Genomic DNA, 114239 nt, shown 5'->3' with positions numbered 1-114239 from the left:
CCTGGTTTGCGCCCTTCTTGGAGTTTCGCTTCCCCGTTCACGGTCGGCTGCATACGCCTATGCTCTCCATTGAGCTGCGCCAGGCCATTGAGCCGTGGCACGTAGTGGGCGAAGAAGCCACCGCAGGCGGCACTGCGCGCTACGTCGACTCCTCGGTAGAACGCTTAGAGGTAAAAGTGAATGGTATGAGCGGTGACCGTTATGAGGTGACTTGTAACGGCCGCCAAGTACCGCTAGCACCGACCGGACGCAACGGCGAGGCAGTAGCGGGTGTGCGTTACCGCGCATGGCAGCCGCCCTCTGCGCTGCACCCACAAATTCCTATTCACGCGCCGCTAGTATTTGACATCATCGACACTTGGAACCAACGTGCTGTCGCAGGCTGTACTTACCATGTGGTACACCCCACAGGACGCAGCTTTGAAACCTTCCCCGTCAATGCGTTTGAAGCAGAAGCAAGACGCCTGGGCCGGTTTAGCGACAGTGGCCACAGCCATGGCTATCAGTCATCTACTCCGGAAATGCCCAGTCAGGAACTGCCATGCACGCTGGACCTGCGCTGGAGTCCACGCTAATGCGACTTCTAATGTTAAGCCTAATACTTTCTTATCAGCGTTAGCTGCAGGATAATCCGTCCCCTACTCGCTTAGGACAACCAGGAACATGACTGCCCCTGTCTCTCCCTCACTGCTTGAGCTCGGTGCCGCTGGGCTCGTTGAGGATTACTTGAACCAGCTAGGCAAGGGACAGCCCGGCACATTTGATGCAATGCTTGACCAGCAAGGGCAGCTACGCCCTGGCTGGCAAAGCCTGCTAGGCGCCCTGGAAGCACTCGGAGCGGATGGCCGTCACCAACGCCATGAAGAGATTCAGCGCTTGCTGGCGGAAAATGGCGTGATCTTCAATATGCATGAAGACACCCAAGGGCGCTCGTGGCGGCTCGACCCACTTCCCTGGGTGATCAACCAAGCGCAATGGCAAGCACTGGAAGTAGGCTTAACCCAGCGCAGCCGCCTGTTTAACGCCCTTTACGACGACATTTACGGCGCCCATACGCTGTTTGATACGGGCCTGCTGCCTACTCAAGCTATCCTGGCCTCTCACCACTTTTTACTACCTTGCCACAGCTCGCAGCCCAGCGATCGCCCGGCGATTAGCTTTCATGGCATTGACGTTATTCAAGATACCGAAGGCCAGTGGCGCGTGATTGGCGACCGCTTGCAAGCACCTTCAGGCACCGGATTTGCGCTGGAAAACCGTATTTTAATGGCCCGTGCCCTGCCTGAAATGTACCGCAATGCGCCGCTGAAACGGCTCGCGGGTTTTTTAGAAAAATACCACCGCACCCTGATATCCATGGCGTATCAGCACCGGGACAACCCTAATGTTGTTCTGCTGACACCCGGCCCAGGTACCCCGCGCTACTTTGAGCACGCCTACCTCGCCAACTACCTGAATATCGACTTAGCAGAAGGCCAGGACATGGTCGTGCGTGATAGCCAGCTGTGGCTGCGCACGCTGGGCGGCTTGCAACCAGTAGATGTGGTGCTACGCCACTGTGATGATGCCTACTGCGACCCATTAGAGCTGCGCGGCGATTCACAGCTCGGCGTACCTGGGCTACTGCAAGCGACGCGCACCAGCGGCGTGGCGATGTCTAACACCCTGGGCGTTGGCGTGTTAGAAATTCCCGAACTGGCCGCTTACCTTCCTGCGCTGTGCCAACACTTACTTGGTGAGGAGTTACTGCTACCCAACGCAGATGCCAGCACACGGCCAGCCTCGGCACCGGTATTCGACCCACAGATGCAACGGCTCTCACCGGCCAGCCTGAATCTGCGCTGTTTTGTTTCTCGGCTACCTCGCAGCGTCACCAACCAACGCCAGCAGCCCAGCGACTACCATGTAATGCCTGGCGGCTTAGCCTGGGTAGGCGACCCTGGTTCGCCTTCGCTGAGTAGCCCCATCGTTAAAGATGTCTGGGTCACGGCAAGTACCCCTCAGCCCCACGTCAGCCAACTACGCCAAGCCCGCGGTCCAGTGGTGGCTACCCGCGATGGCACCGACCTCCCCAGCCGAGTGGCAGAAAGCCTATTCTGGCTAGGGCGCTACGGCGAGCGCCTGGATGCCCGCGCCCGCTTGCTGCGTGAAGCGCTGATGCGATGATGGAGTACGACCAGGACGAAATCGCCGACCAGCTGCTGGATGAGCTGCTGCTGGCCCTGGAAATCACCACGCTCAGCCATGACGAGGAAGGTGCAAAGCCGCCGCTCGAGGGCTTTGCACAAAAACGCACAGCGCTGCTAGCCCAGTTTGATGAGCATGACCCCCAGGCGCTGCAGCCGCTATTTGCCCAAATGCAGCGCAACGCCCGCAGCGTGCGCGACCATCTAGGCGATGACTCCTTGGGAGTAATTAACCAGTTGCGCCAGCGGGTGGATACCTTTAACCCAAGCCTAGGTGCCAGCGCTGCACGCCGCGCCTGCGAAGGGCTCTCAGCGCAGACTGCCGCCTTCTTTGGCCTATGTAACGAAACGATGCCCCACCATTACGGCTGGCGGTTTATGGATATCGGGCGCTTCCTGGACCGAGTAATAGGGCTGCTTTCGCTGCTCAAGCTCACATTGAAAGCCCCCCACTCGCCGGGGCTGGCGTTGTGGGAAGTAGTGCTCGCCACCTCAGATAACTTTACCGCTTACCGGCGGCGCTACCGCAGCGAGCTGCACCCAGAAGCGATTTTGGATCTACTGCTATTCGATGAGACCAACCCACGCTCGGTGGGCTATATGCTCAAGCGCCTTGAGCGGCAAATGGACAGGCTGCCCGGCAGCTCATCGCCCTACCGCAATGCCGAACGCCGCTTGCTCATTCAAGCCAATGCCGCGCTGCACCTCGCCGACATTGATCGCTTGAGCCATTTAGCCGACACCCCCGATGCCCAAGCAGCGCTGGAGCAGCTACTGGATGAACTGATTACCCCGCTAAACGCGCTTTCGGATGCCATTAGCCACAGCCACTTTAGTCACGTGGAGCGGCCGCGCCAACTTGTCAGCATGGAGCCCGACGAATGAACTACACCCTGCGACACCCCACGCGCTACCACTACAGCGCCCCGGTGACGCTATGTCATAGCGAGGCCAGGGTGCTGCCACGCAGGACACAGCACCAGCAGTGCGGCGCATCAACGCTCACCATTAGTCCGATGCCCCAGGTGCAGGCAGAGCGCCGAGATGTTTTCGGCAACCGGGTGCTCTATTTTGCCATGGAAGAGGTGCACCAGACCCTGGATGTGACCGTGGTCACCCCCCTCAATACCCATCCGCTGGGGCCGCTACCTAGCAGCTCCCCCGCTTGGGAAAGTGTCGCGGAACAGCTGCGTCACGATAGCCGCTTCGATATGCAGCTCTACCGGCTCGACTCACCCTTTATTCGTCGCAACGACGAGTTGGCTGAGTTCGCCCACAGCTGTTTCACGCCCGGCCGCCCGCTGGTTGATGCCGCGCTGGCGCTTAATCAACTGATTTACGACACCTTTGAGTACGACCCTAGCTTTACCACGCTGGCCACACCGCTCAGCGAAGTGCTGGCCAATCGCCGTGGTGTCTGCCAAGACTTTGCCCACCTTGCAATTGGCTCCCTGCGCTCGGTGGGATTAGCGGCGCGCTATGTGAGCGGCTACCTAGAAACTCAGCCACCGCCCGGACAGCCACGGTTGATAGGGGCGGATGCGTCCCACGCATGGCTCGCCACTTGGATTCCAGAGTGGGGCTGGCTAGCGCTAGACCCGACCAACGGCACAGTGGCCGGTGAACAGCACCCGGTGCTGGCCTGGGGCCGAGATTACGCCGACGTAGCACCGCTCAAAGGCGTAATGAATGGAGGCGGCGAACACCAGCTAGAAGTGGAAGTAGATGTCATGCCGCTGACAGACAACAGCGCGGCCTAGGCCACGCTGTTGCCCGCTAGGCTTCTAACGCCGAACCAACCCGTCGGTTAGCCAGGGCAACCACGCCAGCAGCACCAGCGTGACGAGGGTCGCCAATAAAAAGGGCAGCAGCGCTCGGAAGATTTTTAGCGGCGGCGCACCGGTCATGGAGGAAGCGATAAACAGCCCCGCGCCCACTGGCGGGGTGAGTAACCCCATCACCAGGGTCAGGCAGACCACCACGCCAAACTGGTAAGGGCTAATCGCAAACTGGCTTTGAGCGATGGGCATTAAAATAGGCACCACCAGAATCAGTGCGGCAATCCCATCAATCACCATTCCCACTAGCAGCAGCGCCCCAATCACCAGCAGCAGAAACAGAAACGGGCTGCTGGTCAGCGCGGCAATCCACGCAGCGGCCATTTGCGGTAGCTGCTCGTAAATCACTCCCCAGCCAAACACGCCTGCCGCCGCAATCAGCATAATCACCAGCCCAGCATTAATCGCCGTGCGCGTGAGCACCTGAGGAAGCTGACTCAAACGCAGATCGCCGTACACAAAGCGTCCCATTAACAGCGCCGCCAGCGAGGCCAGCGCCGCCGACTCCGTGGGCGTCGCAATGCCAAGCAAAATGCCGCCGATAATAATCACCGGAATCAGCAGCGCGGGCATGCCCCATAGCGCATCGTGCAGCGCCTGTTGACGGCTGGGCCACTGCCCTTTCGGGTATTGTTGCACCAGCCCCACCAGGGCGATGACCACGAAGAAACTCGCGCCCAGCAACAGCCCCGGCAGTAGCCCAGCGATAAACATCTCCGCAATGGGTACTTGGGCCATCACCCCAAACAGTACAAATAGCATGGAGGGCGGAATAATCGGCGACAGCAGCCCACCCGCCGCCGTAATCGCCGCGCTGTAGGGCGTGTCGTACCCCTCCTCCTCCATCGCAGGCACCATAGCGCGGGACATAATGGCGATTTGCGAGGCCGCCGAGCCAATAATCGCCGCCATCATCATATTGGCGACTAGGTTGATATAAGCCAAGCCACCGCGAAAGCCTCCCACCAGAATCCGCGCCAGGGCAATCAAGCGCTTGGTCAGCCCGCCCTCGTTCATCAACTCCCCGGCCAGCATAAATAGCGGAATCGCCAGTAGGCCGTAGCTTTCAATGGCGCTAAACAGCTGCTGCGGGTAGGAATCAAACAGCACCGTATTGCCAGAGGCCTGGATATACCACATCGCCGTAAGCGCCAGCACTAGCGCAATAGGCACCGCTCCCAGTAGCAGCAGCAAGAACACCGCGACCGTCATACCCGCCCCCTTAATGCCATTAGCGATTGCGTCAGGTTCGCCACGCTGTGCAGGCTCAGCGAGAGCGCAAACCAGGGCACAATCAGCCACGCCCAGAACTTTTTAATGCCCAGGGTGGAGGTGCTTTCCGCATAGATAAAATTGAACGTTTGCCCCTGAAACGCCCGGGTATCGAAGCCGGTTTGGGCCAGCGTCAGCGGCTGGTACCAACGCCAGCAGAGCCATACCAGCAGCAGGGCAAACAGAAGCACCATGGCATCCACCGCCACGCCGACCAGCTTTCTACCCGTTGGCGGCAGCAGGTCGCTCACCAGTGTCACCGCGATGCCCGGGCGGCGTTTCAACACCGCCCCAGCAATCAAGAACGTCATCCAGATCATGGCGTAAATCGCCAGTTCATGACCCAGTAAAGCGGGCTGCCCAGCGCGCGAAAGGCGATATTTGTGAGAATTAAACACGTCACCGCCGCTGCCAAGGCAGCGGCGGTGATCTCTTCACAACGGGCAAGCCCTTTGGAAAGGCGTTGCAACATGATGATTAAAGGCCTTTATCAACGGCTTTTTTTACGTTAAGGATTACTCGTCGCGCAGGCGGTCAGCCTCGGCGCGCAGGGTTTCCAACATAGGGGCTTTCGGTGCCCAAATACTTTCCCACTCGGCAATCGCCTCAGAGAAGAACTCGGCATCGGCTTCGACAATATTGATGTCCAACCCGCGAATTTCCTCTTCCTGAGCGGCATCCATCTCCTCAAAACCTGTCAATACATTCTCCAGGTGTTCGGACATGGCGGTATCAATCAGCTCGCGGTCTTCTTCAGAGAGCTCGCGCCAGACGCGCCCAGACACCACCCCCACCATCGGGAACATCATATGGTTGGAGATCAGCAGGTTGTTCGCCTGCTCGTAGAATTTCAAAATCAGAATCGAGTCGAAATCCATATCAATGGCATCAACCTGCCCATTGGCGAGGGCATCGTACACTTCCAACAAAGGCATGGGTGCAGGGGCAGCGCCGGTGGCGGTGTAGAAGTCGCGGATCGGCTCGAAGGGCGTAATACGCAGCCGCTGGCCCTGCAAATCTTCAGCGCTTTCAATGGGGCTACGGCTCAATACTTGGCGCATACCCACCATGCCATAACCTGCCCCAACGAGACCAACGCCTTCCGGCATCAAGTCGAGTAGTTCACCGGCCGCATCTGAGCGCAACAGGCGCGCCGCGTGGTTGACGTCGTCCACCAGATACGGGGCGTAGAGCGCGCCAAAATCAGGAATGCGATTGGAGATTTCGGCAATGGTTAGAAAGGCCATGTCCAGCGCGCCGGTTTGCAGCTGCTGCACCATTTGCGCTTCGTTACCTAGTTGCTGAGCAGGAAACACGCTCACGCTATGCTCGCCGCCTGAGCGCTCATTTAGCGTCTGCGCAAACGCTTCGGCTTCGGTGGACCACAGATGCTGGGCGGGGGTAATCAGCCCTAAACGGAAGTCACGCGCCTGGGCGCTAACGGAGGAGACCGCCAAGGCGGCTGCGGCGCAGGCAAGCGTCAGCGTTTTCATTCGGTTCATGCAAAGCCTCGTTGTCCAGCCAAAGCGCCGTGCGGCGCTTTGGGTGTTTTTTAATTAGTCGGCTTTGAGAATCCCCTAGCGGTTGCGTTAAGGGCACCCGCCATTGCGCTAACGCAGCGCAGAGCGATCCGCTCCCCTAGGCGGCTTCGTAGGCGGCTTTCAAACGGTAAAATTCGTCGACAATGGCCGCCATTTCGGTAGCGTCGTAGTCGCATAGCCCGCTGACGACGAGTTCTTAGAGCCTACACCCAACCGCTTCACCGGCTGACTCAATGGAAAATTCCAGCAGCGCATCTGCACGTTTACCCTGCACGTCCAGTGAAGATTCCGTCAGCGCCAGATTAGGTGAGAAGCCGTCTAAACGCTCCAGGCAAAAGCCCATGCTATCGTAGATCACCAGCGGGCGTTTAGGGTTAAACATCACCCCATGCTGCTCCATCAGCGGCTTGAGGTAGTGGGGAAAATTCTTACCTGAAAATGCTACATAGCAGCGGGCAAACCCCTCTACCACCGTCTTATCACGCGTCATGTCGCCGCTGCGCACCACCTGTAAATAGCACTTTCCACTATCATCACTGACATGGATCTCGCCATTATCGGCTTCACTAAACTTGAGCGGTGTATCAGCACCCACCATATTGGTGAAGCGAAATTCCATTTGCCGCGACAGCCCGAATTTCACTAGTACCAGCGTAAATAGCAGGTCGCCGGGCACACAAAAACGCCGCGCATCCGGATTGTGAATACTCTCCGCGCTGCGCGTAAAAATCCTTGAACATGGCTTTGCTGCCTGCCTAGCGTTGAAATCGAAAACCCATAACTGCTCCACGACGCGCATAATGCCATAAAACACGCGCCAACAGGAGTCATCTGCTAGGAAGCCCGTATGACGAGTGACACGCCCTCTACTAACCGCCGTTTTCGACCGCTAGCCGCCCTGCTGTTTGGCGGGCTAGCACTGGCCTTTATTTGGCTGCTGGGCAGCTACTGGCTACTCAACAGCCAGTGGCTTCCCCAACAGCTATCGTCCATTGAGGGCGTCGAAGTGCGCTGGTCCAAGCGCCCAGAGCCTCCACCCAGGACGTTGGGAGGTGGAAAATCTCTACCTTGCCCGGGAAGACGATGCTCTGCCCATCACCGTAGAAGCCCGGCAAGCCACGCTCTCGCTGTCGCTGCTCGCCCTGTTGCGCGGCGAGTTACATATAAAAGCGCTGGATGCCAACGGTATTCGTCGTTTCACCGTAGGGGATGTTGCGCTGGAAGCAGAGGGCCAGCTGAAGGTCGAGGATACCCAATTCAGCCAAGAGACCCTCAGCGTGCCTTATGTAGGTTTGGACATTACCCAAGGCCGCCTCGTTCGCTTGAGCGATCAAACCACGCTGGTGCAGGATATTCAGCTACGCAGTACGGCGTCACTGGACTCACTTTCCACCCAGCAAAGTAACGATGCGCTGACGGAGGCGCTGCTCGACGCCCTCACCGCCCAGCTTGCCATCACGGCTCAAGCCGACGCTTGGGATGTGTTCATGCCCTACCTAGAAGCGCTGCCCTGGTTGAGCCTAGCAGGCAGCGGCGTATTGGAAGGTGAGCTTGCGCTTGCCGAGGGCCAACTACAGCCGGACAGCGAGCTCACATTAGCAGCCCCAGTGCTTGCGCTCTCTCTCGATGAGCAGCGCTTGAAAGGAACCGACAACACGCGCCGCTGGCTGGTAGCAGATGACACACCGCCGCCGCATACCGCCACGGGCCAGGGGCGCGTCAGGCTCGCCGTGGAGGACGGGCAACTGCGCTTCGCTACTCAGTTGGAGGACGTCACGCTAGCCGACACGTACCCCTACGCTACAAACACACGGCTCGCTCTTTCTACACACATCCCCAACCAGCGGCTGGATCAGCTCGACTTGCCCACTAGCGCCTCACTTGAGCTATCGGGCGAGGTGACGCGACTCGACATGTTCGACCGCTATCTCGCAACGGCCTTCGATGGCCAAGGGATTCGGCTATCCGGCCAGGGGAGTATCGCCGCCAGCGCGACGCTTCGGGATGCGCGTCCTTATGAAGCATCGCTAACCGTTCAAGCCCCCACGCTAGGCGCAGAGCTGCTTGAATTCACCGCGCAAGGCAGCGGTACGCTCGACGCGACGCTCTCCCCCGATGAGCAAGTAGCGGCAACGCTGGCCTTCTCAGACGCCACGCTGCGCCATCAGGAGCGAGCCTTACTGGCGAACGCAGCGCTAACGCTAGCCGCACAAAGCCCCCTCGACCGCGAACAGGCACAACAAAGCGCCACGGCGCAACTGAGCTGGAAAGAAGCAACGCTGCCCAATATCCAAGCGCTACAACCCTACCTTGCAGCGGTGTTGCCCCGCCCTTCTCCGCTAACGTTAAACAGCGGCTCGGCCACCAGCCACGGGCAGCTACGCTTTACGACCGAGCAACTGAGCGGGGAGCTTTATCTGGCTGGCAACGCGCTGACCACCGACTGGCAACGAAGCGAGCAAAGCGGCACGTTGGTGAGCGATACGCAGCTTGCGCTGGCCATCAACCAAGCGGCGCTGGATGGCACAGCGCTGGACATCAGCGGCTCGGGGTTAAGCTGGCAGGTGGCCGACCCGCAGCATCCCGGCGAAGCGCTGGAGAGCACGCTGGTGCTGCGTGACGGTCGGTTTCAGCGCCAAAACGGCACCCCAAGCGGGCAGTTCACGATAGAGGGCAGCGTGCAGCGGCTGGGGTTTCTCAACACGTTTTTACCGGATGCTCACGGCGTATCGCTTTCCGGCAACGGCCAGCTCTTTCTGCAAGGCGCGTTTATTGATGACACGCTGCAAGCCCCTACGCGGCTGCGGGTCAATGCTAACCAGTTGGAAGTGACGTTTCTCGACTACTTGGCCACCGGGCGCGGCGAGCTGACCGCCCAGTTAGATAGCCCCGAGCAGGCACAGCTTTCGCTGGGGATTCCACAATTTGCCCTACGGCGGCAAGATGATGACCGCCCGCATTTGGAAGGCCGCCACTTTGCGCTCACCACCCAAACCGACCGCTTTAGTGACGTGCTGGACTCACCCGTTCCAGAACACTTCACCACCCGAGTTGCGCTGCCAATTACCGAGGTGCCGGACATTGCCCGCTACAACCGCTATTTACCAGAAGATGCAGGGGTTGAGCTACTCTCCGGCAGTGCCAGCCTAACCAGCGAATGGCTGCTAGAGGGGCTGCGCGCCCAAGGTGATATCACGCTGCGCGCTTTCGAAACCGAGATGGCGCTACTGGAGCAGCGCCTGAGGGGAGACGTGACACTGCACCTACAGCTCACCGAGGTCGATATCGAAACGCGCCGTTTTGTCGCCAATGACTCCTACCTGCGCCTGGAAAACGTCTTTCGCCGAAGCGACGACGGCACTCAGGATGCGGGCTGGTGGGTGCAGCTCACCATGGAAGAAGCCCAACTCAACTGGGATGATCCGATACAGCTCACCAGCCAGCTACGGTTAGGCATGAGCGATACTGGGCTACTGGCTCGGCTATTTCTCGCCCGTGCCCGGGAGAGTGACTGGCTGGGGAGGCTTTTTAACGTGCCTAACATCAACGGTCATGCCCTACTCACAGTGAGCGACGAGCAAATACGCCTGCATGACCTCACGCTCACAGGCGGGCCGCTGCTACTGCTTTCCGATATGACCCTAGCCGACGGCAAAGCCAACGGCGCGCGTTATGCGCGGCTGGGTGCCGTGGGCCTCGGCGCGGGGAGCTGAATGACAGCGAACCGGCCCTGCGAGTACTCCAGCCCAAGCGCTGGTTTGACCGCTGGCGAGAAGCCCAGCGTTTTCCAAGGCCTTAGCGGCGCGTGCGCTCTCGACGAATCATACGCACGCGCTCTTTGGCTTTTTGCGGAGTGGACAGGGGTGCGGCGGCTTCATCCTGGGTTTTAGGCGGTACCGTTACCCAGGCAAACACAGGCAATGCTAAGTGCCAATGAATCGCCGCTAAGCGCAGGCCTAGCGTCACGCTCAATGAGGCGGCAATGGCGAATGTCAGCGGCACCTCGAGCCCGTGCAGCGCGACATATACAATCCCGCCCGCCATGGCAGCAGTGGCATAAATCTCTTCGCGCAGCACCATCGGCACCCGCCGGGCTAGAACATCACGAATCATGCCGCCCGCCACGCCGGTCATCATGCCCATGAGTACCGCCACCACGCCAGAGGTACCCAGCAGCAGCGCTTTATGCGTGCCGATCACGGTAAAGAGCGCCAGCCCAAAGGCATCCGCCACCGGCAAAAAGCCCCGAGACAGCCGGTGATGTAGTGAAACCCCACCAGCGACACGCCCACCGTGGCCAAGATCACCCAGAGATAGGTCGGGTCGGTCACCCAGAACACCGGCCTAACGCCCAGCACCAAATCGCGCAGCGTACCGCCCCCAATGCCCGTCACCGCCGCCAGCACCAGCATACCGAACGGGTCCATCCGCGAGCGGCAGGCCAAAATCACGCCCGACAGGGCAAACACAATCACCCCGCCATATCCAACCAATAAATCACACCCGACACGCGGCTCTCCCTCATCACCTGCTGTTTAAGCGGGCAGAATATCACTCATTCGGGAAGGGTGTAGTGATCAGAGAGCCAGACAGGCTTAATAGCCGTGACGCTGCAACCACGCTTTCAAAAAAGCAATTTCACTCTCTTGAGCGGCGATAATGCTCTTGGTCAGTTGACGAATCTCGTCATCTTCGCCGTGCTCCAGCACAATTTCCTGCCATGGCGATGGCACCTTCGTGATGGGGAATCATGCCTTGCGCGAAATCCACATCAGGGACGCCAATGTAGGTCGGCATGGCAGCACTCTTATCGGCGAGATAGGTAATTAAAGTTTAAAACCTACAGGCTGCCCGCAGGTCAAGGTGGGCTAAGTGCGTTACTCTGGTAAACATCCTTCGTCGCTAGCCATGGAGTACATATGGATTGGAACCCTGCTTACAGCTGGCTGGTGCTCGCCTTGCTGTTGAGCCTAGCCGAACTGACCTCTGGCGCGATGGTGCTGTTGGCGCTCGGCATCGCGGCGGCGCTCACCGCTGCCGTCACGGCATTGGGGCTATCGCTACCCTGGCAGTTGCTCAGCATGGGCATCTTTGCGGGAGTGCTGGTGCCGTTAGGCGTGATGGTGATTCGGCCACGCTTCTCTCCCAAAGGGGTTGCCTACGGCACCACTGGTACCGGCGTAGAAAAAGGCAACCGCTATACCACGCTGCTGAGAGATTACGACAATGCCACAGGGATTAAAGTGAACGGCGATTTCTACCGTTTGCGTGTGCTTGAAAGTGGCCAAACAGAGCTGCCCGAAGGCACTCAGGTCGTGTTCAAACACTTTGAAGGTACGACCGCTTTGGTGAATGTATCATCACCTGAAACACTCGATAGTGAACGCAATACGCCCAACACCAAGGAGTTTTAAAATGGATTTACCGATTAGCCCCGGCCTATTGATTAGCCTGATTATTGTCATCATTGGCATTTTGATTATCTCGAAAGGCTTGGTTATCGTTCGCCAGTCGGAAGTGATGGTGATTGAACGCCTCGGCTCTTTTCACCGCGTGTTAGAGAGCGGTATTTAACATCATCATTCCGTTTATCGAACAGCCCCGCGCCATCACCATGCTGCGCTATCGCAAAATGGGCGAGGAGTACACGGCCATCACCACCGATGAGACCCGCATCGACCGCCGCGAAACGGTGATGGATTTCCCCGGCCAGCCCGTGGTGACCACGGATAACGTCACGGTGCGCATCAACGGCGCGCTGTATTACCAGATCATCGACCCCAAGCGGGCGGTCTATGAAGTCGAGAACATGAGCCAAGCCGTTGAGGTATTAGCGAAAACCACGCTGCGCTCGGTGGTGGGTAAAATGGAGCTGGATAAACTGTTTGAGTCTCGTGCAGAGGTCAACAACGAGATTCAGGCGGCGATGGAAGAGCCAGCTTCTAAATGGGGTGTGAAAATCTCCCGGGTGGAAGTGCAGGATATCGCCATGCCGGAAGAGGTCGAGTCGGCCATGCGCCTGCAAATGGCCGCCGAGCGGAAACGGCGCGCCACGGTGACCGAAGCCGAGGGTGAAAAATCGGCCGCCATTGCCATGGCCCAAGGCCAGCGTGAATCCTCCATCTTAAACGCTCAGGGCGATAAAGAGTCCGCCATTCTACGCGCCCAAGGTGAGCAAGAATCCATCAAGCTGGTGCTTAGCGCTATCGGCGATAGCGAGGAGAACAAGCGCACGGTGGTGGGTTACCTGCTTGGCCAAAGTTATATCAAAGTGCTGCCCACCATGGCGAAAGACGGCGAGCGAGTGTTCGTGCCTTACGAGTCTTCTGCTCTGCTGGGTTCCATGGGGATGTTCCGTGAAATGGCAGGCTCCCCAGAAGACACCGTATCCCATCATCTAAAAAGCCGCTCCGGTCAGGAAAACGGCTTAAGAAGTGGCATTGTCGGTGGTGCCAGTAGCAGCTAACTCGTTAAGTTTTTAGCCACCGGCACGGTACAGCCCCTACTAGGACTCTGCGTCGGTGGCTAGAAAATGCTCCATAAACACCTGGTAGTCTTGACCCACACAGTCGGCGTAGGCTTTAGCAAGCGTTGAGACCACGCCGATAAACTGCTCCTCACGCCCTTCTAACCGCTGGCATACCGCGTCGGCAAACGGTGCGGCTTTGCCTCGGTTAAGTGCCTGCGCACCGCGCAGGTGTTCACGCGCTAGAATTTCACCCCACTGGGCGCGCCAGCTTGCGGTAGGCCTTACCGCCAGAGAGCTTATGGGTGGGGTAATCCTTTTTGAACGGTGAGCGTTCGCGTACCGAAAACACCTTGCCGTTCATGGTCAACCAGCCAAGGTAGGCATCCGGGTGCTCCGCAATAGCATGGAACGCCGCGGCATGGCGAATACCTTCATTGGGAAACAGCTTGCGCCACGCCTGCTGCTGCGCTTTGTCCATCAGGCGGTAGGCTTCTGGCGTGACCTGCTCTTTGATATCCAGAATCACATCGTCGTGCTCGTGATCCGCCCCGCCTTCGATCAGCACGTAGTACCGCTCGACGCCCAGCGACCCAGTGCCTGCATCCAAGCGCCGCGCGGTGTCTTTGACGAAGAAGTGCTGCGGGTCGCTCTCCTTGATGGGGTGCTGCAGCGTTTGCTGGTACTCCTGCTCAATGATGCGCCGTAGCTGGCTTGCCACATCGGCAGGCAGATTGGCGAGCTTACCGGGGCGCTCGGCAAACTGACGCCCTTTATCTGGGTCTAGCGTCGTCCACTTCTCCAGCATGCGGGCACGGCTCTGCTTATCGGCCACCTTGCCCATAAACGATTTAAGCGGATCCTTGGCGTTGTCCAGCGTGATCGCGTGGATCGCCACGTCATCCTCACGATGAACGCTAAGGGTGTCCATATACCCTTCCAGCAGCTTGTTCAGCGCTTTATCAATGGCTTTGGGGCTCAGCTCGGCGTTCTCGCGGGCATCCAGCACTAGGCTAATCGCCAGCCGCCACACGTCGTACTGGTAATCCCCAATCAACGCATCGTCGAAGTCATCCATGCCGTAGCGCACTTGGTCATCGTGGTGGCCGTATGCGCCAAAGTTGTAGGCATGGGCATCGCCCTGAAGCCAGGTTTGGGTATTGGGCCAGCCGCCGAATAGCGCAAAGCGCCAGTCGTGCCAAACATCTTGCCAATAGAGATGGTTGGAGCCGCGAAAGAATCGATAGGGAGAGGCCGCCATTTTGGCGTACTTCGCCTGCCGATGCGCCGCGCTTAGCGACGCATTCGCCTGTTGAATGGCCTCAATGACCTGTTGAGGGCGGTTGTGTCCAGTCAATGCGTGGCTCATTGCAATGCCTTTGTGGGTACATTAAAACGCTCTGCTGTAAGCGTAGACGATGCACGTTAACAGATTAAGACACTCGCTTGCCCAAACGCGTCAGGCCACGGGGCGCTGAAATGCGAAAGAAGCGCTCGACCACCTCTTCACACGTAGCTGGGGTTGCTAGCGACACCAGCACAAACAGCGGCAAATTGACCATCAGCCCCCAAAACCCTGCATGAATGCCGAGCGGATGCCGCCATAAGCGGTGAACGCCACGGTAACCACAAAACCGCCTAAAATATGCCCGCCATGACGCCCAGCCTTGAGGCGCGAGGCCACAAGAACATGCCGATAAAGGCGGGCAAAACCTGCGAGGCAAAGCCAAGCCCCACCAGCAAAATCATCACCAGGCTCCCCGGCTCAGCAATCGCCAGCGGCGCAATCACCAGAAACATAATGGGCAGAATCAAAAGACGCGCCAGCTTGGCGGTAGTGCCCTCCGAGAGCTTGAGCAACGGCTGCAGCACGTCTTTACTCACGGAAAGGGACACCGAATGAATAAACGGCTCGCTGGAGGACATAGAGGCGGCCAAGGTGCCCGCGCCCAGCAGTCCAACTAACACCACGGGCAAGTGCTGCATGGCGTACTCCAGCACCACGGTATCTGCCCGGGCCAGCTCCGGCAGCGAGAAAATACCGATAAAGCCCACCACCACCATAGGCAGAATCACCACGTAGTAGGTGGGTAGCCACGTCGCGCTGCGGCGGATGGTGCGCGCTGAAGAGGCGCTCATCCACTGCGTCCAAACGGGGGGCATAAACGAGAACATGGAGACAATGATCGACGTGGTCCAGAAGCTAAAACTCATATCGCCCCCCGCACCGGGGAGGGTCAGAAACTCGGGGTGCTCGGCGGCGATGCGTTCAAATACGCCCGCAAAACTCAGCCCGCCGGTGGCACTGTGTATGGCCCACAGGCCTACTGCCCAGGCCACCACCAGCATCAGCACGCCCTGGAAAGCGTTGGTGCGGCCAATTGCCCGCTGCCCGCTGGCGTAGAGATAAACCGCAATGCAGGCCAGCACCAACAGTACGCCCAGCCAAACAGGAATCTGCCCGCCGCTCATCACGAATAGAATATAAGCAGAGCCAATCGTTTGTAGCACCGCGTAGGCCACGGAGCCTACCGCCATGACCAGCGCGGACAGCGCCCCCAATGCAGGGCTTTGGTAGCGGTCGGCAATGGCGCTTGCCTGCGTCACATGGCCAAACTGCTCGCCGAACTGCCATACCTTCGGCCCGAAATACCACGCTACCAGCGCCAAGTACGCCAGATAAATCGCTACATAAAATACGGCCACTCCTTTGGAATAAGCCCAGCCCGGCGCGCCCATGAAGGTGTAAGCACTCACACTGCCCGCCGCGATTAGAAGGTAAAGCGTCACTGGCCCCATGCTGCGCCCCGCCACGCCCCACTCTTCAAGACTGTTCATGGAGCGGCCTGCCCGTGCGCGAAGGCCGATCAGCATCGCGGTGGCCACGTATAAAAGCGTAATGACCAGCGGCCAGGCACTACTCATGGTCGTCTCGCTCTACAATGCGGTTGCCCACTAGCATGACTGCCACGCAGGCAAACATGATCACGTAGCTCCACACCACCAGCAGCGGCAGTCCCATCACCAGCGTGGCCCGGTTCACCCAACCAATCACTGGCCAAATACCGGCCAATACCAGCGCCACAAAGGCAATGAAAAGCCCCCAGCCCGCCCGGGACGTGGGCAGCACTAAAAAACGTCGCATGTCATATCCATAAGATGATGAAAAGAAGTGGTAGCCTCAGCGGCTGTCATGGCGGTGTCACGGCACATTGCCACACTAGGCCGCAATGCCAGCCGTTAAGCCGCTTATGATGAAGATTTTAATGCTTTCCGACGTCTACTTCCCCCGGGTGAACGGCGTTTCCACGTCGCTTGAAAGCTTTCGTGGGGCGCTGGAGCGCTTGGGCCACGAAGTACATCTGATTTGCCCTCGCTATATGGATCACGCCAACGAAGACCCGCGCCTTTGGCGTATCGATTCACGAGGCGTATTAGGTGACCCGGAAGACCGCATGATGCGCTACCAGGCCATCATGGCGCTGGCTCCGTCGCTGCACGCCATCGAGTTCGATCTGATCCACATTCACACCCCCTTTGTGGCGCACTACGCGGGCGTGGCATTAAGTAAACGGCTCGGCGTACCCGTGGTGGGCACCTACCACACGCTGTTTGAAGAGTATCTGCACCACTACGTGCCGTGGCTGCCTCGCCGCAGCCTGCGCTTTGCCGCCCGGCGATTTTCGGTGCACCAGTGCCATCAGCTCTCCGCCGTCGTCGCTCCTTCGTCCGCCATGACCACTGCCCTATCGGTCTATGGCGTTCGCTCCCCGATCGCGACCATCGCAACGGGCTTGTCGCTCACTCATTTCGTCGCACAAACCGCTGGCGGAGAGTTCCGCAAAAGTCATGGCCTTCCAACGCAAGGTCGACTGCTGCTGTTTGTAGGGCGCGCCGCGTATGAGAAAAACATCGGTTTTCTGATCGATATGCTGCCCAAGGTGCGCCACCAGCACCCGGAGACTCACCTAGTCATCGTCGGAGAAGGCCCGGCACTCGCCTCACTGAAACAGCAGGCCCAGCAAGCAGGCCTCTCCGATGCGGTTCACTTTTTAGGCTACCTTCCCAGAGATGGCGCACTGCAAGATGCCTACCGAGCAGCCGATGCCTTTGTGTTTGCCTCCCGCACCGAAACCCAAGGCTTGGTACTGCTGGAAGCCATGGCGCTGGGCACTCCAGTCGTCTCGACCGCCATCATGGGCACTCAAGATGTATTGCAACAGGATGAGGGCTGCCTGATCGCGGAAGAGCACCCTGCCCGCTTTGCAGAACACGTCAGCCGACTGCTCTCTGATGACGCTCTTCGCACCACCCTCGCCCACCGCGGCCAAGCCTACGCCCAACGCTGGAATGAAGATACCAAAGCCGAAGCACTGGCAGCACTGTATGAGAGCCAATGCCCTAAAGCGTTTGCTTCATCGCCTGCTTAGTTGTCGATATAGCTGTCGATATAGTTGTCGATAGCGAGGATCACACAATACGCCGCTCCATAGCATGCACTGCGTCTTCAGTGTTCAGCACTCGAAACCCCATGCGCTCGTATAAATCCATGGCGGGGTTGATACTAAATACCCGCAGCCGCAATCGGTGAACACCCGCTTGCCGGGCATGCGCTTCGGCGAAGTGGAGCGCCGCCGTTCCCAAGCCTTGGCGCTGCCACGGCGGGGCAATTTGCAGCTCCCGGATATGGTAGGCGTCATCCTCCTGATGGAGGCATAGCACGCCCACAGGGGTTGCATTGATGACTAACTCAAAGCTCTCTAACTCGCGCCACTGCTGATCAAACAGGGCGGAGTCCCAGTGCCATCCTAGCTGCTGGTGGTAAGCCGCCATGTTGTGACGAATCAGCGTTTCGGCAAACGCCTTATCGCCCGTCGGCTGGATCACAGGCGTCATCGTTCAACACCTGCACCATCCGGCCGTTGGCAAACACGAACTTGGCCGTTCATTACCTACCCCAACTGGAACGGATACACCGACCCTATCTGCAAGAGCTGAGTCAGCTCGTCCAGCGCGGTGAGCACTTCTGTGGCGAGCTGGGGGTCGGCGAGGTCTTCACTCGTCAGGCGGTCGCGGTAGTGGCGGTTCACCCAGGCGGTGAGGTCGCTATAAAGTGCATCGTTGAGCAGTACGCGGCCGGTAAGCGCAGCGCGCTCGGCTTCCGTTAGCACCACGCGCAGGCGCAGGCAGGCGGGGCCGCCGCCATTGCGCATGCTTTGCTTCACGTCTTTAACGATCACTTCGCCAATAGGGTTATTGCCCGCCAGGATGAAGTTTTGAATCGTGTTCCAAACGGCTTCCCGCTCTTGGCACTCGCTGGGCACCACCAGGGTCATGGTGCCATCCGTGTTGGAGAGTAGTTGGGAGTTGAACAGGTACGATGCCACCGCGTCTTCCATGCTCACCGCTTCCACCGGCACCCGAACGGGAATCAGCGGCGTGCTCATCTTGGCGCGCAGCTCGTCCAGCGTGCGCTCTTCATCGAGAAACGCCATTTCGTGGTAGAGCAGCACTGGGCCGTTACCCACGGCAATCACATCATTGTGGAACACCCCGGCATCGATGGCCTCCGGGTGCTGCTGGGCGAAGACGGTTTGCGCCTCGCTCAGCCCGTGCTGGCGGGCCACCGCTTGGCTGGCTTCCAGGGTTTGGCGGGCGGGGTAGCGCTTGGGTTCGCGCTCACTGCTACGCGCGTCACCAAACGCTTGACGGCCGTAAACGAAGAGATGAACGCCAGGCTCACCGTATTCGCCGCACAGACGGGTATGGTTGGCCGCCCCTTCATCGGAAAACGCGGGCGTAGCGGGCAGCACCGGGTGATGAGCAAAACGCTGCTCATCGCGGAAAATCGCCTGTAGCACGCGGCCAGTGGTTTTCGGCTCCAGGTAACGGTGGAAGCTGGATTGCAGGTTGGCGGGGGTAAAGTGCACCCGACCATCCGGCGCATCGACGCTGGGGGTAATTGTGCCTGCGTTAGCCGTCCACATGCTGGAGGCTGAACATACCGCCCGCAGCAGCTGCGGCGCTTGCTTCGCGGCTTGAGCGAGGATCTCGCTGTTGCTGCCGCTAAAGCCTAACGCTCGCAGTGCGCCCAAATCCGGGCGCTGCTGGGGAGGCAGCACGCCCTGGGCATAGCCTGCGTCCATCAGCGACTTCATTTTGGCCAGCCCCTGCAGCGCCCCCTCTTTGGGGTTGGAGACCAAGCCGCCGTGACTCATGGAGGCCACGTTGCCGTGGGCAAGCCCCGAGTAGTTGTGGGTAAGCCCTACCAAGCCATCGAAGTTGACTTCGTGAATGCTGTTGACGCTCATAAATTGACTCCCGGCGGCAGGGTTTCGGGCATTTCCAGGCTTTCGGCTTCCATGGAAGCGACCGGGTAGGCGCAGTAATCCGCCGCGTAGTAGGCGCTGGGGCGGTGGTTGCCGCTGTCGCCTACGCCGCCGAAGGGCGCATCGCCAGAGGCTCCTGTGGTCTGGCGGTTCCAGTTCACAATGCCTGCGCGAATACGCAGCAGGAAGTCGTCCCAATCCGCCTGCTCGCCACCGATCAACCCGGCAGACAGGCCGTAACGGGTGTCGTTGGCAAGGGCCAGCGCCTCATCCCAATCCGCGTAGCGGTGTATTTTCAGCAGCGGGCCGAAATGCTCCTCGTCGGGCACGTCCAGGCCCGTCACGTCGATCAGCGCAGGGCTGAGCAGGCTGGTGTTCTCTTTGAGGCGCTGCATACGGTTAATAACCGTACCGCCCATGGCTTCCAGTTCATCCTGGGCGTTGAGGAGGCCATCGGCTGCAGCAACGCTTACCAAGCCGCCATAGAACGGCGCAGGCTCCTCGTCGAACTGCCCCGCCACGTGCAGCTTGGCGATAGCATCAGAAAGCGCATCGATGAGACGGTCTCCCACCTCGCCTTGAGGCACCATCAAGCGGCGGGCGCAGGTGCAGCGCTGGCCGCCGGAGAGAAACGCCGACTGTAGAATCGTCAGTACCGCCGCACGCTCGTCATCCACGTCCTTCACCACCAGCGGGTTATTGCCGCCTAATTCCAGCGCGAGGATTTTATCCAGCTGCCCGGCGAACTGCTGCTGCAGCATTCCACCCACTTTGGCGCTGCCGGTAAACAGCAGGCCATCGATACCGGGATGGGCGGAGAGCGCCTGCCCGACCGGGACACCGCCCTGCACGAGGTTGATCACTCCGGCAGGCAATCCGGCTTCTAACCAGCACTGCAGGGTGAAATCCGCAGTGAGCGGGGTTTGGTCACTGGGCTTGAACACCACGGTGTTCCCCGCCAACAGGGCAGGCACCATATGGCCGTTGGGCAGGTGGCCGGGGAAGTTATAGGGGCCAAACACCGCCATGACGCCGTGGGGGCGGTGGCGCAGTACCGCTTTGGCGCTGCCCACTTCTTTTTCGCGCTCCCCAGTGCGCTCGTGGTACGCCTTGATGGAGAGCGCGACCTTACCAATCATCGCGCCTGCTTCGGTGCGTGCTTCCCACAATGGCTTGCCGGTTTCCGAGGCGATGCAATGGCCAAGTCTTCGCTACGTGCGGTCAATACGTCTACAAAGCGCTCGACCAGCGCCTGACGCTCAGCAAAGGGCGTGCGCGCCCAGGCAGGAAACGCCGCACGGGCTGCTTCCACCGCCGTGCTTACCTGACGGCTAGAGGCAGCCGCCCCTTGCCATAGCAGCGTTCCCGCAACGGGGTCGTGCTTGGTAAAGGGCTCGGCGTCGCCGACGACCCAGGCGCCGTTGATCAGTTGCTGCTGCTGGGCGTGCATGTTCTGGGGGTGCATCGTGCTCTCCTTCACTGAGTTTTTGTCGTCTTGGCGCGGGTCGAGGGGGCGCTTAGATTGCCAATATTAGGTTTCCAGCAGGCGAACGGCGTCGCCGGTGGAAACGCCTAGCCGCTCGGCCTCGTCGGGGGTGAGCACAATCGTGCTGCTATCTGCCGGGCCGCGGCCGATCCAGCTCGCGGTAAAGTTCAGCATCTGGGTAGATGCCGCCAGCCAGCGGCTAACGCTCTCTTGTGGCGCGTTAGAGGAGACTTCCACCTGATAAAGCTGCGAGTTGCGAATCGCCCGCACGTCATCGATGTAGGCCTCCACCGTGGGGCCACCATCGAAGATGTCGATGTAGCCTTCCCAGCGCAGCCCCTCTTTTTTGAGCATCTCCAGCGCTGGCCGGGTGTGCCGGTGCACCTGCCCGATACAAGCCCGCGCCTCTTCCGACATGAAGGTGGTGTAGATCGGGAACTTGGGCATCAGCTCGCCGATGAAGCTCTTCTGGCCCAGGCCGGTCAAGCGGTCGGCTTCGTTGAAATCCATGGGGAAGAAGTGTTTCCCCAGGCTTTCCCAGAAGGGGCTAACGTTGTTGTCATCGAACACGCCGCGCATCTCGGCCAGCACTTTCTGCGGAAAGCGGTCGCGGAACTGGGCAATGAACAGCCAGCGCGCTTTGGAAAGCAGCGCCCCGTTACGCAGGTGCTTGTTGGCCTCGCCGCGATACTCCGGACGCAGAAACAGCGAACACACTTCGGCATCGCCGGTGTGGTCGGAGCTTAAGAACAGCGTGTCGATGGTGCGATGCAGATCGAGCTGTACCGACGAGTGCGCCAGCGTGCCAAGCCGGTAGTTGTAGAACGGCACTTCACGCCCTACCTGGCCTTCGATGGCGCAGCAGCCTGCTAGCTCGCCGTTGGTTTCATCTTCCAGCACGAAGAAGTAGAGACGGTCATCCACCGGCGTACGCTCTTCGAACGCGCGGGCGGCGGACTCGATCTTACCGGCCAAAAACTCGCGGTTATCCGGCAGCGAGGTAAAGCCAACACCGGCCTGCTGCGCAAGCGCCTGGAGCCCATCCAGATCATTACGGGCAATGGGTCGAATGCGCATTACATCGCTCCTTCATCAAGCGCATCGATGGCGCTGGGCAGGGTTAACGGTGCCGCCAGCACCGCCCGCCCCTCTTCTACACCCAAACGCTCCGCGTGCTGCGGGGAGAGCATCAGCTGCCCCGTGGGCGAGAGCGCATAGCGCGCAACGATGCAGCGGAAATCGCTCAGCGTTTGATTGGCGATCATCGCCGGTTCGGCATCCGGCAGCGCGTGCTCGGGGCGTATCCGAACCGGGTGCCAGGCCGCGCGGCGGAACGTTTCTAAGCGTTCGCGCTCGGCTTTGACGATGGGGCCCGCGTCGAAAATATCCACATGCCGGGAGCGCACGAAGCCTTCAGCCAACATTTCCGCCAGCGCCTCTTCATGGGCCGGGTGCTCGCGGCCAATCGCAGCGCGGGCCTGGGGCGTGAGTAGCGGTAAGTAGAGCGGAAACTGCGGCATCACTTCAGCAATAAAGCTCTTCGAACGCACGCCCGCCATGTGGTTCATCTCTTGGAAGCTGCGGGCAAAGAAGTGGCGGCCCACACTCTCCCAAAAGGGGGATTCATTCTGGCTATTCCAAATAGCCGGGAAAGGCCACCGCCAAAATCCGCGAGAAGCGCTCCGGGTATTGGGCGATGAACATCAGCCGCGCCCGGCGCAGCAGGCTCTCTGCGCTGGTGCCTTTGTAGCGTGGGTTGAGCGACAGCGCACAAAGTAGCGTGGCATCCGAGGCCTCATGAGAAAGCGCCAGCGTTTGCACTTCACGGCGAACGTTAAGCTGCTGAGAGGCGTGAATCAGCGTCCTTGGCGGTAGGTGTAGTAAGCCTCGGCGGCACCCGCCTGGGCACGGATGGTGGCCGTGCCCAGCACGTCGTTGCGGCTATCGTCCGCCAGTACGAACATATAGTGCTCGTTACCGGGAAACTCGATCTCGCTGGCGAATGCTTCCTGGGAGCGCAGGATGCGCTCCTCAAGGCGTTCACGATTGGCAGGCAGGTTGGTAAGCCGTGGCACCGCATGTTCTGCCAGTTGCTCTAAGGCGGAAAGGTCAGCCAGGGTGACCGGTCGGATTACCAACATGTTTAACGCCCCCTCTTGTGTGACTTGCGCTCTACTCATGCGCTGGCAACAAGTCGCTCGATGGCACGTTCAAGGCGCGCCATGCCTTCAGCAATGTCTTCCTCGGGAATCACCAATGACGGCGCCATACGCAGCACGTTGGGGCCAGCAATGAGCGCCATCACGCCCTCTTCAATCGCCAACGGCAAAATATCTTTGGCGCGGCCTTCGAAGGCGTCCGACATCTGGGCCCCCATCAACATGCCCATACCACGGATCTCTTTGAAAACGCCGTGCTTGCGGTTGATGGTTTCCAGGTGCTCGCGGAACAGATCGTGGCGATGTTTGACACCTTGCAGTACCTCCGGCGTATCGATGAACTCGACCGCCGCCAGCGCTACCGCAGAGGCCAATGCGTTACCGCCGTAGGTGGAGCCGTGGGTGCCGATGGCTAGCGATGTGGCGATGGCGTCGGTGGTCAGCATAGCACCAACGGGGAAACCGCCGCCCAGCGATTTGGCGCTGGTGAGAATATCCGGGGTAATGCCGAAGTTTTTATAGGCATACAGCTCGCCGCTGCGTCCAACGCCGGTTTGCACTTCATCGAAAATCAGCAGCGCGTTGTGCTGGTCACACAGGTCGCGCAGGCCCTGCAGGAACTCTTGGGTCGCGGGGACGATGCCGCCCTCACCCTGCATCGGTTCGACCATAATGGCGCAGGTGTCGTCGCCCACGAACTTGCGAACGCTCTCCAGGTCGTTGAAGTCGGCGTGGAGAATACCGCCCGGCACCGGGCCAAAGCCCTGGGAGTACTTGGGCTGGCCGCCTACGCTGACGGTAAAGAAGGTGCGGCCGTGGAACGACTGGTAGAACGAAATGATTTTGTCTTTATGCTCGCCGTAGTGGTCGACCGCCCAGCGGCGTGCCAGCTTCAGCGCAGCTTCGTTGGCTTCACCGCCGGAGGAGCATAAAAAGACCTTATCGGCGAAGGTGCGCTCGGTAAGGGTTTTGGCCAGTTTGAGCGCCGGTTCGTTGGTGAATACGTTGGAGAGATGCCAAAGCTTTTCGCCCTGCTCTTTCAGCGCATTGACCAGCACCGGATGGCAGTGACCCAGGGAGTTCACCGCAATACCGCCAGCGAAATCGATGTACTCGCGGCCATCTTGGGCCCACAAGCGGCTGCCTTCACCACGTACCGGAATAATCTGCTGCGGCGCGTAGTTAGGCGTCATGTAGTGGTCGAAGTCTTGACGGTTCGGGGTGTGGCTCATGGGACAGTACCTCCAGTGGAGTAAGCGATTGAATCAGTATACGGGGGGCGTAGGACGCCCTGCTTTCAGTATTGGGACGGTAAATTATGAATAGAGACGTGTGCATTTACATCTAAGTACTGGCTCGCATCACCTTGAAGAATGTCTAAAGCGCCCCATTGTCACTAGTAGGGCATTCACTAGTGCCTTGTGGAGCGGCACGGACATTTTTGACCCAAGGAGCTGAACCATGAAGATCGATCTACGCGGCAAGCATGCCATTATCACCGGATCTACCGCCGGTATCGGCTATGCCATCGCAGAAGGACTGGCCAACGCGGGCGCAGAAATAGTCGTTACCGGGCGCACGCAGCAGCGGGTGGATGATGCCATCGCTGCCCTAAAAAAGCGCCTTCCAGAGGCCCGCGCGACCGGGGTAGCCGCCGACCTAGGCACTCCAGAAGGGTGTCAGGCTCTGATTGACCAGCAGCCCGAGACCGACATCCTTATCAACAACGTAGGCATCTTTGGCCCGCAAGACTTCTTCGACGTAGACGACGCCACTTGGCAACAATTCTTCGATGTTAACATCATGAGTGCGGTTCGTTTGTCGCGTCATTACGCCAAGGGCATGCGTGAGCGCGATTGGGGCCGCATCCAGTTCGTGTCCAGCGAATCCGGGATCAACATTCCCAGCGAAATGGTTCACTATGGCATGACAAAGTCTGCGCTACTGTCTATTTCACGAGGATTGGCAAAAGTATTGAGTGGCACCCAAGTCACGGTCAACGCTATTCTTCCAGGACCCACGCGCTCAGAGGGCGTGTTGAACATGCTCAGCGACATCGCTCAGAAAGAGGGTATCTCGCAGCAGGAAATAGAAGCGCGTTTCGTCAAAGAGAACCGTCCGTCGTCGATCATTCAGCGCTTGGCGACGCCCGAAGAAGTCGCCCACATGAGCGTCTATGCAGCCTCGCCACAGGCCAGTGCCACTACCGGTGCCGCGCTTCGCGTAGAGGGCGGCATTGTGGATACGCTGACGTAAAGCGTTATCCGAGCCGTTCCTCTCTCGGCGTCATACCGAAATGGTGGCGATAGGCGGTTTCGAAGTGAGCCCCTGAAGAAAACCCAGTGGCAAAGGCAATATCACCGACGGCCCGGTCACTCTCACGCAGCTGTTTGCGTGCCTCCTGCAAACGCAGGTCGAGGTAGTAGCGGCTGGGCACCGCCTGCAAGTACTTCTTGAATAATCGCTCCAGCTGACGCCGGGAGATCCCCAAATGCTCGGCCAGTTCCAACGTCGAGAGCGGCTCTTCAATATTTGCTTCCATGAGAGTCACCGCATCTACCAAGCTCTGGGGCGCGTGGCCCAAACGGTTACGCAGCGGCACATGCTGGCGTTCATCGGCCAAGCGAATACGGTCGCAGACGAACTGTTCGGAGACCTGCTCGGCTAGGCGCGGGCCGTGATGCTTGCCAATTAGCGTGAGCATCATATCCATAGCGGCGGTGCCGCCCGCGCAGGTCAGGCGGTCGCGATCAATTTCAAACAGCTGTTGGGAGAGCGTCACCTGGGGATAGGCTTGGGCAAACGCATCGAAGCGCTGCCAAGGCAAGGTAGCGCGGTAGCCTTCCAGCAAACCACAGCGAGCGAGCACCTCGGTGCCTCCGGCCAAACCGCCGATAGCAACGCCACGGCCATGATGGCTACGCAGCCACTCATTGAGCTTCGCGGGCAATACGTAGGGTAGCGGCGTAGGCGCACACACCAGCAGTAAATCCAGCGGGCCAAGGGGGGCTCCTAACGCATGCTGCGCGATGAGCGAAAGCTGCGCGCCGCTGCGCACGGGCTCTTCATCTAGGCTGAGGGTCACGGTGTGATACAGCATCTGGCCGCTCAGTTGGTTGGCCATTTGCAGCGGCTCAATAGCGCTGGCGTGAGCCAACAGCGAAAACCCCGGCAGCAGCACAAACGCCACCCGCCTGCGGTTGCTAGGGGGTGGCGTTAACGTACTGGAGTGCATGTGGGTTCGCTGTACTGCCTATTGCGCTGCATGAAAACCGCCGCTGGCTAACTGGGTCATTTGTGGTACCAACATCTTACCCAATTGTGCCACTGAAGGCAGCGCCTGCTGTCGCTATCTCAAAAAAGACGTCGCAGGGCTATAGCGAGTGAGTGTTACCTGTTCTCTTCCGCGTCTGAAAGCGTCGTTTGGTTATCAATAATCTGGTAGTCACTCTCGCGGTATTCGTCGGCGGACGCTTCGATCTCTTCGCTACCGTAGTCGGTGTTGACGACCAACTGGTCTCCTTCGCGCTGCATCTCTTTCACGGGGAGCGCTACATCACTAGCGCCGAAGCCCCAGATGCCGCCAATCGAGACAATCGCAAACAGCTCGCCACTCTCTTGATGACGGGCGATGTGCTGGATTTCACCCACTTCATCACCCTGTTGGTTAGCGACGCTCATGCCTTCCAGGTCCCGTGCGCGCTCCGCCATCAGCGAATTGCCCTGGTCGTTCTGCTGAACGTCTTCCTTTACAACTTGCTGATTCTGCTGCTCTGACTGCTGTTCTTGGTCACGCTCTTCGTTACCCCGGTTAACCTCTACCTCAGCATTGTCGGCCTGCTCAATGGTGACCTCTGGCTCGCCGCGCTGCTCAACGGTGACGTTCGGCTCCGCCTCTTCCACCGTGACTTCTGGCTCAGGCTGCTCAATAGTCACTTCAGGTTTGGGCTGCTCAATAGTGACATCGGGCTGGGACTGCTCCACCGTAATATTGGGCGACTCCTGCTGAACCTGAACATCCGCAGGCGCTTGGTCAACAGTGACATCCATTGTCTCGTTGCCATCTTGGTTTTGGCCATTTTGGAGCTGCTGTTCGGCCACTTCGTTCTGTCGCTGTTGCGACATGTCCCGTGTGGTCGATGCGTCAGTCTGATCATCATTTTGGGCAAAAGCGATGCCTGACAATCCGGCACATACTGTACCAATGGCTACTGCGAGTGCTGTCCGTTTCATACCCTTTCTCCTTTTGCTGAAGTGCACTTTTTCCTGAAGTACACTTTGCAAGCTAGTTAACCACAGCGCTTGAACGCAACGTAAAACGGCAAGAAACAGTAACGTTGTACTTAGGTTAACGGACTTTTAGCAGGAGATAGGTGCAAAAGCTTACAAACATTAAAATCATCACTTGGCGTGTCATCGCCCAGAATGCAAAAACAGGGGGGCTTAAACGCATACCTGCCGGACCATAGGCCCGGCAATGTGTACCGCAAAAGCGCAAGATTTAGCCGCCGCTATTGCCTAGCCCCAGCATCACAATGCCAGCGACGATGATGCCCATAATCACGATGATTAACGGCAGCATTTTATGCAGCCCATTAGCAGGCTTTTTCGCTTCTGGTTGCTGCTGAGGCTGCGAGGTCTCGAAATCTTCGGGTAAGCGCTCGCTCAGCATATGCTCTTTCTCTTCTTCCCGGGTCTTGCTCTCTCTGGTATCCATACAGCACCTCATCCTATCCGGTTAGATGATCAACAGCGCGGCGGCAAGCGTTACCCGTCGCGCGTTGCCCTATAGTGTCACGACATCAAACTCGACTTCCGGGTTCACATCGGCGTCGTAATCAACGTCGTTACGCTCGAAGCCAAACAGCTTCAAAAACTCATGCTTGTAACCAGCATAGTCGGTAATGTCGAATAAGTTCTCGGTGGTGACTTCCGGCCAGAGGTCTTGGCAGGCTTTTTGAACGTCGTCGCGCAGTTCCCAGTCGTCCAAACGCAGGCGACCGTGGTCGTCGGTGACCATTTCGCCAGTCTGGCCGGAGTAAAGACGCTCGCCGAACAGGCGGTTCAGCTGGTCAATGGTGCCTTCGTGCAGGCCCTGCTCTTTCATGATGCGGTAGACCATGGCGATATACAGCGGCATCACGGGGATCGCGGCGCTGGCTTGGGTAACGACGGATTTCAGCACGGCCACGTTGGCACCGCCACCGCTCTCTTTGAGCTTGGCATCGATGGCGGACGCTGCGCGGTCCAGGTCCTCTTTGGCTTTACCCAGGGCACCATGCCAGTAGATCGGCCAGGTAATTTCGGTGCCGATGTAGCTAAACGCTACGCTGCGTGCACCTTTGGCAAGCACGCCTGCGTCATCCAGCGCGCTCATCCACAGTTCCCAATCTTCGCCGCCCATCACGGTGATGGTGTCGTCGATCTCTTGCTGGGTGGCCGGTTCCACTTCGGCTTCGATGATGGCGTCTTTATTGGTATCGATCGCCGTGGCGCGGTAGGTCTCACCAATCGGCTTCAAGCTGGAGCGCTTTAGCTCACCGCTGTCAGGCAGTTTGCGCACGGGAGACGCCAGCGAGTAGACCACGAGATCAATCTCGCCCATGTCCTGCTTGATCAGCTCAATGGCTTTTTCCCGCGCTTCGTGGGAGAACGCATCGCCATTAATGGATTTGCTGTACAGACCTTCCTGCTTGGCAAACTTATCGAACGCGGCGCTGTTGTACCAGCCAGCGGTGCCCGGCTTCTTCTCGGTGCCCGGCTTTTCAAAAAACACCCCCAGAGTGTCGGCGCCGTAACCAAAGGCGGCGGTAATACGCGCCGCTAGGCCGTAACCGCTAGAGGCACCGATCACCAGCACTTTCTTCGGGCCTTGGCTTTTATCCAAACCACGGGCGCGGGTCGCTTCGATCTGCTCGAGAACGTTCTGCTCGCAGCCTTTCGGGTGGGTGGTGGTGCAGATAAAGCCACGCACTTTCGGTTTAATGATCACATTCGACCCCTTCATCAGATGAGTATTGCGTTCGGCACGGCAGTGCCGAGTTATCAATGAGGGTATTCTAGCGGTCTCGGCGCGCCCTGTCCGCTCTTGAGCTTATCCGCCATTCGCGGCAGGATAGCGGCCTGCCCACCACTTGCCGACGGGATCTTTAATGAATGCACAGCAGCTAGTCGATGAGCGGGGCGATTTGTGGCTCGCACTCGCCCCTCTCTGGCTTGACCGCGAACCCAGCGAGCGCGACTACGCCCATATGATTGAGGTGATTGAGCAGCACAAGATGTCGCTCAAAGAGCTTGAGTGGATGCTGCGCTTAGAGCTAGCGCCGGTGATGTCACGCCACCAGCTGTCAGTCGCCAGCGAGTGGCGCAAGTTCGATGACTACAAACTGATGAAGCAGCTGGTGAACCACAATCTGAAACTGAAAGGCTGGCGGCGCAAAAGCTGGGCACTCTTTTCGGGATTGACGACCATGATGGTTCGCCATCGCTGGACCGAGCTAATGCAACGCTTGATGGTCGCGCGCGGGGAGGTTTAGCGGCTGGCTGATTCACTCTTTATCCAGTGCGGCTTCAAGGGCTAAGCGCAGCGTTAACCCATGATCCTTGGGGCCAAAGCGGGCGATGACCTTGCCATCTCGGCCTACCAGAAACTTGGTGAAATTCCACTTTACAGCTTTGGTGCCCAAAAACCCCGGCGCCTCCCGCTTGAGCTGTACAAATAGCGGGTGAGCATCGGAGCCGTTGACTTTCACCTTTTCCAGCAGCGGAAAGCTCACCCCGAACTGCTGCTCGCCAAAGGCGCAGAACGCCTCGGCACTCTCGGGCGACTGGCGCCCAAACTGGTTGCAGGGAAAGCCCAACACCATAAAGCCGCGATCCCGATAGCGCTGATAAAGCCCCTCAAGCTCTTTTAACTGAGGAGTGAAGCCGCACTGGCTGGCCACATTCACCACCAGCAGTACCTGCCCGCGCAGTGCGCGCAGGTTAAAAGGCTCACCCTGGTGGGTATAACAATCCTGCTCGTAAATCGTCATCGCCAGGCCTCTAAATGCCTTTACCAGCATGCGCCTTACCTTGCCATGGCAACGGTAGTGACACCAGGGTGGAAATTAAAGGATGGGCCCCGCCACCACACGCAGCGCCAGCGCAATCAACAGTACGCCGGTAATGCGGTTAATCCAGTGGGCGTGGCGCTGCAGCCACGGCAGCACCCGAGAGTGAGAAAGCCCTACGGCCACCAGCACGTACCAGCCACCATCAATAATAATAGCCGTGGCCACGATAATCGCCTTGGCGAGTAGGCTCATCTCGGGGGTGACAAACTGGCTTAATAGCGCCACAAAAAAGATGATCAGCTTAGGGTTGCCCAGTGCCACCAGCACCGCCTCTTTGGCCGCCTGACGCGGTGTGGTGGCCACGGCGCCCGGCGTAAGCGCGCCACCCCGGCCCGCCCGCAACGCTTTTATCCCCAGCCACGCCAGGTAGGCAGCACCAAACCATGTAATCAGCTGAAAAAGCTCGGGAAAGCGTACCATTACAGCGCCCAAGCCCAGCACGGTGAGCAACGCGTAAAACCCTACGCCTAAGGCATGAAAGATCGCGGCGGTCATTCCTGGCACACGGCCACCCCCCAAAGTGTGGCGTAGCACCAATGCTAAGCTTGGCCCAGGCGACATGGCCCCCATCGCACAAATGGCAGCCAGCGAAAGCCAGAGTGTCAGCGGCATTTTCTCCTCCATGGATAGCATCGTTATGAGCTGGCCAGTATACGACAGCGCTTGCCTAAGCTAAGGCCAATTCTTGTGTTGTTGCCTGTAGCATGTCTTTTAACCGTAGGGGAAACCACCCAGGCGCTTAAATAACGCTGTTAGCATGGTACGCTGTTGGGTAAAATTTTCCCCTTTTTGAAAACGATGACGCCTGCCATGCAGGCGGTTCATGGCTAATAAAGGACTTCAATATGGGTAGGGCGTTTCAAAACCGTAAGGAATCCATGGCCAAAACGGCCGCTGCGAAAACCAAGGTTTACAGCAAGTATGGGCGTGAAATTTACGTCTGTGCCAAAGCGGGCGGCACGGACCCCAACGGTAACCTCGCGCTGCGCGGTTTGATGGAGCGTGCCAAGAAAGACCAAGTTCCATCTCACGTTATTGATAAAGCCCTGGATAAAGCCAGCGGCGCAGGCGGCGAAGACTTCTCCCCGGCGCGCTACGAGGGCTTTGGCCCCGGCAACGCCATGGTGATTGTCGACTGCTTGACCGACAACCCCAATCGCACCTTTGGCGATGTACGCGGCTGCTTCACCAAAACCAAGAGCAAGATCGGCACGCCGGGCAGCGTCAGCCACATGTTCGACCACTGCGCAATTTTCTCCTTTAACGGCAGCGATGAAGAAGCCGTACTGGAAGCGCTGATGGAAGCCGACGTGGATGTTACTGACATTGAGCAGGAAGAGGGCCGCATCACGGTGTTTGCCCCGCATACCGACTACGCCAAAGCCAAGCAGGCACTGCTGGATGCCTTCGGCGAAATCGACTTTGAAACGGATGAGATCCAGTTCCTGCCGCAAACCACCACGCCAATTGAAGGCGATGATGTGGCGATGTTTGAAAAATTCCTTGGCATGCTGGAAGAGCTAGACGATGTGCAAAACGTCTTCCACAGCGCGGAGCTGCCGGAAGAGAACGCTTAAACGGCTATTCGCTTAACGCATCCCTCGGTACAAAGATCCACCCTTCGGCCGCTGGCATCTCTGCTGGCGGCCAAGCCACGCTCTCTTTTGCATGCTCCAAGCTCCACGCCAGTAGCGCACAGTGCCAAGCATCGTGAATATCCTGCTGCTTTGGCGTTGGTTGATGGAGCATGGCGTGCAATGTTTCAGGCATGTACACGCGCTGACGCAGCGCCGCAAACCCAGCCGACCGTTTAGCGGGCGACGGATAACCCTCGACCGCACACAGCTCCCCCGCTACCGACTGCCACTGCCCGCAGGCCGTTATATGCGGAGCAAACCGTGCTAGAAAGTGCATGCCTTTGGTGGCTTGGCTGCCAATCATGTCTTTAATCGGCGAAAGCGGCGTGACCCCTCGGGCGAATAGCCAGCGCTCAGTCTCCCGGTATAGATAAGGGTTATCCTGGGAGCGGCCCAATGAATCCACCGCCTCGCCACGGGCAAGTGCCAGAAGCGCCTGAGGAAGCGCTAACGGCGTATCAATCGCCATCGCCACTCGCTCATTGCCACTGGGCACATATTGGCACAGCGCCAGCAGCGGGTTGAGCAAATCACGGCTAGAGGTAGCGTCATTTAGCGTTACGCGCAGGTTTCCCCGCCACGGCGTGCCTATCACATTGAGCGCGTCATCCAGCAGCACCAGCGCATCGCGGCTGGCAGAGTTGTTGTCGCAGTTCCAGCCACCCACGTCCCATCCGATATAGAGTGTGGTTGGTGTTGTCATCAGCTAGCGGCACCTCGTGCATCTAGGGCGGCATCCGGTGGTAGCAGCGCTGGTTGAATGCCAGCAGTGCTTAGCACTGCTTTGCCGCGCACCGTTAAGTCAGTGATAAACAGAAACTGCTGTCGGGGGTCGACGGGATAAGCACGGATACGGTAATGGGTGCCCCAGGGCTTCTCCTCCGCCACCACGATAATCGGCTCGTCAAACTTTAAGTACGCGCTGGTCAGCGCTACATCCCGCAGCGCCTTACGTACCCAACCGGCTTCATGCTCAGGGTGTAGGTAAAAACTCGCCACGCACTGTAGGCTGGTGCCGCCGTTGTTGGCGTTGTAGATGGCGGTGTCCCACAGCTTTAAATGCGGCACGGCCACCAAGTCATCGTCCGGCGTTTGAACTTTCACCGTGCGCATCCCCACGTGCTTTACCTCACCGTAGGTGCCTTCAATCTTCACCCAATCGCCAGGGCGGTATGGCAGCTCGACGGCAGACACCACCCCGGCAATCAAGCTGCTGACATAATCTTTCAGCGCAAAACCTATGGCTAACCCAATGGCCCCCAGCAGCGTCACCATATTGCGCAGCGACGGCTCGATAATGATCGGTACGGCAATGGCGAGCGCGGCAATCAAAATTGATCAGCCTGGTGAGCGGCACCAGGGCAAAGACCCGAAAGCGCACTTGGCCGTGCAGCCGATTCGCCACCCAGTTGAGCCCTCGCTGGCTGACAACAATCAGCAGAATCGTGCTGACCAAGATAATGCCGAGCGTGATCAGCGTTTGGCTATCTATATCGTTAAACAGCTTGGCGTACTGCCCTTGGTCTTCCATCAGTGCTCCTAAAGCGGGTCAACGAGATAGTTACGCGACTCAAGCAACTGCCGCACACTGGCATAGCTAAGCGGAGCCACCTGCCAGCGCCCCTGCTGGCTGCTAAGAATGCCGCGCCGCGCCAGGGCAAAGCGTGCATTTAACGCTTCGTGGTCAGAAAAGGGCAGCACGTGCTTTAAGGCTTGGTCTTCTAGCCCGCCGTGAATCAGCAGGGTATGCAGCAGTAAAGTAGCTAGATCGCCGGTATCTGTGGGTAGTTCGGCTTCAGCCAGCGCGTCCAGTAGCCACAGTTCTTGAGAAGTGTCGCTATCCTCTTTATCGCTACTTTTATCGCTACGTTTATGGCCATTGTTATCACTGCTATCCGAATCTTCTGCTGGCTCACGCAGCCGCTCGCGCCAGTAGTGCCAGGCAATTCCCAGGTGCCCCCGGCAGTGTGCCGTTAGGCGTTGCAGCTCTTTAAAGACCACTTTTTGATCACTGTCGCTGGTGAGAATCGATTTGCCCGGACGTGTACTGTACACCGTCGGGCACTCCCCCGCTGCTTGGGAAAAATAGTGGGCCAACTGTTCACCTTCGAGCCCTTGGAGGGTCAATACCGGCACGCCCTCCAGCCCCACCGCATGCTGTAAGTAGGCGTAGGTCCAGCTGTCGCACCCCATCACGCTCTGCCCCAGGCGCCCACTCAAGGCACGCTCAAGCAACTCACGAACGCCTTGCAAGCCATTGGTATGGCGTAAAAAGTGGTACTCCAAGGCAGGAATTGCCCAGCGCTTTAGCTGGGTAGCGTCTTCTACCCAGGCTAGGCTGCCGTCCACTAGCTCTTTCAGCGTGGGTACGGTGAGGCAAGGAATATCCTGTTGCGCAGCCCATTGGCTCACCACGGTGCTGTGCCCGCCGTAAGGCGGTGAAATAAACAGCACAGCCGGCGCATCTTCGTAGTCGTTCAGCGCCTGTTTCAAGCGTTCGGTGGCGGGCATCCAGTCAATGGGGGGCGCAACATGCGCCAGCTTCACTTCAGGCAGCGCGCGCAGTTCACTCTCCTGCTTCGCTTGGCGCTCGGAAGCTTCCTTGCCTATCATCCAGGTGGTGGCCGCTCGCCAGCTACGCCGCCACTGGCTCGCCTGAGTGCGCTCAGGGGTTTGAAAGGTGTCTAATGCCACCACGTTCCATGGCGATAAAGCCGCGTTCGTTGAGCCTTGCGCCATATCCGCCTCGATTCAGTAAACTAGATTAAGGTTAGCATGCCTTAGGCCATACCCCCGGGGCTAGCCGAACTTATCGTCTAAAATAAAGTCGTTATACCCAAGTAACTCACACTTCAAGCGATGCGCAGGAGGCAACGATGAGCGTGGTTAACGTCACTATGGCAGAACTACACGAGAAGCTTGCAAAGTGCATTGCTGGCGAGCGAGTACTCGTTGACCAGGAAGGCAACCGGTTCAGCGGAAGAATTCAGCATGTCGGGGTGATGGGAGTGAAGGTCATTCCCGAAACCGTGATTAAAAACAGTACCGGCGACCCTGGCGATATGGATGGCGTCACTGTGCCTTACGACGACATCTGGGAGCTTGAGGTAAAAGGCGTGGTATTTAGCCGATTAGGAGAGTAGGGCAACATGGTTGATACGCACTACACGCCCGCCTCCCATGCAGACGTGTAGTACGATTGTTAGCGCTTGATTATCAGAAGGTCAGGCAGATTTTACCAAAGTGCTTGCCAGACTCCTGGTAACGAAATGCCTCTGAGATCTCAGTAAGCGCGAACTCACGATCAATAATCGGTTTCAAGTTAGCCGCTTCAATGGCGTTAATCATCTCTACCTGGTGGCGACGGCTACCGACAATCAGCCCCTGCAGCTTGGCCTGTTTCGCCATGAGCTTGGCGGTGGGAATTTCCCCTTCACGCCCGGTGAGAACACCAATCAGTGAGATATGCCCGCCAATCTTCACCGCGTCAATGGATTGCGGCAGCGTACCCGGGCCGCCGATTTCAACCACGTGATCCACGCCTTCACCATTGGTGAGAGCTTTGACCGCTTTGCCCCACTCCGGCGTTTCGCGGTAGTTAATCGTGTGCTCAGCCCCCAGCTCCCGAAGGCGCGCCAACTTCTCGTTGGAGGAAGTGGTAGCAATGACGCGAGCGCCCATCATCTTGGCAAACTGCAGCGCAAAGATAGACACGCCGCCAGTGCCCAGCACTAGCACGGTATCCCCCGCTTTCAGGCCGCCATCGACGACTAACGCGCGCCAAGCAGTTAAACCGGCGGTTGTCAGCGTGGCGGATTCTGCATGGCTGTAGCCTTGCGGCTGGCGAGTAAACCACTCAGCCGGGCGAATCACCTGCTCGCGGGCATAGCCATCGACGCCATCGCCAGGCGTGGTGGTGAAGTCGCCTACGCGCGCCGGGCCTTCCAGCCAGTAAGGGAAGAAAGTCGAGACGACCGCATCGCCCACGGCAAACTCTTCCACACCTTCGCCAACGGATTCCACCACGCCCGCGCCATCCGACATTGGGATGCGCTTATCGTCGGTGGGAATCATCCCCGCCACGACCGCGTAGTCGTGAAAGTGCAGTGAGCTGGCGTGCAGGCGCACTTTAATCTCGCCGGGGCCTGGCTCCCCTGGGGCTGCCACGTCGACAACATTTAATTTATCTAAACCGCCGGGTTGTTGAAGCTCAATCGCTTGCATCACTACCTCCTGTTAATGCGCCCTTACTAGGCGACCGGTCTAGTCTCAAATGGGGGCGTTGTCATCAGGATCAAGGTCGTTGCCCAAAAAGCCGCCCGACTGGCGCTGCCAAAGGCCTGCATAAATGCCGTTTCGGGCGAGCAACTCCTGGTGGGTGCCGCTTTCCACCATGCGCCCTTCAGCCACCACAATCAAACGGTCCAGCATGGCGATGGTGGAGAGCCGATGGGCGATGGCAATCACGGTTTTGCCCTCCATCAAGGCATCCAACTGCTCTTGAATCGCCGCTTCGACTTCGGAATCCAACGCCGAGGTGGCTTCATCCAACACCAGAATCGGGGCGACTTTGAGCAGCACCCGGGCAATGGCAATACGCTGGCGCTGGCCGCCGGAGAGCTTCACGCCCCGCTCACCCACATGAGCATCCAAACCTCGCCGCCCTTTGGGGTCGACTAGGTCGTTGATGAAGGATCAGCATGGGCGCGGCACGCCGCCTGCCAGACATCCGCATCGCTGGCATTCGGGCTGCCGTAGCGGATGTTGTCCCGCAGCGAGCGGTGCAGCAGCGAGGTGTCTTGGGTCACCATGCCGATCTGATGGCGCAGCGAGGTCTGGGTCACCTCAGCAATGTTTTGTCCGTCGATCAAAATGCGCCCGCCCTGCAAGTCGTAAAAGCGCAGCAGCAGGTTCGCCAGGGTCGATTTCCCCGCCCCAGAGCGTCCAATCAGGCCGATCTTTTCACCGGGCTTGATGGTCAGGTTCAGCCCATCAAACACATTTTTGCTCTCCCCTTTTGCCTGGGCATACTGGAAGCGCAGCGTATCGAAGACGATCTCGCCGTTGGGTACGGTCAGCGCTTTGGCGATGGGCGCGTCTTTCACCGTCGGCTCCTGGGCGATGGTGTTCATGCCATCCTGCACCGTGCCGATGTTTTCAAACAGCCCGGCGACTTCCCATAAAATCCAGTCGGACATAAAGCGGATCCGCATCACCAGGGCAATGGCGATGGCCAGCACGCCCAGGGAGATCGCCTCCATGTACCACGCGGCAATCGCCATGCCTGCCGTGCCAACTAGCAGCAGCGTATTAAGCAGCGTCAAGCAGACGCTCATCACCGTGACCAAACGCATCTGGCGATGCACGGTGACCATAAAGCCCTCCATAGCATCTTTGGCGTAGCGCTCTTCGCGCTGAGTATCGGCAAACAGCTTGATAGTCTGGATATTGCTGTAGCTATCCACCACGCGGCCAGTCATTTGCGCGCGAGCATCCTCCTGGGCCATGGAAACATCCCGCAGGCGCGGTACGAAAAAGCGCATGATGCCCAAATAGCCGATCAGCCAAAGGCCTAGCGGCAGCAGCAGCCATGGATCGGCGCGTCCCAACAGAATGGCCGCCCCGGTAAAATAAACGATGGCGTACACCATCAGATCCATCACTTTCGTGACGGTTTCCCGCACGGCCAGCGCAGTTTGCATCACTTTTTGCGATACCCGCCCGGCAAACTCATCTTGATAGAACGCCAGACTCTGGCTGAGCATATGGCGATGAGAGAGCCAGCGGCCAATCATCGGGTATTTACCAAAAATGCTCTGGTGGGTGACCAGCGACTGCAGCAGCACCAGTAGCGGCAGGCCCACCACCACTAACAAACCAAGGCCCGCCAACCACAGCCCGTGGTTGGCCCAAAAATCGGCGCGCCCGACGCCGCCCAGCCAATCCACCAAATCTCCCATGTAGCTAAAGAACACCACCTCTGCGGCAGATACCACTGCCGTAATCAGCGACATCACTAGCAGCCACGGCCACACCGGGCGCGAAAAGTGCCAAATGAAGGACAGCAACCCTTTGGGCGGTGTGGTGACCTCACCCTCTGGGTAGGGGTTAACGCGCTCCTCAAAAAAACGGAACAGCGGCGAGAGCAGACGTGACAGCATGAAGAGTCCTTACATGACGCGATAAAAGGGAGTACGGCTTAGGAACGTTAGCGTAATGATCGCGACGTCAGGCGTCAGGATGATGACGCATTAGCCAGCGGGCCCAGAAGGGAGCGACAATCATCAGGGTGACCATCCGCAATAAGTGGTGAAAAGCCACAAACACTGGGTCAATGTTGAGCGCGACGGCGAGAATCGCCATTTCACCAATGCCACCAGGGGCCAGCGCCAAGAGCGCCACATCGCGTCCGGCGCCAACGGTTTGGTGGATAAGCTCGGCAAACAGCGCCAGCACCACCAGCGCTAGCAGCGTTGCCACGCCCGATTGCCACAGATAGCGCCCCAACAACCGCCGTGTCATGCCTTGAAAACGCGAGCCAATGGCACTGCCCAGCACCCAGAGCATCAGGTTCATACCCCAGCTTGGCAAGGCGAGGCTAGCAATATCCAGCCCGGAGAGTAGCGCGGTGGCTAACAAGGGAGCGAGCAGCGCGGGGCTAGGCAGGCGCAGCCATTTGCCCAGCGGCAGCAACAGCGGAATAGCAAGCAGCAGCCAGCCATCGGTGAGTGCTGACTCTGCCGGGCCCAGCGTGCCTTCTCCCCCTTCGAATGCCCAGAAAAGCGGCGGTAGAAAGAGGATCACCAGCACGATACGCAGCGACTGGGCAATGGCAATGCGCTGCGGGGTGCCGCCGCATCGTTCACCCAGGAGGATCATCGCGGTCATGGCGCGCGGCGAGGCGCCAAACCAGGCGCTGACAGGGTCGAAGCCGCAGCGGCGGTACCAGGCAGACGCCACGGCGGTTGACGCCGCGACCCCCGCCAACAGCAGCATGGCCGAAACGGGCCAGTCGAGCACCCGGTGGGCCAGCTCAGGCGTGACTTGGCTGCCGAGCACCATGCCCATCACCGCGAGAAACACGCTGCGCAGCGATTCAGGCACTTCAACCTTCACGCCTTTGGCAGACACCAGCAGGTTCGCCACCAAGGGGCCAAGCATCCAGGCCAGCGGCAGCCCCGAAATGTGAAACAGCACACCGCCTGCTGCACCAACACTGAGCGATAAGACAAGCGCCTTGGCTCTCCCTGCACTGAAACGGCTGCCCTTCACACTCCCCTCCGGTGATCTTTCGGCTATGCGATATGGCAGAGTCGTTTCATCCAACTACTTACTCTGCTAAGCGTTGCCTCAGTTTATCACTATTGGGGTTAATCCTCGTCGTCGTCATCACGCATTCGCGCCTGACGCTCAGCTTCTTCCTCTTTGGCGTCGTCGATGACTTCCATCAGCGCATCCACGTTGGCAATGTGGCTATCAAACTCGAAGTGGCCGGTGAGTTTGCTATCGGGGTGCAGCTCGCCTGCTTCATAAAGCGCCCACATCTCCTTGCCGTAGTGAGTAGTGAGCAGCTCGGGAGCAAAGCGACCAAAATAAGCGCGCATGTTATCGACATCGCGCTCCAGCATGGCGGCGGCGCTGTTATTACCGGCCGCGTCTACCGCTTGGGGCAAGTCGATAATGACCGGGCCATCGGCATCAACAAGCACGTTGAACTCAGATAGGTCACCATGAATCAGACCCGCGCAGAGCATTTTCACCACGTCTTGAATCACTTTGGCGTGATAGCGGAAGACTTGCTCTTCGGTCAGGGTAACATCGTCTAAGCGCGGTGCTACATCGCCTTCGGCGTCGGTGATCATCTCCATCAGCAGCACGCCATCCACAAAGCCATAGGGCTTTGGCACACGAACATCAGCTGCGGCTAAGCGGTACAACGCATCCACCTCGGCGGTGAGCCACGCCTGCTCCTGCTCTTTCTGGCCGTAGCGGGTTTTCTTGGCCATGGCCCTCGCTCGGCGGCTGTTACGCTCTTTACGCCCTTCCTGGTATTGCACCGCTTGCTTGAAACTGCGCTGCTTGGCTTCCTTGAATACTTTGGCACAGCGTGTGTCTCCGCCGCAGCGTACCACATACACCTGCGCTTCCTTGCCGCTCATCAACTGCATCAGCACCTCATCGATCAGGCCGTCATCGACCAAGGGCTGTAATCGTTTGGGTGTTTTCATAGCTTGCTGCGAAGGCTCCTATCTCATGCCAGACATCTACATGGCGAATGCGCGAGTCGCGAATACGCTGACGACCAAGTGATACACATCAGCATTGTTTTGAATACGTCGTTAATACCGAATGCGGCGCACTCGAAAAGCGCGCCCTTTTAGCTTATCCCGCTCAAGCTTTGCTTGGGCTTTTTGCACCGCTTCTCGCTCTACAGCCACGTAAGCACTGCGCGCAAGAACTTTGATTTTGCCCACCTGATCACCGCGTAGACCGCCCTCACTGGTTAAAGCCCCCAGAATATCGCCGGGGCGAAGCTTGTCCTTTTTGCCACCGGCTAGTTGCAGGGTCGCCATAGGTGGCTCAAACGGGGCACTGTTGGTCGCTTTTGGCAGCGGCTCGGTGTTCAGTGTTTCACCCAAAAGATCCGCTAACCGTTCTAAACGGTAGCTCTCTTGGGGAGTCACCAGCGTGCAGGCAATACCGCTGGCACCCGCACGTCCGGTACGCCCAACGCGGTGTACGTGTACCTCTAGCTCGCGGGCTATTTGGTAGTTAAACACAGCGTCTAGCTGAGCGATATCCAGGCCACGGGCGGCAACATCGGTGGCCACCAAAATGGGCGCGCTTTGGTTGGCGAACAGCACCAATAGCCGGTCACGATCTTTTTGCTCAAGATCACCGTGGATGGCCACCGCGCTGAAGCCCGCGTCGACCAAGCTATCGGCCACGGCTTGGGTTTCTCGCTTGGTGTTGCAAAACACCACGCTGGTGGTGGGCCGTGTCGCGAGCAACAGCTGCTTTAGCGCAGCAAAGCGGGCGTCGTCGTTGGCCACATCGTAGAAGTGCTGCTCAATGGTCGTCGCGTCGTGGGTCTCTTCGACTTTAACGCTGACCGGGTCGCGCATTACGCCACGCGTCATGATCGCCAACCCACCTGAGGCTTCCTCATCAGGAAAGGTGGCGCTGAACAGCAGGGTTTGTCGGTCGGCAGGCGTGTCAGAAATAATATCGTCAATGGTGGCCTGAAAGCCCATATCCAGCATGCGGTCAGCTTCATCCAACACCAGCGTGGTGAGTGACCCAAGGGTGAGCGAGCCTTTGCGCAGATGTTCATCCACCCGGCCCGGCGTGCCCACCACGATGTGCGCGCCATGTTCCAACGATGCGAGCTGCGGGCCAAACGGGGCGCCGCCGCAGAGTGTGAGCACTTTCACGTTGGGCATCCCGCGGGCGAGACGGCGCAGCTCTTCCGCCACTTGATCCGCCAGTTCTCGGGTGGGACACAGCACTAGCGCCTGTACGCTAAACGCCTCAACGCGTAATTGGGAGAGTAGCGCCAAACCAAAGGCCGCGGTTTTGCCCGATCCCGTTTTGGCCTGGGCCATGACATCGCGGCCCGCCAACATAGGCGGCAGGCTCTGCGCCTGTACCGGCGTCATTTCGTGATAGCCAAGGGAGTCTAGGGTGCTCAGCAGCGCAGGAGAGAGCGCAAGGGATGCAAACGAGGTATCAGACACAAAAAATTCCTGAAGGGGGCGTGTTGCCCAGCAAACCGATAATGTGGAGCACCATACCAGAAAGTGCCACCCCCTGCTTTGCCATGCGCTGACTCTGATTTGTATCGCCTACGCAGAGAGCGCTGCAAATTGCCCCTGACTGAGTGCGGCTAAATCCTCCGGCGATAGTTCGATTTCCAACCCACGCCGCCCGGCACTCACGTAAAGCGTCGACCACTGCTGTGCAGAGACATCAATGAAGGTCGGTAAGCGCTTTTTCTGGCCCAATGGGCTAACGCCGCCCAGCACGTAGCCCGTCGTGCGCTCCACAATCTCTGGGCTAGCCATCGTGGCCTTTTTAGCACCTGCCGCTTTGGCAATGCGTTTTAACCCTAACTGACAATTCACCGGCACAATGCCGACCGCCAATTGCTTGCCATCTAGGCTCACCACCAGTGTTTTAAACACCTGCTCAGCGGCTACACCCAGCTTTTCAGCCGCCTCTAGCCCGTAGGATGAGGCATCAGCATCGTGATGATACTCGTGAAGTTGAAAGGCAATACCTGCGTGCCTTGCGCTATTAATCGCTGGTGTCATGGAGCTCTCTTATGTTAAACGCGCTCGTCAGTCTGGAAACAACACTACCCACTGCTAGGCTTAATAGCGTGAGCACCTAAGGGAAGTCAACTGACAGGAGTCGTTAAATGAAAGCCACCTCTAAAGCACAGCAGAAAGCCGCCGGGGCTGCTCTCTCGGCTAAGCGCGGTGAGACCAAGCCAAGCGAGCTGTATGACGCCTCGAAAGAGATGTATGACTCGATGAGTGAAGAGGAGTTGGAAGAGATGGCGGGTACCCAGCGTAAGGGCAAACCGCATAAGAAAGAGGACGACTGACCAATGCTGCGCCAGCGGGTTGCGCTGGCGCAGCTTGCGTGAGCCTATGTCAGCCAATTATTGGCAAGGCACCACGCGGCGCAGGGTATCTTGCGCCCACAGCGTTTGGCCATCTGGCGTGCGGCCATGTTCGTTCCAGCGCTCGGTAGTTTCCAGGCAGAACGAACCGGCGTTTTCGGTACGCGGGTCAGCGCTGACAGGGCGCTCTCCGCCGATACGCATAATGTCGGGGTTTTCAGTGGTATAGCTTGGGGCAATGGTAGAACTTGCGCAGCCAGCCACCAAAGCGGTGACCAGCAGCACGGGCAAACAGCGGCGCAATGGCATGTTTTTGCAACCCTCAAAAGTGCAGTGTTAAGCCGACACCAATTGTCGGTAGCGCTAAATATCACCACACCTTCGATAGCGTCAACATTTTTTCAATGCCAGTGTCACGTGACCAGCGTAATACTCGTCACCGGGCGGAGATTGCGCAGCTTACAGTGCTGTTCTACGCTCTCGACAATCTCTTCGGCGTCATCCATCTGCTGCTTATCCAGCTGAACATCGACCATTAAAAAACTGCCCACCTGCGCTAGGCGCACATCGTCATCGGCAATATCAAAATCCGCGACTTCCTGGACCACCTCCTGGCGGACGCTACCTACCGGTTCGCCAAACATCAGCTCACGCAGCGCCCCTTTTACCATGCGAATCGGCATGGGCAGGAAGTAACCGGCAATAATCAGGACCATCACCGGGTCGGCAAAACGCGCCAAGTGCGCCCATGGCGAGAGCGTGAGCCCCCAAGTGAGGGCAAAGCCCAGCATCACGGCGGCACTGAGCCAGGTATCCATCTGCCACTGGCGGAGCTCCGCCGCCAGTAGTGAAGATTGCGCGACCTTGGCGTACTGGTTTAACCACCACCAAGTCAGCAAACACCCCGTCACGTTGACCACGCCAAACATCAGCGCCAAGTCCAGCGTGACCAAACGTCCACCCTGAGCCAGGCTCCAGAGCGCTGAGACCAGCGAAAACAGACACACTAGCGCAATCACCACGCCTTTGAGCAGCACGGCTAGCGGTTCTACCGTTAGCCGCCCAAAGGGGTAGTGATCATCCGCGGGTTTGCGGGCCTGTTGAAGTGCAAACAGCGACAGCGATGCCAGCACTAAACTTAATAGCGAATAGCCACTATCGAAGAGTATCGTAATTGAGCCACTGGCAAGGCCTAAGGCAAGCCCGGTAAAGGCAAATAGGCTGGCAGAAATGGCGGAAAATCTAAGCGCTCGGCGCTCGGCGACAAAGGGGGTCACGCGGGTTGCTCCAATAAGAGGATAGTAAACGCAGGCCATCATAGTGAGTACACTAGCGCTTCACCAATCGCTCAGCGCCAACTATATTGGCGCTCAAAGGGTTTTCATAAGGTGGTTCTCATGCGCGCAGAACAGGTGCAGGCGTTTATTGATGTCACAGAACACGGCTCGTTTGCCGCTGCTGCCCGGCATACCGGAATAAAGCGTAGTACGCTCAGTGCCTCCGTCAATGCGCTGGAAGATAGCCTGGGTGTGGCGCTGTTTGAGCGCTCGGGTAACAGCTTGCAGCTAACGGCGGTGGGGGAAAGCGTACTACCCGACTGCTACCGCCTACTGACCAGCGCCAGCCGCATTAATAAACATTGCCAGCAGCACTTGCAGGGCGTTGAGAGCCAGCTCTGCATCGCTCGGGACGATGCCCTGCCCGAGGCGTTTTGGCGCCAGGTCATGCACGACTTGAAGCAGCGTTACCCGCTGACCGCCATTTCGGTGTACCTGCTGCCGCCTCAGGAGCACGCCCAGTTTGTGCTGCGTCAAACGGTGGATATTGCCTTTGGGCTCTACACCGCTGAAGGGGCCGCGGTGAACGCCAGCAACCTAGCACCGGTGAGCATGAGCCTAGTGGCAGCCCCGGACCATCCGCTTAGCCGCCTGCCCAATGTCACTAAGGATGATCTGGCCCAATACACTCAGGTATGCCTGACCTTCGATCAGGGCGACAAACTCGTGAGCGAGGCTCTGTTCTCGACCAACTACTTGGGCCTGACCATGTTTGAAGTGATTCGCGATGCGGTAATTAACGGGACCGGCTGGGCGCTACTGCCTTACCCGCTGGTTAAAGACGCCTTAACCAATCACACGCTGTGTGCGCTCAACCACGACCTGCTGCTGGAAAGCCACTACTACCGCTATGTCGAAGGTGAAAGCCTGGGCGTGGTCGCCACTGCATTACTCACAAACGTCACACGCTTTTTAAGGGACGACTCGCTAATAGGACTTACCCCCCATAGCAACGTTGAAATTAAGGAGTGGCGAAAATCCCAAATGCATTCCACGCTGTTAGAAATTGCTGAACTAAAAAACGGAATATAAGGAGAACTAAGGACACGCTAGAGAACCGACACAGGCAAGTGTCATCTAAGCGTAAAGTGCGTCTGCCAGTGTCGATGTTGCCGTCAACCAAGGAGTAGTTTCCGCGATGGTACGACTCGATAAGAAAGCGACTAGGCTGTATGTCCTAGACACGAATGTCCTGATCCACGACCCCACTGCGCTCTATCATTTTGATGAGCATGATGTGGTTATCCCTATGACCGTGCTTGAAGAGCTGGACAAGCACAAAAACGGCATCCGCGAAATCGCCCGTACGGCAAGGCAAATCAGCCGCACCCTTTCCGACCTGACCAATCAGGTTACCTTCGATGAAATCCAGAAAGGCATCCCCATTCCCCGCATCAGCGGAGAATCCGGCCGCTTGCACTTTTTGTGCTACAACGACTTAAAGCCTTTCGACTCGCTAGACGATAGTCCCGACAACCGAATCCTGGCAGAAACCTGCCGCCTGCGTGACGAACGCCCGGATGCCTCGGTCATTCTGATCACGAAAGACATTAACCTCAGGGTAAAAGCCGCCGCACTAAAAGTGCCGGTGGAAGACTACCTAAACGACCGCGCTTTCTCCGATAGCGACGCGATGATTGAAGGCGCCCAGGTGTACGCCTCGGCCGGGCAGGATGGCGCCTCGCTATGGGAAGCGCTCAACGTAGAGGTGACCGTCGAACGCGTCGGCCACCATACCTTCTACAAACCAGCGGAAATATGCCCCGCCACTGGCATGTCGGCATGCTGGTTTCTGATAGCGAAAACGGTGCTGAATTTGAGGCTATTGTGCGCGAGCTTTCGCCCTCCTCTGCCCGGCTTCAGCTGCTCACCAACTACCGTCACCATGCTGGTGTGTGGGGCGTCCACGCTCACGATAGCCGCCAGAACTTTACCCTCAACCTGTTGATGGACCCCGAGATTGACCGTGTCACCATTGCCGGTAACGCGGGCACCGGCAAAACGTTTATGACCCTGGCGGCGGCCTTCCAGCAAACCCTGGATGCCAAGCGCTTTGAGCGTATCGTCTTCACCCGCGCGCCCATCCCTATGGGGGAGGATATTGGTTTCTTACCAGGTACCGAAGAGGAGAAGATGTCTCCGTGGATGGGGGCATTCCACGACAACATGGATAACCTGCTGCGTAACGAAGAAGGAGAATCAAGCTGGGATAACGGTGCCACGCGGCAATTGATTGGCTCACGTGTGCAAATACGCTCACCGAGTTTTATGCGCGGGCGCACGCTAAACGACACTTTTTTGATTATCGACGAGGCGCAAAACTTCACCCCTAAACAGCTAAAATCGCTGGTCACCCGTGCCGGGCGCAATACCAAGATTGTCTGCTTGGGCAAGTAGGGCAGATCGACACACCCTACCTCACCGCCAACACCTGCGGCATGGCCGCCGTAGTAGAACGGTTTCGAGATTGGCCCCATGCTGGGCATATCACCTTGAAAAGCGTTGAACGCTCACGTTTGGCGCTGGCCGCCGAGGAACTGCTTTAACAGTACCCAGCGAAACACCCACGGCTTTAACTTTCACCGCCCAGCACTGCTGGGCGGTGGCACGTTGGACCCACTCAATCACAGGGGCGTTGTTGGCTTTCGGATTTATCGCTATTCCAAGGGTTTTCAACGCCAATGGTATCGGCAGCAAACGCTTGTCGCTCTCCTAAGGGGCGTACCTCACCGAGGGTGGTGTCATGACAGGTTTGGCGCTCCATCTCGCTGTTAAGCTCAGCCCCAAACAGCACCAGAAACGCCGAGAGCCAAAACCAAAGCATCAACGCCACCACCGCGCCTAGCGAGCCGTACAGCTCGCTAAAGGTCGAAAAGTAGCGTACGTAGAGCGAAAGACCACCGGAGCCCAGCAGCCACATTAATGTCGCCAACAGCGTGCCGTAACTCAGCCAGCGCCACTGCGGTGAGCGCCGATAGGGAGCAAAGCGATAGAGCAGCGCAATCAGCAGGCTCATCAACACCAACAGCGCAGGCCAGCGTAGCCACTGCAGCACTCGATCCAGCGGCGGATCAATCATTAGCCTATCCACCACCACCGGCACAACGGCAATAAAACCAAGGGAAACAAGCGTCATCACAATGAGACCAAAGGTCAGCGAGACCAGCACCAGCGCTCTATACAGCAGCGAACGCTTCTCCTGCTCGCCGTAAACGGCGTTTAAGCCAATCACCAACACCGACACCCCTTTCGAGGCGATAAACATGGCAATCAACAACCCTGCCAAGGCGGTCATCACATTGCCAGACTCAGTGCTCTCCACCACCTCTTGCGCCTGCTGATCAATCAGGTTGGCAGCATCAGGGGGCATAAAGCGACTAATCGTATAGAGCTGCCGCCCGGCCTCCACTGGATCAAACAGCAGCCCCCACACCGAAATCACCGCCGCAATGGTTGGAAACAGCGCCAGCAGTGCATAGAAAGCGACGCCAGCTGCAAACATAGTGATTCTATCCCGGCGGGCCGCGCGCACCACTCGCCATGCAATATCATGCCAGCCCCGCTGAGGGATATCGCTGGGCACATCGGCAGCACGGCCTCGGCGATGGCTATCCATTTAGCCTAACCGCTCGCCCAGCCACTTGCCGATATCGTTGACCTGCTGTGGGCATAGCGCATGGGCCATCGGGTACTGGCGATAGTTGACGTTGTAACCCATGGCTTTTAAACGCTCAACGCCGCTACGGCCCAAGGTTTCAGGCACGATGGGGTCGAAGTTACCGTGATGAACTTCAATCGGCACCTGACGGTTAGCCTCGGCAGGCTCGATGCTATCGGCAGTAGCAAAGTAGGTCGACATCGCCAGCAGCCCGCCTAGCGGCTGCGGGAACGAGAGCGCAGCCTGATACGCCACCGCGCCGCCTTGGGAGAAGCCCGCCACGATGATCCGCTGGCTATCGATACCCTGATCGATCTGCTCTTGAATCAGCGCCTGAATACGCTCGGCGGATTTTTTCAGCTGAACTTCATCAACCCGGCGGCCCAAATCCATCGCCAGAATGTCGTACCAGGCGGGCATTACCATGCCGCCGTTAATGGTGACCGGCAGGCGCGGAGCATGGGGCATAATAAAACGCACATGCGCGTTTTCCGGCAGTGCCAGGGCTGGCACTAGGGGTTCAAAATCATGCCCATCGGCACCTAGGCCATGAATAATAAACACACACGCATGGCGGGGTGACCATTTTTTTGGTCAATAATCAGTTCGCCTGGGGCTGTCATGGGTTATTTCCTTACTGATATTAAAAGCGTCACCCTAGCGTAAAGCAGCGCGGGGAGCGAGACATTAACCGCTTAAAACGGCCACACCAATGGAATCAGCGTGACCGCAATCACACCGGTCAGTACGTTTAAACCACCACCAACACGTAAAAAATCACTGACTCGATAGCCACCAGGACCATGCACCATCAAGTTGGTTTGGTAGCCGATCGGGGTCAGAAAACTGGCCGAGGCGGCAAACATCACGGCCACCACAAATGGCAGGGGGCTCACCCCAAGGCTCTCTGCGGCAGCCATGACCACCGGAAAAATAATCACCGCCGCGGCGTTGTTGGTCACTAGCTCCGTGAGTAGCGCCACCACGCAGTAGGTACCCATCAGCAGCAACCACGGGCTGCCCGCCACCCACGACAGCACGCTGCCTGCCATGGCATCCGCTGCACCTGACGACTGTAACGCTGCCCCCACCCCAAACGAGGCGGCAATGGTTAATAACACCTGAGTATCTAAGCCCCGCTTAGCCGCGCCCACTGTGCAGCAGCCGGTCAGCAGTGCCATCGCCGCCCCCAGCATGGCGGCATTGAGCATGCTCAGAACACCAAACGCAGCCAGCAGCACCGCGCCTAGCAAAATCCCCCAGGCCAGCGGAGCCTTCTCGTGGATGGGCCGCGCCGAGCCGTTTAGCTCGCTGATCAGCAAAAAGTCTTTCGACTGCCGATGGCGCTCGATAAACGGCGGGCGCGCCTCTAACAGCAATACATCGGCAGGCTGCAAGCGCACTTGGCCGAGGTTCCCCGTCACGCGCTCGCCGCCGCGGCAAATCGCCAGCACGGCGGCGCCGTATAGCGTTCTAAATCGACCATCACGAATCCGCTGGCCCATAAACTGGCATTGATTGGAGACCACCGCCTCGACCAAACGGCGCTCTTTGAACTCTTTTTCTAGGCTAGAAGCGCCATCCCGAGAAGGGATCAGCCCACGAATCTGCTGAAGCTCCACAGCGGCATCCGAGGTGCCCACGAACACCAAACGATCCCCACCTTTGAGCTGCTCCCCTGGCCCAACTACGCTGACCACGTTACCGACGCGCTCGATCTCGACAAGGAACAGCTCCTGCAAGTGGCGCAGCCCCGCCTCTTCGACCGTGCGGTCGACCAGTACCCCTGCCGGGTCTACTTCCATTTCAATAGTGAACTCGCGAGGATTGGCAAAGGCTTTAGCCGTGCCGCCACGGGCGGGTAATAAACGTGGGGCAAGGAAAATAAGATAAGCCAAGCCCGCTACCGCGACCGGAATGCCTACCCACGCCAAGTCGAAAAGCCCCATGGCCAAATCAGGGTAGCGCTCGATCAGTAGCCCATGCACTACCAAGTTAGTGCTGGTACCAAATAGCGTGATAGTACCGCCTAAAATAGAGGCAAAGCTCAGCGGCATGAGCAAGCGCTGTGGGGAAAGCCGCACACGGCGGCTCCAGCTCATGACGGCGGGAATATACGTCGCCACCACCGGGGTGTTATTGAGAAAACCGCTGAGCGATGCCACAGGTAACAATAGACGTGTTAGCGCGCCGCGCTCGCTGGTTGGCCGCCCCAGAACGTAGCGAATAATAAGATCGATACCGCCCGTTTCACGAATACTGGCCACCAGCACGTACATAAACGCCACAGTAAACAGGCCACTATTAGAGAATCCACCCAACCCCTGCTGTGGGTCAATCACGCCAAGCGTCATCAGCACCACCACCGCGCCCATTAAAATGATATCTGGCCCTAGGCGTGACAACGCCATCAACGGGAAGATAGTCAGCACGACTCCTACTGCAATCCAAGCATCCAGCGACATAACCCCACATCCTTTCTCAAGCCCACTCAACTGACATAACCGAACAATATGAAGGGCATTGTGCCGCCCAGCAGATATTCTAAAAAGTTATTTTTAGAAACACAGTAAGAACAAAGGCGTGGGGCGTGGGGCAGATAATAATCCACGAACAAAAACCCCGCTCAAGGCGGGGTTTTCTAGCTCACTAACATCAAGTGTTAGCGGCGAACATCAAGCTGGAATTAACCCAGAACTTTAATGTTGGAAGCCTGAAGGCCTTTTTTACCCTGAGTGACGTCGAAGGAAACCTTCTGGCCGTCTTGCAGAGTTTTGAAGCCGTCAGCTTGAATTTCGGAGAAGTGCGCGAACAGGTCGTCGCCATTGTCGTCCGGAGAAATGAAGCCGAAGCCTTTAGTGTCGTTAAACCACTTAACGGTACCAGTTGCCATGATCGAAATCCTCGATAAAGCTTAATGTAGAGCCGGGTAATACCCGAGTTGCAGTGGGTAGAACAAGAAACTTTCACCAGACTCAACGCTAGAGCGTTTCGATACTGCTGACAACGTTCGACTTGCTAACCAACTGCATTCAGCATGCGCTTAACCAAGTCGCACGTCAACACTATGATGAAAAAAAATGTCAATGCAATGAATTTTCTTTAAAAATCCATCCAGCGGCTTTTTCAGCGATCATTAACGTGGGCGAATTGGTGTTTCCACTGGTGATGCTAGGCATCACGCCCGCGTCCGCGATCCGTAATCCCACCACCCCAAGTACCCGCAATTTTTCATCCACCACCGCCATTGGGTCATCACGTTTGCCCATCCGCGTGGTGCCGACCGAGTGAAAAATCGTCGTGCCAATATCTCCCGCTAGCCGCGTTAACTCGTCATCGGTTTGATACTCAACGCCCGGCTTTACCTCTTCAGGCGAATATTTAGCGAAGGCAGGCTGTTCGGCGATACGCCGGGTTACCCGTAGCGAATCAGCCGCCACCTTGCGATCCTCCGGCGTGCTGAGATAGTTCGGCGAAATCGCCGGTGCTTGACGCGGGTCGGCGCTTTTCAAACGCACCGTTCCTCGGCTGGTTGGGTTCAAGTTGCATACGCTCGCGGTAATGGCCGGATACGGATGCAGCGGCTGCCCAAAGGCCTCTAGGCTGAGCGGCTGCACGTGATACTGAATATTGGGATACGGCTGATCGTCAGAACTGCGGGTAAACGCGCCAAGCTGCGAAGGCGCCATGCTCATCGGCCCGGTGCGCTTAGTCACATACTCCCAGCCAATCCCCGCCTTGCCCCACAGCGTACTGGCAATAGCATTGAGCGTTTTGGCATTACTGACACGATACACCGAGCGAATCTGGAGGTGATCTTGCAGGTTTTCGCCCACCCCAGGCAGGTCGTGCACTACCTCAATGCCGTGCTCGCGTAGATGCTCAGCAGGCCCGATACCCGATAGCTGCAAAAGGTGGGGCGAGCCAATGGCCCCCGCACACAGCACCACTTCTTTTCTCGCCTGAACACGCTGGGGCTTACCGCTGCGCACCACTTCTACCCCAGTGCAACGAAGCGTTGGCTGCTCCTCATCAAAGCAGAGCCGATTCACCTGGGTAGAGTGCCAAAGCGTCAAGTTGTCCCGCTTTAGCGCGCTACGCAAAAATGCCTTGGCGGTATTCCAACGCCAGCCGTCACGTTGGTTTACCTCAAAATAGGCAACCCCTTCATTACTCCCCCGGTTGAAGTCGTCGGTGCGGGGAATACCGGCCTGAACCGCTGCTTCGGCAAAGTCATCCAGCACTTCCCATTTCAGGCGCTGCTTCTCAACCCGCCACTCGCCGCCGTGGCCATGAAAAGCACGGTGAGTCTCATCACCGTCGCTGCCTTCATCCAGCCGGTAGTGGTTTTCGTGTTTGATAAAGTCCGGCAGGCAGTTCTCCCAGCGCCACTCGTCGCTACCGGTAACCTCCGCCCAGTGGTTGTAATCCCGCGCTTGGCCGCGCATGTAGATCATGCCGTTGATGCTGGAGCAGCCCCCCAGGGTTTTACCTCGGGGGTAGATCAGCGAGCGGCCATTAAGCCCCTTGTCCGGCTCAGTACGAAACAGCCAGTCGGTGCGCGGGTTATTGTTGCAATAAAGGTAGCCCACTGGAATATGGATCCAGTGGTAGTTATCCCGACCGCCCGCTTCGATCAGCAGCACTTTGTTTGCAGGGTCAGCGCTTAGCCGATTGGCCATCAGGCACCCTGCGGTGCCTGCGCCAACCACGATGTAATCAAACGCTTCTGCGGTGGGATGAGTGGTTGTATTTGTTGGCATGGGCTTGGCTCCCGTAACGGTCAGGCGTTACTTCGCCGTCGGCATCACAAACTCAGCACCCGTGTCGATGGAGTCCGACCAGCGCTGCATGATCGACTTCTGCTTGGTGTAGAAGCGCACCCCCTCTTCGCCATACGCGTGAGTATCGCCGAACAGCGAGCGTTTCCAACCGCCAAAACCGTGCCACGCCATGGGCACCGGAATCGGTACGTTGATGCCGACCATGCCCACCTGAATCCGGCGGCCAAATTCACGGGCGACGCTGCCGCTTTCGGTAAAGCAGCTCACCCCGTTACCAAACTCGTGATCGTTAATCAGTTGAATGACGGTCGCCACATCCGGCACGCGCACGCATACCAGCACCGGGCCAAAGATCTCCTCTTTATAGATAGTCATCTCCGGCGTGACGTGGTCGAACAGCGTGCCGCCCATCCAGAAACCGTCAGCACAGCCCTCGCCCGCTTGGGTGCTATCAAACTCGCGCCCATCGACAATAAGCTGCGCGCCTTCTGCCACGCCCTTTTCGATGTACCCGGTGATCCGCTGATGCGCTTGGCGGGTCACGATGGGCCCCATCTCCGCATCCAGCTGCATGCCATCTTTGACTTTCAGCGCCTTAGCCCGCTCGGTGAGCATCGGCCCGCCTTTATCGGCCACATCGCCGACCAGCACGGCCACGCTAATCGCCATGCAGCGCTCGCCCGCACTGCCGTAGGCGGCGCCAATCAGCGCATCCACTGCTTTATCCAGATGGGCGTCTGGCATCACCACCATATGGTTTTTCGCCCCACCCAGTGCCTGCACACGTTTGCCGTGTTTGGCACCGCGCTCGTAAATCAGGTTGGCAATGGGCGTGGAGCCGACGAACGAGAGCGCCTTCACCTCCGGATGATCGATCAGCGCTTCCACGGAGTCCTTGTCGCCCTGCACCACGTTGAACACGCCATCCGGCAGGCCCGCCTGCTGCAACAGGTCGGCAATCATCAGCGAAGCGCTAGGGTCCAGCGGGCTGGGCTTGAGAATCAAGGTGTTACCGGCAGCAATGGCGATGGGGAACATCCACATCGGCACCATTGCCGGGAAGTTAAATGGCGAATACCCGCCACTACGCCCAGCGGCTGACGCACGGTCCAATTATCAATGCCGGTGCTGACCTGCTCGGTGTAATCACCCTTTAATAGCTGGGGAATACCGCAGGCAAACTCGACAATATCAATACCCCGTGCCACTTCGCCCTGGGCATCGGTAAATACCTTGCCGTGCTCTTTGGTGATTGCTTCGGCCAGGGCATCTTTATTGGCGTTTAGCAGCTCCAGAAATTTGAACATGACCCGAGCACGGCGAATGGGCGGCGTATCGGCCCAGGCTGGAAATGCCGCCTGGGCGGCTTGCGCGGCGGTGTCCACATCGGCGGCCGAAGCCAGGGCAACGCGGCCAGTGACCTGGCCAAGTGGCAGGGTTGAAGACATCCTGGGCGCTGCCGGAGGCGCCTTCGCTGCGTTGGCCGTTAATAAAATGATGGATGGCGTTGGTTGTCATTGTCGCTACCTTTATAACAAAAGCTTAAGTGATCGGAGGATGATCACTAGACTACCCCGCCTAACAGGCCAAGCAATTGAGTAATTTTTAACCCAGATATAAGCTTTGCTAATAACATAACAATGAAGGTTCACCACCATGCAGGAGTACGCCACGCTGCGGGCCTTTGTGGCCGTTGCCCATACCGGCAGCGTCTCAAAGGCGGCCGAGCAGCTCCATTTGACCCAGCCCGCGGTTAGCCTAAACGTTGAAGCAGCTACAGCTGCATCTGGGCCTAACGCTGTTTACCCGCCGCCCACAAGGGCTAACGCTGACTGCCGATGGTTACGCCTTGCTACCGGCCGCTGAAAATGCCCTGGCCAGCGCGCTGGCCTTTGAGCAGAGCGCCAGCGCGTTACACAGCACGCTGCGCGGCAAGCTGCGCATTGGTACCATTGTTGACCCGGAATTTATTCGCTTGGGCGATTTTCTCAGCCGCTTGATGGCCCGTGCGCCACAGCTGGAAACCGAGCTTCACCACAGCATGAGCGGCAGCGTATTGGGCAACGTGGAGCAGGGGGAGTTAGATGTGGGCTTTTTTCTCGCCCCGCCCGTCGAAGGCACTGGCAATCCTACGCGAGCATGGCGAGAGTTAACCCACTTTCACTACCACGTGGTGGCACCGCCGGGCTGGGAAGCCAAACTTGCCGACACCCGCTGGGAGGCGCTTGCGCAACTGCCCTGGATTGTGACCCCCACCGTGTCAGCGCACTCCCGGCTACTCAAGCGAGCGCTGGCCGCAAGCGGCGCGACCCCGAACCGTGTTGCACAGGTCGACCAAGAGGCGTGTATGCTGGATTTAGTCAGAGCAGGCGTGGGCCTGAGCCTAGCGCGAGACGCGCTAGCCATGGCCGAACGCCAAGAGAGCGGCTTGGCGGTGGCGGACAACGTTCGCCTGCCCTGCGCATTAAGCCTGATCTGGCGCAGCGACCGCGCCACCGAGCCCACGATTAAATCCGCACTAGACACCCTCGATACGGTGTGGCCGCATCGTCTAAGGTCGCTGTAAGGAAGCGGAACCTCTCGACACTAATGGACTCAATAACGAGCTTTGACTCGCCACCTCCACCGGAGTGTTTGCAACGATCCGATTTCCCAATATTCGCCCCTTAACCCTGTGCGTGATGGCCGCTGCCGGTTTTGCGAGCGCATCACTCCAAGCGCAGTCCAATGCAGAGGCCACCTTTGCCGGCGGCTGCTTCTGGTGCATGGAGCCTCCTTACAATAAACAGGTGGGCGTGAGTGCCACTATCTCAGGCTACATGGGCGGCGAGCTTGAAAACCCCACTTACGAGCAGATCTCCCGGGGCGGCACTGGCCATATTGAAGTCGTAAAAATCTGGTATGACGATAGCCGTATTATCGCTGATGGCAGTGACTTTTTCAGAGCTTCCGTAGTAATACGAAGCCCACTAGACTAAAAGTCTAGTGGGCTTCAAAGAACGCCTCACAGAGAGCGCGTAAATAAAACGACCTTTATACCCTTAAGTGTTTGTTATTCAGCCATTTGCTTAATACCCAAACACAGATACTTCAGCTCGGTGTATTCATCGATGCCATAGCGTGAGCCCTCACGGCCGATGTCCGACGATTTGACGCCCCCAAAAGGCGCCGAAGCGGTCGAGATGAGCCCCGTATTAATGCCCACAATGCCGTACTCCAGTGCTTCCGATACGCGCCAGATCCGTGACACGCTTTCAGCATAGAAATACGCCGCTAACCCATACTCCGTATCATTGGCCTGACGAATAACCTCCGCTTCCGTCTCAAACCTGAATACCGGCGCCGATGGCCCAAAGGTTTCCTCGCGAGCACATGCCATGTCAGCGGTTACGTCAGCCACAACTGTTGGCTCAAACCAGGTACCGCCTAAGGCGTGTCGCTTACCACCGGTGATTAAGCGACCACCTTTATCGAGTGCATCCTGCAAATGGGCTTCAACTTTCTCTACCGCCTTTTCAGAGATGATTGGCCCCTCCTCTACGCCTTCGGCGCTACCTTTACCGACACTCAGTTCACTGGTGCGCTGGGCCAAACGTTCAACAAATGCGTCGTAAACACCGCTTTGCACATACATACGATTAGCGCAGACACAGGTTTGCCCAGCATTAGGGAACTTACTGTCTAGCGCTCCGGTAACCGCATCTTCAATATCGGCATCGTCAAACACAATAAAGGGCGCATTACCGCCAAGCTCAAGAGACACCTTTTTGACCGTTGGAGCACAGGCAGCCATTAAATGCGCGCCCACTGGGGTAGAACCGGTAAAGCTCAGTTTGCGCACAATCGGGCTATCTGTCAGCACGGGGCCAATCGTTTTGGCATCACCAGTAACAATATTAATCACCCCGGCAGGAATGCCCGCTTGCTCGGCTAACGCCGCTAGCGCAAGCGCCGTCAATGGGGCTTCCATAGCGGGCTTAACGATAATCGTACAACCCGCCGCCAAGGCAGGCGCCACCTTGCGGGTAATCATGGCCGCAGGGAAGTTCCACGGCGTAATCGCCGCACAAACGCCCACCGGCTCACGGGAAACAATGATGCGTTTATCAGTCGCATGACCGGGAATAGTATCGCCGTATAACCGCTTCGCCTACTCAGCGAACCACTCGATAAAGCTGGCCGCATAGCCGATTTCACCGCGTGCCTCTTTTAACGGCTTCCCTTGCTCCAAGGTCAAAAGATCGCCTAGCGCTGCCTCATTTTCCATAATCAGTGCATGCCAGCGTTTTAAAAGCTGCGAACGTTCCGCCGCGGTTTTAGCACGCCAAGCAGGCAGTGCGGCATTTGCAGCTTCAATAGCCTGACTGACTTGCTCCGCACTCAAGCTAGGGACATGGCCAAGCGTCTCACCGCTAGCAGGGTCGGTGACCGCGACACTACTGCCATCCGTTGCGGCCACCCACTGGCCGTTAATATACGCGTCTTGTTTAAAAAACGTTTGCTTGGAGATAGACATTATTTTTCCTTTCAAAGTGAAGGTTAGATAAGTTCTTGACGCCAACGTCGCTGTTTTTTGACCAGCGTAGATTGATCGATGCCCAATGCAGCGGCTGCCGCTCGGGTCGTACCATGGCGAGTAAGCGCCTGTTGAATGATTTGCTGTTCAAACTGCATTACCTGCTGGCGAAGATCACCACTCACGGGCGGTTGGCTAAACGGAGTGCTTGGGAATATCTCGTTCGGCAGTGCCGTTGCGGTTATATCATTGTCTGAAACCGTGACGGATAAACGCTCGGTTAAGTTGATCAGCTCACGAATATTGCCAGGCCACGAATAGCTAGAAAGTAACTCCAACGCCTCGGGGTTCCAGACCCGTTCTACCCCATGCAACTGATTAAAATGGTCTAAGTAATAGTTCAGCAATGGAATCACCTCATCGCGCCGTTGCCGCAAAGGGGGCAGCCAGAGCGGCAACACGCTAATGCGATAAAACAGATCCTCGCGAAAAAGCCCTTGCTTGACCCGTTCATTCAAATCCTGGTGGGTAGCGGTAATCAGACGTACGTTGGCCATGACGAAAAACCGTTCCCCCTACTGGCAGGTAGCGGTTTTCTTCCACAACTTGGAGCAGTTTCACCTGCAATGCGAGAGGTAAATCGCCAATTTCATCCAGAAAAAGCGTACCGCCATGAGCCACATCCAATAACCCCTGTTTGCCTCTAGGGGATGCCCCGGTAAATGCGCCTGCGGTGTAACCAAACAGCTCCGCTTCCAGCAACCCTTCAGAGAATGTCGTACAGTTAAGCTCCATAAAAGGTCCATCCGCACGGTCGCTTTGCTGATGTATATAGCGGGCCAACAGAGTTTTACCGGTGCCAGTTTCACCGTGATTCAGAATCTTCGCCGTTGTTTTCGCGACTCGACTGGCAAGCGCAAAGCAGGGCTCCGTTTGTTGGCTGGTGATCACCCCCGGCGCGCTTAGCGCCATAACCTCGGGCACTTTATATGCCTCGCGGATTCGCTGAATTTGCTCTAGCTGCTCTTGGGCATGTTTCGCCAGTAGCAACTCAGTGATATCCCGAACACTGGTAACCACATAAGCAATCGAGCCATCGGCACTGAACATAGGCGTTCCAGTGACCACGATCTTGCGGCTGTTGTGAATAGTCTGCGCCAGCGTAATCGGGCGGCGTTCACGGATGACTTCCAACGACGCGGATTTTGAAATAAACCCCGCTTTCACCAAATCCGCCATATGAAAGCCCACTACCTCAGCGCGCGAAATGCCGGTGATACGCTCATAGGCTTTATTGATCGTTACCGTAATACCGTTGGCATCGGTGATATAAACCCCGTCATGCAAAGCATCCAACAGTGAACGCATCGGCTCTTGGTCAAAACCAAAAGCATCTACGCTTTCAGCTTCCACCGGCGGTTTAATACCGGTGACACGGTAGCGAATACACTCGCCCCACCAGCTGGCCCAACGCCGCCTCACATTGCGCCTTTTCGAGATCGGTACGGGTCAACACCCCAATCACCTGGCCTTGGGTATCAAAGACTTCCACCGCATCAGTGCCGTGTAAATCAAATAACGGCAGGGCGGCTTCCAGTGAAAGCCCCTCTTCGATCCGTTGCATAACAGTTCCTCTCACAAGCCAGGTCCACCGCCTAAGCGGTGAACGCTGGTTTTCCAACCTTTTTTGACGGTTAAACCACTATAAAGGCAGAGACTGTTATTTGCGCAATGGCACTTCCGGCTCAGGATCCTCGACGGGCTGGGATGCCTCATCCCAATCCTTAACGAAGGTTTTATCCACCTCCCCGGAGAAGAAGCGCTTACCGTAAATTAACACGCAAAGTAAAATGCCCACCCAAAAGGCCCAGGTAGCGCCCTTTATCACCAGCATGGCCGCGATAATGCCCGCGATACCCAAGTCCCGCTGGCTGCGCGCTTCCATAATGCCGATGCGCACACTGACATAGCCTTGAATCAACAGCGTCAGCGCCAGCGCAATCCCCAGAATAGGCTCCACCAGGCTCACGATCGGCAGCAACAACAGCCCCGTATTCGTCCCCCAGCGAAACGAACCAGAACCACCGAAGATAGAGTTCATCGCCGCTTTGCCCTGCTTATAACGCTCAACCGTTACCACATGCATCGCAGCCCAAAGCGGACCACACATCACCACATCAGGGCCAAAAATACTCATCCCAAAGTTACGCCCACCAAAAATCATATGAGCGCGGTTAGGGTTATAGTCAATTTTTTCATCCTGGCGCTTCTCATCAGCCTCTTCCAAAAGTGCCTTGCTTTGAAGCACATCGCCAAATAGCACAATGTAGGCCGCAATAACGGTCGGAATGGCCGTTGAAAACATCATCAACGGAGGTAAACCAACGCCAAATACCGTGTATTCACTGAACATCAGCGCGAAATCAGGCTGACTAAAGCCCCACTCAACGTCTGGCCAAGGCGCCTCACCAAACAGCGGAGCCACCACAATCGCCAGCACGATAATCGGGAAAATACCCAGTTTACCCACGGCACCCCACAGGCCGCCCTGCGCTTTAAGCTTGTTGAAATGGCGAGAGAAAATCAGATAAAACGCGACACCTCCGGCAATCGCAATAGTAAAGGGGTACTGTTCAAAGCGGCCGCCTTCATCAAACACCACCACAATAGCGGCTAACCCTGCGCCCATAATGACCCCTGCTTTGATGGCAGAAGGAATGAGCCGCACCACTTTACTGGCCATACCCGTTACCCCCAGGCCCAGTGCCAGTATCCCCAACATCATCTGAAAGGCAATCAGCGCATGCACCCTGTCTACCCCCTCGGGAAAGGTCGACACATAAGCCATCAACAGCGGAATAGCAGGTGTGATCCACCCTGGAATGACAGGGTCACCCAACAGGTGATGCAGCAAATAAAGCAAGCCATTTAAAATGACGATGGCCAACGCCGCTTCAAACGGCATGCCCAGTAGCTGCATCATCAATGGGATCGCGGCAAGATCCACCGCGCACATCAAAAGCCCTTGCAGGAAATCGGGCAGTTCAAAACGATAATGGTAAAACGCAGGCGTAGCTTAAACGGCCCTAGTGGTGTGTACGGGCTTTCTCCACCGTCAACGCGTTGCTTCCAAGCGCTCATGGCATGGACTCCTGTTTAAAGTTGTTAGTATTTTTGATAAACGTTTTGTCGTTATAGCGTTTTAATTAGCGACGAATTAATAAGCGGCGTGGTAAATCGCCTCAACAACCCAAGCGTTAATACCCGCGGGTTATTACGCAGCAAACGTTCCACCTTAATGGCCTCGGCGGCCAACTCAGGAATGTCGGATTCAGGAATATCAAACGAGCGTAAACCGGAAGGAATCTCCACATCAGCACACAGCTTAGGCATGCGCTGGACAACCGCTTGGGCGACAGCATCATCCGAAAGCCCAGCCACGGGTTCATCAAAGGCCACCGCAATGCCCCGAAAGCGCTCGACGCAGGCCAGCTTGTTCCACTCCATTACGAAGGGCAGTAGCAGCGCATTCGTCACCCCATGGGCCAAGTGGTAGCGCCCACCTAACGGATACGCCAATGCATGGACTGCGCCCACGCCAGCATTACCAAAGGCAAGGCCTGCCAGCAGGCTACCGGTGGCCATATCTTCACGGGCCTGGAGATTGTTGGGATTGGCAACCGCCTTGGGGAGCGCATGTACAATGAGGTTCATTGCCTTAACCGCCAATGCATCGGTAATCGGCGTGGCAAAGTTAGATAGATACGCCTCCACTGCATGGACCAACGCATCCACCCCGCTGGCCGCCGTCACAGAGCGTGGGCAACTCAGCGTAAGCTCAGGGGCGACAATCGCGACATCCGGTAATAAGCAGTCACTGACGATGCCCTTTTTCATCTGTTGTGCTTTATCCGACAGAATCGCGATATTGGTCACTTCAGAACCGGTGCCCGCCGTGGTGGGCATGGCGATCAAAGGTATTGTGCGTTGGTTAACCTTGTTCTCGCCAAACAACGCCTCCAGCGGACCTTCGTAGTGCGCATATACCGCTACACACTTAGCGATGTCCATGGCACTCCCGCCGCCTACAGCGATGACGCTGTCATGCTTGCCAGCATTAAACGCACGGGTACACATTTCGACTATTTCTACTTCCGGCTCGGGCGTTACCTGATCAAACACCTCATAGCTCACCTTTAGAGCCGTGAGCTGCTCAGTAATCATATCCAGCGTGCCAGAAGCCACCACGCCGCTATCGGTAACGATTAAGGGCCGCTGCATACCCAGCGATTGAACATAAAGCTGCAACTGCTGTGCGGCCCCATGCCCGGTCATCAGCTTACCGGCGCTTTTAAAGCTACTCACTCGATTAAAGCTACTTAACTGCATATGGCGCTTCCTGTTAACTTTAATTGGTTGCTTTTCCAGCTCGATTATCAAGCCGAGAATAACGCTGGCCACTTTTTACCTAGCAAACGCCATGCCAACCAAGAAAAATTAACAACTGTATGATTTAATTGATAAAAAAATTAAAGATAAAATCATGCAGGTATATGGGATGCAAAAAATCATCGAATAGCGACATTTTGATGACTTAATTCATCAGCGTAACCATAGCGGTACTCCGGCACGCAGCAGAGACCAGTTAAAGAGGAAGGCGATGTCTCACCTTCGGAAGCTTCAGAAGCTCCCGATGCGAGTCGCGAAATACTTCAAAGCCCCGTCAATCCAATACGCCGCATCATAGCTATTTTATTGCCGGGTTAATAATATCGACACCCTTAGCGAGCTGATCCGCGAATGCCGCTCACGCGGAGTCGCCTGGAACGACGCCGAATACTTTCTCGGCGATATCAACATTGCCGCGCCGATACGCAACGCTGCGGGTACTCCCGTCGCTGCCGTGCACATCACCACCCCTAGCAGCCGGTGGACCCTCGACCGCGCCCTGGAACAGCTCGCGCCCTCGTTAATGGAGTGTGCCCGCGCCATTACCAAAGCGGCCCGCATGCGTAGCTAAAACTATTGATTACGCCGAATATTTTTAGCATCACCTTATACCTCGGGGAAACAAAATAAACTTATAAAAATTCAATGAGAAATCGAAGGAACTGATTGATTACATCAATGCCCGAAAGTAAGTACCTTTATTATGCAGAGGCACTCAGTTTGTACTAGAGTGGATTTGCATTAGAAATAGACTGGTCGATTAAACGCCCAGAAGCTGGACGTCATGACCCACACGTTGATCTAAAGATAGGAGATCTTATGAGCAACACCATTACGACAGTGAACCCGACCACCGGCGAAACGCTTGAGACCTACACGCTGATGGATGAAAGCCAGGCCAAGCAGATAGTCGAGGCCAGTCATGAGGCGTTTTTAAGATTGGCGGCTCAAGCCGCTAGAGCACCGCGCCAAGGTGGTGAAAGCGATTGGCGAAGCCATGAACGCGCATAAAGAAGAGCTTACCGACCTGATGGTCAAAGAGATGGGTAAGCTGCCCTCGCAAGCGCGCCTGGAAGTGGATCTCTGCGTCGGCATTTGTGACTACACCGCCGAACATGGCCCCACCAAGCTGGCCGATGAAGAGCGCAAACCCGGCAACGGCGAGCGCGGTATTGTTACCTACTCCCCCATGGGCGTGATTTACCGCATTCAGCAGTGGAACTTCCCTGCTTACCAAGTGGTGCGTTACTCCATCGCCAATATTATGGCGGGCAACAGCGTGCTGCTAAAACACGCTGAAAACATGACGGGCAGCGGCCTGCTGCTGGAAAAAATCTACCGCGAAGCGGGCCTGCCGGAAAACGTTTTCCGTACGCTGGTGATTTCACACGATGTATCCGTCACCATCATCGCCCATAAAGCCGTGCGTGGTGTGACCCTGACCGGCAGCGACGGCGCTGGCCGCAAAGTGGCCGCCAAAGCCGCCGAGCATCTGAAAAAGACCGTACTAGAGCTAGGCTCCAACGATGCCTACTTGGTGCTGGACGATGCCGACCTGGACGTGGCGGTGGATACCTGCGTCACTGGCCGCGTGTTTAACGGCGGCCAAACCTGCGTAGCGGCAAAACGCTTTGTGGTCACCGAAAAGAACTACGAAGCGTTTAAAAAGCCCTACGTGGCACGCATGAAGGACTTAAAAGCGGGCGACCCGACCAAAGAAGATAGCGACCTAGGCCCGATGGCCCGTGTCGATCTTCGTGACGGCCTTCACAAACAGGTGGAAGAGAGCGCGCGTAAAGGCGCAAAAATCCTCTGCGGTGGCGAAAAACCAGAAGGTAAAGGGGCATTCTACCCGGTCACCGTGCTGGATAACGTCACCCCCGGCCAGCCCGCCTATGACGACGAGCTGTTTGGCCCGGTTGCCGCGTTGATTCGTGCCAAAGATGATGAAGACGCCATGCGCATCGCCAACGACAGCCGCTACGGCTTGGGCGGCGGCATCATCTCCAAAGACGTGAAGCGCGCCACCGAGCTTGCCAGCAAGTATTTCGATACCGGCATGGTGTTTATCAACGGCTTTGGTGTGGCAACGCCTGAAAGGCCGTTTGGCGGCGTGAAAGATTCCGGCTACGGCCGTGAGCACGGCGGCTTTGGTATGCACGAGTTCGTCAACATTAAATCGGTGATTGTGGTGCAAAGCTAACACCGCCAAGCCCATCGGCTTACGATGGGCTAATCCATAAAAACGCCGCAGTGTCATTTATGACCTGCGGCATTTTTTATGGGTAGCGTATTTTAACAGTGGCGTTAGACGATCTTCTGCTGCCAACGCTGCCATAGCATCACTATCAGCGCGACCACCAGCCAGCTTACCAGCGCGGCAATCACATCATCCAACACAATGCCCAACCCACCGGTGACATACTCCGCTAAATGAATAGGCGGCGGTTTTAAAGCATCAAAAAAGCGGTAGACGCCAAACGCCAGGGCCAGAACCAATGGATGGCGAGCGGCTTTTAGCCCTAGCACCGCGAGCGGAAAAGCGACGTACTCATCGGCAACGATGCTGCCATGGTCCAGGCCATCATAATGCCACGCAGCGATATGACAGACCGGCACCGCGGCCACCAGCATCAGCGCGATGATGGCAGCCTGCTGCCCGGTCGGGCGACCCAAGAGCCACCACTCCAGCGCCAAGCCAATCAATGAACCAAAGGTACCCGGCGCAACGGGCGCTAGCCCTAACCCAAAGCCGGTGGCTAGCCAGAAGTTGAGCGTATCGAGCATTAGCCAGCCTGCTGCGCCTGACGCTCGAGCTCTGCCGCCATCTCTGGCGTTAGGTTTAGCGCACTGGCGAGTTGATCCAACCAGGCGCGTTCCATGGGGTTTTGGTTGTCGATCACGGCGACGCTGATCAAATACATTTCGCGAGCGGCCTGGGGGGAGTCCGCTTCACGGGCCAATGCCTGGGCGTCCAGCGGGGCTTTTAGCTGCTGTTCGACCCAGCGGTGCATCTCCTCATCCGCGCCGAGGGCATCGATCTGATCGGTGATCAGCGCCTGCTCCTGCTCATCGATATGACCATCCGCCCGTGCGGCCATGATCATCGCCTGCAGCAGTTCCAGGCTGCGGCGCTCTTGAACCTCGCCGCTTAACACCTCGACACGCTCGCCTTCTGATGAGGATTGGGTCGCCGCTCCTTTCTTTTCCTGAGAGCTTTGCCACGCTTTCCACGCCAGCATGCCTACACCCGCAATCGCGCCATATTTCAACGCTTTACCGCCCATGCTGCGGCCACGTTTTGAACCCACCAGCATGCCCAGGGCACCGCCGCCCAGCAGGCTTTTCACATCAAAACCGCTGGAACCGCTGCTTTGACGTGTACCTTGGCTGCTATTACCGCCTAAATGGCGGGAGAGCCCATCAATCACGCCTTTGACATCCATGCCGCCGCTGCTGCCTTTGCTACCACTGGCCTGGCTCATCAGCTGCTGCAGAATTTTGCTTGCATTCATCCTTGCACTCCTCAATAAACATTCATTCGACGGGTCGAACGCGGGTCGTTTAACCCTTGTTATAGCGTATGCTACATGAATGCAGCATGAATTAACCTTGCGCTAGCGCTTAGCTCAGCGCCCCTTTCACCTCGACCGAACTGCCATGACGGCTAGCGCTCACCTCAATACGAACCGGCATCTGCTCTTTGAGTTCGCTGACGTGGGAAATAATCCCAATCATGCGGCCACTCATTTGCAGCTCGCTCAGCATGGCAATCGCTTGGTCCAGGGCGTCTTGGTCCAGGCTGCCAAAGCCTTCATCTATGAATAGCGTATCGAGCTGAATACCGCCCGCGTAGGCCTGCACCACATCGGAAAGCCCCAGCGCCAGCGACAGCGCCGCCATAAACGACTCCCCACCAGAGAGCGTGGCCACCGGGCGATTTTTGCCGGTGTAGGTATCAGCCACGTCCAGCTCAAGGCCAGATGCTTTATTGCCTTTAGAGGGGTCTTCCCGGCGCACCAACTGGTATCGCCCACGGCTCATGCGCACCAAACGCTCAGACGCTTGAATCAACACATCATCCAGCAGCACGCCCAGTACGAACCGCTGCAGGCTAATGCGATGGCCGGTGCGACCGTTGGCGACGTCGCTCAGCGTGCCCCACAGCTGGTATTGGGCTTCCAGCTCCGCCTGGGAGGCGTGGGCAGCCGTCAGCTTTTGGTGAATGTTTTGCAGCGTGGTTAATCGCCCATCCAGTTGCCGCCAAGACTCTAGCTGGCTGTTTTCTTGAGCCTGTGCACTTTCAGCCTGGGCAGTCAGTGCGGCAAGATCCGGCGGCGTTTTTTCCGCCAGCTGGGTTTGGTAATTCTCTAGCGCGCCCTCAAGCTCGGCCAAGCGGCGTTGATACGCCTCCACCCGATGCGTCAGCTCGTGCCGCTGGGCATCATTCAGTTGGGCGGCCTGATATTCCGCCTCATCAGCAAAGGGGCTAGCCTGCAGCGCGGACTGCCACTCGGCGTGAGCCTGCTGAAGCGACTGCTCGCTACGCTCGACCCGCTCGTTCGCCCCGCGTAACTGCTCTTCCGCCCGCGCCAGTTGGGTCTGGCTAGTCGAAAGCGCTTGCTGGGCGCTCTCCCAGGCTTTTTCAAGCTGGGCGATGTGCTGCTCCAGCTCGGCCAGGGTTTGGCGCATTGCTTCGGGATAACGGGCGTCTTCCGGCAGCGATTGGCTCAGCTGGTCGCGCTGACTCTCTAAGCGAAGCGCGTGCTCTTTCGCCTTTTCCACCTCAGGCCGCTGGGCTTTTAGCTGTTGATCCAGCGTGCCCCACTCGCGTCGCAGCGCGTCCCGGGCTTCGGTCTGTTGGCGAATCTCAGCGTCAACCTGCTCTCGGCGCTGCACCTGGCGGCGCAGGTCTTCATAGGCATTTTGCAAAGCAGACAGCGGTTGACTCGCCCACTCCCCTAACTGCTGATTCAGTCGCTGGGCCTGCTCTGTGTGGCTATCGATCTGTTGGGTGAGCTGATGGTGATGGCGCTCTGCCCGTTGTAGCGCTTGACGGGCCTGTTCTTGCGCCGCTCTGGCCTCTTCCACCTGTGCCTGGGTGACCAACTCGGCGCGATTTATCGCTGGGGCGGGATGTTCCAGGCTGCCACACACCGGGCAGGGGGCATTCTGTTCAAGGGTCAGCGCTAACAGCGCGGCCTGGCCCTGGTGCCAGCGCATCTCCTGCTCAGTGGCGTAGCGTTCGGCACGCTTGGTCTCGCCTTGCTGGTGGCTGAGCGCGTTTTTAGCCTGCAGCTGTTGCGTGGTTAATGCCTGGTGCCGCTGGGTGAGTTCATCCAGCTCTTGGCGCAGGGCTAGCAGGTGGTGATGGCGGGTTAGCTCAGCGGGGGCGCTCGCCAGTTGCTGAAACTCACTCTGCAAGCGTTCCAGGTGAACGCCGATGGCTTCGCCTTGCTGGCGAATGCCATCTAGCTGCTGCTCATCGCGCTTAAGCGCCTCATTGGCCTGTTGCCAAACGGCCTGAGCTGTTTGAAAGTGCTCCTGCAGTTCACTGAGCTGCTGGCTTTTCTGGATAAACTCGCCCAGCTGGCGGTGCCGCTCCCTCATTACGGGGAGCTCCGCCTGCTGCTGGCGTGCCGTCTCTAGCGCCTGCTGTGCCTGTTCAGCGTGAGAATGCCGCGTGATTAACGCAGCGTTTGCTTGGCGCTTCTCATCGTGGGCGGTAGCCAACGCCTGCTGCGCTTGGTCTAGAGCGACTTTCTGGGGGCGCAGCGCCTGGGCATGGGTACTCTGCGCTAACCGCGCTTGGCTATTGTCTACCTCAGCGTGCTGCTCAAGATGACGGGCTTTATCGGCTGCCAGCGCGTCCCGCGCCTCAAATTGGGGCTGTAGCGCCAGGGCCTCATCGCGCTGCTGTTCGGCAAGTCGGCGCTTTCGCTGCGCGGTTTCAAAGCCTTCTCGTGCTTGGTCTACCTGTGGCACCAGCGCTTCCAGCTCTTGCGCCAACGCGGCTTCGCTCTCAAGCTCCCCCCCGGCAAGAATGCCATTGATATGCTGGCGATGATCGCTCACCGCCCGCTCTATTTGATTAGCCTGAGTGCGCAGGCGCTCTTCAATACGCTGGAACACCTGGGTTTGAAACAGCTGGGAGAAAATGACTTCGCGCTCTTTGGCGCCTGCCAGCAGCAGTTCGCGGAACTTACCCTGGGGGAGCACCAGCACCTGACGAAACTGATTGGCGTCTAGGCCTATTAGCGCTTCCGGCTCCGCCGTGGCGTCGGTGACCTTACGCGCCACTAGGCACTCGTCCTCCTCGCCTTCCGGAGTGAGTCGCCACAGCTGGGCTTCTGCGGTTTGTGTCGTTGTGCCTTCGCCGCTGGCCTTGGGGCGCTCCTGCAGAGGCACTCGGCGCACCCGATACATGACATCACGCAGGCGAAACGTCAGGCTGACTTCGGTGAGCAGAGAGGCATCCGCCTGATCGCAGCGCATTTGAACGGCGTCCCGCTCGTTGCCGGTGGTTTGGCCGTACAAAGCAAAACAAATCGCATCGAGGATCGAGCTTTTACCCGCGCCGGTGGGGCCGTTAATCAGAAACAGCGGGCTTCTGCCCAGCGCGGTGAAGTCGATGGTGTCGCTAACGGCAAAGGGGCCAAAGGCCTGCATGGTCAGCGTTAATGGCGTCATGCTTGGCCCCCCTGCTCGCGACTCAGGGTGGTGATCAACTCGCCCATGGCACGGGCCTGGGCGTCGCTCATTGGCTCGCCGCTGGTTTGAGCGAAAAAGTCGCTGAACATATCCAGCGCGCTGAACGCAAGCCGCTCGCGGTCTAGCTGTTGGCGGCCTTTAGCTTCCAGCATGCCGGGCTTTTCCAGGTGTAGCACGTTGGGGTACACCGCCCGCAGTTTGCCCATGGGGTCGAGAATGGCGTGACGGTCGGTGAGGCGCACCAGCAGATAGTCATCGGCGTGGGGGTCAGCGGCCCCTTGGGCCAGCAGCTGAGCCAGCTCACCTTCCAGCACGCGCACGTCCCGGCGGGGCAGCAGCGGATGGTGGGCTATTTGGGTGACACCTTCGCTGCCCACCTCAACAAGGGTGACGCCTTTTCGCTGGGTGGCTTCGGGAAAGCTGTACTTCAGCAGCGAGCCGCTATAGCGAATGTGCTCCCCACCGCGAACCTGGGGGCCGTGAAGGTGGCCCAATGCCACGTAGTCGAAACTCTGCATGGGTTCCCACGCCACGCTTTCGGCACCGCCTAGGGTGAGCGGGCGCTCGGAGTCGCTGGCGGTGCCGCCATCGACAAAGCAGTGGCTCATCAGTAGCGTCGGGCGGCCCGGCTGGCGCTGTGCCTCAATGCGCTCCAGCAGGTAGCGGTGGGCGCTATCGAAGTCGCGTACGTCCACGCCAAACGCGCTGCGCACGTACTCTGGGTCCGCGTAGGGGATGCCGAACACATCCACCGTGTCATCGCCAAGCGGGAGCGTGACTGGCTGATCGCAAGTGGCTAAGTCAGTGAGAATATGCAGGCCGGCTTGGCGCAAATGGCGCGCGCCAAACCCCAGCCGCTCAGCGCCATCGTGGTTACCGGAAATCATCACGACCGGCAGGCCGCGCTCCTCGCACAGCTCGACCAATATCTCATCCAGCAGTGTGACCGCCGCAGCGGGTGGCACCGAGCGGTCGTAAATATCGCCCGCGACCAGCACGGCATCCACCTGCTCGCGGTCGATGATCTCCAGCAACTGCTGCAACACATAGCGCTGGTCATCCAGCAGGGAAAGGTTGTGAAATAGCCGCCCTAAATGCCAATCGGCGGTATGAAGTAATCGCATGACAGGCTCGATGAAAAAAGTGTGCGGTCATCATAGCAACCGCGCCTGCGTTTCACCCATGAAAAAGCCCCGCACGAGGCGGGGCGATTAATGCGGAACACGTCGCGGGTTAGTCTCTAAACGCATCCGGGTAGGTGGTGAGGTCCACGCCCCACAGCATCGGCAGCAGGAAGTAGACCGCGGCCACGATCAACAGCATCGCAATGATGTTGAGCCAGAAACCGTTGCGCACCATCTCGATGATTTTGATTTTACCCGTGGAGAAGATGATCGCATTGGGTGGGGTGCCTACCGGTAGCATGAAGGCGAAGTTGGCCGCCATGGCCGCTGGCACCATCAGCACGAACGGATGAATATCGAGCGCCAGCGCCAATGAGGCTAGCACCGGCAAAATCATCGTCGCTGTGGCCGTGTTGGAGGTAATCTCGGTCAAAAATAGCACCATGCCTGTCGCCAGCAAAATGACCAGCAGGAAGTTGACGCCTTCTAGCACGCTCATTTGGCCGCCAATCCATGAAGCCAGACCCGATGAGCCAAAACCTGCGGCAATCGCCAAGCCGCCGCCGAACAGCAGCAAGATACCCCACGGTACGTCTTTGGCCACATCCCACCCCAGCAGGCAGCCACCTTTTTTGGGAGAAGGAATGAGAAACAGCGCCACGGCAGCGGTAATCGCAATCATGGTGTCGTTAATGCCGGGGATCGTCAGGATCTGCCCCTGCCATAGGAACGAGCGGGTAATCCAGAAAAACGCGGCAAACAGGAACACACCGAGCACCGCCTTCTCTTCGAAGGTGATCCTACCCAGCGCTTCTTTCTCTTTGCGGATCAGCGCTCCGACGCCCGGCAATTTGGCGAGCTTGATCGGATAAATGAAGCGTGTGAGCATCACCCAGCCAATCACCAGCAGCGTCACTACCACCGGGAAGGCAAACATCAGCCAGCCCGCGAACGAAATCTCGACACCGAACAGCTCGTTCACGATCGCCGCCAGGATAATGTTCGGCGGCGTGCCAATGAGCGTGCCCAAACCGCCAATGGTGCCCCCGTAGCCCACGCCAAAAAATCAGCGACTTACTGAACTTATCAATCTCGTCGCTGTGATCTCCTTCGGTTTTGTTCAGCTCCTGGGTCACCTGGTAGACAATGGCGGTACCAATGGGCAGCATCATCATGACGGCAGCGGTATTGGATACCCACATGGACAAGAAGCCCGTGGCCGCCATAAAGCCAAACACGATGCTGTTAATGCTGGTGCCTAGCAAGGAGATAATCGACAGCGCGATGCGCTTGTGCAGATCCCACTTCTCCATTGCCAAGGCGATCATAAAGCCGCCCAGGAACCGGAAAATAATCGGGTTACCGTACGCCGCCGTTACGGCACTGCTCTCCAGCACTCCGGTAATCGGCAGCAGAATAATGGGCAGCAGTGACGTCACCGGGATAGGAATGGCCTCGGTAATCCACCACACCGCCACCCATAAAGTAGTTGCCAGCACCATGCGCCCTTCGAAGCTCAAGCCGGCGGGGTGGAAAAACATCACGACCAAAGCAAACAGCAAAGGGCCCAGCACCAAGCCGATTTTCTGTGCCGTACTATACACGGGCCGGACGGGGCGAATGGCCGCCGCTGCCCTGGGTCTTATGGGAGTCACTTCGGGATGAGGAGCCTCCAGCACTTGAGGTCGGCAACGCACACATCAGGAGATTTTTAACTTGGTCGTGGGAGTGCCAAAGCTGATCCCACAGCGTCATCGTGGCAGTTCTGCGCATTATGGAAGTACCGCTCGCAGTCAGGGTGAACGAAAGGGTTCAGGACTTAGCTGTCCCTATGGCATTTTTTGCCAGCGCCGCTGGCTTTTAGGGTGCCCTTTATTCACTGCAATAGGCCATTAGTCCAGTAAATTGGCGGCAATTACAACCAAAGTCTAACCACTTTAGTCGAAATAATTATTGTCGATTAGTCTTCGTAGATGAGTTTGCTTGGCTTTGTTTTCAGTGATTCCAGTGCTTAATCTGTAGCGCAATAAGCACGCAGAACATGCTGATAGCAAAACACTTGCTTCCCAATGGGTTGCAAGCCGCTTGCCCGTTATTAGTCCAGATTATCCAGCGTCACCACGATATCTTGGGTAGAAACATCGACGTTCCAGAAGGTATAGCTGTCATCGTCCTCGTCGACCAAGCGAATATCGAATAAGGGACTTTTATACCCCGTTAGCGTCACGCGCTGGGTATCCCCATTCATCAACCCGTCGCTGCCCAGCGCGTCCTCCTCCAAACTTTTCGAATCCGCCGTGCTCACGTACATATAGTAAATGGTGTAGCCAGTACGGTTGGTGATATCGACGTAGTAGTCGGCCGCCATGACCAGCGACGAGCTGCACAGCATCAGCAGTGCAGCCAGAAACACCTTAATGCGCATGGAAGCATTCCTTTTTCTTTTTTAGAGGAAAAGCGAGGGTTTGAGGCGCAAGCGCCGTGCTGCGATTAGTGATGGAAGCAAGCGAAGTATAATCTGGCGCTTATGACAGAGATAGCAGGTCACGTTTTTTTACACATCCGCCCAAGGCGTGCCTGCAACTGTTAGAATGCTGCCCCTTTCAGGCGCGTTGTGGCTGACCGCCACACCGCTTCCCTCTTCTACTACCTGAGAGTCGCGCAATGTTTGCCACCGTCAATGCCGTATTTCGGCCAATTTTACGGCTGGGCCTTATCCCTCAAATTGTGATTGGTATTGCCGCTGGGGTGCTGCTAGCTCTATTCACCCCTGGGATTGCCAGAGATGTTGCGCTACTTGGCCAGCTGTTTATTGCTGCGCTGCAAGCGGTTGCGCCGATTTTAGTCTTCGTACTGGTGGCGGCGGCCATTGCCGCCCACCAAGCAGGCCAACCCACCCATATCCGCTCGGTATTGGTGCTATATGTCACGGGTACGCTGATTGCCGCGTTAATTGCCGTGGCGGCCAGCTTTGCGTTCCCTACGGAGCTGGCGCTGGATGCAGGCCAAGTCGACGGCAACCCGCCGAGCGATATTTTTACCGTGCTGCGTGACTTACTGCTCAACGCGGTGGCGACCCCTGTGACGGCTCTGATGGACGCCAATTTCATCGCGATTCTGGCCTGGGCGATTGGCCTGGGGTTAACGCTGCGCCAAGCCAGCGACACTACCCGCCAAGCGCTTAGCGACTTATCCGCCGCCATTACGCGTATTGTCACGCTGGTGATTCGCTTAGCCCCGCTGGGTATTTTCGGCTTGGTGGCCGGTACGCTGGCGGAGTCTGGCGTGCAGGCACTGCTTAGCTACGCCCAGCTATTGGGGGTGATCGTTGGCTGTATGCTATTTGTGGCGCTGGTGAGTAACCCGCTGCTGGTCTATTTAGCCACCCGCAAAAACCCTTATCCGCTGGTGTTTGCCTGCCTACGGGGCAGCGCTATTACGGCATTTTTCACCCGCAGCTCGGCAGCCAATATCCCGGTGAACCTGGAGCTGTGCCGCCGCTTAGACCTGGATGCCGACACCTACTCAATCTCCATTCCGCTGGGCGCCACCATCAATATGTGCGGCGCGGCGATCACCATTACCGTGATTACGCTGGCGACTACGCACACCCTGGGAATTAGCGTGGATTTCCACACTGCGCTGCCGCTCTGCATCGTATCGGCTCTGGCTGCCTTCGGTCTGTCTGGCGTGGCGGGCGGTTCGTTGATGCTGATTCCCATGGCCGCCAGCCTGTTCGGCATTCCGACCGAAGTGGCCATGCAGGCCGTCGCCATTGGCTTTGTGATTAGCGTAGTGCAAGACTCCACCGAAACGGCGCTAACTCCTCCACCGACGTGCTGTTTACCGCCGCCGCCTGCCGAGCGCGCAAGCTCACCTAACCACTTCTTTACTGCTTGTCGATTGACAGCCCGCTGTTCCTTATATAGAACGTTCTATAAAAGGAACAACGGGCAATCACCATGGATGAGCACTCTCTTGTTACGCTAGGCCTACACCTCCAAGCGCTTCGTAAAACCCAGGGTTTCTCACTTTCACAGCTTGCCAGCGCGGCAGGCATCGCGAAATCCAACCTATGCCGCTTAGAACAGGGCAACGGTAACCCCACGCTAGACACCATTTGGCGGCTGGCCGTCCAACTCAACGTTCCGTTTGGCACCCTGGTGGCACCGATCAGCGTACCGCTCGGTGAGGATGGCGTGCAGGTACAGTTGATCGACCAGGGTAAGGGCGTGCCACAGGTGGATGCCTACTGGATGCGCTGCGCGCCCAATACGCTGCGCCACGCCGAGGCCCATACCCTGGGCACGCGGGAAACGCTGACGCTCATTAGCGGATGGTTAGAAGTAGGACCCAGAGGGTGCGACCACCACGCTCACCCCTGGCGAAAGCATCACCTTTCAGGCCGACCAGCCGCACCTGTACCGTACGCACACCGATGAAGCCACCCTGCTACTCACCGTCACCTACGGCCAAGAAGGGACCCCACCATGAGCCAGCCAGCCGATCACACGGTGCACGCCAACCCCTCACCGCTGCGCTCTGCCTTACAGGGCGTGCGTGAAGCAATTCCGTTGTTAGGCGACTATATTCCGGTCGCGCTCTCGTTTGGTTTGGTCGCGACCCAGGCCGGTTTTACCACTTGGGAAGCGGCCGCCATTTCAGCGCTGATCTACGCGGGTGCCTCGCAGTTTCTGTTCGTGGGCATGATTGCCGCTGGTGCGCCGCTATGGCTGGTGGTGGCCATGACGCTACTCATCAACGTGCGCCACGTGGTGTACGGCCCCAATTTGGCCGCGCTGCTGCCCCGAAGCCGCCACTGGCCTTGGCTGATGCACGGCCTGACCGATCAAGTCTTTGCTTTGGCGCTCACACGGCTCCCCCAGCTACCGGAAGTAAAACGGTTTAGCTGGTTTGTAGGCGCCTCGCTGCTGGCGTGGTCGGTGTGGATCATCGGTACCATCGTCGGCGCGTCCGGCGGCGAGGCGGTCACCGACCGCTGGCCGCTGCTGGGGGAGATCATGGCCTTCGCACTTCCAGCCCTATTTCTTACCATGGTGGCACCGCGCTTTACCGACAAGCGATGGGCTGCCGCCATGCTATGTACCATTTTTGCCGCGCTGGGGTTGAACCTGGCCGGGTGGAGCAACGTGGCGATTCCCCTTGCAGCTGCCTGCGGCGCGCTGTGCTTCTACACGGTCACCTTTCAACCACGGAGGAGCCGCCCATGAGCAGCGCCATGTGGATCGCCGTCATTATCTGCGCACTCGGCACGCTGCTGATGCGAGTGGTGCCCTTTTTATGGATGCAGCGGCGGTTGGGCAGCGCCACGGGGATGAACGCCATGCCCCAATGGCTGGTGATTCTGGGCCCCATGATGATTGCCGCCCTGTTGGGCGTCTCGATTGTGCCCGCCAACCCCAGCCCTGTCTCTTGGTTGGCCACCGCGATTGGCCTGAGCGTTACCCTGTTGGTGTGGCGTCGCCTGCGCTCACTGGGCTGGCCGGTGGCCGCCGGGGTGGGAGTATTTGGGGCGGTGGAGGTAGTGGCAGCCCTTGTTTGATAATGGTTTGGATTAGCTTTTACAACATGCCATGATTTCGCCTTTCTTCGTGACACCGAAGGGCACGTATGCAGACAGCAGACGCTTATGGCAGCCGCACAGGGTGGCGGGTGTTGCTTATTTTTTGCTCCACCCTGCTGCCTTTCTTTGCTATCGCCAATTAAGTAGGCACCACTGCTGATTTACCTACTCAATGTGACCAACCACGCCTAGTAACGCTCTACCAAGGAGCCACGGACAGTGCCGTAGCTCTCGGAATTACCCCCGTTGGCCTGGTTGACGCTTGGCTGGAAAAGCCCACCTACCGCTATTTACGCGATGCGCTTACCAATGTTGAGCACGTGGGGCTGGAAACCCAGCCGAACCTTGAGAAAGTGGCTTGGCTGAACCCGGATGCCATTATCGCCAGTCACTTTCGGCACGAACGCGTCGCCCCGCTGTTAAGCGCCATGGCGACCAGCGTTTACGCCAACACCGTCTATGATTTCAAGACGACGTTAGCGCTGGTGGCCGAGGCCAGCGAGCGCGAACAGCAAGCCCAAGCGCTGCTGCAGCGCTGGGAAACCCGCGTGGCGGACTTTCGCCAGCAGATCGCTGATCAGCTAGGGGGCCAATGGCCGCAAAAAGTCGCCGTCGTGCGCTTTAAAAGCGATCATGTGCGGATCTATACCAGCGGGTTTGCCGGTTCGATTCTAGATGAGCTGGGCTTTGAACAACCCGAGACGCTGGCCTCTCAAGACTGGGGGGTGAAGCTTGCCAGCACGGAGAACATTCCGGTGCTTGAGGCTGATGTCATCTTTGTGCTGCTGGAGCCAGATGACCCAGCCATTGCGGCCAACTACCAACACTGGGCTTCTCACCCTTTGTGGCAACAGCTAACGGCTGTGCAGCGCGGCCAAGTATTTGAGGCAGACCCCGTTAGTTGGATGATGGGCGGCGGTATTTTGGCGGCCAACGCCATGCTGGATGACCTTTACCGCTACGATCAGCTCACCCCGGCCACCGCTGGCAAGCAGCCACACTGCGCTGTATGCATTCAGGAGCGGCCCTCATGCTGAACAGCAGCTCTGCTAAGTGGTTAGGGTTGCTAGCAGGCGCTGCCATGACGCTACTGGCGTTTATCGGCAGCGTCATGCTCGGCACCACCCCGCTAGAGTGGTCGGCACTGTGGCGTATGCTAACCGCTTACGATCCCGCTAATGTGGCGCATATCATTCTATATACCGAGCGCCTGCCACGCGCCGTGGTGCCGGCGCTCGTGGGTGCTAGCTTGGCCGTAGCGGGCGCACTGATGCGGGCCATGACTCGCAACCCGCTCGCCTCGCCGGGTATTTTAGGCATTAACGCCGGGGCGCTGTTTTTCGTCGTGGTAGCGGTTGGCGCTACTGCCGCTGCATACGCCTGCCCATTATGTGGGTGCCGCCCTACTCGGCGCGCTAGTGGCAGCAAGTTTAGTGGCGTTGCTAAGTCGCGGGCGCTATGGCGAGAACTCGCCGCTGCGGGTGGTGCTGGCAGGGGTCGCGGTGACCGCGATGTTTGTCTCCTTCAGCCAGGGGCTCCTGGTGGTCGACCAGCAGAGCTTTGAAAGCGTGCTTTATTGGCTAGCGGGTTCTGTAGCGGGACGCGACCTTGACCTAGTATTGCCGCTGCTACCGCTGTTTGGTGGTGCCATAGTGCTTAGCGCCCTCTTGATACGTCACGCCAATGCGCTGTTATTAGGTGATGACATGGTGACAAGCCTAGGCATGCGCGCGGGCAGCATCAAACTGCTTCTGGGCCTGGTTGTGATTGTATTGGCAGGCAGCTCAGTGGCCCTGGCGGGCATGATTGGGTTTGTCGGGCTAATTGTGCCCCACATGGCCCGCCGTCTTTTTGGCATTGACCATCGCTTGATGCTTCCTGGCTGTTCCGTTTTGGGCGCTTGCTTGCTTCTGCTGGCCGATACGGCATCGCGGTTTTTAATTCCTCCACAGGAAGTGCCGGTCGGCGTCATGACAGCGCTCATTGGTACGCCTTTCTTTATTTACCTCGCACGACGCAACATGGCTCGCCAATGACACTCGCAGCGCTCTCTCCTTCTGACGCCAGCAACGCGCTTGGCACACGTTTTCGTCTCACGCTGCTGCTATTGAGTGTGGGGCTTGTGCTAAGCGCGGCTCTGTCGCTTTGCTTGGGAAGTTTTCCTACTCCACCACTGCAAGTCGGGCATTCCCTTATTAACCCAGCGGATAGCGAGCTGACGTTCATTATTTGGCAGCTTAGGCTACCGCGTATTGTGCTGGCGATCCTGGTAGGGGCGGCGCTGGCAATGGCAGGCGCCATTCTGCAAAGCATCGTGCGTAACCCGCTTGCCTCGCCGGATGTTATTGGCATTACCAGCGGCGCGGCGCTAGCCGCTGTTCTCTTTATCGCGTTGCTCAGTTCGCACGTTAGCATCGGCTGGCTACCGGTGGCGGCCATGCTCGGAGCCTTATTCGCCGCTCTGCTTGTGGTCAGCTTGGCATGGCAGCGTGGTATTAGCCCTGCGCGCTTGGTGCTAGTGGGCATTGGCCTAGCCGCCGCCATGGGCGCGGGCACTACGCTACTGATCGTGATGAGTGACGACTCCGCCGCCATGACCGCCTATACCTGGCTGACCGGCAGCTTATACGCCGCCCAATGGGTCGATGTGGCCAGCCTGCTGCCGTGGCTACTGTTAGCGACGCCGGTGAGTTTTCTGCTAACGCGCCACGCCGATACGATGGCGCTTGGCGACAGCGTAGCCCAAGGGTTAGGCGTGCCGTTACTGCGCAGCCGAATCGTGCTGCTTGCCTGTAGCGTGGTGCTGGCCGGTGCTGCGGTGGCCGTGGCGGGAGGGCTCAGCTTTGTGGGCCTCATGGCACCGCACCTAGCGGCGCGATGGGTGGGCCGACATTTAGCGCGGCTACTGCCTGCATCCGCACTGGTAGGTGCATTAATCGTGCTTTATGCCGACCTGCTTGGCCGCGTCGCCTTTTTGCCTAACGACCTGCCTGCCGGTATTTTCGTTGCGGGCATTGGCGCGCCCTTTTTTGTTTATCTCTTGTATCGGGCGCGCCAGCGTTAAGCCTTAAAAATCCAGCTGATACCCCACCGTGAACGTGCGCCCACGACCGGTGAAGTAGTACTCATCGCTGATGCGAGCGGCTTGAGAGTAATAGGTGAGGTAGTCTTCGTCGGTCAGGTTCTCGATACCCAGCGATAGCTGCCCCGTAGGGAGCTGATAGGCCAGCGAGGCATCCACCAAACCGTAGCCATCGAAGTCGAGCGCCGGGTTATCGACGCTGCGGTCGAAGTAATAGCGGCCCTGTAGGCGGGTCGAGAGACGGTCATTCCATACGGCGCTCCAGCCCAGCTTGAGCGTATCGGGCGCAATATTGATCCCGGTAAGCTTGGTGTCCACGCTGCCATCGCCGTCTTGGTCTGACTTGCCTTGGGTATGGGCGTAGGAGAGCGACAGGTCATGGTAGTCATTGATCTGCATGTTGCCGGTCACTTCCACCCCTTGGATTTCGGTTTTCTCCCGGCTGCCCACCCACGTACCGTTCTGTTCGGCCAAGCGCTGGCCAAAGTCAGAGTTCGATTCGTAGTAGCTGACTTCCAGGCCGTAACGCTCCCAGTCGAAACGCGCGCCAATTTCCTGGTTATCGGTGACGATGGGCTGTAATTGAAGCAGCGTATCCACATCCTGGCCCGGTTCGCTGATGCCCCGCAGCACGCGACCAACGTCCGGCATGCCAAAACCTTCCGAGTAGCTGGCATACAGCTGTGCCCACTCCGTGGCCTGGTACGTCAACCCCACGTTGTAGAGCGTTTCATCGAAACTGGGATTGCCGCCCCCTACCGCGACGTTGTCTTGAGTGACGTTGCTACGGTCAATCGTCTCATAGGCATCCACCTCAAGATCGGCGTGCTCATGGCGAACGCCGGCATGCAGCGTGAGCGGGTCGGCGATCTTGAACTGACCCTGCAAGAACGGCGCAATGTTGCTGTAGCGGCTTTCCGGCACGTAGGTACGCCCGGTCTCTACCAGCATTTGGCGGGTTTCATCCTCGAGGATGTCTAACCCCACCGTCACGCCGAGCCGGTCATCCAGCATGCCCTGGCGGTTTAGGGTGAACTTGGCGCCCTGTTTATCCGATTCGTTACGGGTTTGGTCGAACTGGGTATTGCCGTTGCCATCCAGGTAAGGGAAGAACGGCGTGGTGGCAAAGCGCGCTCGGAAGCGCTGGCGATACACCTGGGCATCGACCGCGTTGCCGTACCAATCCGCGTGGGAGTACGCCAAGCGGGCGGTGGTGACTTCATTAAAGCCTGGCGCGCCGTCGGGTGTGCCCCGCTCGGCGCTGGTCGGGATGCCCGCATCGCGGTCGCCCACCACGGGCACGTAGTCGTCGCCCTCTTCCAAATCAAAATGATTGAGCGACAGCTCGATATTCTGATTGTCGTCGATCCAGTAGCCTAACTTGCCGAACAGGTCGTAACTTTCCGAGTTTTGCAGCTCGCCGGGGTAGGCAATGCCCACGCGACGGTCGCCGCCATCGTAAAACACGCCCCGCTCTTGGCGAGTAGCCGCGGCTACAAAATCCCAGTCGCCCTGCTGGCCGCTAATGCGATAGTTGAGCTTGTTGCCCAAGCCTTCCGAGTGCAGGTCGTCGTCAATGGTGACGCTAATGCCCGCGCTTTGGCTAATACCGCCCCCTTCGGCCCGACGGGTGACGAAGTTGATCAAACCGCCGGTGGCTCCCAAACCATGCTCGGCGCTGGCCCCGTGAATCACTTCAATCCGCTCGACCATGGAGAGGTCGATGGTGTAACTGTCACGAGAGCTATCGCGCAGCGGATTGGACTGAGGCACGCCATCGATCAGGAACAGCGCATCGCGCCCGCGCAGCGTCTCTCCGGCGTTGGACAGCTTCTGACGGCTAGGTGAAAAGGAGGGAATCAAGTTGCTCAAGACCTGGCCAGGGTCGTCGGTGATGGCGAGCTGCTGTTCGATCTGCTCACGGGTAATCACCGTCACTCGCTGCGGCGTTTTCCCCTCTTCACTACGGCTACGCGTCGCCGTCACGACCATCGTAGGCGATTACTCGCTGAGCGACTGCCCCATCTCAGTTGCCTCTTGCTGGGCATTGGCCTGAGTGGCTGCCACTAATCCTGCCAAGGTGATCGTTGGCCAGAAAGCGGCGTGTTTCATCGTTTGCATGTCTGCTCCCTTGCGTTGTGTGTAACGTCGTACGAATGAACCCTTGGTGAATTATCACTTTAGCGGCCGCTGAAATGCTAACGCGGATCTAAATGATAATGATTATATTATGCACAAAGAAACAGGCAGGTCTACCGTTGCGGACGCACCGTTCGAACGTCCGCAATGACACAGAACAGGCAGCCACAAGAACAACATTGAAAATGAGAATATTTTGCCTTAGGGTGCTGACTGCCCTAATTCTGTGACTGAGCTTGCCTGAGCCTACCTTATGCCCGCCTATTCCCACCCTGCATCACGACTCACCGCTGACGGCCTGCACGCTGGCTACGACACCAAGCGCATCCTGCAAGGGGTAGATATGGCTGTAGCGGAAGGCCAACTCACCGTGCTGCTAGGGCCCAATGGCAGCGGCAAATCGACCCTGCTGAAAACGCTGGCGCGCACGCTGACGCCCAGCGGCGGGCATGTCTATCTCGATGGCAAGGACATTCATCGCAGCAACACCCGGGAGGTCGCCCAGCGGCTAGGCATTTTGCCGCAAGGCCCCATCGCCGCCCAGGGGTTGAGCGTAAAACAGCTGGTGGGGATGGGGCGCTTCCCCCACCAAGGGTTTTGGAAAAAAGATCCACAGCAGGATGCCAACGCCATCGCCGAAGCCATGGCCTATATGCACGTGACCGAGTTTGCCGACCGAGATGTGGAAGCGCTCTCTGGCGGCCAGCGCCAGCGCTGCTGGATCGCGATGGTGCTCGCCCAGCAGACCGATTTGATTTTGCTGGATGAACCCACCACCTTTTTAGACTTGAAGGTGCAGGTAGAGCTGTTGGCGCTGCTATCTCGGCTGGCCCACGACCATGGCCGCACGCTGCTGCTGGTACTGCACGACTTGAATCTCGCCGCCGCTTACGCCGACCACCTAGTCATGATGCGCGACGGGCAAATCGTCATCAGCGGCACGCCAAGCGATGTGTTCACCGCGGCCAACCTAAAGCGCGTCTTCGACTTGGATGCTCACATTCTGCGCGACCCCGCTAGCGGCAGCCCAGTGTGCGTGCCCTTCACCTCGGCGACGTTACAGGCAGCCCTATGAACCACACCTTCTGCGCGGATTTAAGCCGTGAACAGCACGACCCGCTGGCCGGTAGCGCCGCTCATGCCGAGCGCAACTTACTGCTTAGCTGGCCGCGCGCGAAGTGGCAGCGCAAACTACACCACGCCAGCGATATGAGCGATTCATTAAAGCAAACGCTAGATACGCTGGCTGACGATGGCCTGCGCATCAACCTGATCCCCAGCCGGGCATGGAAAAGTACCAGCATCAGCTTTTTCTGATGCCGGAGAGGCGCCGCTTTCGCGTGGCACGATGGGAGTTAGAGGCGTTCTTCGGCGCCTTTCAAAGTGGCACCCGCCTTAGCCAGTGGGAGCAGCCAGCGATGCGCAATGATTTGGTTCTTTGCTGTACCCACGGCACCAAAGATAAGTGCTGCGCGAAGTACGGTTATAAAACGTTCAAAGCGCTAGCCAGCACGGTAGCTGAGCACCCGCTGCCGTTCGAAGTGTGGGAGAGCAGCCACCTCGGCGGCTGCCGACTCGCCGCCAGCGTGATCGTGCTGCCAAACGTGCGCAAATATGGGCGTATTACGCCAGAACAAGCGCTGTCCTTCTTACAGGCCGAAGCCCGCCAACAGCGCTTTTTGCCCGGATACCGCGGCAGCTCACAGCTCACTCCCGCACAGCAGAGTGCTGAAATCGCTGCGTTGACGCAGCTCAGCACGGAGGCAAGACAACCCACGTTGGCTCTGATCAGCGATCACGGCGACGACCAAGCGCGAGAGATACGCTTTCAGTGGCGGCTCGACCAGCAGCAGGGGGAACTGACCGTGCACTGCCAAGCCACCACTCTGTGGCGTGTGGATACCTGTGCTGACCTAGCGCAAGGCCCCACCGAAAGCACCGTATGGCACGCGATGGTGAATGGGTAGTACATAGACGAACAACAACGACGAACAACAACGCCCGGCTTAAAGCCGGGCGTTGTGGGTTGACGCTTACTGATCACTTACCAGCGGTACTTCACGCTGCCGATCACGCTGCGAGAAGCACCGTAATAGCAGTAGAAATCGCAGCCGCTCACGTACTCTTCATCGGTGATATTGTTCACGTTCACCTGCGCGGCCCAGCTGTCGTTAATATCGTAGCTGGCCATGGCATCGTAAAGCGTGGTGGAAGGCACATCGCGGTTAATGCCGCCGCCAGGGCTCGGAGACGTTTCACCGATATAACGCACGCCCGCCCCAACGGAAAGCCCAGGCAAGCTGCTGCTCATATCGTAATCCAGCCACGCTGAGGCCATATGGAAAGGCACCAGCGGTACACGCTCATCCTGCTGGGCATCGCTAACATCGTAGCGCGCATCGGTGTAGGTATACGCCGCGGTGAGCTGTAGATCATCGGTGAGGTAGCCCACACCTTCAATCTCCACACCCTGGGAGCGACGCTCGCCAGCTTGCTCCTGCACCGGCGCGCTAGTGGAAATCAGCGTGTTGTCTTCTTCTACGTCAAACACGGCAACGGTCACATAGCCATCCACATCAAACGGGGCAATTTTCACACCGGCTTCTAGCTGGCTACCTTCCAGCGGCTCATAGCTAGCACCATCCGGCCCGATACCCGCGACAGGTGTAAACGACTCGCTGTAGCTAAGGTAAGGTGAAATGCCGTTATCGCCCAGGTACATGGCGCCAGCGGTGAGTGATAGCTGCTCGTCATCGTAGCCCTGGCTGCTGCTACCGGTGACATCGCTGAAGTCGTCGCTGCTATCCACGCTGTCGTAGCGTGCACCCGCGAGGAAGACCCATTTATCCGCGACGCGCAGCTGGTCCTGCACGTAAATACCAAACTGACGGCGGTCCACATCATGCTGGGTGGGGTCGCCGGTATCCGGCGCGGTAAAAGCGGCGTAATCCGGGTTGTAGAGGTCTACGGTATCGACGTTGGCGAAGAACGTAGAGCCATCGCCCAGGGTACGGAAGCTATCGCGGTTGGTGTAGTTCAGGTTCAACTCTTGATAGCCCGCGCCCACCAGCAATGTGTTTTCCGTGTTGTCGGTGTAGGTGCGTGCAATCAAGCGGTTATCGATGTTGAACGCATCGTACTCGCCGTCGCGATCAATCACGCCACGGGAAATACTGCGCGGCGGGGTAACAAACGAGTTGGGATAAACATTACGCAGCTCAAGATCTAAATGCGTATAGCGAGCGTTCTGTTGGAACTCCCACGTATCGTTGATCTGGTGCTCAAGCTCGTAACCAATGCCCACTTGGCGCTGATCTAAACGGTCGTAATCCGGCTGACCCAGGTTGGTCTCGGGGTCGATTTGGCCGAACGGAGAGTCGTTCAGCGTACCCAGTGCCGGGAAGAAACCGGTAGTGGGCACACCCTCATCTTTCTGCACGCTGGCTAGGAAAGTGACTGTGGTATCGTCGCTGACATCCATTTCCAGGCTAGGCGCAAAGTAGTAGCGCTCCTTCTCGCTACCGTTAAGTTCCCCTTCCCCATCGCGATAAAGCCCGACCATGCGGTAACGCATATCGTCACGCTCGGCCACCGGGCCAAAGACATCAATGCCCACCTGGCGATGCTGCGGGTTGCCCGCCTCAATTTCCAACGTGCCCTGTGGTTCGCTGGTCGGGCGCTTGCTGATGGCGTTAAGAACCCCGCCGGGCGGCGCTTCACCGTACAAAATAGAGGCCGGGCCTTTCAGTAAATCCACCCGCTCAACGCCAAACGTCTCATTCATCCACCAGAAGTAGCCGCCGGTGCGGAATAAACGCAGGCCATCTTGGTAGGTCGCACTTTCCGCGCTGAAGCCACGTAAGAAGAACCAATCCGTGTTGTTGTCATCGCCATAGGGCTGGGAAACAACGCCAGAACGATACTGGAACGTTTCGTCGTACTTATTAACGCCACGGGTTTCCAGCTCTTCTGCGCTCACGGTAGAGATCGCGCGAGGCGTTTCTACCTCGGGGGTATCTACCTTCAACGCGGTCGCGGTGACCACCGTGGTACCGGTATTGATGGTGTCTTCTTGAGCCAGTGCGGCCATCGGCGGAGCGAACAGCATTCCACCGAGCGACACCACCAGTGAACGGCGAACGGCAGCAGGCAACGGCGCGACGGAAAACGGCATGGTTTTACGGAGCATGAGTGAGTCTCATCGGGTATGAGGAGGTCGTTATAGTAAGACGAATGATACGGATTTTTATTCACAACCACAATCACTCTGGTGGGGCAAGAGGTTGGGGAGGAACGGGGTGTTCGAAGTAGGATCGGTGGAAGAACCAATAGAGACAAATGAGGTTTTGAGAAACTGCGAATATGGCAAAGGAGCCGTTTGCTGACGTTGGTCAGGGGCTTAAGAAGAAGGCAATCTAGGGGGAGAGACTTAGAATTGGTGGGCCCAGTAGGACTTGAACCTACGAACAAGGGATTATGAGTGCAACCAAACAAACTTTGGGATCGCGCCTGCAACGTGGAAACCAAGCAATATCATAGGGTTAGTATTTTCCATTATGTACACTACTTACACGGTAAACACCCTGTTAGCAGCCAGATGACAACCAGGCGGCGACCATATTTGCCGTCAGGTACAAGTCATAGCAACCGACAATGAGTAAAAAAGGAGTGTTCCGAATGAGCATTTTTGACGAACTGCAAGCATCACTGAAGGAAGCTATTAAGATCAACCAAGGCAAATCACAGCCCAGCCGCATCACACGCCATGAAGTGGCCGATGTAAAAGCCATACGCGCCAAGCTGCATGTCTCTCAGGCGGAATTTGCCAGCGCAATGGGAACCAGCGTGGATACGATCAAAAGCTGGGAAGCCAAGCGTCGTAATCCTACCGGGCTGGCAGCCAAAGTACTGGCCACTATTCAAGATAACCCCGCTTTTTACAATGAGCTTGCTTCACACTAAACTTATCGAACTCTAAGAATAACTCTCTATATACAGGCGTAGTTGGACATTCTTCTGTCGTATTTTGCATTAAATATGGCATGAGCAATGCGCCACTTTAAAATGGAAACCCTATATAAGCAATATAATCTCTTTGCTATTTTTAAATCAAAAATACGCTTCGGTTATAAAATCGAAGCTAATCATCTAACTCCCTATCACTTTGATTGATAACGCCATTTCTTTACGACAACATCAATTTTGTCTAAACTCATTCCACTTTGCTGCCAACCTTTATCAAAATCGATATCATTAGATCGAGGCAATTGCTCTTCTGATAAGCTACGAATCATTACTCTTGTGGGCAGCATCGCTGCTTGTCCTACAAAAATAGCTTCTTGCCGCCTTAGCCCTGAAAGCATTTTAGTCAAGCCAGACATTGAATCAGGCAATATACTTCGGACATGCTCTCTATCTGAATCATTAGTTATTCTTAAAACTATCCAAGAATTACATTGCGACAATACTGTTGCTTCAACTTCGCTCGGCCTTTGCGATACTAACAATAAACCAACCCCATATTTTCGCCCTTCTTTTGCTATCCGACGAATTGCAGATTGCGCAGCTTCGTACTGTGCTTCACCACGGTTAGGTACATATCGGTGAGCTTCTTCGCAAACTAACAACACTGGACTATTCTGACGTTCATCTTCTGTTTGCCAAACTTTAAGCTGGAACACGATTCTTGCTATTGCAGCACTAGCGACGCCAGCAACTTCATTAGGTACACCAGAGAGGTCGACAATTTGAACTGTTGTATTTTGATTTAAAAATTGATTAACGATTGCTGGCAATGGATCTTGCACACCATCCCAACTGTCCATCATAAATTTAAGTCGCCCGTCCTTCAGCAGTGAATCGATCTTTCGAATAACCTTGCTATAGTCTTCATGATCTTTTTTGTTAGAACCAGCAGGACGTTGTCGATTAATTGCTCCATCCAAGCCTTCAGAGTAAAGCTCTCCATCCCTCTTACCAAAATGATCTAACCCGTCTGTACTACCGAGTATATAAGGCACTGGAGAGTCGACAGTAAGCTGGTTTATATCGAGGTCTAATTTTTCTGCCGCCTGCTCACGTACAGCAATAAGAGCATTCTTTAAGATATTGGACTGAGAGGTTGCTGCATATTCAGTTTTTCCAACAAACAAACTTAATGATTCTTCTAGATCTTGTAACCAGTATGGCAGCTTTAATGAGCCTTCATCTGTTGATAGGCGCTGATGATGTGGAAAAGCTTTACCATATTCATTATGCGGATCGAGTATGATGATTTGGGGGTGCCAATATTTATGTTCAGCAATTTCACCCCGTTCAAGGATACTATGGATAACAGCTGCAACTGTACCTGACTTCCCTGAACCCGTTGAGCCTAGAATTGCCGTATGCTTGCCCAGCAGTTCATTTAGTTGTGCATAAATAGGGGAACCTTTAGAGCCAACATGTTCACCAATCTTAATTACCGCCCCCTTCGCATCGCCATAAATAAAACGAAGTTCTGATTTAGGAGTAAGATAAATAGGTTGCTGGGGTAATGGATAGTTTGCAACACCCCGCTCAAACTCAAGGGAGAAATCATGGTTACCTACTCTTCGCCATTCTCCTTCGCCAAACAAATCAGCTTCTATAATACGTTCATCAGATGAAGAAACATGCAGCCCATTTTCAAGCTGGTAGTCAGATTTCATGCGTAAGCGACTGACGAGCCCATAGATCGAACGACGACCAAAGTGTACCTTTATAATTGATCCAAACTGGCCGATGGGATAATTTTCACCAGCAAACACCCTGGACAGCTCCGAAATACCTGGATCTAGCTCTGCAATAATGCGAGAACCGTCTACCTCGATGATTTTTCCAACAGCCAGATTCTCAATTGGTTGAAGATATTTAATATCCATATCAAACACCCCCTTCAAGGATCTGAGTTAAGTTCTCAAACTTCCACCACTCAATGCTATTTTCAAAATTAGCTTTCTGATCAGCATGAAAAAAACCTTTGTCGGCAAAAATAAGCACTTGCTCATTAATAGTCGCATCATCGTACCAGCTACGTAGTATCCCAGTTGGTTCTTCTTCGCTAGTGAATACAACCACTGTTAAATTACCCTTGGATGCTTTTAAGCCACGTTCAATTTCTAAATTGATGTGCGCATCACCAAAACTATCGCCAGTAACTAGTAAAACTCTTTGACTGCCATTTTGAGGATTTAGCACATTCCGTGCTCTTTGCATCAAGTCCGCATAAGGATCGAGCTGAGTCTCGCGATATTTAGTCGAAGCAGGCCAAATCATGATTTTAGATCCCTGCTCTTTGCTACGTTTAAGGTGTGGTGCAACTCGTAAAGGTGTAGCTGTCACCGGATGCTCTGCCCAATTTATTGAGCCATGTAACTTAATTACGCGAGCATCCAAGCTTTTCTTCTCAAATGACACAGAATTCCACCACCCCGATACGCCTCCCTCTAAACCATCTGCATAACACAAATTTGACAGCGCTAATGCATCTTCAATCAAAGTGTCGTAATTCATTACCAAGTAGTCAATTGTTCCAGAAAAGGTATTTTTTCCTGGCCTTATAGGACGATGAAGTGCATGGACAAAACGCTCATGAGTTTCAGATTCAATTTCGATAAAGATAACTTCAAAAATAGCTTTTTTTATTTCTTCAATTGCAATAAGCAACTTTTCATTACTGTATTCTTTACCACCAATTAAAACATTATTTTCCTCTACATTAGGATTAACCTCGTCGCGAAGTTATTGACAGCCAATCGACCAACTCACTTAAATAGTCCTCTATATGTGAAGCTGGAGATGAGCCATTAAAGGAGGCTTGAATGGTGTTTAATATTTCTTTTGAGTCAGCCGATAGTTTTTGACTCTCAAGAGTTTTATCTGTCAACTCATTAGTAAGCGGCAAACCTGCACAGTGGCTAGCACCTGCACCGAGCAGAACCGCTTTCGAATGCAAAAGCAATTCTTCAAGCTTATTAATTGCTTCTCTGAATATTTTTTCATCTGAAAAACTAACGTCGAACGTCATTCTCGCTCCCTAGAGGTCAAATTCGAATTTTTATTCAATCGGACCATCACTAGAACCTACTGACTGCCCTAATTACTTTTAGCCAACATTACAGCAGCTTCATCGGTAATGATACGGGCAACTCATATCTCTATTACGCAGTCATAGCTAAAAGGCATTTATGCTATGGGCTAACTCTATCCGATCTACATTGGGTTGCGTTCAACTAGTGTGAGACTAGCTCACCAGTTGTGCAGTTTCTGTCTCGTAAACCACACCCATAATCGACCCATCTCGAATCCGCTGTACCGCCTCATCAATCACATGCAATGGCACCAAGAACCACTCGCGTGGCTTAACCGGGTGCCGAAGCGATCCTGAATAGTCAGCTCTAGCTGTGCGGGGGCAAAAATGCGATGGAAAAGCACTTCCAGTTTGCGGCGGTTAATACCGGCCAGCTTGTAGGTGGCGACAACCTCAACATTAGCCAGTAGGTAGGTGGCATCGTGGGCGGCGTTGGCTATGCGTGCTTCGACCTTGCCACCTGTCACGCCGATTTTGTGGATCAGCTCCCGGTGTTCCGCCACAAACGGATGTTCTGACTGGCTGCGCAGCACGTAGATGGTGCCGCTTTCTATGTCGTCCTCTTCCCAGGTTTCACTGAAGCGGCTTTCATTGGGCTCTTGTTCAGCAAACAGAGGGCCGGCATCTGGCTCAGTAATACGGCGGCTGGCTTCATCTTTGTAAAGCGCTCTTACCAATGAAAGGCGTTGCCGATTGCTTTTCGTGCCGTTGGAGAAAATAACCCGCAGGCGAGCATCTTTCTTGCCCTGGGGTGAATCAAACTCTTCACCCTCCTCGGCGACATAGGCCGTTTGCCCATCCACGATGAACCACTGCCCTACCTCGATGGTAGCGTTCTTACCGAATCGTCGCGTGGTTCTTAGCCCACTTTTCAGCTCGCTTTCTACTTTCTCAACCAGAGGCTGGAAGGTAGCAAAATCTGCGCACTTCTCTCTGTTGGCTACCTCTTCAGCGACACGCTTCTCCACACTAGAGCGAACATGCTTTAGCTCGGTAAGCTCAGACGCCCCAGAAATCCCTGAAAGCTCAGTAAGCAAGGCGTCATCGTCCATCGCCTCTGTTACGTCCACGTCGCTGATACTGTCGCCATCCAGCAAGCCTTGGTAATCAAGGGACTCCACTAAGAATCGACACTCCTCAAGCGAACGAATGCGATCAATACGCACGGCATAGAGCCGTTCAAAAATATCGTTACCTTCACCGTGCTGCGGGGCCCGGCCATGCTGGCCAACAAAGCGCTGAATCTCTTCAAAACCAGCGATGATGCGCTCTTCACGTGCCGAAAGGCCTTTCTTCTTCTCGGGTTTGAGCTAACTCATCTAGCTCGGTGCGCAAGTCGTCCAGATCAGTCATAACGCCCCTCATCTTTAAAGCGCACGAATGCAGAAGCACCTTCGGCCATGCGTTTTTCCCAGGCATCTTGAGAGCTAATAGAAGGCAAACGCCCTCGCTCTTTCTTAAATTTGACCGCTCTCATAGCAAGCTCTTTGGCTTCATCTGTTGCCAGGTTGGTACGTTTACCAGAGATGACGGCGGCTACTTACTTCAAACTGTCTTCGCTCATGCTCTTGGCCAGAATCGCGTAGGCCTCGCTGAAAGGGTTAATGCGATCAATCAAACCAATGTCGAGCTCCCGCCCGTCCATCGCGAACTTGCGCACGCCGGCTATCAGCGCTGTGTTCGGCTTTGGCTCATTACTACCAAGATCAACGGCCTCGCTACCCGCCAGCATTAGCTTGGCCTGCTGGGTGAGGTTGAGCGCTGCGATGGCGTGTTGGCGAACGGCTTCTTGGTCTTGCTCGTCCAGATTGGGGTAGCGCTCTTTGATAATCTTGCCCATGCGTACCTGGGTAAGCTCTTCGGGCACCAGTTCTTCATCAAACAAGCCACGCTCGATGGTGGTTTTGTCTTGCACAAAACCGGTAATCACTTCATTCAGGTCTTCTTGGCAAATCCGGGCGGCTTCTTCGCTTTTCGGTTCCGCCAGCCCTTTGATTTCGATGTGATACTTACCGGTTTCTTCGTTAACGCCCACATTGCATTTACCAGGGTTGTAGCCCTCGTCACCGTAGTCAAATCCCTCTTGCGGGCCGCTGGTAGGGTTTTTTGGCTTGAACTCAAAGCGCGGTGCCAGCACTTGTTCCATCAGCAGGCTGGCAGCGATTGCCTTCAAGGTATCGTAATGGCTTCGGTAACGGCTTGTTCAGCCGCATCCGGTTCGGCGATCAGATTAGTGAAACGTGCCCGCGGTTTGCCCGGCGCATCCCGTGTGGCGCGACCGATGATCTGCACAATCTCCGTTAGGCTGGAACGGTAGCCTACCGTTAAAGCATGTTCGCACCAGATCCAATCAAACCCTTCTTTTGCCATGCCCAGGGCAATGATGATGTCCACATGGTCACGATTGTGCTTCTGCGCTGGGTCTTTCAGTGCGCTCGATACTCGCTCACGCTTGGTTGAATCATCGTCTACCAAGTCAGCAATTTTTAGCAGCCGACCTTCCGGCGTTTCACCAGTTGAAAACCGGTAGTCGGGTCAGCCCCCTGCCACTCCCCCAGCGCTTCGATGATGTGCTCAACCTCACGCACCTTATCCTTGGAGCTCTCACGTGAATTAACGTTGGGGATATGAAGAATAGTCTTCTCAGCAGGGTCGAGCACCTTGAGAATGTCGTCAGCATAGGAGCCTGAATAGAAGTAGTAGCCGATATCCAGCTGCTTCAGGTACTCATAACCGTTGAGCTGCTCGTAATAGGTGTAGGTCACCGTATCAAAACGCGACTCATCCTGCGGGGCTAGCACCGCTTCGGTGTCCCCTCGGAAGTAAGAGCCGGTCATCGCGACGATATGCACCTTATCGCGATTGATGAAGCCGCCCAGATGAGCACCTAGCTTATTGTCGGGGTTCGCCGAAACGTGGTGGAACTCATCTACGGCGATTAAGCAATTATCAAAGGCTGCCATCCCAAACTGATCAATCGCAAAACGGAACGTAGCATGGGTACACACCAACACCTTGTCGCTGCTTTCAAGGAAAGCGCCCAGAGATTTGACCTTGCCGCCATTGTCCGTGCCCGGCGCGTTGCACAGGTTCCATTTGGGTTCTACATGCCAATCAGCCCAGAAGCCGTAGTTGCTTAGCTGCTCGTCATTAAAGCTGGAGCCGATAGATTTTTCTGGCACTACAATAATGGCCTGTTTGAGCCCTTGGTTATGCAGCTTGTCCAGTGCAATAAACATGAGGGCGCGGCTTTTGCCCGATGCGGGTGGTGATTTGATCAGCAGGTACTGCTCGCCTCGCCGCTCATAGGCACGCTCTTGCATGGGCCGCATGCCAAGCTCATTGGACGTGGTAGAACTGCCATTGCTGGCATACGAGACGGAAACTGAGGGTACTCTTTTCGTCATAATGCGATCCCTGTCAGGGCTTCTTGCCCTTGTATTTGAGGTCTTGCTCCAGCTGTTCGATTTCTTTTAGGTCGGCGGCATCGGCTGCTTCTGCTTCCGCCGTGCGCCGCTGCTGGTCGAACACCTCATAACGCTCACGGGAAATCTTTTCCATGTTTTCACGGCTAACCGAGCCTGCGCCTTCGAGGATGGGCTGATCATTAAACGCCAACATCTTATCGACGTTATTACGCCAGAAATCCAGAGTAAGCTCTTTCTGCTTCTTTACCCTTAGCTCTGCCTGTTCAAGGAAGATCACTACCAAACGGTTAAGCGTGTCGATCTCATCAGCCGTTAGGTAGTTTTTAGCCACGATGACATCTTGCTTGCGTACCCGTGAGCCACTCCAGTTGGTCAACGCCATGTTAGGCATACTGGGGTCTGAACGTTTCAAGATCAGTTCGGCGGCAGTGTGGCCTGTGGCGGCATACAGCAGTTTGTTTTGTACCTCAGCAAAAAACTGTGCTGTCTCCCGCTCGCGAGCTTGATAGTCGGAGCTAAGGGCAAATAAATCACGTACTTTCTGGTAGAAGCGTTTTTCCGAGGCGCGTATGTCTCGGATGCGCTCCAAGAGCTCATCGAAGAAGTCCCAACCGCCAGGGTTCTTCAGGCGCTCGTCATCCATCACGAAGCCCTTTAACAGAAACTCCTTGAGGTGGGTGCTGGCCCACTGGCGGAACTGCACGCCACGAGCCGAGCGAACGCGATAGCCAATGGCTAGGATCAGGTCGAGGTTGTAGTAACTTATCTTCCGCTTGATCTGACGATTACCCTCAGATTGAACTGTCAAGGAATCCTTGACAGTTGCATCGGGGGCTAACTCATTGTCCTGAAATATATTTTTGGCGTGCAGAGAGACGTTCTGCTTAGTGGTCTGGAACAGCTCTGCAATTTCCAGCTGGCTTAGCCAGATGCTGTCGCCTTCTACACGAAGGTGCAGCTGGATACGGCCATCATCCGTGGTGTAGAGGATTAATTCGCTCATCGGTCATTGCCTACTTGCTGATGGCTTGAGGCCTGTTGGTCTTTCAACATGGCTTTTGCGAACCAATCCGGTACTTTAAGATTTTCATGATTTAAAATATTATTAGGAACATCTTTCCAGAAGGCCACAATTGCACCTGAGAAATCCAGTAGTTGATCATCATTCACAGAGAGGTGCGTATGATCCAAATAATTTGGACCTGAGAAAGCACCGCCAATGTGGCTAAATGGATCACGAAGATATTCTGGATAACTTTGCTTCAAATCATTTAATGAGTTGCCTTTGCCGTGCTTGTAGACATTGACCACCAAGCGGCAAGCATCAAGCTTGGAAAAATAAGTTTGTCTACGAACTTCCCAGTCAAGACTTTCCAGAAATTCGAGTAGTTTACCGAAATCAACTTTCCAAACCGTTTCATGGACAATGCCGCCCGTATGCCAATGGCGAATCTCATCAGTTAACCATTTTCGAAGCTGTTTCTCCCACTCATGATACATGCCAGCAATGACGCTTAGCCGGGTTCGATCACGCATATCACTAAGAAGCTGGTAGAACTCAATCCCTTCATCTTGAGCAGCCTCGTAGAACTGCCCTTCGTCATGTCGATCAGGGTCGAACCGATGACTATTTTCGTCCAGCCAAGCTTCCGCCGCTTTATCAGCCTCACCCTCGATATCTTCAAATTGTGATAGTAAACGCTTCCTTGCTTGCTCTACGTAGAAAAGATGTCCAGTGATCAGGGACAGACGGAATGGCTCCCACATTTGAAAGAGTGCATAACTCCCCGTCAGGATGCAGTCCGCTTTGTTTTACTTTTTGATAGTGAGGATGCGGCAGTCATCTTGGTGTACAGCTCGAACAGCTTTTCTAGGCGCTCCGTATCGTTCTTGAAACGCCGTCCGATGTAGATACGCTCTAATACCTCATCATTGCGTTCATGGGCTTCACGAAGATTTTCGGGCATGTTTTCAGGGTCGTAGAGGTCAGCGCTGGGGGCAGGAAATTGTTCTTCGCGAGCCAGTAGAATGTTCTCGGCGCAGCGGGTTAAATCGGCTTTGCTTTTTTCGGTCAGGCATGGAACAGGAAAGGTATTCCAGCCGAGGGTATTTGAGTAAGAAAAATCGGTACGCATTCTTACACAGACCGCTCCTATCCAAACCCAATGCAGCCGCGAGGCGATCAATGCCATATTCCAGAGAGGGGCGTCATAGAGAGCAAAATTTCGGTCACCAAGTATCACTTCTTTATCCACGAGACCTACTGGCAAATATGGACGCTTTTCAGATGACACCCTTGGTATTACTAAAGCTGTCGAGTATCGATTTGAGCGAAATGCAAATTTATGTGGCTCATTTGCGGCAGCCTTCGCTCGCGGCCCTGCTTTAAGGCTGGTTCGTTTTTCTCTCACCCTTTCGAATCAGCAACAAAACTTTTTTGAGAATGAGCTAGATCTAGATCCTCGTCTTCAACCCACAGACAATATCTTGGCTTTCCATTAATAAATTCGCTAGAGCCGATGAACGGCTTGATTAGATGTCTTGCATCATCAGAAAAAGGGCCAAAATCCTTTTTAGTTTTTGCAATTAACCGCACCATCATCGTCGGCGACATTGCCGGATATAAATTCCGGTCGACTGTCTGTCGGCTTAGACTTCTGTTTGACGATAACGTTGGGAGCCGCCACTACCTAGTCATTGATGTTTTCAACCCTCTTAATGATGGTTTCCCTACTTTCATTAAGCGAAAACAGTCCCCGGTTCTTCAGCGAATTATCACCAATACCCACTATTACAACAGTTACCCCCGCGTTGTGACTGGCGAGATTGGCCCATTTGAAACTGGTATGAGCAAAAACAATCTCGCGCCCAGCCTCGAAGATCAGCGGCCATAGAATTGAAACCTGCTGACCCTGACATATGGAATTGGTAGACACAAACGCAGCGACGCAAGGTGTATGGCGGCTATAATCAGCGGCTTTCATAAACCAACCAGCCACATAATCCAGTGACTTCCAGCTCTTGGCCCGACTTTCGAAGATGCGTTGCAAATCCGCTTTCTGCTCAGCCGACTGCCATGTTGACCCTAAATAAGGCGGATTCCCGCAAATGTAGGTTTCCCCACCCTCGTTCTCAAAATCTATCTGCGCCTGGTTCAACGGTGACTCAAACAAGTCATCCGCACTCAACTTTACGCCTGTTCCTGTTGGCGGACAAATGCTCAGCCAATCCAAGCGCAAAGCGTTGCCACAGGTAATCCAGTTATCGGAGCTAAGAGGTAAAAACTCGGCTAGTGCCAGCTTCTTGCCGCGATAATGCAAGTCACACTGGTACTCGGCAATAATCAATGCAAGGCGAGCGACCTCTGCCCGAAAAATCCCGTAGCTCAATGCCACGCAAATTAGTCTGCGGTATATCGGTCGGCCGGTTTGGCTCACCACGACGCTGGTTTATTTCAGCCTCAATCTCACGCATCTGCTTGTAGGCGATAACTAGGAAATTACCGGAGCCGCAGGCAGGATCAAATACGCGAATTTTGGCCATGCGGTTGCGCAGATTCAGCAGCTTACGGGCGTTGTCGCCTGCTTCTTCCAGCTTCTCACGCAGATCGTCCAGACATAGTGGATTAAGCACTTTCAGAATGTTCGGCACGCTGGTGTAGTGCATGCCCAATGCACCACGCTCTTCATCATCGGCCACGGCTTGAATCATCGAGCCGAAAATATCAGGATTGATCTGTGTCCAATCCAGGCTGCCGATGTGAAGCAAGTAAGAGCGCGCAATCTTGCTAAAGCGCGGCACTTCTACAGTGCCTGAAAACAAACCGCCGTTTACATAGGGAAACTTCCCAGCCCAGCGGGGAATATTCGCCGCAGCATGCTCTTCTGGCCGAGTGTTCATTGCGCGGAAGATTTCGCTAATCACTTCATGGGTGTTAGCGGAATCTCTGGCGCTCATTTCCGAAACAGTATCGGTAAACAGCCCTCTACCGGCGAAATGTCAGTATCTTCGGCAAAAAAACAGAAGATCAGCCTAGCCATGAAATGATTCATTTCATGGCGCTGCTCTTCCGTGCCCCAACCTGGGTTATCTTTCAAAAGCTCCACATACAGCCGGTTAAGACGGCTGGTAGCCCGAATATCAAATGAGCTTTCACGCACCTGTTTAACAGTGGTGATACCGGCCAGGGGCAAAAAGAAACCAAAGTGATCAGGAAATTCTTCATATTTGCAGGCAACCGTTTCGCCACTTTCCAGCTCTTCCGCCTCCAGCATCTCACCGTCTGTGGCGAGCACATACTTCGCCTTGGCACGTGCAGTGGCTGGACTCGCCTTCAGAGCAGCTAGGGTTTGAGTAACGGCACCGGCCTCCGCCACCGCGATATGGATATTGTTTGTCTGCAATACCCCACCAAGATCCGACTTATTGGACGTACCCGAACGCAACCGCTTGATGGTGGTCGCCTTGTTGCCAAAGGCTTCCAGAAAAGCATAGGAAAATTCAGCCGGATCAAAGGGCTGTTGTGCTAAGTCAGAGATGGCGGATTCGATTTCAACTGCGTTCATGGAGTGCTGTTTTTCCTATTCAACTGCTGGCGGGTGCTACTTTGTAGACAAGCGGTGGCGTAACATCAGACAAACACCTTTGGGAGGATAATCAGCACTGTACCGGCCAACTAAGGCGGGCAATACTACCCACTGCCACACATGATCGACTGGCAAACGCCACGCTAACCCGGCGTTATAATGACGAGTAACAGAAGGTTTCCAAGGATTGGGTACCCATCGCCTTAAAGCTATCGTCCTACGCCTAATACTGCATATTTAGGGGTTAGAGTAGCACCGACGCAAGCGCTACTTAAGGTTGGCTCGCTCAACGCAATAACCTATCAACTTGGTTAAAAGCCTCACCTTACCCTTTTTTTCGCAAAATCAGCTTACAGCTGACAAATAGACAAAAAATAAACCTAGCATTGGGGCACCGGCACCACCCCAAGGGTAGTACCAGTGACATTGAGAATCATGCTTTATAAATACCCTTTCTCTGCAAACGACGTGCATCCATCACTTCCCACCACCACATGATCTATTACGCGAACATCCATCAGCCCAAGCGCCTCTTTGAGTCGCTCGGTTATTTTCCTATCTGAATCACTAGGTTCGGGGTCACCGCTGGGGTGGTTGTGTACCAAAATAACGGCAGCGGCGTTATAGGCGAGTGCTGCCTTCAATACTTCACGTGGATAAACGCTAGCAGCGTCGATGGTGCCGCGAAACAGCTCCTCGAAACGGATCACCCGATGCTGGCTATCCAGAAACAACACGCTGAATACTTCGTGCTCGTAGTCCTGAAGCAGTAGTTGTAAATGTTCAAATGCCTGCGAGGGCTGTGTGATCTTGCGGCCTTTGGCGAGCTTACGTCGTGCGAAGCGCTTGGCCATGGTAATGATGTCGGTTTCGGTAACGGGCGATGTTACATGGTAGGTGCCTGCCACTTCCCCGGCTTTGAGTTTGGCGTGTTGTCATGGTTGCCTCCAAAAAATAAAAAAATGCCGGGGCGGTGGCCCCGGCATCTATGTCGTTAGATAGCGTGTTGAAGTTTGAGGTATGGATTCCGTCACGCAGCCATCACTTGGCTGATGCGCCGCTCCATCTCTTCGTGAAATGCTTCAACCCGTTCGGCAATGGTGCGGATCATGATGTCGTCACGGTAAGCGCGCTTGATAAACAGCGGCATACCCGGCCAATAGCTGACAAAATCGATCCATTCCCTCTCACTGGCCCATAGACCACCCTGGCATTGGGGTATGTGCTCATCGGGTATTTCTCCATTCAACAGCACTTCGATTTGGAACTTGGGCAGCTTGGTTTTGATTTCTAGCAGGCCGTTAGCGCCTACTAGGCTGTCTGGCGAGTAGCCCACCTCGTGATTAAGGATCAGGCCCACCTCCTGGGGCTGGGGTTCGCCAGTGGCATCGCAGTAAAGCGCACGTGCCACGCCTTCCAGCTCATGGCCACGACGGGTATGCGCGTTACCCTGAAACGGCTCGGCCAGCTCGCCGGTTATGCGCTCGCCTATTAACCGGTGCATGTAGGTAATGGCCCCGGCACCCAATCCACCAGGGCCTTTGCCTTTAACCAGCAATGACTTTAGCTCCGACATGGTGACGCGCCCTAAGCGCGCCGCCAGCCACTCAGGAGAGCCTTGCGACATATTGAGTATCTGCATGAATGCCTCCTTTACTCAGATAGGATTGGTACGCCGTTCACTTAACGGCTCGCTTGGTGAGCGATGCCCGAGCTTGTCGAAGTCGCTATTCGGTACTTGCACAGCCGAGCCGTACTTGCCGCTAAACCACTCCTGGGTCGTTGCGGGGCATTGGCTGATCAAGCGTTGGATTTGGCCTGCCTGGAATGGGGTGACTTTCTTGATGCCTGCCTTGGTACTGGCGTTGCCATTATCATCCTGGCCGCGTGTGGTGATGTTGAGCAGTGCAGAAAGGACATAGCGCTTGCCGTAGCTGGTAGAGGAACCAAACGCCTGCACAGCATTTTTGTTACCACTCATATCCGCAGGCAGGAGCATGCTGGTCTCTTCACGGTGGCCATCCTTGTGCATCAGCACACCGGTTACCTGGATACCGCGCTCCTGCGTCTGAATACGAAAGCTCACCGCAAAGCCATGCTTCTGCATGATCGGCCGCACCGTATCGACAATATCCTCCAACGTGGCGTAGCAACCGTTGTTGGTTTGACCACGCTCTTCAATGCTAGGCAGTTCGGTCTGCATGGCCGCCATGGCAGCGCTATAGGCCATCATGGCCTGACGGTCCATGACGCGTTCCTGCATTTCAAGAAGTCTTTCGAGCTTGTCGATATCGACATCGGGATTGAGGGCAGCGCGTTCAATTACCTGGATGATCGCGGTGCTTTCTGCTGTCGAGGCCGACTCAACGGGGGATGCTGGTACCGCCGTAATAGCAGCGGCGTTGGCTTTGGTTGGGGGTGTTACCGGACGGGAAGAAGAATTTACCACATTAGAGGATCGTGCCATTGGGCACCTCCATTAAAACAAGCAATGATGGTGATGCCGTGTAGCCAGGCATCGTTATGAAGTGATCGCGGCATTACTCCGCTAAATGCTGGGCTAGCTCATTGGCTTTAATAGGCACTAGTCGTACCTCAGCTCGATAAAACGTGCCTTGAGCGCAGACCACGGTGTCAGCGCGGTGGGCATGGTTGGCTATTAGCTCTTCAGTCAGACGCGTTAAAGCAACTTCAATGGCATGGGAAATAAACGTCATGGCAGTACCTCGCGGCATAAGCCCCACAGCAAAACGCCCAGCCTTTGAGGGGCTGGGCGTCTATGCCGGGGAGATGGTGAATATCATTGGTTTGGAAAATCGCAGTAAGGGGTAGAACGAAGCCCTACCGATAGGTTGGTTAAGACACTAGCGCTAATGCGGCATCCAGTGCTTCTTGCTTGAGCTGAGCGCCCTGGCCGAACCACGCCGAATCCATACGGGTGTCGTTGCTGCGTGCCCGTTTGTCGTGATCCACGTACTCGGTCACGGCATTAAGCAGGCCCCAGGCAGTGTCTTTGGCGGTAACTAGGTGAGGACCTCGACCTTCACCGTGGTAACACCTTATTGAGCGCTCGGTAGTTGGGCAGCTTAGAGGGATCGTCTATCGGCTTCTCGGCCCCGCAAATCACCGATTAGAAATAGTGCTGTGCTTCATGGTGATCAATCTTGCGTTCTGCCAAGGCCTTCATGCGGTACATGAAGTCGTTCCATTGTGAAACAGAAATACCCAGCTGGCTCTTCACCGCACGCGGATCGAACTCCGACCGATGGGGCACTTTCACAGCTTGCGAAGTACCATCCACCGCAATTTGCAGCGTGTTATTACACACCACCCTTACCGTGGTAGGCGTGGCCATGGTCGCCAAGGTGCCGTCACACGAGGTCGCCAGTAGTAAATAGTCGTTTACTTCATCCTGCCCTTTAAGCGAGGTGCTTAAGCCACTGCGTGCCAAAGCCCAGAACTTACGACCGCCTTTTAATACCCCAGCAGTTTCCAGTTCATACCCGGCGTATTCAGTGAGGTCTCGGTAGAATTCCAGTATCTCTTCGGGTTGAACCACCTTATAGCGCTGGGAGACCACTGATAGCGGTACCTTCGTATCAGAGCGGTAAAGCACTTTCTGTTCAGGGAATGAGTGAATACTGCCCAGGTGGATTGCACCCTCGGCAATAAAGCGTACCGGGGCTTCTTCAATGTGCCAGTTCATACCGGCCTGTTGCTGCCAGATTTCTAGCGGTTGATGACGGGACAGTTGCTGCCCCATGCCATGTCAAGGGGTATCGCCAACGTAAGCCATTTGTTCAACGAGATGAGCCATTACAAACTCCTTTAGGATTTTCAATATGAATGAGCGCACACGGCATAGCGGCCCGCCCTAAGTAAGGCGGGCAAGCGAATGCGTGTTGAGGTAGTCGTCGTATTAAGCAGTAGAGAGGGCCGCTGATAAGCGGTTATTCAGCGTGTGGACGAAAGGTGCAGTCCCAGTCACAGCAGGCGTAGTTATCGAGTATTTTCTGATCAATCTCATGGCCCAGCTTGGCACCGGCAGCACCAAAGGTCGTGCCGCCTAACAACCCACCAAATACAGCGCCGGACAGGCTACCAATGGTAATGCCTGCCGGCCCTATCATTGCACCGACCAGCGCCCCCGCCTTGGCACCACTAAGGGCTCCGGCAGCCCCAGACGCAGCACCGGCAGCGGCCCCAGTAGCACCGCCGACCTTTCTACCCAGGTTGCGAGATATAACATTTGGGGAACCACACTTTGGACAGTGAGGTGTCATGAAGATCTTCCTCCATTAGCAGTGAAATGGATGCTGGCTAAGCCATCCCTGATAGCTTCATGGAGGTAGTATGTGGCTGAGATTTTTTTGAATCGAATGACCCACTAGGACAACACGGCCATCAAGGCCCGTATTCACCGGTCATACGTCAGCCACGGCAAAAGATGGGGTTTTACGGCCTGCGACGGCCACTATCGAGGAAAACGGCTGGGGCGATGTAATTGTATACCGCCTTCCCGAATAGGATGCAGCGACCCGTGACGCCATCCCGTCACGGTGTCTTGTGTCGGTCAACTCAACGGAATTTCCTGATAACGTGTCTTTTGTGACATTGATAGGGTTTCACTGGGGATTGGGAAGCAAAGCATAGACGGAGCCTTGCCTGTCGGTATGTCTCATTCGAGGGTTTAGTATTATAGGCATTCAATAGGGTCTTTATGAGCGCTTATGGGCTCACTTGTGATAGCCCATTCAAGGCATTCAGTATCCGCCAAGACGTGGGCCCACACAGCCCCCGGTGCAGACCTCCTCACGCGTGAAAGACCATCACTGATTACGGGTAAGCAGACGTGTTGAAGACGTCTGCTGCCCTGCCTGTGGTGTCGTAAAAGGCGATTCTTAACATCGCCATGCTTACTTCCCCTACGCCACAAGACCACCGCTGCGGATCGTTCTCTCAACCTATCCGCGAGGTGTACCCATGTTTGACCACCATCCACTGCGTCATCCCCTAAACGATAAGCTCCGCCTGTATTACGACAATATCTACCAAGGGTTCGACGTCAGCCAGCGTAAGAATGGTCCATTGATTGAAAACTACCTGGAGCGTGCCTTTCTGACCTTGAACACCATCTGCAACCTTCAGCGAGAGGTTTTTGTTTTTCGTATTGATCTTCGTTTCCCTGATGCGATGCAGCGGTCATCGATGCACGACAATAAGGACGTCCTGGCGGCCTTCTTCCGTTACTTTCGCTACGAGATTCGCAAGGCCAACACCAAGCACCAGACCCCGGTACGCTACCTCTGGGCACGGGAGCAGGACACCAGCGACAAGCCGCACTACCACGTGATGATGTTCGTCAACAAGGCGGCCTTCGACAACCTCGGGTACTTTGCCCCGGACGAGTACGGTTGTACACGCTGGATAACCTCTATCACCGAATGATGCGAGCATGGTTGAAGGCCATGGGGTTTGATCCTGACGATTCCTGGTTTAAACAGCTGGTGCACGTCAGCGAGAACCCGGTGACGGAGGTTCCCTGGTCTCGCATCCTGCATCGCCATGATTGGGTCAGCATGGATGAGACCATGTTCATGGCCAGCTACCTGTGCAAGGCTCACAGCAAGACGATCGGCCAGGGTATGCACGTCTTTGATTACAGCCGTGCTTGATACTATGCGTGAGGGTTCGTCACTGGCGGGCCTTCCTCTTTTTATTTGATTCTCCCTTCATCTCAAGGAGTCATCCCATGACGTCTTTTCCCATGAAACGTCCGTCACCCTGGAGGTCACCGCTGGGCGCTCAGCTACCCACAGTCTCTGCCAGCCCACGCCTTGGACCCCTTTGGGGATCATCGCTTGGCCATGCTGGCACGCAAGGAGCCAACTCGGCGACTGGTGCGTGACGTCATTGCCCTACGACGATTGCGCAAGCTGAGTCAGTCAGCACTGGCAGCGGAGCTAGGGGTCAGCAAGCGCACGTGGCAGGAGTGGGAACAGGGCCGACGCTTGCCCTCGGGCGTGGGCAAAGCGTTGCTAGAGCGCTGGGCAAGCGATCAACCGGCATGGCCGGGCCTAACCCCTGAAAATTGACGCTAAGCTGTTGATTCACTATTTCTGGGAATTTATCTTTAGGCAATAAATCGCGGAGCTTTTTTTGCATTTAGTATAAAAATATTTAGCGATTCTGATAAACTCTTTGGCAACTGGTTTTCCCCCTGATCACGACGCTGCTGAGCCACTGCCATGACCTTGCCCCACGACGATGCTGCCCCTACCGAAGGCGCTGCCACACTCGACAGTTCGATGGCAATTGCCTGCACATTTAATCGTCGTGAAGAAGCAAGTGCGAAGGAAGTGGTGTTTCCTGCTGATGACCCGATCAAGAAACTACCTGACATTGAAAAGGCCATCCAAGCGATTCCTCGGCGACCGTTACAGGGTCGCCTTCTAGAAGATGACTTTATCCCTAAGCCACTCCTTCCTGGACAGCCAAAACATAAAAGACGTTGGCGAGTGAAAGACCGCAGCCGGTTTTATCAATACCGTCTTCACTTAGAGACCTTGATGCAGCTGAATGATGGGCGTTATAACCTCAGCTTGTATGCTCGGGCATTTAACAAGCATCTTGGCTGGTGTTGGATGGGATCTTATTCAGGGCGCGACCTGTCGCTACCGGAGCTTGAAGCACGTCAGGTGAGTCAACGTTTTCAGACATCGCTCGAATTGTTGACCGAAGAGATCACGTCTCCTGCCTTCAAGCGTCAAGTCAAAGAGTCCACCACCCTTGCCAAGTCACGGGCGTCATCCCTCAGGACGTGGATGCGATCGGCTTTTCAGCAAGCGCCGTATTTGCTCTGGGTCCAGGTACAGTTGAGTTATCGAACCCTTCACTACGCTGACCTCGCCCAAAGTCTCAAAGATCGCCAGGCATTCCTTAAGAACCGCCGAGGTAATCCCTTGTTCAATTATTTGGTGGGTTACGTGGGCAAGCTGCATTACTTCCCGATGAAGGGCTTGGTGCACGACATGATTTTCCTGTATGACGCTCGCTACGTGCAGGAAGGCGCCTCCTTGCCGCAGGCATTCGCTCAACGTTGGCAGAACGTAACGAACAACCATGGGATAGCCTGGATCGAAGGGGAACTCCTTCATCCCGAGGCACCAAGGATCAACGGCGTCTGTTCCTTGGAAACCGAGGAAGACCAACAGCGTTTAAAGCAGCTGATCCGTTACCTTAGTCATTACGACAACTACCTGCACTACGATCTTCCCCCCCACACACGAACCTTGGTGACGTCACAGCGTCCGGGAAAGAAGCGGGCAACGAAAGGAAAACAGGGGCAATGCAAGACGCCCAGCAAGACACGCCATAAGCCATCTGCCAAGGCACCCCAGGAGCCACCCCCTTTCGAAATTTAAGGACACACTGAGAAGCTGGCACCTTACCAGCGATTGTTTTACCCTAGCGCACATTGTCCTTTATTAGCAGGCAACAACGTGACCGATCCGATCACCCAGCACGAACAGCTCAAGCGCGACCAGCAGCGTATTGCAGATAAGATTGAACAACTCGAGAAAGATGAAGCCTACCAACAAGCCGTGGGCTTCAAGCAAGACATTGAGACCGTCCTAAAAAAGCACGGCAAGAGCGAAGCTGAGCTGTTACAGCTCTTCGGCCACTCTGCCACAAAGAGCACGCCCAAAACACCGCGTCAAAAAGGGGGCAAGTCAAAGCCGTTAAATCGCTACACCAATACTCATACAGGGGATGTCGTAGAGGCCCAGGAGCCTCCGAAAACCTAAGCTACAGGAATGGAAGGCAGAATACGGTGAAGACACAGTGAAAAGTTGGGCCGAGGTGATCGAAGATAAGGATGCAGTGAGCAAAACACCGTAACGTGCTTACCCAACCCGTAATTGAGATTTCATTGCGCTAACGCCCCGTACTGGGCGTTGTGGTTGTATCTTTTAAGCTAAGGACTTTTCATGCGGCTTTCGCCCGACCTTCACGCTGATCTGCGCCTGACGCCCATCGACATTGCCCTACTGGCGACAAAGCAACGCGTCATTGACCTGCTGTTCACAGATATCCCGCCATTGGCCTCACGGTTTCCGGTCGTGATTTCGGTCTTGCCCTAAACTGGATCTGTGCGCCCTGGTGACACCGTCCGACACCGAGAACCTGTTTGCCGAGCATACGCCCGTGGCGGTCGGCACACTACCCACTGGTGTTGGCCTCGTTGTTGCGAGACGATCATCCTGGGCAGGTCTCGCCCCCATTAGTTCGTGCGCCGTCGCCAGCGGTGGTGGCAAATCTTGTGGCTTCGCATTTTACGCTGAAGGAAGGATTCAGACTGTTTGAGCACGAAGAGCCCACACCTTACCTGCAAAGCCAGATTGATAAATTAGAGGCCTGCGCCAAAAATGAAGTGCGCTCCCATAAGCTGGTTGGCCAGCCGTCATAATAGCTGGCCTGTAGATATGGACGAAAGCGGCCAACAGGCCGCGTTATGCCGTTAGGATGGGAAAATAGCGTGACTATTTTGTGCTTGGACGACGTACTTCTGTCCAAGAATCATCGCTAACGTGCTCGGCTTGGTCGAGCTGACGCTGCAGAAGCTCGGCCATAGATTCCCAGTTGAACTTGGATCTAGCCACGTCCAGTAGGGGATAGTCGCCATCCGGGGTAGAAACATCCCAAATAACGACCGAATGAATGAACCGGCGCAACCACATAAAATCAGGACTTTCAGGGATAATCGAGCAATTCGTCTGCAAATCTGCGCGCAAGAAATAATGAACGTCATCCGTAGCAAGCTCGTCAAGCGTTGGCCACTTTTTGCTACAGACGAAATGGTTACTCAATGCAGCCTCCCGAAACGCATGCACTTCTGGCAAAACAGGCCACGCTATTTCCCATGCTTGGGCACGAGATTGAGTCTCCCACCACTTTCTGAAATCTTGATTCATCTGACTATTAAGGTGGTAGAAAGCCGCTTGCAACGCCTCGCAGTGGCGAATCATGTCACGTACCTGCGCGGGCCGCACTTGGGTTTTATGGCTGACGGGGGCATTGTAAATTTTCATGGCCGTGAAAATGCCTATTAGCTGCTGTGCTGAACGTTGACAACCATCGTCGGTAAGCCACAGAGCAAATGTGCCTTCAGCAAATCGGTGATGTGACGGGAGGCATGGATACCTGGAATGCCTAAAAGATTAGTAGTTTAACGTAAAATGGATGGCCTTCGCCTATCGCTTTATTCCATAAAGTTAGTGGTAGCTAGGTCACGGCATAGAAAGCCGCGAAAAGCGGCTGAGGCAGTTGTGCTAGGTGTAACGTGATAAGCGCACTACGCGCAGTATTGGAAAGCAGGCTTTAGCGATCAGCACTACCGACCGGCAGCAGCTGTTGAGCTAATTCGTTCACTGTTTGTAAAGCTTCATTCCAGGTCGCGGGCTCATCGTGATAAACCAGCGGGCCGATAAAACGCTCGTAGCGTTCCTGATGGATCGGATGGGTCTGTAAGCATCCCAGGCCATATAGCAGTTCATCCGCTGGGCTAGTGACAAATTGCGCATGTTGGTTGCCAAACTGAGCTACGTCCGTCTGTATTACTGCCTGTACTAGCGTGCGTAATGCGGCCATGTCATATCCGCCGGATGTCGCCATGTGAAGATCGTAGACGTGCCTCACCAACGTTTCGTCGTCTTTTCGGGAAGGATCACGATTCACGTGAGCTGTGCGACGCAGTAATGCACCAGCTTCTCGCTGATCGTGGCAGGCAGGCTAACCACTGGAAAGGAAGCTACCTCTGGGGGTAAATTAAGAGCCTCGGCATACAAGGAGCTGACAGAGCAAACTACGGCGGGCTCATAAAGTTCTGATGCTGTGACATCTAGCTTCAAGTCAGGTCGAAGCGCAGAAATGCCGCCTTGGGTTTGGGGGTAGCGAACGGTAAACTCCGCATACCGGTACTCGTTACGCTTGACGGCACCACCATCGGGATCAATCTCTAGAATCTGAGAACGGCTGATGATTGTTTTCTATTTTGGTCAGCGCCGCCTTTCGTGCTGCCTTAAGCGCCGTTCGAGACATGCCCGTTGCTATCCCATCGCGTGGAACAAGCTTGATATCGATATCCTCGGACATACGGAAAAGCTTGTGGTGGGCTTTTGCTAGGTTGGTACCCCCTGCGAATACCAGCTCAAACGTTTCCGAATGCAGCGCTGAAAGCAGACTCAACAACTGGACGGCATAAACATCTTTTTCCACGATAGCAGGGCTATCAATGCCCAGCGCATCCGCCACATCGGGAAACAGTCCCGGATCGATGTTCATGCAGAAACACGCTCAATACCCAAGCGATATTTGCCGTAGGCAATCTGGCGATGAAACGGGCCTTTGACTCTGACCATCACTCGCGCCGGAATTTGGTTGCGGCCCGCCTGATAAGCCTTTTCTGCACTGGCTGGCTCCCACTGCACCCCTAGACGATTCAATGCCTCTTTGGCGGCTTGATCAAAGCCACCGGGCGCCGCAATCATTGGTTTACCCGTGATACGGTTTGGGCGCGCTTTAGCGTATAGCCCCTTACCAATACGTACTAATCTTCCCTGCGCTTCTAATTGCCGAAGCACACGGCCAACTTGGTCATAACCACCCAGTGGAGCGAAATCATCACGTAGAAATACCATTCGCCGACTTTTGCGAATTTTGTCACGAATGCGTGACTCGAGCGTTGGAGTGGTCATGTAAAGCCTCCAGTAGCTGGACAATGACGATAGTTACTCTATACCTTCAGACTGATAAATACAAAAACACGACACTATGAAAAAATAAAATAAATAATTATTTAAAATAATCAGCTATTTACCAGTAAAAATAAAAAAAACACCCGCCGCAAAGCCTCCACGCCCCGTCTCTATTCCGAGCCGCCCAAAAACAATCTCAGCATGCAAGAAGCGAAATACCCTTTTCCTTATTAACTTCCCACACCCCCGCCGTATGGGCGAAGCGTCGCAACTACATGAAACCGACACCCGCTGGCACCAGGAGACCCTCCATTCAGTAGTTTTTCCCTAAGCCGGTTTGCGTTCCATTGAATCTCATCGAAAGCCTCTCAATTGCCATGCACAAAGTGGTTATTGAGCGCCGTTTCCTTGCACACCCTTACTTCTGGCTGCTTCGGCCACTAATTCACCACTACTTACCAGCTTGGCTACTTACTAACATCAAGAAAATACCGAGGGTTATATTGGTTGTCATAGAGGCCAAACGATTGAACATCTGCTGAAGAACCTCACAGCAGTGAAGCATGCCACGCACTTGCGCAGGAAGAATATGTGTCTAATAACTGGCAGGGGGAAATAAAATTTTCGTAGGTTACAGGATGCCCTATTCCTTGGCTTGCTGCTCTTTAGTCAACCAGCGGAAGCAGGCTTCTGTTATTAGCTCTAGGGACTTAACCGTAAATCTGACTATTGGCATCGACGAAGGGCTGAAAAATCAATACATTTGCGTATTGAGAAAGTCACCACATAGATAGGCAGCCCTGCATGAGTACAGCAACAACGATCGGAGAGAGGCTACGCCAGCTCATGGAAGAGCAGGGAATTGGTGAAAATGAGTTGGCTAGGCGCTCCAAGGTGCCACAGCCAACCATACATCGCATACTCAAGGGTGTGAGCAATTCTCCGAGAATCAGTAATTTAGAGAAGCTTGCAGCCTCGTTAGGGACTACTGCTAGTTTTCTTGCCCATGGCGGTGGAAACCGAGGTCTTTTCGGGTCGTCGGACACGGGAATGCCGGGGGTAGGGGTAGGAACAGCAGTATCTTCCTTAACCGGTTCTGCACGACATGACAGAGCGTCCCCTCCCCCATGCTTTTGGTCGTACCCAATTCTCACCTGGTCCGAAGCTATGCAAGCTAATCGGCTGGATGCACGTGCACCCGGCGAGAAAAATCAATTTGAATCATGTGACTACTTAAAGATCGGAGTGGCTTTCTGGCTCAAGATGTGTGGTGATGCCATGGCTGCGCCGATCGGGGCCTCTCCTAGCCTGCCTGAGGGGACGCTTGTGCTATTAGACACAGGTCTACAGGCGGAGCCCGGAAAGCTGGTCCTTGTCGAACTCCCTGACAGCCCGAAGCCAACGCTCCGCATGTTGATAGAAGAGAGTGGTCGGCGCTACTTAAAACCACTTAACCCAGCCTACCCACTGATTTCATTAGGCAATAACTGTCACATATTGGCGGTAGCTATCGAAGCTAAGATCGAGTTGTAACTTCCCTCACCCATATCGCAGGTCCTTCACAAGCTAGGCTCGCCCTCTTCATACGAAAACGAATTGACTATCTAATTCGTTTTAGTATTATAGCCTTATGACCAGCTCCATGAGGCAACAGAGGCTTCCCATGTCAAACAAATTGCTAAAACCTGAAGACGTTTCAGAAAAACTAGGAATGAGCCTCAGTTGGGTCTACAGCAAAAAACACAATATCGGGTTCATCCAGTTTGGCAAAGCCGTTCGCTTTGAGCATGAGGCCGTTGAGGAGTACGCTAGAGGATGCAGGCGCGATCCTCAGTTAAAAGGGGATCGAAAATGGGATACGCCGTTTCAAAAAGAAAAGACCGTGACACGTGGATTGTCCGCGCAAGGGTCAACGGCCAGCGCACTCAAAGAACTTTTCGCACAGAAGGAGAGGCAAGGCAGTACGCACTAAAAGCAGAAGCTCAACGCCAAGAAGATGAGTTCAATGGTGTTATGGGCCGTAAGCCTAAATACAGCTTCTCTGCGGGAGTGCAGCGGATGGTCACCGAATACGACGTTCGCTCCCAGAAGCAACACATACTACTGGTCGCCAGATGGATGGATGAACATGCCCCAGACGTCATCATTGGCCAGGAACTACTGGATGCCACAAGAAAGATGCAGAAGGCTCTTAAAGAAAAGGGGTTGGCACAGTCGACCATCAATAACCGCATTCAGGTCGTCAAGCGAGTGCTCTCGCTGTCGTATCGCGAATGGGACTGGATCGACTTACCGCTCGACGGAAAGCTTCGTAAGCCCTCGCCTAAAAATGAACGCCATGTTTATCTTTCCGAATTGGAGCTTGCTGAGTTACTAGAAGCCGTACCCGAGCGGTATCAGGTTGAACGGAAGGTGATTTTGTTAGCCATGCTGACAGGGATGAGGCGCGGAGAACTGATGGCACTGGAGCCGAGAAATGTCTACAACGGTCGGATCGTTCTCAAACCACACCAGACGAAAAACGGTAAACCCAGGGTCATTCCGCTTTCTTGAAAAAGCAATACCGCTGCTTGAAAGCTTACCGTTTGCAACAACGGGAGATCGAGTCAGGGGAGCGTTCGAAAGAGCTCGAGAAGCCATTGGGCGTCCAGACATTCGTTTTCACGATATGCGCCACTGCTACGCTTCATTGCTCGCCAGCAAGGGGGAGTCACTAACGAGTATCAGGGATTTGCTGGGGCATTCATCGCTGACCGTGACCAGCCGGTATGCCCACGCTGACCCGACACGATGGGATAGTGTGATTGCCAGATTGCCGCGCATCGGCAACCAAATGGCAACCAAGCACTGACAAAAAGAAGCTCTAATCTCTGTAACCAATTGATTTAATTGGTGGGCCCAGTAGGACTTGAACCTACGACCAAGGGATTATGAGTCCCCTGCTCTAACCAACTGAGCTATAGGCCCGAAAAGCGTGCATATAATAGCGAATGTAGGGGGGCGAGGCTACCCCTTGGTGCGCTATCTTACGGCGAAGTCGGCATTTTTTCGGCACTAATTGGCGGCGCTGGGGTCTGGTGGTGAATGCTTCTATGGAGATTCGCTTTGAAAGCTTTGATGGCTCTTTTCCCGCTGCTGTTGGTGCTGCCGGTGCAGGCGGATTGGCAGCTTGATCCTGGCCAGTCTCAGGTGCAGGGGTCGATCACCCAACTGGATGGCGAGACCCCGCAAATTCATCACCATCAGGTGAATAACTTGCAGGGCGATATTGCTGCCGATGGCACGCTGCGCCTGCCGCTGCGCTTGAGCCAAACCGATCTGCTCAATCGCTTTGGGGAACTGCCGCCGTGGGTGGGCTTGCTGGCGAACACCACGCTGGTGACGCTGGTGGCGCAAATGCCGCCGGAGCGGTTAGACGGCTTGGATATTGGCGAGTCGATGGTGGAAACCCTCACCTTTCGGGTGCAAACCGACCTGATTAACCAAGAAGAGGCGGTGCCGCTGCGCTTTACCCGCGAGGGGTTGAACGAGGTGCGCGTGACTCACGCCGAACCCATGGCGTTGGATGGCAACGCGCTGATGGCTAACAGCACGGTGCGCACCGTGCTGTCGATGCTGGGCTACCAGCAGATCGATGAGCATGTGCCCGTCACGCTAAATGCGCTGCTGGTGAACCGCTAACGCTTGGCTTAGCCACTGATGAGCGCCTAGTGGCTAAGCGCTTCAACGTCGCCTGTCTGGGCGGCCCCGGTTTGTACCCGCCACTGGGCGGCATAATGGCCGTCCGCCGCTAACAGGCTGGCGTGGGTGCCGCGCTCCGCCACTTGGCCTTTCTCGATCACCACGATCTCGTCGGCATGCACGATGGTGGAGAGCCGATGGGCAATCATAATCACCGTGCGGCCGTGGGCAATGCGTTTTAGCGAGCGCTGAATGGCCGCTTCGGTTTCGTTATCCACCGCGCTGGTGGCTTCATCCAGCACCAGAATCGGCGGGTCTTTTAACAGCGCCCGCGCCAGTGAAAGCCGCTGGCGTTGGCCGCCAGAAAGTCGCACGCCCCGCTCGCCCACTGGCGTATCCAGCCCTTGGGGCAGCGTTTCGATAAAGCTCCAGGCTTCGGCGGTGTTGGCGGCGTCGATAATCGCGGCATCGTCGGCATCCGGCTGGCCGTAGGCGATGTTGTCGCGAATACTGCCTTCAAACAGGTACACATCCTGGCTGACTAAGCCAATCGCTTGGCGAAGGGAGTGCATACTTACGTCGGTGATCGGCTGGCCATCTACCAACACACGGCCACTGGCAGGGTCGTAAAAACGCAGCAGCAGTTTGATCAGCGTTGATTTACCGGAGCCGGTGGCCCCCACCAGCGCCAGCGTATTGCCATCGGGCACGTGTAGATCCACGCCGTTCACACCTACTTGGCTGGTCTCATATTGAAAACTCACCGCTTCGAAACGCACGTCGCCTTTTACCGGGGCAGCCAAGGGCGTGGTGCTGTCGTCCTTTACGGTAATCGGCACTTCGAGCAAATCCAGAATCCGTTTGGTGCTGGCCATGGCGCGCTCGAACAGGTCAATCACCTGGGCAAGGCCGGTGAGCGGCCACAGCAGGCGCTGGGTCAGAAACACCAGCACGCCGTAAGCGCCCACGTTGAGGCTGCCGTTCAGCGCCATCATGCCACCAACAGTAAAGGTGGCGAGAAAGCCCGCCAAAATCGCCATGCGGATAACCGGAATAAACGCAGAACTGACTTTAATCGCGCGACGGTTGGCTTCCACATAGGCTTCACTGGCATCCCGCAGCCGCTCGGCTTCCCGCGCTTCACTGGTGAAGCTTTTAATCGTAGCGATACCGCTGAGATTGTTGGAGAGACGGCTGGCAAGGTCGCCTACTTTTTCGCGCACGTCGCTGTACAGCGGCCCGGCTTTGCGCTGGAAGAAAAACGCGCCCCAAATGATCAGCGGAATCGGCGTAAACGCTAGCAGCGCGATCAGCGGAGAAAGCACGAAGAACCCCGCGCCTACGGCCACCACCGTCACCACTACTTGAATCAGCGCGTTGGCACCGCCATCCAGAAAGCGCTCTAGCTGGTTGACGTCATCGTTCATGGTGGCCACTAGCTGACCGGAGCTTTTCGATTCAAAAAACGCCATGTCGAGGCGCTGGGCGTGCTCGTAAGTGTCTTGGCGCATATCCGCTTGCAGCCGCTGGGCTAGGTTGCGCCAGAGAATCTGGAACAGGTACTCAAACAGCGACTCCCCCGCCCAAATAAAGAAGGTGAGCACCGCCAAAATGGTGATCTGCTCTTGAGGCGATTCAAACCCCAGCCGCGCCACAAAGCTGTTTTCCTGGTTCACCACCACATCGATCGCCACGCCAATCAGAATTTCCGGGGCGATATCGAACAGCTTGTTGATAATCGAGCAAATCGTGGCGGTGATAATCTGCCGCCCATAGCCTTTGGCGTAGCGCAACAGGCGCATTAAGGCGTGAAAGCTTTGATTGACGGACGCTTTGTCAGCGCGGGTCGGGGAAGAAGCCACATCAATTCCTTTTACGTTGTTATCTGCGTAAATCGCCTTTAAACGGGTTGCGTCGCTCGGCGCACGTTGGCAAGCAAGGGGCTGCCGGTATCAGGGTCAAGCAGCAGCGTGCACTCCACCTGATACAGCTCCCGCACCAGCGCGGGCGTTACCACCTCAGCGGGTGCGCCCTGGGCAACAATTTGCCCGTCGCGCATGGCAATCAGGTGGTCGGCGTAACGGCAGGCGCTGGCGGGTCGGGCAGCACCATCACCACCGTGCGGCCCTGGCAGGCCAGGTCGCGTACCAGCTCGCACACCTCTATTTGGTGGCCTAAGTCTAACGCGGAGGTGGGCTCGTCGAGTAGTAAAAGCGGCGTTTGCTGAGCGATGGTCATGGCGGTCCAGGCGCGTTGGCGTTGGCCGCCGGAAAGCGCTTCCAACGGCCGGTCGGCAAGCGCTTCCAACCCGGCAGCGGCAAGCGCATGGTGCACCACCTGTTGATCTTCCGCCGACCACTGGCGCAGCCAGCCTTGGTGGGGCTGGCGGCCAAAGCGAATCAGTTCGGTGACGGTCAGCCCTTCCGGAGCGACCGCCTCTTGGGGCAGTAGCGCTAGCTTGGTGGCAAGTTGGCGGGCGGGCATCTGGGCGATGTCGTGGCCGTTGAGCAGCACGGCACCGCTATCGGGTTTGTGCAGGCGGGCAAGCCCAGAAAACAGTGGGGATTTACCACAGCCGTTGGGGCCAACAATGGCGGTTACTTTCCCGCTGGGCAAGCTAACGCCGAGTTCGTGAATCACTTGGCGCTGGCCGTAGCTCATGCTGAGCGCATCGGTGGAAAGCGTGGGTAATGAGGTCATGGGCGGCTCCGTTGCGGGCGCATTAATATCCAGAGTAGCCAGGGGCCACCCACCACGGCGTTAACAATCCCCACGGGGATCTCGATAGGGGCAAACAGCGTGCGGCCCGCTAAATCGGCTAGCACCATCACCAGCGCTCCCGCCAGCGTGGCGGCTAGAATGGGAACATGGCGGGCGCTGGAGAGCGAGCGGGCAATTCAGGGCCAATCAGCGCCACCAAGCCCACCGGCCCCGCCACGGCAACGGCCAGCGCAGTAAGCACCACTGAAACTAACAGCACCTGCAGCCGCCGCGCTTTCACAGCGGTGCCCAAGCCACTGGCGATGGCATCCTTAAAGCGCGGCAGCCTGAGCGAGCGGGCCAGCGCCAGCGCGGCCACTAGCCCAAGCGCCAAGCCAATACCCAATAGCTGTACCGCGCTTGCCGGGCGGGCATTGAGGGAGCCGACGGTCCAGGGGTAGGCGGCGTTGGCGGTATCAATCGCTACCCGCGCCAACATCAGCTGCGTGACCGCGCCAAAAACAGCGCCCACGCCGATGCCCGCCACGATAAAGCGGTAGCCCTGGGTGCCGCTGCCTGCGGCCAAGCCAAAAGTGAGCACGGCGGCGGTGGTCGCCCCCGCCAGCGCCATGGCGGGCGGGGCGCTGCCTACCCCCAAGCCAACAATCGAGGCCACCGCAAAGGCGGTGGCACCGTTATCGATACCGATGAAGCCGGGGGTCGGCAAGCGGTTACGGGCCAGGGTTTGCCCTTAATACCCCGGCCAGCGCAAACGCAGCCCCAGTGAAACAGGCAGCGATCAGGCGAGGTAGGCGCAGCTGCTGCACCATAAACGCGGTCATTCTATCGCCTTGCCCCAGCAAGGAAGCCACCACCGCATTGGGAGAAAGCGTTACGCTGCCCAGGCTTAAATAGAGCACGCAAGCGGCCATCAGTG

Annotated in this window: 106 protein-coding genes, 1 tRNA gene and 21 pseudogenes (1 of these 128 running past the window's edge); 41 read left to right on the top strand and 87 right to left on the bottom strand. The window is 56.3% G+C overall.

Going from position 1 to position 114239, the window contains the following annotated elements; translation table 11 throughout:
* From B4967_RS09260 to B4967_RS09250, 4 genes and pseudogenes are all read left to right on the top strand, one after another.
* Positions 1-575 (top strand): annotated as a pseudogene (locus B4967_RS09260) (transglutaminase family protein); it begins 2779 nt to the left of the window's first position.
* An 88-nt stretch (positions 576-663) separates the two neighbouring features.
* Positions 664-2166: a circularly permuted type 2 ATP-grasp protein gene (locus B4967_RS20280; protein WP_279384681.1), complete on the top strand. Its 1503-nt coding sequence runs from the start codon at positions 664-666 to the stop codon at positions 2164-2166.
* Positions 2163-3071 carry an alpha-E domain-containing protein gene (locus tag B4967_RS20275; RefSeq protein WP_279384680.1) on the top strand — a complete coding sequence of 303 codons (909 nt, stop codon included), beginning with the start codon at positions 2163-2165 and terminating at the stop codon, positions 3069-3071. The genes B4967_RS20280 and B4967_RS20275 overlap by 4 nt, the downstream gene beginning before the upstream one ends.
* A complete protein-coding gene (locus B4967_RS09250) occupies positions 3068-3946 on the top strand; it encodes a transglutaminase family protein (RefSeq protein WP_083024852.1) in 879 nt (292 codons plus the stop codon). The genes B4967_RS20275 and B4967_RS09250 overlap by 4 nt, the downstream gene beginning before the upstream one ends.
* Positions 3947-3970: 24 nt before the next feature.
* Here the strand turns inward: B4967_RS09250 and B4967_RS09245 are convergent, their stop codons facing one another.
* The 5 genes from B4967_RS09245 to B4967_RS09230 form a co-directional block, all read right to left on the bottom strand.
* Entirely contained in the window at positions 3971-5236 is a 1266-nt protein-coding gene (locus B4967_RS09245) for a TRAP transporter large permease (RefSeq protein ID WP_083024850.1), read from the bottom strand.
* Positions 5233-5616 (bottom strand): TRAP transporter small permease subunit, encoded by a 384-nt coding sequence (locus B4967_RS09240; RefSeq protein WP_243470450.1) that lies wholly within the window; start codon positions 5614-5616, stop codon positions 5233-5235. The genes B4967_RS09245 and B4967_RS09240 overlap by 4 nt, the downstream gene beginning before the upstream one ends.
* Entirely contained in the window at positions 5613-5768 is a 156-nt protein-coding gene (locus B4967_RS19205; RefSeq protein ID WP_243470449.1) for a hypothetical protein, read from the bottom strand. The genes B4967_RS09240 and B4967_RS19205 overlap by 4 nt, the downstream gene beginning before the upstream one ends.
* A 43-nt stretch (positions 5769-5811) precedes the next feature.
* Entirely contained in the window at positions 5812-6798 is a 987-nt protein-coding gene (locus B4967_RS09235) for a TRAP transporter substrate-binding protein (protein ID WP_083024848.1), read from the bottom strand.
* 235 nt (positions 6799-7033) lie between these two features.
* Complete coding sequence (locus B4967_RS09230) at positions 7034-7636, bottom strand: DUF3581 family protein (RefSeq protein WP_243470448.1); 603 nt, start codon at positions 7634-7636, stop codon at positions 7034-7036.
* A gap of 253 nt (positions 7637-7889) precedes the next feature.
* Between B4967_RS09230 and B4967_RS09225 the strand changes: the two genes are divergently transcribed.
* Positions 7890-10550, top strand: coding sequence for a translocation/assembly module TamB domain-containing protein (locus B4967_RS09225; protein WP_243470447.1), 2661 nt, complete (start codon positions 7890-7892; stop codon positions 10548-10550).
* An 82-nt stretch (positions 10551-10632) separates the two neighbouring features.
* Here B4967_RS09225 and B4967_RS09220 read toward each other — a convergent pair.
* The 3 genes and pseudogenes from B4967_RS09220 to B4967_RS20270 form a co-directional block, all read right to left on the bottom strand.
* A pseudogene (locus B4967_RS09220) lies at positions 10633-11347 on the bottom strand (trimeric intracellular cation channel family protein).
* 85 nt (positions 11348-11432) lie between these two features.
* Complete coding sequence (locus B4967_RS19200; protein ID WP_243470446.1) at positions 11433-11546, bottom strand: DUF305 domain-containing protein; 114 nt, start codon at positions 11544-11546, stop codon at positions 11433-11435.
* On the bottom strand, positions 11524-11634 hold the full coding sequence (locus B4967_RS20270) for a DUF305 domain-containing protein (protein ID WP_279384679.1): 111 nt from the start codon (positions 11632-11634) through the stop codon (positions 11524-11526). The genes B4967_RS19200 and B4967_RS20270 overlap by 23 nt, the downstream gene beginning before the upstream one ends.
* Positions 11635-11756: 122 nt before the next feature.
* On the opposite strand from B4967_RS20270, the gene B4967_RS09210 reads away from it, so the two are divergent.
* Together B4967_RS09210 and B4967_RS09205 are read left to right on the top strand one after the other, a co-directional pair.
* Positions 11757-12251 (top strand): NfeD family protein, encoded by a 495-nt coding sequence (locus tag B4967_RS09210; RefSeq protein WP_083024846.1) that lies wholly within the window; start codon positions 11757-11759, stop codon positions 12249-12251.
* Position 12252: 1 nt separating this feature from the next.
* Positions 12253-13303: pseudogene (locus B4967_RS09205) on the top strand (SPFH domain-containing protein).
* A gap of 39 nt (positions 13304-13342) precedes the next feature.
* Here the strand turns inward: B4967_RS09205 and B4967_RS20840 are convergent.
* From B4967_RS20840 to B4967_RS09190, 4 genes and pseudogenes are all read right to left on the bottom strand, one after another.
* Entirely contained in the window at positions 13343-13534 is a 192-nt protein-coding gene (locus B4967_RS20840) for a hypothetical protein (protein WP_340638732.1), read from the bottom strand.
* 19 nt (positions 13535-13553) lie between these two features.
* The gene (locus tag B4967_RS09200) at positions 13554-14672 is read right to left on the bottom strand and encodes a DUF2252 family protein (protein WP_340638727.1); all 1119 of its coding nucleotides are present in this window, start codon (positions 14670-14672) and stop codon (positions 13554-13556) included.
* A 64-nt stretch (positions 14673-14736) separates the two neighbouring features.
* Positions 14737-16228 (bottom strand): annotated as a pseudogene (locus tag B4967_RS09195) (sodium:solute symporter family protein).
* Entirely contained in the window at positions 16221-16448 is a 228-nt protein-coding gene (locus B4967_RS09190) for a hypothetical protein (protein ID WP_083024844.1), read from the bottom strand. Before B4967_RS09190 ends, B4967_RS09195 begins: the two are co-directional and overlap by 8 nt.
* A 109-nt stretch (positions 16449-16557) precedes the next feature.
* Between B4967_RS09190 and B4967_RS09185 the strand changes: the two genes are divergently transcribed.
* Positions 16558-17733 carry a glycosyltransferase gene (locus tag B4967_RS09185; RefSeq protein ID WP_083024930.1) on the top strand — a complete coding sequence of 392 codons (1176 nt, stop codon included), beginning with the start codon at positions 16558-16560 and terminating at the stop codon, positions 17731-17733.
* A 40-nt stretch (positions 17734-17773) separates the two neighbouring features.
* Here B4967_RS09185 and B4967_RS09180 read toward each other — a convergent pair whose 3' ends face one another.
* The 6 genes and pseudogenes from B4967_RS09180 to B4967_RS09155 all read right to left on the bottom strand — a co-directional run bounded on the left by B4967_RS09180 (position 17774) and on the right by B4967_RS09155 (position 24509).
* Complete coding sequence (locus tag B4967_RS09180) at positions 17774-18199, bottom strand: GNAT family N-acetyltransferase (protein ID WP_083024842.1); 426 nt, start codon at positions 18197-18199, stop codon at positions 17774-17776.
* 56 nt (positions 18200-18255) lie between these two features.
* Positions 18256-19614 (bottom strand): N-succinylarginine dihydrolase, encoded by a 1359-nt coding sequence (gene astB, locus B4967_RS09175; RefSeq protein ID WP_083024841.1) that lies wholly within the window; start codon positions 19612-19614, stop codon positions 18256-18258.
* Positions 19611-21082 (bottom strand): annotated as a pseudogene (astD, locus tag B4967_RS09170) (succinylglutamate-semialdehyde dehydrogenase). The gene astB and the pseudogene astD overlap by 4 nt, the downstream one beginning before the upstream one ends.
* A gap of 81 nt (positions 21083-21163) precedes the next feature.
* The gene (gene astA / locus B4967_RS09165; protein ID WP_083024839.1) at positions 21164-22195 is read right to left on the bottom strand and encodes an arginine N-succinyltransferase; all 1032 of its coding nucleotides are present in this window, start codon (positions 22193-22195) and stop codon (positions 21164-21166) included.
* Positions 22195-23259: pseudogene (locus B4967_RS09160) on the bottom strand (arginine N-succinyltransferase). Before B4967_RS09160 ends, astA begins: the two are co-directional and overlap by 1 nt.
* A gap of 35 nt (positions 23260-23294) precedes the next feature.
* Positions 23295-24509: an aspartate aminotransferase family protein gene (locus tag B4967_RS09155; RefSeq protein ID WP_083024838.1), complete on the bottom strand. Its 1215-nt coding sequence runs from the start codon at positions 24507-24509 to the stop codon at positions 23295-23297.
* A gap of 229 nt (positions 24510-24738) precedes the next feature.
* Between B4967_RS09155 and B4967_RS09150 the strand changes: the two genes are divergently transcribed.
* Positions 24739-25533: an SDR family NAD(P)-dependent oxidoreductase gene (locus B4967_RS09150; RefSeq protein ID WP_083024836.1), complete on the top strand. Its 795-nt coding sequence runs from the start codon at positions 24739-24741 to the stop codon at positions 25531-25533.
* A gap of 4 nt (positions 25534-25537) precedes the next feature.
* Here B4967_RS09150 and B4967_RS09145 read toward each other — a convergent pair whose 3' ends face one another.
* The 4 genes from B4967_RS09145 to fabV form a co-directional block, all read right to left on the bottom strand.
* On the bottom strand, positions 25538-26512 hold the full coding sequence (locus tag B4967_RS09145; protein ID WP_192859206.1) for a GlxA family transcriptional regulator: 975 nt from the start codon (positions 26510-26512) through the stop codon (positions 25538-25540).
* Between the two features lie 155 nt (positions 26513-26667).
* Positions 26668-27510 carry a PRC-barrel domain-containing protein gene (locus B4967_RS09140; protein ID WP_083024835.1) on the bottom strand — a complete coding sequence of 281 codons (843 nt, stop codon included), beginning with the start codon at positions 27508-27510 and terminating at the stop codon, positions 26668-26670.
* A gap of 268 nt (positions 27511-27778) precedes the next feature.
* The gene (locus tag B4967_RS09135) at positions 27779-27994 is read right to left on the bottom strand and encodes a hypothetical protein (protein ID WP_083024833.1); all 216 of its coding nucleotides are present in this window, start codon (positions 27992-27994) and stop codon (positions 27779-27781) included.
* Between the two features lie 69 nt (positions 27995-28063).
* Entirely contained in the window at positions 28064-29269 is a 1206-nt protein-coding gene (gene fabV, locus B4967_RS09130) for an enoyl-ACP reductase FabV (protein WP_083024832.1), read from the bottom strand.
* 160 nt (positions 29270-29429) lie between these two features.
* On the opposite strand from fabV, the gene B4967_RS09125 reads away from it, so the two are divergent.
* The gene (locus tag B4967_RS09125) at positions 29430-29813 is read left to right on the top strand and encodes a DUF7079 family protein (protein WP_044629259.1); all 384 of its coding nucleotides are present in this window, start codon (positions 29430-29432) and stop codon (positions 29811-29813) included.
* A gap of 12 nt (positions 29814-29825) precedes the next feature.
* Here B4967_RS09125 and B4967_RS09120 read toward each other — a convergent pair whose 3' ends face one another.
* Both B4967_RS09120 and B4967_RS09115 read right to left on the bottom strand, forming a co-directional pair.
* Entirely contained in the window at positions 29826-30311 is a 486-nt protein-coding gene (locus tag B4967_RS09120; RefSeq protein WP_083024926.1) for a glutathione peroxidase, read from the bottom strand.
* Positions 30312-30386: 75 nt separating this feature from the next.
* Positions 30387-31004: a LysE family translocator gene (locus B4967_RS09115; RefSeq protein WP_139794458.1), complete on the bottom strand. Its 618-nt coding sequence runs from the start codon at positions 31002-31004 to the stop codon at positions 30387-30389.
* A 233-nt stretch (positions 31005-31237) separates the two neighbouring features.
* On the opposite strand from B4967_RS09115, the gene B4967_RS09110 reads away from it, so the two are divergent.
* Complete coding sequence (locus B4967_RS09110) at positions 31238-31969, top strand: YebC/PmpR family DNA-binding transcriptional regulator (protein WP_083024829.1); 732 nt, start codon at positions 31238-31240, stop codon at positions 31967-31969.
* Between the two features lie 4 nt (positions 31970-31973).
* On the opposite strand, the gene B4967_RS09105 is transcribed toward B4967_RS09110, so the two are convergent.
* The 3 genes and pseudogenes from B4967_RS09105 to B4967_RS09095 form a co-directional block, all read right to left on the bottom strand.
* Positions 31974-32732: a DUF429 domain-containing protein gene (locus tag B4967_RS09105; RefSeq protein ID WP_083024827.1), complete on the bottom strand. Its 759-nt coding sequence runs from the start codon at positions 32730-32732 to the stop codon at positions 31974-31976.
* Positions 32732-33560: pseudogene (locus tag B4967_RS09100) on the bottom strand (mechanosensitive ion channel family protein). Before B4967_RS09100 ends, B4967_RS09105 begins: the two are co-directional and overlap by 1 nt.
* A gap of 8 nt (positions 33561-33568) precedes the next feature.
* A complete protein-coding gene (locus B4967_RS09095; protein ID WP_083024825.1) occupies positions 33569-34768 on the bottom strand; it encodes a hypothetical protein in 1200 nt (399 codons plus the stop codon).
* A gap of 137 nt (positions 34769-34905) precedes the next feature.
* On the opposite strand from B4967_RS09095, the gene B4967_RS09090 reads away from it, so the two are divergent.
* Positions 34906-35172: a hypothetical protein gene (locus tag B4967_RS09090; protein ID WP_083024823.1), complete on the top strand. Its 267-nt coding sequence runs from the start codon at positions 34906-34908 to the stop codon at positions 35170-35172.
* Between the two features lie 73 nt (positions 35173-35245).
* On the opposite strand, the gene B4967_RS09085 is transcribed toward B4967_RS09090, so the two are convergent.
* From B4967_RS09085 to ybaK, 6 genes and pseudogenes are all read right to left on the bottom strand, one after another.
* On the bottom strand, positions 35246-36253 hold the full coding sequence (locus tag B4967_RS09085) for a zinc-dependent alcohol dehydrogenase family protein (protein WP_083024822.1): 1008 nt from the start codon (positions 36251-36253) through the stop codon (positions 35246-35248).
* Positions 36254-36298: 45 nt separating this feature from the next.
* A pseudogene (locus B4967_RS09080) lies at positions 36299-38190 on the bottom strand (ABC transporter ATP-binding protein).
* Between the two features lie 67 nt (positions 38191-38257).
* Positions 38258-39301 (bottom strand): AbrB family transcriptional regulator, encoded by a 1044-nt coding sequence (locus tag B4967_RS09075; protein WP_083024820.1) that lies wholly within the window; start codon positions 39299-39301, stop codon positions 38258-38260.
* A 98-nt stretch (positions 39302-39399) separates the two neighbouring features.
* On the bottom strand, positions 39400-40257 hold the full coding sequence (locus tag B4967_RS09070) for a PA4780 family RIO1-like protein kinase (RefSeq protein ID WP_083024818.1): 858 nt from the start codon (positions 40255-40257) through the stop codon (positions 39400-39402).
* A 111-nt stretch (positions 40258-40368) separates the two neighbouring features.
* Positions 40369-41766: an ATP-dependent RNA helicase DbpA gene (gene dbpA / locus B4967_RS09065; protein ID WP_083024816.1), complete on the bottom strand. Its 1398-nt coding sequence runs from the start codon at positions 41764-41766 to the stop codon at positions 40369-40371.
* A 108-nt stretch (positions 41767-41874) separates the two neighbouring features.
* Entirely contained in the window at positions 41875-42342 is a 468-nt protein-coding gene (gene ybaK, locus B4967_RS09060) for a Cys-tRNA(Pro) deacylase (RefSeq protein ID WP_083024814.1), read from the bottom strand.
* Positions 42343-42449: 107 nt separating this feature from the next.
* On the opposite strand from ybaK, the gene B4967_RS09055 reads away from it, so the two are divergent.
* A complete protein-coding gene (locus tag B4967_RS09055) occupies positions 42450-42638 on the top strand; it encodes a DUF3008 family protein (protein WP_083024812.1) in 189 nt (62 codons plus the stop codon).
* A gap of 57 nt (positions 42639-42695) precedes the next feature.
* On the opposite strand, the gene B4967_RS09050 is transcribed toward B4967_RS09055, so the two are convergent.
* On the bottom strand, positions 42696-42965 hold the full coding sequence (locus B4967_RS09050) for a hypothetical protein (protein WP_083024811.1): 270 nt from the start codon (positions 42963-42965) through the stop codon (positions 42696-42698).
* A gap of 104 nt (positions 42966-43069) precedes the next feature.
* On the bottom strand, positions 43070-43933 hold the full coding sequence (locus B4967_RS09045; protein ID WP_083024809.1) for a cation diffusion facilitator family transporter: 864 nt from the start codon (positions 43931-43933) through the stop codon (positions 43070-43072).
* A gap of 120 nt (positions 43934-44053) precedes the next feature.
* Here B4967_RS09045 and B4967_RS09040 point away from each other — a divergent pair, with 120 nt between their 5' ends.
* Together B4967_RS09040 and B4967_RS20835 are read left to right on the top strand one after the other, a co-directional pair.
* Complete coding sequence (locus B4967_RS09040) at positions 44054-45025, top strand: LysR family transcriptional regulator (protein WP_243470443.1); 972 nt, start codon at positions 44054-44056, stop codon at positions 45023-45025.
* A 106-nt stretch (positions 45026-45131) separates the two neighbouring features.
* Positions 45132-46539 (top strand): annotated as a pseudogene (locus tag B4967_RS20835) (PhoH family protein).
* 74 nt (positions 46540-46613) lie between these two features.
* On the opposite strand, the gene B4967_RS09030 reads toward B4967_RS20835, so the two are convergent.
* The 6 genes and pseudogenes from B4967_RS09030 to B4967_RS09005 all read right to left on the bottom strand — a co-directional run bounded on the left by B4967_RS09030 (position 46614) and on the right by B4967_RS09005 (position 53883).
* A complete protein-coding gene (locus B4967_RS09030) occupies positions 46614-47609 on the bottom strand; it encodes a YihY/virulence factor BrkB family protein (RefSeq protein ID WP_083024807.1) in 996 nt (331 codons plus the stop codon).
* Positions 47610-48274, bottom strand: a pseudogene (locus B4967_RS09025) (alpha/beta hydrolase).
* A 72-nt stretch (positions 48275-48346) separates the two neighbouring features.
* On the bottom strand, positions 48347-50116 hold the full coding sequence (locus B4967_RS09020; protein ID WP_083024806.1) for an SLC13 family permease: 1770 nt from the start codon (positions 50114-50116) through the stop codon (positions 48347-48349).
* Between the two features lie 221 nt (positions 50117-50337).
* Positions 50338-50544: a cold-shock protein gene (locus B4967_RS09015; protein WP_054641278.1), complete on the bottom strand. Its 207-nt coding sequence runs from the start codon at positions 50542-50544 to the stop codon at positions 50338-50340.
* A 190-nt stretch (positions 50545-50734) separates the two neighbouring features.
* Positions 50735-52414, bottom strand: coding sequence for a GMC family oxidoreductase (locus B4967_RS09010; protein WP_083024804.1), 1680 nt, complete (start codon positions 52412-52414; stop codon positions 50735-50737).
* Between the two features lie 27 nt (positions 52415-52441).
* Positions 52442-53883: pseudogene (locus B4967_RS09005) on the bottom strand (CoA-acylating methylmalonate-semialdehyde dehydrogenase).
* Positions 53884-54091: 208 nt separating this feature from the next.
* On the opposite strand from B4967_RS09005, the pseudogene B4967_RS09000 reads away from it, so the two are divergent.
* Positions 54092-55001: pseudogene (locus tag B4967_RS09000) on the top strand (LysR family transcriptional regulator).
* Positions 55002-55065: 64 nt separating this feature from the next.
* Positions 55066-55413: a peptide-methionine (S)-S-oxide reductase gene (locus tag B4967_RS20830; RefSeq protein WP_340638726.1), complete on the top strand. Its 348-nt coding sequence runs from the start codon at positions 55066-55068 to the stop codon at positions 55411-55413.
* Positions 55414-55487: 74 nt separating this feature from the next.
* On the opposite strand, the pseudogene B4967_RS08990 reads toward B4967_RS20830, so the two are convergent.
* The 6 genes and pseudogenes from B4967_RS08990 to B4967_RS08970 form a co-directional block, all read right to left on the bottom strand.
* A pseudogene (locus B4967_RS08990) lies at positions 55488-56951 on the bottom strand (NAD-dependent succinate-semialdehyde dehydrogenase).
* 23 nt (positions 56952-56974) lie between these two features.
* Positions 56975-57508, bottom strand: a complete 534-nt coding sequence (locus tag B4967_RS20265) for an AAA-type ATPase lid domain-containing protein (RefSeq protein ID WP_279384678.1) — start codon at positions 57506-57508, stop codon at positions 56975-56977.
* Positions 57462-58433, bottom strand: a complete 972-nt coding sequence (locus B4967_RS19170) for a sigma 54-interacting transcriptional regulator (protein WP_279384677.1) — start codon at positions 58431-58433, stop codon at positions 57462-57464. Before B4967_RS19170 ends, B4967_RS20265 begins: the two co-directional genes overlap by 47 nt.
* Positions 58372-58575 carry a CBS domain-containing protein gene (locus B4967_RS08980; protein WP_083024802.1) on the bottom strand — a complete coding sequence of 68 codons (204 nt, stop codon included), beginning with the start codon at positions 58573-58575 and terminating at the stop codon, positions 58372-58374. The genes B4967_RS19170 and B4967_RS08980 overlap by 62 nt, the downstream gene beginning before the upstream one ends.
* 96 nt (positions 58576-58671) lie before the next feature.
* Entirely contained in the window at positions 58672-59967 is a 1296-nt protein-coding gene (locus B4967_RS08975) for a hypothetical protein (protein WP_243470440.1), read from the bottom strand.
* A 176-nt stretch (positions 59968-60143) separates the two neighbouring features.
* Positions 60144-61340 (bottom strand): iron-containing alcohol dehydrogenase, encoded by a 1197-nt coding sequence (locus tag B4967_RS08970; RefSeq protein WP_207953606.1) that lies wholly within the window; start codon positions 61338-61340, stop codon positions 60144-60146.
* 382 nt (positions 61341-61722) lie between these two features.
* Here B4967_RS08970 and B4967_RS21325 point away from each other — a divergent pair, with 382 nt between their 5' ends.
* From B4967_RS21325 to B4967_RS08960, 3 genes are all read left to right on the top strand, one after another.
* Complete coding sequence (locus B4967_RS21325; RefSeq protein ID WP_083024800.1) at positions 61723-61971, top strand: IclR family transcriptional regulator domain-containing protein; 249 nt, start codon at positions 61723-61725, stop codon at positions 61969-61971.
* Between the two features lie 248 nt (positions 61972-62219).
* Positions 62220-62411 carry a hypothetical protein gene (locus B4967_RS19165; protein WP_243470439.1) on the top strand — a complete coding sequence of 64 codons (192 nt, stop codon included), beginning with the start codon at positions 62220-62222 and terminating at the stop codon, positions 62409-62411.
* A complete protein-coding gene (locus B4967_RS08960) occupies positions 62398-63603 on the top strand; it encodes an NAD-dependent succinate-semialdehyde dehydrogenase (protein ID WP_243470438.1) in 1206 nt (401 codons plus the stop codon). Before B4967_RS19165 ends, B4967_RS08960 begins: the two co-directional genes overlap by 14 nt.
* A gap of 104 nt (positions 63604-63707) precedes the next feature.
* Here B4967_RS08960 and B4967_RS08955 read toward each other — a convergent pair whose 3' ends face one another.
* From B4967_RS08955 to B4967_RS08930, 7 genes and pseudogenes are all read right to left on the bottom strand, one after another.
* Entirely contained in the window at positions 63708-64187 is a 480-nt protein-coding gene (locus B4967_RS08955) for a phosphatidylglycerophosphatase A family protein (protein ID WP_083024798.1), read from the bottom strand.
* Positions 64187-64915: a tellurite resistance TerB family protein gene (locus tag B4967_RS08950; RefSeq protein ID WP_083024797.1), complete on the bottom strand. Its 729-nt coding sequence runs from the start codon at positions 64913-64915 to the stop codon at positions 64187-64189. The genes B4967_RS08955 and B4967_RS08950 overlap by 1 nt, the downstream gene beginning before the upstream one ends.
* A 109-nt stretch (positions 64916-65024) precedes the next feature.
* Positions 65025-68090, bottom strand: coding sequence for an AAA family ATPase (locus tag B4967_RS08945; RefSeq protein WP_083024795.1), 3066 nt, complete (start codon positions 68088-68090; stop codon positions 65025-65027).
* On the bottom strand, positions 68087-69235 hold the full coding sequence (locus B4967_RS08940; RefSeq protein ID WP_083024793.1) for an exonuclease SbcCD subunit D: 1149 nt from the start codon (positions 69233-69235) through the stop codon (positions 68087-68089). Before B4967_RS08940 ends, B4967_RS08945 begins: the two co-directional genes overlap by 4 nt.
* Positions 69236-69344: 109 nt before the next feature.
* The gene (locus B4967_RS08935; RefSeq protein WP_279384676.1) at positions 69345-70265 is read right to left on the bottom strand and encodes an SLC13 family permease; all 921 of its coding nucleotides are present in this window, start codon (positions 70263-70265) and stop codon (positions 69345-69347) included.
* Positions 70266-70395: 130 nt separating this feature from the next.
* Positions 70396-70737, bottom strand: a pseudogene (locus B4967_RS20260) (SLC13 family permease); the annotation flags it as partial.
* 593 nt (positions 70738-71330) lie between these two features.
* Complete coding sequence (locus B4967_RS08930; RefSeq protein ID WP_083024792.1) at positions 71331-71660, bottom strand: hypothetical protein; 330 nt, start codon at positions 71658-71660, stop codon at positions 71331-71333.
* Positions 71661-71899: 239 nt separating this feature from the next.
* Here B4967_RS08930 and sstT point away from each other — a divergent pair.
* From sstT to B4967_RS08895, 7 genes and pseudogenes are all read left to right on the top strand, one after another.
* Positions 71900-73116 (top strand): annotated as a pseudogene (gene sstT, locus B4967_RS08925) (serine/threonine transporter SstT).
* 81 nt (positions 73117-73197) lie between these two features.
* Positions 73198-73729: pseudogene (locus tag B4967_RS08920) on the top strand (helix-turn-helix domain-containing protein).
* Positions 73726-74466: an AzlC family ABC transporter permease gene (locus tag B4967_RS08915; protein WP_083024790.1), complete on the top strand. Its 741-nt coding sequence runs from the start codon at positions 73726-73728 to the stop codon at positions 74464-74466. The pseudogene B4967_RS08920 and the gene B4967_RS08915 overlap by 4 nt, the downstream one beginning before the upstream one ends.
* Positions 74463-74798 carry an AzlD domain-containing protein gene (locus B4967_RS08910; protein WP_083024789.1) on the top strand — a complete coding sequence of 112 codons (336 nt, stop codon included), beginning with the start codon at positions 74463-74465 and terminating at the stop codon, positions 74796-74798. Before B4967_RS08915 ends, B4967_RS08910 begins: the two co-directional genes overlap by 4 nt.
* A 224-nt stretch (positions 74799-75022) precedes the next feature.
* Positions 75023-75856: pseudogene (locus tag B4967_RS08905) on the top strand (ABC transporter substrate-binding protein); the annotation flags it as partial.
* Positions 75850-76855 (top strand): annotated as a pseudogene (locus tag B4967_RS08900) (FecCD family ABC transporter permease). The pseudogenes B4967_RS08905 and B4967_RS08900, both read left to right, overlap by 7 nt.
* Positions 76852-77883, top strand: coding sequence for a FecCD family ABC transporter permease (locus B4967_RS08895; RefSeq protein WP_083024787.1), 1032 nt, complete (start codon positions 76852-76854; stop codon positions 77881-77883). Before B4967_RS08900 ends, B4967_RS08895 begins: the two are co-directional and overlap by 4 nt.
* 3 nt (positions 77884-77886) lie before the next feature.
* On the opposite strand, the gene B4967_RS08890 is transcribed toward B4967_RS08895, so the two are convergent.
* Positions 77887-79893 carry a TonB-dependent receptor gene (locus B4967_RS08890; RefSeq protein WP_139794455.1) on the bottom strand — a complete coding sequence of 669 codons (2007 nt, stop codon included), beginning with the start codon at positions 79891-79893 and terminating at the stop codon, positions 77887-77889.
* A gap of 400 nt (positions 79894-80293) precedes the next feature.
* Between B4967_RS08890 and B4967_RS08885 the strand changes: the two genes are divergently transcribed.
* The 3 genes from B4967_RS08885 to B4967_RS08880 are packed head-to-tail and all read left to right on the top strand — an operon-like array spanning position 80294 to position 82007.
* On the top strand, positions 80294-81115 hold the full coding sequence (locus B4967_RS08885; protein ID WP_083024785.1) for an ABC transporter ATP-binding protein: 822 nt from the start codon (positions 80294-80296) through the stop codon (positions 81113-81115).
* Entirely contained in the window at positions 81112-81357 is a 246-nt protein-coding gene (locus tag B4967_RS19160) for a hypothetical protein (protein WP_243470437.1), read from the top strand. The genes B4967_RS08885 and B4967_RS19160 overlap by 4 nt, the downstream gene beginning before the upstream one ends.
* 23 nt (positions 81358-81380) lie before the next feature.
* Positions 81381-82007: a sucrase ferredoxin gene (locus tag B4967_RS08880; protein ID WP_243470436.1), complete on the top strand. Its 627-nt coding sequence runs from the start codon at positions 81381-81383 to the stop codon at positions 82005-82007.
* 77 nt (positions 82008-82084) lie between these two features.
* Here B4967_RS08880 and B4967_RS08875 read toward each other — a convergent pair whose 3' ends face one another.
* Positions 82085-84229, bottom strand: coding sequence for a TonB-dependent siderophore receptor (locus B4967_RS08875; RefSeq protein WP_083024784.1), 2145 nt, complete (start codon positions 84227-84229; stop codon positions 82085-82087).
* Between the two features lie 488 nt (positions 84230-84717).
* On the opposite strand from B4967_RS08875, the gene nadS reads away from it, so the two are divergent.
* Positions 84718-85002 (top strand): NadS family protein, encoded by a 285-nt coding sequence (nadS, locus tag B4967_RS08870; protein WP_083024782.1) that lies wholly within the window; start codon positions 84718-84720, stop codon positions 85000-85002.
* A gap of 197 nt (positions 85003-85199) precedes the next feature.
* Here the strand turns inward: nadS and B4967_RS08865 are convergent, their stop codons facing one another.
* From B4967_RS08865 to B4967_RS19115, 22 genes and pseudogenes are all read right to left on the bottom strand, one after another.
* The gene (locus B4967_RS08865) at positions 85200-86942 is read right to left on the bottom strand and encodes an ATP-binding protein (RefSeq protein WP_083024781.1); all 1743 of its coding nucleotides are present in this window, start codon (positions 86940-86942) and stop codon (positions 85200-85202) included.
* Between the two features lies 1 nt (position 86943).
* A complete protein-coding gene (locus tag B4967_RS08860; protein ID WP_243470435.1) occupies positions 86944-87726 on the bottom strand; it encodes an SIR2 family protein in 783 nt (260 codons plus the stop codon).
* A 58-nt stretch (positions 87727-87784) separates the two neighbouring features.
* The gene (locus B4967_RS19155; RefSeq protein ID WP_243470434.1) at positions 87785-88087 is read right to left on the bottom strand and encodes a hypothetical protein; all 303 of its coding nucleotides are present in this window, start codon (positions 88085-88087) and stop codon (positions 87785-87787) included.
* Positions 88088-88386: 299 nt separating this feature from the next.
* A complete protein-coding gene (locus B4967_RS08855; protein ID WP_243470433.1) occupies positions 88387-89316 on the bottom strand; it encodes a GIY-YIG nuclease family protein in 930 nt (309 codons plus the stop codon).
* 179 nt (positions 89317-89495) lie between these two features.
* Positions 89496-89627: a hypothetical protein gene (locus B4967_RS21525; RefSeq protein WP_279384675.1), complete on the bottom strand. Its 132-nt coding sequence runs from the start codon at positions 89625-89627 to the stop codon at positions 89496-89498.
* 63 nt (positions 89628-89690) lie between these two features.
* Positions 89691-90323: a hypothetical protein gene (locus tag B4967_RS21520; protein WP_243470432.1), complete on the bottom strand. Its 633-nt coding sequence runs from the start codon at positions 90321-90323 to the stop codon at positions 89691-89693.
* A complete protein-coding gene (locus B4967_RS21515) occupies positions 90320-90625 on the bottom strand; it encodes a hypothetical protein (protein ID WP_243470431.1) in 306 nt (101 codons plus the stop codon). The genes B4967_RS21520 and B4967_RS21515 overlap by 4 nt, the downstream gene beginning before the upstream one ends.
* Positions 90626-90636: 11 nt before the next feature.
* Complete coding sequence (locus tag B4967_RS21510) at positions 90637-91482, bottom strand: DEAD/DEAH box helicase (protein WP_243470430.1); 846 nt, start codon at positions 91480-91482, stop codon at positions 90637-90639.
* 88 nt (positions 91483-91570) lie between these two features.
* The gene (locus tag B4967_RS08845) at positions 91571-92581 is read right to left on the bottom strand and encodes a virulence RhuM family protein (RefSeq protein WP_083024779.1); all 1011 of its coding nucleotides are present in this window, start codon (positions 92579-92581) and stop codon (positions 91571-91573) included.
* Positions 92578-93345, bottom strand: a complete 768-nt coding sequence (locus B4967_RS08840; RefSeq protein ID WP_083024778.1) for a hypothetical protein — start codon at positions 93343-93345, stop codon at positions 92578-92580. Before B4967_RS08840 ends, B4967_RS08845 begins: the two co-directional genes overlap by 4 nt.
* Positions 93346-93368: 23 nt before the next feature.
* Complete coding sequence (locus B4967_RS19135; RefSeq protein WP_340638725.1) at positions 93369-93989, bottom strand: type IIL restriction-modification enzyme MmeI; 621 nt, start codon at positions 93987-93989, stop codon at positions 93369-93371.
* The gene (locus B4967_RS20825; protein ID WP_340638731.1) at positions 93986-94177 is read right to left on the bottom strand and encodes a type IIL restriction-modification enzyme MmeI; all 192 of its coding nucleotides are present in this window, start codon (positions 94175-94177) and stop codon (positions 93986-93988) included. Before B4967_RS20825 ends, B4967_RS19135 begins: the two co-directional genes overlap by 4 nt.
* A gap of 91 nt (positions 94178-94268) precedes the next feature.
* Complete coding sequence (locus B4967_RS19130; RefSeq protein ID WP_243470428.1) at positions 94269-94925, bottom strand: DNA methyltransferase; 657 nt, start codon at positions 94923-94925, stop codon at positions 94269-94271.
* Positions 94900-95121 carry a DNA methyltransferase gene (locus B4967_RS20820; RefSeq protein ID WP_340638730.1) on the bottom strand — a complete coding sequence of 74 codons (222 nt, stop codon included), beginning with the start codon at positions 95119-95121 and terminating at the stop codon, positions 94900-94902. The genes B4967_RS19130 and B4967_RS20820 overlap by 26 nt, the downstream gene beginning before the upstream one ends.
* Before the next feature lie 333 nt (positions 95122-95454).
* A pseudogene (locus tag B4967_RS19120) lies at positions 95455-96143 on the bottom strand (type IIL restriction-modification enzyme MmeI); the annotation flags it as partial.
* 461 nt (positions 96144-96604) lie between these two features.
* On the bottom strand, positions 96605-97018 hold the full coding sequence (gene radC, locus B4967_RS08830; protein WP_479694227.1) for a RadC family protein: 414 nt from the start codon (positions 97016-97018) through the stop codon (positions 96605-96607).
* Between the two features lie 176 nt (positions 97019-97194).
* Positions 97195-97806 carry a lambda exonuclease family protein gene (locus tag B4967_RS08825; RefSeq protein WP_083024775.1) on the bottom strand — a complete coding sequence of 204 codons (612 nt, stop codon included), beginning with the start codon at positions 97804-97806 and terminating at the stop codon, positions 97195-97197.
* 15 nt (positions 97807-97821) lie between these two features.
* On the bottom strand, positions 97822-98631 hold the full coding sequence (locus tag B4967_RS08820) for an ERF family protein (RefSeq protein ID WP_243470425.1): 810 nt from the start codon (positions 98629-98631) through the stop codon (positions 97822-97824).
* 73 nt (positions 98632-98704) lie between these two features.
* The gene (locus tag B4967_RS18050) at positions 98705-98881 is read right to left on the bottom strand and encodes a hypothetical protein (protein WP_161491498.1); all 177 of its coding nucleotides are present in this window, start codon (positions 98879-98881) and stop codon (positions 98705-98707) included.
* Between the two features lie 139 nt (positions 98882-99020).
* A complete protein-coding gene (locus B4967_RS21505; protein WP_279384685.1) occupies positions 99021-99227 on the bottom strand; it encodes a DUF932 domain-containing protein in 207 nt (68 codons plus the stop codon).
* 67 nt (positions 99228-99294) lie between these two features.
* Positions 99295-99927: a DUF932 domain-containing protein gene (locus B4967_RS08815; protein ID WP_279384674.1), complete on the bottom strand. Its 633-nt coding sequence runs from the start codon at positions 99925-99927 to the stop codon at positions 99295-99297.
* 187 nt (positions 99928-100114) lie between these two features.
* Positions 100115-100447: a hypothetical protein gene (locus B4967_RS19115; protein ID WP_083024773.1), complete on the bottom strand. Its 333-nt coding sequence runs from the start codon at positions 100445-100447 to the stop codon at positions 100115-100117.
* A gap of 700 nt (positions 100448-101147) precedes the next feature.
* Between B4967_RS19115 and B4967_RS08805 the strand changes: the two genes are divergently transcribed.
* The 6 genes from B4967_RS08805 to B4967_RS17845 all read left to right on the top strand — a co-directional run bounded on the left by B4967_RS08805 (position 101148) and on the right by B4967_RS17845 (position 104308).
* Positions 101148-101612: a YagK/YfjJ domain-containing protein gene (locus B4967_RS08805; protein ID WP_083024771.1), complete on the top strand. Its 465-nt coding sequence runs from the start codon at positions 101148-101150 to the stop codon at positions 101610-101612.
* Complete coding sequence (locus tag B4967_RS08800) at positions 101579-101839, top strand: YagK/YfjJ domain-containing protein (RefSeq protein WP_139794454.1); 261 nt, start codon at positions 101579-101581, stop codon at positions 101837-101839. Before B4967_RS08805 ends, B4967_RS08800 begins: the two co-directional genes overlap by 34 nt.
* Before the next feature lie 192 nt (positions 101840-102031).
* Positions 102032-102259 (top strand): helix-turn-helix domain-containing protein, encoded by a 228-nt coding sequence (locus B4967_RS08795; RefSeq protein WP_083024922.1) that lies wholly within the window; start codon positions 102032-102034, stop codon positions 102257-102259.
* A 153-nt stretch (positions 102260-102412) separates the two neighbouring features.
* Positions 102413-103588 (top strand): hypothetical protein, encoded by a 1176-nt coding sequence (locus B4967_RS08790; protein WP_139794453.1) that lies wholly within the window; start codon positions 102413-102415, stop codon positions 103586-103588.
* 78 nt (positions 103589-103666) lie between these two features.
* Positions 103667-103972, top strand: coding sequence for a hypothetical protein (locus B4967_RS08785; protein ID WP_083024766.1), 306 nt, complete (start codon positions 103667-103669; stop codon positions 103970-103972).
* A gap of 183 nt (positions 103973-104155) precedes the next feature.
* Positions 104156-104308 (top strand): SapC family protein, encoded by a 153-nt coding sequence (locus tag B4967_RS17845; RefSeq protein WP_139794452.1) that lies wholly within the window; start codon positions 104156-104158, stop codon positions 104306-104308.
* Between the two features lie 399 nt (positions 104309-104707).
* Here B4967_RS17845 and B4967_RS08780 read toward each other — a convergent pair whose 3' ends face one another.
* The 5 genes from B4967_RS08780 to B4967_RS08760 all read right to left on the bottom strand — a co-directional run bounded on the left by B4967_RS08780 (position 104708) and on the right by B4967_RS08760 (position 106921).
* Positions 104708-105256 (bottom strand): hypothetical protein, encoded by a 549-nt coding sequence (locus B4967_RS08780; RefSeq protein WP_083024764.1) that lies wholly within the window; start codon positions 105254-105256, stop codon positions 104708-104710.
* 289 nt (positions 105257-105545) lie between these two features.
* Complete coding sequence (locus tag B4967_RS20245) at positions 105546-105839, bottom strand: hypothetical protein (RefSeq protein WP_479694226.1); 294 nt, start codon at positions 105837-105839, stop codon at positions 105546-105548.
* Between the two features lie 59 nt (positions 105840-105898).
* Positions 105899-106180: a nucleotidyl transferase AbiEii/AbiGii toxin family protein gene (locus tag B4967_RS21315; protein ID WP_422821852.1), complete on the bottom strand. Its 282-nt coding sequence runs from the start codon at positions 106178-106180 to the stop codon at positions 105899-105901.
* Positions 106176-106508, bottom strand: a complete 333-nt coding sequence (locus B4967_RS20240; protein WP_083024758.1) for a nucleotidyl transferase AbiEii/AbiGii toxin family protein — start codon at positions 106506-106508, stop codon at positions 106176-106178. Before B4967_RS20240 ends, B4967_RS21315 begins: the two co-directional genes overlap by 5 nt.
* Entirely contained in the window at positions 106505-106921 is a 417-nt protein-coding gene (locus B4967_RS08760) for a hypothetical protein (protein ID WP_083024757.1), read from the bottom strand. The genes B4967_RS20240 and B4967_RS08760 overlap by 4 nt, the downstream gene beginning before the upstream one ends.
* Before the next feature lie 804 nt (positions 106922-107725).
* On the opposite strand from B4967_RS08760, the gene B4967_RS21310 reads away from it, so the two are divergent.
* The 3 genes from B4967_RS21310 to B4967_RS21305 all read left to right on the top strand — a co-directional run bounded on the left by B4967_RS21310 (position 107726) and on the right by B4967_RS21305 (position 109772).
* Positions 107726-108454, top strand: coding sequence for an XRE family transcriptional regulator (locus tag B4967_RS21310; protein WP_083024755.1), 729 nt, complete (start codon positions 107726-107728; stop codon positions 108452-108454).
* Between the two features lie 318 nt (positions 108455-108772).
* Entirely contained in the window at positions 108773-109474 is a 702-nt protein-coding gene (locus B4967_RS20235; protein ID WP_161491496.1) for a site-specific integrase, read from the top strand.
* Positions 109398-109772 (top strand): tyrosine-type recombinase/integrase, encoded by a 375-nt coding sequence (locus B4967_RS21305; protein ID WP_083024752.1) that lies wholly within the window; start codon positions 109398-109400, stop codon positions 109770-109772. The genes B4967_RS20235 and B4967_RS21305 overlap by 77 nt, the downstream gene beginning before the upstream one ends.
* A 39-nt stretch (positions 109773-109811) precedes the next feature.
* Here B4967_RS21305 and B4967_RS08740 read toward each other — a convergent pair.
* Positions 109812-109888 (bottom strand) — tRNA-Ile (locus tag B4967_RS08740).
* A 138-nt stretch (positions 109889-110026) separates the two neighbouring features.
* Between B4967_RS08740 and B4967_RS08735 the strand changes: the two genes are divergently transcribed.
* A complete protein-coding gene (locus tag B4967_RS08735) occupies positions 110027-110602 on the top strand; it encodes a hypothetical protein (RefSeq protein ID WP_083024751.1) in 576 nt (191 codons plus the stop codon).
* Positions 110603-110628: 26 nt separating this feature from the next.
* Here B4967_RS08735 and B4967_RS08730 read toward each other — a convergent pair whose 3' ends face one another.
* The 3 genes and pseudogenes from B4967_RS08730 to B4967_RS08720 all read right to left on the bottom strand — a co-directional run.
* A complete protein-coding gene (locus B4967_RS08730) occupies positions 110629-112404 on the bottom strand; it encodes an ABC transporter ATP-binding protein (RefSeq protein ID WP_083024921.1) in 1776 nt (591 codons plus the stop codon).
* Between the two features lie 98 nt (positions 112405-112502).
* Positions 112503-113302, bottom strand: a pseudogene (locus B4967_RS08725) (ABC transporter ATP-binding protein).
* Positions 113299-114239, bottom strand: a pseudogene (locus B4967_RS08720) (FecCD family ABC transporter permease); the annotation flags it as partial. The pseudogenes B4967_RS08725 and B4967_RS08720, both read right to left, overlap by 4 nt.

The organism is Vreelandella lionensis, assembly GCF_002087295.1.
GTDB classification, from domain to species: Bacteria; Pseudomonadota; Gammaproteobacteria; order Pseudomonadales; family Halomonadaceae; genus Vreelandella; species Vreelandella lionensis.
This window is presented reverse-complemented; position numbering and strand designations above follow the sequence as displayed.

Excerpts from the sequence above, each read along its gene's own strand:
- B4967_RS21525 (WP_279384675.1), bottom strand. The coding sequence starts at position 89,627 with ATGAGAGCGGTCAAATTTAAGAAAGAGCGAGGGCGTTTGCCTTCTATT.
- B4967_RS09120 (WP_083024926.1), bottom strand. The coding sequence starts at position 30,311 with ATGACGATTTACGAGCAGGATTGTTATACCCACCAGGGTGAGCCTTTT.
- B4967_RS09110 (WP_083024829.1), top strand. The coding sequence starts at position 31,238 with ATGGGTAGGGCGTTTCAAAACCGTAAGGAATCCATGGCCAAAACGGCC.
- B4967_RS09085 (WP_083024822.1), bottom strand. The coding sequence starts at position 36,253 with ATGCAAGCGATTGAGCTTCAACAACCCGGCGGTTTAGATAAATTAAAT.
- B4967_RS09015 (WP_054641278.1), bottom strand. The coding sequence starts at position 50,544 with ATGGCAACTGGTACCGTTAAGTGGTTTAACGACACTAAAGGCTTCGGC.
- B4967_RS08955 (WP_083024798.1), bottom strand. The coding sequence starts at position 64,187 with ATGCTCGATACGCTCAACTTCTGGCTAGCCACCGGCTTTGGGTTAGGG.
- B4967_RS20825 (WP_340638731.1), bottom strand. The coding sequence starts at position 94,177 with ATGGTGCGGTTAATTGCAAAAACTAAAAAGGATTTTGGCCCTTTTTCT.
- B4967_RS08950 (WP_083024797.1), bottom strand. The coding sequence starts at position 64,915 with ATGAATGCAAGCAAAATTCTGCAGCAGCTGATGAGCCAGGCCAGTGGT.
- B4967_RS18050 (WP_161491498.1), bottom strand. The coding sequence starts at position 98,881 with ATGACGTTTATTTCCCATGCCATTGAAGTTGCTTTAACGCGTCTGACT.
- B4967_RS08895 (WP_083024787.1), top strand. The coding sequence starts at position 76,852 with ATGACACTCGCAGCGCTCTCTCCTTCTGACGCCAGCAACGCGCTTGGC.
- B4967_RS08945 (WP_083024795.1), bottom strand. The coding sequence starts at position 68,090 with ATGACGCCATTAACGCTGACCATGCAGGCCTTTGGCCCCTTTGCCGTT.
- B4967_RS09235 (WP_083024848.1), bottom strand. The coding sequence starts at position 6,798 with ATGAACCGAATGAAAACGCTGACGCTTGCCTGCGCCGCAGCCGCCTTG.
- B4967_RS08910 (WP_083024789.1), top strand. The coding sequence starts at position 74,463 with ATGAGCAGCGCCATGTGGATCGCCGTCATTATCTGCGCACTCGGCACG.
- B4967_RS09150 (WP_083024836.1), top strand. The coding sequence starts at position 24,739 with ATGAAGATCGATCTACGCGGCAAGCATGCCATTATCACCGGATCTACC.
- B4967_RS20270 (WP_279384679.1), bottom strand. The coding sequence starts at position 11,634 with ATGCCGACCTACATTGGCGTCCCTGATGTGGATTTCGCGCAAGGCATG.
- B4967_RS08730 (WP_083024921.1), bottom strand. The coding sequence starts at position 112,404 with ATGCGCCTGTTGCGCTACGCCAAAGGCTATGGGCGGCAGATTATCACC.
- B4967_RS09155 (WP_083024838.1), bottom strand. The coding sequence starts at position 24,509 with ATGAGCCACACCCCGAACCGTCAAGACTTCGACCACTACATGACGCCT.
- B4967_RS09115 (WP_139794458.1), bottom strand. The coding sequence starts at position 31,004 with ATGCCGCTGACACTCTGGCTTTCGCTGGCTGCCATTTGTGCGATGGGG.
- B4967_RS21510 (WP_243470430.1), bottom strand. The coding sequence starts at position 91,482 with ATGCGGCCCATGCAAGAGCGTGCCTATGAGCGGCGAGGCGAGCAGTAC.
- B4967_RS09070 (WP_083024818.1), bottom strand. The coding sequence starts at position 40,257 with ATGAAAACACCCAAACGATTACAGCCCTTGGTCGATGACGGCCTGATC.
- B4967_RS08825 (WP_083024775.1), bottom strand. The coding sequence starts at position 97,806 with ATGCAGATACTCAATATGTCGCAAGGCTCTCCTGAGTGGCTGGCGGCG.
- B4967_RS09050 (WP_083024811.1), bottom strand. The coding sequence starts at position 42,965 with ATGCCATTGCGCCGCTGTTTGCCCGTGCTGCTGGTCACCGCTTTGGTG.
- B4967_RS20265 (WP_279384678.1), bottom strand. The coding sequence starts at position 57,508 with ATGGCCAACGTACGTCTGATTACCGCTACCCACCAGGATTTGAATGAA.
- B4967_RS09055 (WP_083024812.1), top strand. The coding sequence starts at position 42,450 with ATGAAAGCCACCTCTAAAGCACAGCAGAAAGCCGCCGGGGCTGCTCTC.
- B4967_RS20245 (WP_479694226.1), bottom strand. The coding sequence starts at position 105,839 with ATGGCGACATCCGGCGGATATGACATGGCCGCATTACGCACGCTAGTA.
- B4967_RS09135 (WP_083024833.1), bottom strand. The coding sequence starts at position 27,994 with ATGGATACCAGAGAGAGCAAGACCCGGGAAGAAGAGAAAGAGCATATG.
- B4967_RS08795 (WP_083024922.1), top strand. The coding sequence starts at position 102,032 with ATGCTGGCACGCAAGGAGCCAACTCGGCGACTGGTGCGTGACGTCATT.
- B4967_RS08940 (WP_083024793.1), bottom strand. The coding sequence starts at position 69,235 with ATGCGATTACTTCATACCGCCGATTGGCATTTAGGGCGGCTATTTCAC.
- B4967_RS09030 (WP_083024807.1), bottom strand. The coding sequence starts at position 47,609 with ATGGATAGCCATCGCCGAGGCCGTGCTGCCGATGTGCCCAGCGATATC.
- astA (WP_083024839.1), bottom strand. The coding sequence starts at position 22,195 with ATGCGCATTCGACCCATTGCCCGTAATGATCTGGATGGGCTCCAGGCG.
- B4967_RS19160 (WP_243470437.1), top strand. The coding sequence starts at position 81,112 with ATGAACCACACCTTCTGCGCGGATTTAAGCCGTGAACAGCACGACCCG.
- B4967_RS08890 (WP_139794455.1), bottom strand. The coding sequence starts at position 79,893 with ATGGTCGTGACGGCGACGCGTAGCCGTAGTGAAGAGGGGAAAACGCCG.
- B4967_RS08975 (WP_243470440.1), bottom strand. The coding sequence starts at position 59,967 with ATGTGCGCGGTGGATCTTGCCGCGATCCCATTGATGATGCAGCTACTG.
- B4967_RS09020 (WP_083024806.1), bottom strand. The coding sequence starts at position 50,116 with ATGTCGCTGGATGCTTGGATTGCAGTAGGAGTCGTGCTGACTATCTTC.
- B4967_RS09185 (WP_083024930.1), top strand. The coding sequence starts at position 16,558 with ATGAAGATTTTAATGCTTTCCGACGTCTACTTCCCCCGGGTGAACGGC.
- B4967_RS09140 (WP_083024835.1), bottom strand. The coding sequence starts at position 27,510 with ATGAAACGGACAGCACTCGCAGTAGCCATTGGTACAGTATGTGCCGGA.
- B4967_RS09095 (WP_083024825.1), bottom strand. The coding sequence starts at position 34,768 with ATGGCGCAAGGCTCAACGAACGCGGCTTTATCGCCATGGAACGTGGTG.
- B4967_RS09240 (WP_243470450.1), bottom strand. The coding sequence starts at position 5,616 with ATGATCTGGATGACGTTCTTGATTGCTGGGGCGGTGTTGAAACGCCGC.
- B4967_RS08780 (WP_083024764.1), bottom strand. The coding sequence starts at position 105,256 with ATGAAAATTTACAATGCCCCCGTCAGCCATAAAACCCAAGTGCGGCCC.
- B4967_RS08820 (WP_243470425.1), bottom strand. The coding sequence starts at position 98,631 with ATGGCACGATCCTCTAATGTGGTAAATTCTTCTTCCCGTCCGGTAACA.
- B4967_RS08790 (WP_139794453.1), top strand. The coding sequence starts at position 102,413 with ATGACCTTGCCCCACGACGATGCTGCCCCTACCGAAGGCGCTGCCACA.
- B4967_RS09180 (WP_083024842.1), bottom strand. The coding sequence starts at position 18,199 with ATGACGCCTGTGATCCAGCCGACGGGCGATAAGGCGTTTGCCGAAACG.
- B4967_RS08840 (WP_083024778.1), bottom strand. The coding sequence starts at position 93,345 with ATGTGGGAGCCATTCCGTCTGTCCCTGATCACTGGACATCTTTTCTAC.
- B4967_RS08970 (WP_207953606.1), bottom strand. The coding sequence starts at position 61,340 with ATGCAGTTAAGTAGCTTTAATCGAGTGAGTAGCTTTAAAAGCGCCGGT.
- B4967_RS21310 (WP_083024755.1), top strand. The coding sequence starts at position 107,726 with ATGAGTACAGCAACAACGATCGGAGAGAGGCTACGCCAGCTCATGGAA.
- B4967_RS09250 (WP_083024852.1), top strand. The coding sequence starts at position 3,068 with ATGAACTACACCCTGCGACACCCCACGCGCTACCACTACAGCGCCCCG.
- nadS (WP_083024782.1), top strand. The coding sequence starts at position 84,718 with ATGAGCATTTTTGACGAACTGCAAGCATCACTGAAGGAAGCTATTAAG.
- B4967_RS09230 (WP_243470448.1), bottom strand. The coding sequence starts at position 7,636 with ATGCGCGTCGTGGAGCAGTTATGGGTTTTCGATTTCAACGCTAGGCAG.
- B4967_RS17845 (WP_139794452.1), top strand. The coding sequence starts at position 104,156 with ATGCGGCTTTCGCCCGACCTTCACGCTGATCTGCGCCTGACGCCCATC.
- B4967_RS09210 (WP_083024846.1), top strand. The coding sequence starts at position 11,757 with ATGGATTGGAACCCTGCTTACAGCTGGCTGGTGCTCGCCTTGCTGTTG.
- B4967_RS19205 (WP_243470449.1), bottom strand. The coding sequence starts at position 5,768 with ATGTTGCAACGCCTTTCCAAAGGGCTTGCCCGTTGTGAAGAGATCACC.
- B4967_RS08915 (WP_083024790.1), top strand. The coding sequence starts at position 73,726 with ATGAGCCAGCCAGCCGATCACACGGTGCACGCCAACCCCTCACCGCTG.
- B4967_RS08960 (WP_243470438.1), top strand. The coding sequence starts at position 62,398 with ATGAACGCGCATAAAGAAGAGCTTACCGACCTGATGGTCAAAGAGATG.
- B4967_RS09105 (WP_083024827.1), bottom strand. The coding sequence starts at position 32,732 with ATGACAACACCAACCACACTCTATATCGGATGGGACGTGGGTGGCTGG.
- B4967_RS08875 (WP_083024784.1), bottom strand. The coding sequence starts at position 84,229 with ATGCTCCGTAAAACCATGCCGTTTTCCGTCGCGCCGTTGCCTGCTGCC.
- B4967_RS20820 (WP_340638730.1), bottom strand. The coding sequence starts at position 95,121 with ATGGCCAAAATTCGCGTATTTGATCCTGCCTGCGGCTCCGGTAATTTC.
- B4967_RS19165 (WP_243470439.1), top strand. The coding sequence starts at position 62,220 with ATGAGCAACACCATTACGACAGTGAACCCGACCACCGGCGAAACGCTT.
- B4967_RS20235 (WP_161491496.1), top strand. The coding sequence starts at position 108,773 with ATGGGATACGCCGTTTCAAAAAGAAAAGACCGTGACACGTGGATTGTC.
- B4967_RS08760 (WP_083024757.1), bottom strand. The coding sequence starts at position 106,921 with ATGACCACTCCAACGCTCGAGTCACGCATTCGTGACAAAATTCGCAAA.
- B4967_RS19155 (WP_243470434.1), bottom strand. The coding sequence starts at position 88,087 with ATGACGTTCGACGTTAGTTTTTCAGATGAAAAAATATTCAGAGAAGCA.
- B4967_RS09010 (WP_083024804.1), bottom strand. The coding sequence starts at position 52,414 with ATGCCAACAAATACAACCACTCATCCCACCGCAGAAGCGTTTGATTAC.
- B4967_RS08865 (WP_083024781.1), bottom strand. The coding sequence starts at position 86,942 with ATGGATATTAAATATCTTCAACCAATTGAGAATCTGGCTGTTGGAAAA.
- B4967_RS21305 (WP_083024752.1), top strand. The coding sequence starts at position 109,398 with ATGTCTACAACGGTCGGATCGTTCTCAAACCACACCAGACGAAAAACG.
- B4967_RS20240 (WP_083024758.1), bottom strand. The coding sequence starts at position 106,508 with ATGAACATCGATCCGGGACTGTTTCCCGATGTGGCGGATGCGCTGGGC.
- B4967_RS09125 (WP_044629259.1), top strand. The coding sequence starts at position 29,430 with ATGAATGCACAGCAGCTAGTCGATGAGCGGGGCGATTTGTGGCTCGCA.
- ybaK (WP_083024814.1), bottom strand. The coding sequence starts at position 42,342 with ATGACACCAGCGATTAATAGCGCAAGGCACGCAGGTATTGCCTTTCAA.
- B4967_RS09090 (WP_083024823.1), top strand. The coding sequence starts at position 34,906 with ATGAGCGTGGTTAACGTCACTATGGCAGAACTACACGAGAAGCTTGCA.
- B4967_RS08980 (WP_083024802.1), bottom strand. The coding sequence starts at position 58,575 with ATGCAACGGATCGAAGAGGGGCTTTCACTGGAAGCCGCCCTGCCGTTA.
- B4967_RS08845 (WP_083024779.1), bottom strand. The coding sequence starts at position 92,581 with ATGAGCGAATTAATCCTCTACACCACGGATGATGGCCGTATCCAGCTG.
- astB (WP_083024841.1), bottom strand. The coding sequence starts at position 19,614 with ATGAGCGTCAACAGCATTCACGAAGTCAACTTCGATGGCTTGGTAGGG.
- B4967_RS09245 (WP_083024850.1), bottom strand. The coding sequence starts at position 5,236 with ATGACGGTCGCGGTGTTCTTGCTGCTGCTACTGGGAGCGGTGCCTATT.
- B4967_RS19115 (WP_083024773.1), bottom strand. The coding sequence starts at position 100,447 with ATGACACCTCACTGTCCAAAGTGTGGTTCCCCAAATGTTATATCTCGC.
- B4967_RS08815 (WP_279384674.1), bottom strand. The coding sequence starts at position 99,927 with ATGGGGCAGCAACTGTCCCGTCATCAACCGCTAGAAATCTGGCAGCAA.
- B4967_RS09190 (WP_083024844.1), bottom strand. The coding sequence starts at position 16,448 with ATGCGACGTTTTTTAGTGCTGCCCACGTCCCGGGCGGGCTGGGGGCTT.
- B4967_RS08930 (WP_083024792.1), bottom strand. The coding sequence starts at position 71,660 with ATGCGCATTAAGGTGTTTCTGGCTGCACTGCTGATGCTGTGCAGCTCG.
- B4967_RS20275 (WP_279384680.1), top strand. The coding sequence starts at position 2,163 with ATGATGGAGTACGACCAGGACGAAATCGCCGACCAGCTGCTGGATGAG.
- B4967_RS09200 (WP_340638727.1), bottom strand. The coding sequence starts at position 14,672 with ATGAGCCACGCATTGACTGGACACAACCGCCCTCAACAGGTCATTGAG.
- B4967_RS20280 (WP_279384681.1), top strand. The coding sequence starts at position 664 with ATGACTGCCCCTGTCTCTCCCTCACTGCTTGAGCTCGGTGCCGCTGGG.
- B4967_RS08805 (WP_083024771.1), top strand. The coding sequence starts at position 101,148 with ATGTTTGACCACCATCCACTGCGTCATCCCCTAAACGATAAGCTCCGC.
- B4967_RS09145 (WP_192859206.1), bottom strand. The coding sequence starts at position 26,512 with ATGCACTCCAGTACGTTAACGCCACCCCCTAGCAACCGCAGGCGGGTG.
- radC (WP_479694227.1), bottom strand. The coding sequence starts at position 97,018 with ATGGCCAAGCGCTTCGCACGACGTAAGCTCGCCAAAGGCCGCAAGATC.
- B4967_RS09040 (WP_243470443.1), top strand. The coding sequence starts at position 44,054 with ATGCGCGCAGAACAGGTGCAGGCGTTTATTGATGTCACAGAACACGGC.
- B4967_RS08885 (WP_083024785.1), top strand. The coding sequence starts at position 80,294 with ATGCCCGCCTATTCCCACCCTGCATCACGACTCACCGCTGACGGCCTG.